We start from the raw sequence: 112,767 nt of genomic DNA, 5'->3' as shown, positions 1-112,767 counted from the left end.
GAATCGCGCCGTACCGGCGCAGTACGTCGGCGAATTCCACAGCCACACCACCGCGCTGACGCAGACCCTGGGCGGCCACGGCGGCCAGGCCACGGTCGAAGGCGATCCGCGCGCGGCGCTGACCCGCTACCTCGCCGACAAGAAACTCGACCCGCAGACGGTGCCGGCCTTGTCGAAACTGGCCGGCGACATCGACCAGCAGGTCGGCGAATACGGCTCGCTGTCGCGGGTGCCGGCCGACCAGACCCGCAACATGCGCAACGACATGTACCTCGCCGCCGAAACCGTGAAGCGTCTCGGCAAGGAAGACAGCCTGAGCTTCGCGTCCACCGATTCCAAGGTGCTCGACAGCTACAAGGCTTCGCTGGACAAGGCGACGCGCTTCATCCCGACCTGGGTCAAGGTGGCGGTCGCGTTCGCGCTCGGCCTGGGCACGATGATCGGCTGGAAGCGCATCGTCGTCACCGTCGGCGAAAAGATCGGCAAGACGCATATGACTTATGCGCAGGGCGCGTCAGCCGAACTCGTGGCGATGGCGACGATCGGCGCCGCCGACGCCTTCGGCCTGCCGGTGTCGACCACGCATGTGCTGTCGTCCGGCGTCGCCGGCACGATGCAGGCGAATCGCTCGGGACTGCAGATGTCGACGGTGCGCAGCCTGCTGATGGCCTGGGTGCTGACCCTGCCGGTGTCGATCCTGCTCGCTGGCTCGCTGTACTGGATGCTGTCGAAGCTGTTCTGAGCCGCGGTCGCGCCGTGCAAGGCCCGCTGCTGACCAATGGCCTGATCTGGGGCTACGACTTTGTCGCCGGTGCGGCGATCGCGCTCGGTGATCCCGAGCCTGGCGACGCCGCCGCGGCGGCCGCATTCCGCTGGCTGCACTTCAACGCGGCGGATCGCGGCAGCGAGCGCTGGATCAAGGCTGCCGCGCTGCCGTCGCTGGTCGGCGATCTGCTGCTGTCGCACGACGACCACCAGCGCGCGCTGGTCGACGGCGACTGGCTCGCCTGCGTGCTGCACGACTACCAGCGCGAACTCGACGACCAGAAGACCGCCGGCGTCGGCACGCTGCGCTTTGCCATCAGCGATCGGCTGCTGCTGACGCTGCGTCGGCACCCACTACGCTGCGCCGACATCGCGCGACATCGCATCGTCACTGGGCGTTGCCCCGACAGCGCCAACGCGGCGCTGGAGCTGCTGACCAGCTCGGTGATCGAAGTGATGAGCGGCGAGCTGCAGGCGCTGGAAGCCGCCGTCGAACACATCGAGGACGAACTGCTGACCGACAGCCTGACACCGGACACCAGCGAGCTGGTGGCGATGCGACGGCGCGCCCTGCGGCTGCATCGCCTGCTCGCCGGCATGGGCACCATCGCCCGACGCCTGGAGCCGGACAGCGCGCTGTCGCCGCTGCTGCTGCCGGCGATAGAAAATTTCGCGCAGCGCGTCGCCGCGCTGGACCAGGGCGCCACCGCCGTGCAGAGCCAGCTGCGACTGCTGCGCGACGAACTCGAACTGCAGACGGCGCAACGCACCAATCGCAGCCTTTACGTGCTGTCGATCCTGTCGGCGCTGATGCTGCCGGCGACCCTGGTCACCGGCCTGTTCGGCATGAATACCGGCGGCCTGCCCTGGGCGAGTTCGTCGATCGGCACCGTGATGGCGACGCTGATGGCCGCCAGCTCCGCGCTGGCGGTGTATCTGGTGCTGCGCAAGCTGGGCTTCGTCAAGCTCTAGGGAACCTCTGATTAAGTCCTACGCGCCCGCGTGCAGGACTTAATCAGAGGTTCCCTAGGCTTATCTCAGGCGCCGCACGTCACAGATACGCGCTGGACGGACTCGTGCCGTTGCGATGCAGCTGCCGGCAAACCAGCATTTCTTCGATATCGATGACCACATCGCGTGCCGCTTCGTGGCGATCGCGCAGCGCGTTCCACTGCATCGTCGCCTGCGCCGTGCGATCGCCTCCGTGCCGGCAGCAGTCGATGTAAGCCAGGCTCTCCTGGTGAGTCAGTCCGAGCAGGATTTCCTGTCCCTCGGCATTGGTCGTCAGCGCCCGCCGGTGGGCCAGATAAGCGCGCTCCGAAACCGCCAGCTCCAGCATTCGTGATCTCCCTTGTCGTTCGACGAAGCGCGGCCGGTGGCCGCGCGCTGAGGGAACATTACGGCGCGATGCTGAATGCAAACGGTCCAGGCGCAGGCGCGCTCAATGGCGCTTGACCGTGCGAAAGCCGATGTGCGCCGAGGCCAGATCGGCCTCCTGCGATTCGCGCGCGGCGGCGCGATAACGCACGCAGAAATCCTGCGAGCATAGGAACGAGCCGCCCTTGATCACCATCGACTGCGCACCAGCCTGGCCATGCCCGGCGGAAACCAGCGCGATGTCGCCATTGGCATGCGAAACATGCGGACCGTTGTAGACATCGCGCGTCCATTCCCAGGCGTTGCCGATCATGTCGTAGAGCGCGAAGTCGCTGGCGGCGAAGCAACCCACCGGCGCCAGGCCGTCATGACCGTCCTGGCGCAGATTCATCGTAGGGAAAACGCCTTGCCAGTAATTCGCCAAGGGCTTGCCGCTGGCGTCGCGCGGCGCCTGGTCGAGTGTCCGGTCTTCGTGCCCGGCCTTGGCCGCGTATTCCCATTCCGCCTCGGTCGGCAGATCGCGATCCAGCCAACGCGCGTAGCTCAGCGCGTCGGCCTGCGTGACCAGGGTCACCGGATGATTCTGCAAGCCATCGAGATTGCTGTCCGGACCGTGCGGATGGCGCCAGTCGGCGCCTTTGACGAAGGCCCACCACGAATACGGCCGCGAGCCGAGCTCGGCCTGCGTCGGCTGATGGAACACCGCGCCGCCGCCCTGGCGCTCGGCCTCGGTGACATAGGCGGTGGCGTCGACGAAAGCGGCGAACTGCGCGTTGGTGACCTCGGTGCGATCGATCCAGAACGCGTCGACCTCGACGCGCTCCGCAGCCGGACGCTCGTCGACATAACCTTGCGTGCTGCCGAGCACGAAGCGACCGCCGTCGATATGCACCATGCCGGCATGCGCATCGTCGCGCCAGGCCGGCGGCAGGCCGGAATAAGCGGCGCAGGTCGCCGCGCTACCCAAGGGCGACAGCGGAGGCTGCGCCGCCGTCGGCCGCACGATCAGCAGGATCGCAGCGGCGAGGCTAAGCGTAGCCAACACGCTGGCGACAATGAGGGGGACGGGTTTCATGCGCGGCACATCATTCGGTTCGGATTTTTTTGTCGCAGCGATTCGATCGTGGCGGATAGTCGGGGCACCGAGCTGCGGCTGTCCAGCCGCGCGCCGATGATGCGGACCGAGGCGTAGTCAGGCCCGTCGACCCGCGCCAGCAGACGGCGCCGGCTGGCCCGCACGCGGTGCAGACGCTGGTGCCAGAGCATCGCCCTCTCGAACTCCGGCACCGCGATCGGCGCGGCGACCCACGGCGACAGGCCGTGGTAGGACTTCAGCTCCTGCCGGCAGAGCGCCGCGTCGATGCCGGTTCGTCCGGCGCACCGGCCGCGCGCGCGCTCTGCGCAATCCGCAGCGCCTCTTTGGCTTTCAGGCCGAGCGCCAGCAGCACGTGCTCGACCAGGTGCTCGCCCATCGCCTCCGGCGCCGCGCCGGCATTGACGCTGCGCATGCCGGCTAGGATCGCGCCGCCGACGACGTTCTGCGCCGCCAGAGGGTCACGAAACACTAGTCGCCCACTGTTGCGGCCTTCTTCCAGGATTTCCGGGATCAGGTTGGTCAGCTTCTGCGTGGTGCGATGCGTGGCGTCGACCAGGCGCAGCACCGCGGCGCCCCATTCGGGGTCGTCGGCCATCAGCTGGAACGCGGACTTGATCACGATCGCCAGCCGCTGCGCGGTGTCCTCGACGCGCTCGAAATCGCGCCACACCGGGCCGTTGATGCGGTCGATCAGCTTGATCGCCGCCGCCTCGATCAGCTCGTCCTTGCTCTTGAAGTAGTTGTGCACGGTGCCGCTGGCGACGCGCGCCTCGTCGGCGATCTCCAGGAACGTGGTCAGGATCGCGTCCTTGCGCGAGAACACCCGCGTCGCCGCATCCAGCAGGTCTTCGAGGGTTCGGGCGCGCTTCTTGTGCCCCCGTGTCAGCGGCTCCGCCATCGCGGCAACTCCAGTTTTTGGTCGCCGGATCTTCGGCAGCGCTGGCGGCAAAGTCAATATTGCATGGACTTTCTATACTGGTTATTAGTTCAATATTGACTTATTACTCAATATTGGAAAGAATGGCATGCATCGGGTTCCACCGACTTTTTGACCAGGAGTACGCCATGACCATTCTCTGCTCGCTGCTGATGACCGCGATGGGCACCGCCGTGTTTGCCGACATCGCCGACGCGATCGTGTCGATGGTGCGCAAGCCGAACCACTACTGAAGTCGCCAGGCAGTCGGCCTCTGGCCGCTCTCGCCCGCATGCGCCCGACGCAGCGCCCGCAGCCTGCGGTCGTCGGGACCAAAAAAAGGGGCGGTACCTTGCGGTGCCGCCCCCGGATCAAGCGTCAAACAAAAAAGCTACATCACCTGACTCTTCGGCAACCTCAACACCAGGCCGTCCAGATCCGGCGTGACTTCGAGCTGGCAGCTGAGGCGGCTGTTGCTCTCGGTGTGCAGGGTGCCTTCGAGCATCACCTCCTCGTTCTCTCCAATCGGCGGCAGCTTGTTTTCCCAGGCCGCATCGACGTAACAGTGGCAGGTGCCGCAGGAGCAGGCACCGCCACAGTCGCCGAGGATGCCGGGCACCGCGTTGTCGAGCGCGGTCTGCATCAGGCTGCTGCCCAGTTTCGCGTCGACCACGTGCTCCCTGCCGTCGTGCTCGATGTAGACGATCTTCGGCATTCGGGCAGCTCAGGCCTTGATCGCGGTGAACGGATACGAGCCCATGAATCCGGCCTTGGCCTTGCCGGTAATGGTGTTGCCGACGACCTCGCCCTTGAACTCGACTTTCAGCTTCATCGGCTTGGTGATCTGGTTGGCCCAGCTGATGTTCTTGCCGTCGTACTTGAAGTCGATGATCTGCGAGGTGTTGCCGTCGCCGGTCTGCGCACCGGTGAAGCTGTCGCCGCTCTTCTCCAGCACCAGCACCGCCGGCTGCGGGCCGGTCGGGCCTTTCACCGTCACGTTCCACTTGCCCTCCAGCGGCACCGGCCCGGCCGGCTCGGCAGGCGCAGCAGGCGCCGGCTTGGGCGCCGAGATCGTCGCGTTCTTCGGCTTGGAACCGACCCAGACCGGCAGCGAATCCCAGCCACGCACGGTGGAGGTCGACGACAGCACCGCGTTGTCGTAGTCCACTTCCCATTCCGGAAAGCGCTTGAGGATTTCTTCCATCGCCACGCGGCCTTCCATGCGCGCCAGCGGCGCACCGATGCAGACGTGGATGCCGTTGCCGAAGGTCATGTGCGGACGCACTTCGCGATGGATGTCGAACTTGTCGCCGTTGACGAAGCGGCGCTCGTCGCGATTGGCCGCGGCCACCATCAGCAGCAGCGCGCTGCCCTTGGGAATCTTCTGGCCGTAGTACTCGATGTCGTTGGTGACGTAGCGCGCCATGAACGGGCCGGGCGGCTCGAAGCGCAGCAGCTCTTCGATCGCCTGCGGGATCAGCTTCGCATCCTGCGCGATCTGGCGGCGCTGGTCGGGATTCTCGGCGAGGGTCTTGCCCATCCAGCCGATCAGGCGGTTGGTGGTTTCGTTGCCGGCGCCGGCAACGACGTTGACGATCGCGCTGATCTCGTCGCGCGTCAGCTTGCGCTTGCTGCCGGTGGCCGGATCGTTGAAATCCGCCTGCAGCAACTCCGTCATCATGTCGTCCGACGGATTCTTTTCGCGCCACTTGATGTATTCGTCGAAGTTGCCCAGCGCCTCGACCTGCAGATCGGCCTGCTTGGACAGATCGATCGGCTTGCCGGCCTCGGTGCGCATGCGCGCGTCGACCGACTCGCGAATCGCGGTCTGGTCTTCTTCCGGAATGCCGAGCAGGCCGCTGATCGCGCGCATCGGCATTTCGGCGCCGAGATTGGTGATGAAATCGAAGCGATCGGAGCCGACCAGCGGATCCAGGCTGCGTGCGCAGAGCTTGCGGATCTCTGCCTCGACGCCGAGCATGCGCTTGGGCGTGATGATGCGCTGCATCAGGCTGCGATAGGCGCTGTGCACCGGCGGATCCTGATGGATGAACACCGCATCGGGCATGCGCGACTTGGCCTTGATGAACTCGAGGATGTCGCCGTAGCCCGAACTCATGTTGTCCTTGTCGCGCAGGCCATGCTCGACATCGGCGTAACGGGTCAGCGCGTAAAAATCATGCTCTTCGTTGTAGTACAGCGGCGCTTCCTCGCGCATCCGCCGGTACGTCGGATAGGGATCACGGGACAGTTCGGGATTGTAGGGATCCCAGGAAATCGTCGGTGCATTCATGTGCATTCTCGTGCGTGAGGTACGGGGCAAGCGGTTCGTGCGAGTCTGAGCAGTGCAAATTGGCGTCAGAGACATGACTTTAATATAGTCGCGCCAGTTTTCACAGATGGGCCCGGCAAAAAAGCGCGTGGCTTTCCTCTACAGGCAACCCTGTTGACTAATAGCGGCGCGTTAGGGTATCCCGTCGCCGATGCAAGCCCCACGCGCCTCCATGCTGGTCGAAGCTCAGCTGAGCACGACCAGTGCTCGCGTGCAGCGGGTGCGCTACGACTTCAGCGCACCGCCGGCCAGCGTACTGCGAATTGATGACAGCATCCGCGTCGAGCTCTGCCTCAATTCGCGGCATCGCAGCGCCCGCGCCTGCTTCGTCGACCATTGGAGTTCCAGCCACTACGAGCGCATCGGCGAGCTGTTCGTGCTGCCGCCGACGGTCGACATGGCCGCCTGCAGCGACGAGGCGCGCTCGCTGTCGTCGCTGGTCTGCCAGCTCGAGCTGCCACCGATCCTGGCGCTGTTCGACCGCCTGCCGGACATGGACACGCGCTTTCTGCTGCTCGGCCTGGACGTGCGCGATGCCAACGTGCGCCACCAGATGCTGCGGCTGGCCGACGAGGTAATGAATCCGGGCTTCGCCAGCAAGATCCTGGTCGAGTCGATCGCCGCGCAAATGGGCGTGGACCTGTTGCGCTACGGCGCGGCGCTGCCGGAGCGCCCGCTGCAGGGACAGCTGGCGCCGTGGCAGCTGCGGCGCATCGAGGAGCGCCTGGCCGAAGTGCGGGAAAGCGCCGGCCTGCAGGAGCTGGCCGCACTGTGCGGCGTCTCGGTACGCCAGCTGACGCGCAGCTTCCGCGCGGTACGCGGCTGCTCGGTCGGCGACTACGTGGCCGAGCGCCAGATCACCCATGCGATGCGCCTGCTCGCCGCCGACGAAAGCGTCGCCTCGGTGGCGAGCAGGCTGGGCTTTTCGTCGTCATCGAACTTCTGCTCGGCGTTCCGCCGCGGCGCCGGCATCACGCCGGGGCAGTACCAGCAATCCGCGTCGCGCCAGCGCCGCCGCCGCGAGCTGATCTTCCAGTAAGCGTGCCGGGCCGGCCCGCCTTTCGCTGGCCCGAATTCAACGTGCAGGCCCTAACTCAGCGTAGACCGCCGATACCGGCCTGACTACCGTGTTCCTGCGACACGAAACCGACATCAGATCGGCATTCGTCGGCGGAGGAAGAATGAAGCCCGATTACAAACGAGTGCTGCTGCGCGGCGCCATCGCGCTGTGGCTGTGCCCGACGCTGGCGGATGCGCAGTCCAGCGACAGCAAGCCGGACGCGCCGACTTACGACGCGATCGCGGTCGACGGCGCGGCCGACGCGCCGGCACCGCAGCCGAAGCGTCAGGCACCGGCCAACACGATCGAAGAAGTGGTGATCACCGCGCGCCGCACCGAGGAAAGCCTGCAGGACGTGCCGGTGGCGGTGGCGGTGATGAACGCCAACGATCTGCAACGCGAGCAGATCAATACACCGCAGGATCTGCAGGGCCGGGTGCCCTCGCTGGTGATCGGCGCCAACAGCCAGATGCGCAACACCGAGTCGCCGACGATCCGCGGCCAGGGCGCGCAGTTCGGCGCCAGCCCCGGCGTGGTGATCTACCTCGCCGAAGTGGCGCTGCCGTCGGACCCGGTCGCCAACTATCAGGGCGGCCCAGGCAAGTTCTACGATCTCGCCAACGTGCAGATCCTGAAAGGCTCGCAGGGCACCTTGTTCGGCCGCAACACCACCGGCGGCGCGATGCTGCTGGAGCCGCACAAGCCGACCGACGATTTCTCGGCCGCGCTGCGCGCCGGCGCCAGTGGCTATTCCGGTCGCAGCTACGAGGGCACGGTCAATCTGCCGATCGTCGACGACACGCTGATGGCGCGCTTTGGCGGCCAGTTCATGCAGCGCGACGGCTTCACCCGCGACATCGACACCGGCAAGGACTACGACAGCAAGCACTACTGGACCTCGCGCTTCGGCCTGACCTGGCGGCCGACCGAGCGCACCGAGAATTACCTGCTCGGCTATTACACCGACAGCAACGACAACGGCACCGCGACGGTAATCAAGAACATCAACCGCGAAGGCCTGAACCAGGCGATCCCGGCGACGGTCGGGCTCGGCGCGCTGTCGCAGATTCCGGGGCTGGATCTGACGCAGACCCTGAATCTCGGCTGCGTGGTGCTGAACCTGTTCGGGCCTTCGAGCAACTGCGGCCAGGACATCCTCGACGACCAGCAGGCACGCGGCAACCGCCGGGTACAGCTCAGCGCCGACCCCACCGACCAGCTGCGCACCGGCGCGGTGATCGACAACTTCCGCTACGACCTCAGCGATGAAGTCACGCTGCGCAACATCGCCAGCTACTCGGCATTCAAGCACCAGTACCGCTGGGATCTGGACGGCTCGCGCGCAGCGTTCAACGACTTCGTCAATCCGGACGACTCCTACGAAACCGATCTGAAAACCGTCACCGAGGAGCTGCAGCTGCAGGGCAGCGCGCTCGACGGCACGCTCAAGTACGTCGCCGGCGGCTATTACGAACATACCGATTCCCAGGGCGAAATCGACGGCACCTCGCTGTTCTTCGTCGACGTACTGCAGCGCTACGACATCAGCAAGTGGTCGGCCGCGCCGTTTGCGCAGGCGACTTACGATCTGGGCGCGCTGGTCGATGCGCTGCAGGGCCTGAGCCTGACCGGCGGCCTGCGCTACACCTGGGACAACACCCAAGGCACGGCCTCGATCCGCCAGACCGCGGCCGGCGCCTTGCCGCTGGTCGACGCCGCGCACGACGCCGAGACCTCGGGCTCGGCGCTGACCTACACCGTCGGCCTCGATTACAAGATCGGCGCCAGCCTGCTGTACGGCAAGATCAGCCGCGGCTACAAATCCGGCGGCATGTCGGTGGTGGTGGTCAATCCCGATCATTACACCTACAAGCCCGAGTACGTGACCAATTACGAAATCGGCGAGAAGATCGATTTCGAAATCGCCGACATGCCGGTGCGACTGAACTCGGCGGTGTACTACACCGACTATTCCGATCTGCAGAAAGCCGGTGCCGACAGCTACGTACCGCCGAACTCGGTGAGCCCGGTACCGCAGCTCGGCCAGGCGGTGTTCAACGTCGGCAAGGCCGCCGTCGCCGGCTTCGAGATGGATGCGACGGTGCAGCCTTTCCACGGCTTCACGCTGGTCGGCAGCTATGGCTACACCCACGGCGAGTACAAGAAGTTCGACCTGCTCTACGGCGGCGCCACGCAGCAGCTGGATTGCAGCGGCCAGCAGAAACAGCGCGGCAGCGTGCTCGAACTCAGCTGCATTCCGTACGAGGCGCCCAAGCATCAGTTCAGCGTCTCCGGACGCTATCTGCTGCCGCTGGATGCCTCGTACGGCGACGTTGAAATGTCGGGCACCTATACCTGGACCGCGGCCCGCTATAGCGGGCAGACCACCTTGCCGGAAGACGAACCCGGCGCGCGCCTGCCCGCGGCCGGCCTGATCAACGCCAGCCTCAGCTGGAACCATATTTTCGGCTCGGCGTTCGACGCGCAGTTCTACGGCAGCAATCTCGCCGACAAGGAATACCGCATCTCCAACAGCAACCAGTGGCATCTGACGTACATCCAGGCCGCGATCTATTCAGAGCCGCGCATCCTCGGCCTCAACCTCAGCTATCGCTGGGGCGGCGACAACTAGTCGACAAGCAACGGGGCGATCGTCCATGCAAACTATTTCCGCACAGAAAACCAGTGGCGAACTGATCCTGCTGTGGACGGTGCCGGTGCTGGGCCTGCTGTGGTTCGCGGCCTTCCTGTTGTTCCCGGGCTTCACCGAGCCGATGTCGCCGACCATGAGCGCGGACGAGGTCGCCGCGTTCTACCGCGATCCGCACAACCTGCCACGCATCCGCTACAGCATGATCATGTTCAACTGGTTCGCGGTCGGCCTGATCCCGTTCCTGGCGCTGATCGTGATGCAGATCCGGCGCATGCGACACCACACGCCGGTGCTGAGCTACTGCTATCTGGGCTGCCTGACCGGCGGGCCCTCGCTGTTCGCGATCGCCACGCTGTTCTGGCTGCTGGCCGCGTTCCGCCCCGAACGCAGTCCGGAGATGATCCAGTTCTTCAACGACATGGCCTGGGTCACGTTCATCGGCCAGGTCGGTTTTCTGATCGCGCAATGCGTGTTCCTGGCGCTGGCGATCTATCTGGACCGGCAGCCGCGCCCGGTGTTCAGGACCTGGGTCGCGCACTTCAATCTGGCGGTGGCCGCAGCGCTGGCGCCGGCCTCGTTCTCGGCCGTGAGCCTGAGCGGTCCGCTGGCCTGGGACGGGCTGATCTCGTTCTGGCTGCGCAACGCCGCGATCACACTGTGGATCGTGGTCATGGCGCTGCAGGTCGGCGGCAATCTTTACCGGCAACGCCGCGAAGAGGCGCTCGCCGCATGAGCGCGGCACCCGCCATCGGCGCGCCAAAGCGACCCACGGGCCGGCTCGGCCGCATCGCCTGGCATTGGCGCCATGATCCCAAGGTCGAGCTGTGGATCATCTGGTACGCGATGGTGTTTTTCTACAACCTGTTCGGCGTCGTTTTCTGCCTGATGACGCGCGTGATACCGCCGCCGAAACCCTGGTGGGACACGCCACGCGTGCTGCAGTGGTTCAGCGACAATCACAACGGCCTGCTGATCGGCTTCGGCATCATCTTCATGGTCTCGGGCCTGGTCGCCGCCTGCAATGCGCTGATCGGCTACTCGATGCGGCGCATGTCGGTCAGCAAGGCCTTCGGCTATTCCTACGTCGCGATCTACTCGCTCAGCGCCACCCCGGGCATGCTGCTGACCGCGGTGACCTTGACCGTCGGCGCGATGCGGCCGGAGCGCGATCCCGAGCTGACGCACCTGATCTACGACATGGGCATCCTGTGCTTCAACGGCACCATGGGCGTGTTCCTGATCGGCACGCTGGTGTGGATGACCGCGGTGCTGCTCGACAAGAACCGCGTGTTCCCGCGCTGGTTCGGCTATCTGAACATCTGCAACGCGCTGACCGAAGTCGTGGTCAGCCCCTGCTGGATTTTCTCCAGCGGCGTATTCGCCTGGAACGGCATCGTCGCGTTCTGGATCGACACCGTCGTGTTCGCGGTCTACACGGTGATTTTCATCACCCTGCTGCGCAAGATGATCCTGCGCGACGACCTCGGCGACGGCCCGCTGCCGCCGCTGAAAGCGGTCGCGTCCGGAGCCTCGGCATGAACATCGGCCAAGCACGGCAGGCCGAGCCGATCCAGCGCGACATCTGGGTGCTGGTACTGTTCGAGGCGATCACCTTCAGCGGCTATTTCCTGGTCTACATGTACTTCCGCGCACAGAACGCGGAGCTGTTCCTGCAGTCCCAGCAGCAACTCAACGCCGGGCTCGGCTTCGCCAACACCCTGCTGCTGCTGCTCAGCTCCTGGTTCATGGCACGCTGCGTACAGGCCTCGCGCGAGCGGCGTTACGCGCAGGCGAGCCGGCTGGTTTATCTGACCATCGCCTGCGGCGCGCTGTTCGTCTGCGGCAAGCTGTACGAGTGGACGACCAAGATCCGCGCCGGCATCGAGCTGTCGACCAACGAGTTCTATTCCTACTACTACTTCCTGACCGGCATCCACGTGCTGCACGTGCTGATCGGCTTCGTCTTCCTCGGCGTGGTCGCCTGGCAGCTGCACGGCCCGCAGCGACGCAACCATCAGATCGTCGACGACACCGGCATTTACTGGCACATGGTCGACTTCCTGTGGGTGATCATCTTCGCGCTGCTCTACGTGATGAGATGAGCATGCTGCTGAAAGATCGTCTCACGCTGACCTGGCTGCTGCTCAGTGCCCTCACTGCGATCTCGTGGTGGATCGGCTCGCGTCACGGCCATCACGCCTTCGTCGCCAATGCCGCGATCACTTACAGCGTGATCCTGATGGCGGCGCTGAAGATCCGTTTCATCCTCACCGAGTTCATGGACCTGCGCCACGCGCCCCCGCTGCTGCGGCGCATCGCCGACGCCTGGCTGGCGTTGCTGGTGATCGGCCTGCTGGCGCTGTACTCGCTGGGCATGCGCTAGGCCGGCTCTGCCGGCCGAAGCGCCGGTCGCGATGCTGTAATCTCGCGGTTCCCTGAAACGCGATCGGTCGCATGCACACACTCGCGCAACTGCGCGCCGGCAAGCTCGTCGGCCTGCGCCGGCTGGACCTGAGCGCCGGCCTGAGCGAATTCCCGCGCGAGATCTTCGATCTGGCGGACACGCTGGAAGTGCTGAACCTGTCCGGCAACGCGCTGCAGGCGCTGCCCGACGATCTGCCCCGGCTGAAGCACCTGCGCGTGCTGTTCTGCTCGGACAATCGCTTCACCGAGCTGCCCGCGGTGGTCGGACAATGCGCGGCGCTGGACACGATCGGCTTCAAGGCCAACCGCATCGCTCATGTGCCGGCCGCGGCGCTGTCGCCGCAGCTGCGCTGGCTGATCCTGACCGACAATGGCGTGACCGGGCTGCCCGCCGAAATCGGCCGCTGCACCCGATTGCAGAAACTGATGCTGGCCGGCAATGAGCTTGCGCAACTGCCCGATGAAATGGCCGGCTGCACCGGGCTGGAGCTGCTGCGCATCGCCGCCAATCGTCTCGGCGCGCTGCCGCGCTGGCTGTTCGATCTGCCACGGCTGGCCTGGCTGGCTTACGCCGGCAATCCGTTCAGCGACATCAGCGAAGCCGAGGCGCTTGCCGAACATCCCGCCGCCCGCATCGACTGGTCGCAACTGCAACTGCAGACCGTGCTCGGCGAGGGCGCTTCCGGCGTGATCCATCGCGCGCTGTGGCAGCGCGATACCGCGGCCGGGCCGCAAGCCGTCGCCGTCAAGCTGTTCAAGGGCGCCGTCACCAGCGACGGCCTGCCTCGCAGCGAAATGGACGCCTGCATCGCGGCGGGCCGTCATCGCCATCTGATTCCGATCGAAGGCCGCGTCGTCGGCCATCCGCTGGCGACGCCGGGCCTGGTCATGCAGCTGATCGATCCGGTGTTCCGCAATCTCGCCGGCCCGCCGAGCCTGGCCTCGTGCACGCGCGACGTGTATGCGCCCGGCACGCGCTGGTCGCTCGATACCGCGCTGCAGATGGCGCGCGGCCTCGCCAGCGCGACCGCGCATCTGCACGCGCGCGGCATCCTCCACGGCGATCTGTACGCGCACAACACGCTATGGAACGGCGACGGCGACGCGCTGATCGGCGACTTCGGCGCCGCCTCGTTCTTCGCTCACGACGATTCGGCGATATCGCTGGCCCTGCAGCGTATCGAGGCGCGCGCCTACGGTTGCCTGCTGGAAGAGCTGCTGCAGCACTGCGATGGCGGCGCCGATGAACGATGGACGCGACTGCTGACGCTGAAAGATCGCTGCCTGCAGACGCAGCCCGCGCTGCGTCCGCTGATGCGCGACGTCGAGCGCGAACTGGCAGCGCTGTCGCCGGCCTGAGCTCGCTTGCGGTCGCGGCGGCGTGGACCCGTGCCGCCTCGATCCACACTCCCCGGTCGGAGCCGACACGGGCGCCGGCGTGCCGATCCGGCAAGACGATACGGCCGCCGACCTGAGCGCAGCCGATCCAGGCGACGGCGAGTAGCGGCTCGGCTGCCGGTATTCAATACCTTGACCGGCCCGGGCCGGGCCGATACCGTATTACTGAACAACTGTGTTGACTTACTAAGTGATACGGCCGGTGAATGCGGCCGATACGACGTGCCGGCAACCGCCGCCCTCGCCACGAGTGCGGCGCGACGCAGGCCGCAGCAGTGCGAACAGGAGCCCAGCTTTGACCGAGCGTAGATTCGATGACCGCGTCGCGGTGATCACCGGCGCCGGCCGTGGGCTGGGGCGCGAGTACGCGCTGCTGCTCGCTTCCAGGGGAGCAAAAGTCGTCGTCAACGATCTCGGCGGCAGCATGGCCGGTGACGGTGCCGATGCCGGCCCGGCCGAGACCGTGGTCAAGGAAATCCGCGCGGCCGGCGGCGACGCCGTCGCCTCCACCGACTCGGTCGCCACGTTCGACGGCGGCAAGGCGATCATCCAGAAAGCGATCGATGCCTACGGCCGCGTCGACGTCCTGATCCACAACGCCGGCAACGTGCGCTACGGCTCGCTCGACAGTATCGATCCCGCGGATTTCCACGCGGTGGTCGACGTGCATCTGATCGGCGCCTTCAACGTGGTGCGCAATGCCTTCCCGCACATGCTCAAGGCGGGCTACGGCCGCGTGGTGCTGACCTCGTCGATCGGCGGCCTGTACAGCATCCCCAACGGCCTGCCCTACGCCGTGTCCAAGTCCGGGATGATCGGCATCAACAACGTGATCGCGCTCGAAGGCGCGGCGCACGGCATCAGGAGCAACATCATCCTGCCGGGCGCGGTCACGCGCATGGCCGAAGGCCTCGACACCTCGCTGTATCCGCCGATGGGCGCGGATCTGGTCGCACCGGTGGTGGCCTGGCTCGCTCACGAGTCCTGCTCGGTCAGCGGCGAGCTCTACACCTCGATGGCCGGGCGCGTCGCGCGTGCCTTCATCGCCGAAAGCCAGGGCGTGTATCGCCCGAGCTGGACCATCGACGATGTCGCCGAGCAGATCGAGCGGATCCGCGACACCGGCCGGCTGCCCGAAAAGACCTGGCTGCTGCCGCCGCTGCCGTCGGGCTTCGGCGATCACCTGGCGCGCAGCTTCGAGATGGCGCGCAGCGGCGCCGTCAACAGGAACTGAGCGATCGCCATGGATACCGACAGCCAAGACATCACGGCGCAGCTGCAGGACCTGCTTGCGCGCGACACGATCCGGCGCTGCATCGTCCAGCTCGCACGCGGCGAAGATCGCCGCCAGGGCGAGTTGATCCGCGCCTCGTACTGGCCGGATTCGACCACCGACTACGGCGTGTTCAAAGGCAGCTTCCCGCAATATTTCGACTGGGTCATTCCCGGCTCGCCGGCAATCCCGAACACCCAGCATGTACTTGGCCAGAGTTACATCGAACTCGAAGGCGACCAGGCGCGTGTCGAGACGCAGCTGCTGTCGTATCACCGCGTCGACATGGGCAGCCAGCAGCGCGACGTGTGCATCGGCGGACGCTATCTGGACCTGATGCAACAGCGCGGCGGCGACTGGAAGATCGCGCAGCGCACGATGCTCTACGACTGGTACCAGGACTGGGGCGTGGCGATCGACTGGTCGCAGGGCGTGATGGGCATGCCGTTCAGCGCCGAGCATTTCAGCGGCCGCGCGCATGGCGATTTCAGCCTCGGCTTTTTCGCTGGCCCCTAGCAGCGGAGCGCCGGAAAATGTCGACATTGAAAGGCAAGGTCGCCGTCGTCACCGGTGCCAGCCGCGGCATCGGCCGCGGTGTCGCGCTGGCGCTGGCCGAACAGGGCGCGACGGTCTACGTGACCGGCAGAACGGTGACGCCGGGCTCGTACTACCTGCCGGGCACGGTCGGCGAAACCGCGGCGCAATGCAGCGAGCGCGGCGCCGCCAGCGGCGGCCGCGGCATCGCGGTGGCGGTGGATCATGCCGATGATGAAAAAGTCGCGGCGCTGTTCGAGCAGGTACGGCGCGAACAGGGCCGGCTCGACATCCTGGTCAACAACGCCTTCACCTTGTCGGACGATCTGCTCGACGGCAAGCCGTTCTGGGAAAAGCCGCTGTCGAACCTGGAGATGTGGGACGTCGGCATCAAGTCGAACTACGTCGCCGCCTGGCATGCGGCGAACATCATGGCGCCGCAGCAATCCGGCCTGATCGTCGCGATCTCCGGCTTTGCCGCGGTCACCTACACCTACGGCGTGATCTTCGGCACCTCGAAGACCGCGGTCGATCGCATGTCGCGCGACATGGCGATCGAACTGCAGCCCTACAACGTCGCCTCGATCGTGATGTGGCAGGGGCTGACGCTGACCGAAAAGGCGCGGGACAACCTCGCCAGGATGGGCCACAGCATGACCCGATCGATCACCAACCAGACCGGCAGCAGTGTCGAGCATCCGGGCCGCGTGATCGCGGCGATGGCGGCCGATCCGCAGATCATGCGGCGCTCCGGGGGCACGTTCATCACCGCCGAACTGGCACAGGAATACGGCATCACCGATGTCGACGGCAGCGTCGTCCCGTCGGCCCGCGCGACGCGCGGAGCCCCGATCTGGAAGCCGATTTCGGAGGTCGACTACCGTGGCAAATGAACTTGGATCCGATCGCCAGTCACGGCTCGACGCGCTGCTCGACCGCCAGGACATTCTCGATTGCATGACGCGCTTCTGTCGCGGCATGGACCGCTTCGACCGCGAGCTGTACCTGTCGGCTTTTCATGCCGACGCGCAGATGGCGGCGGGCTCGTATGTCGGCAGCGTGCAGGGCTGCTACGAATGGGCGCAGCCGATGCACGAGGCCGGGCAGGTCGCCACGCACCACAACATCCTCAATCACACCGTCGACATCACCGGCGATAGCGCACACAGCGAAACCTACTACCTGTTCGTCGGCCGCAACCGCGACGACTCCAACTGGATCGCCGGCGGCCGCTATGTCGATCGCCTCGAGCGACGCGAAGGCGAATGGAAGATCGCGCTGCGCACCAATCTGATCGAGTGGTCGGGGATCGTGCCGACGATGCCGCTGCCGTTCGCCGACGTGCCCGGCATTCATGCCAACGGCGCGCCCTGCCGCAGCCACGACGATCCGTCCTACCAGCGACCGCTGACCAACCGGCGCCAGCGTTCATCCCAATGAGCATCCCGATTTACCATCAAGAAAAGCGGAGCGACACATGACCGACAAAAAACTCGACTGTTCGGATCTGGACCGGCACATGGGCGTGCCGATCCAGCCGGGCCGGCTGCGCGACCCGATCGGCAACCTCGACATCCGGCGCTGGGCCCAGGCCATGCACTACCCCAACCGCCTGCACTACGACGACGACTACGCCGCGGAGAGCCGCTACGGCCGTCTAGTCGCACCGCAGTCGTTCCCGGTGGCGACCGACGACGGCCATGGCAGCGCGCCGGCCTGCGTCGGCGGCATTCCGGATTCGCACCTGTTGTTCGGCGGTGACGAATGGTGGTTCGAGAAGACCCGCGTATTCGGCGGCGATCTGCTGCGCAACGAGCGCATTCCTTTCGACTACACCGTCAAGGACACCAAGTTCGCCGGCCCGACCTGCTTCCAGCGCGGCGACAACTTCTACTACAACCAGAAAGGCGAGCTGCTGGCCAAGCAGCGCTCGACGACGATCCGTTATCGCGCCGATCTGGCGCGCGAAATGGGGTCGCAGGACACGGCTGCGTCCGATGATCCCGAGTGGAGCGATGTGCAGCTCGAAGAGCTGGAGACGCGCAAGTTCGAGTACATCAAGTCCATGCACGATCTCGGCCTCGGCAAGCGCTACTGGGACGACGTGAAAATCGGCGACGAACTGCCGGTGCGCGTGATCGGCCCGCACAGCATCGCCAGCTTCACCACCGAATGGCGCGCCTACATCTTCACGATCTGGGCCGGCGTGCATCGCCGCACCGACCTGGACATGGAAGCGCTGGGCTTCACCGGCCCGATGGCCGGCAAGGAGCAGGACCCGGTGCTGGAGAAGGAGAACCCCGAGCAGACCGACGGCGCCTACATCGGCCCGTCGCGCGGTCATCTGTTCCCGCGCTGGGCGCGCTACATCGGCATGCCGCGCGGCTATGGCTACGGTGCGTCGATGGGCGCGTGGATCCTCGACTACTTCGGCGGCTGGGCTGGCCAGTGGGGCCAGGTCGTGCACTCCAACTGCTCGTACCGCGGCCCGGCCTTCACCGGCGACATCACCATCATGACGGCGAAGATCATCGACAAGCTGGTCGACGACCAGGGCCGCTCCGTGGTGCAGGTCGACTGCCGCCTGGCAAGCCAGACCGGCGCGGTGATGGCGACGGCGAAGGCGGAAATCGAGCTGCCGAAAAAATAAGTCGGGCTTGATCTGCAGCGACAAGGAAAGGCGCCAGTGATGGCGCCTTTTTTTGTTCGTGCCGGGAAAAATTGTCGTTGACGCGATCAGCAACCCCATTCGTCCCGAGTAGCCGCTTGCGGCGTATCGAGGGATCGGACCGTGCTCCGATGCGTCCCTCGATACGCGCCGTTGGCGCTACTCGGGATGAACAAAGGTTTGTTGAGCCGTCTGCGGTGCGCAACCCGGGTAGGCACCGAGGCTACGTTCAGTCCAGCCCGGCCAGGATCCGGCTCATGCGTTTGCCGGTCGGCGACTTGGCCAGCGCGAACACGATTTCGTGGCGCAGCGCGGAGTCGGAGAATTGCGGGTCGCGCGCGTCGATGCGGCAGCCGATCGGGCCGACGAAGCTGGTCCAGTCCTTGCCAACCCACCATTCGCAGTGCGTCGGCGGCACATCGGCGGCGACGACGATCGCGTTGAACTGCTGCGTGGCCTGGTCGAAGACCACGTCGCCGTTGCGTCCCTCGACGACGAAACGCAGCACCGCCTCGGCGTAGGCGCTGCAGAACGAGCGGTGGATGGTGTCTTCAGTCTTCATCGGACGTGATGATCCGCTACCAGGCGCCGTTGGTCACGCGGATCGCGTAGAAACCGCTATAGCCGTCGGTGTACCAGATCTCCTTGCGCTCGGGCACGAAGGCCGGGCGCGACATCGGCCAGTTGCTGGCCTGCGCCGGCACCGGCAGCAGGCGCGGATTGATCGGCGCGTTGTAGTAGGCGACTTCGCGCGGATGCCGGACGTCGCGAATATCGAAGATGCGCAGGCCCGACAGGATCATGCTGCAGGCGGCGATGTCCGGGTTCACGCGCGTCGGGATGCTGCAGTAGTGGCCGGCATAGCCGCCGGCGATGTTGCGCGCGCCGGGGTCCTTGGCGATGGTGTCGCGATTCTCCGGCTCGTGTACCGCCAGCCGCAGGTTGGAAATCACCTTCGGCTGGGTTTCGTCGCTGATGTCGATGATGCGGCCCGCGCCGACGACGCTGCCGTTGGCGGCGATCACACCGCCGCCGTTGTTGGAGTATTCGTCGATCTCCAGCAGGTAGGGTTTGCCATTTCGGGTGAATGGCATCGCGTTCTGTGGAATGGTCTGGTTGTCCCAGGACACCGTGCCGATTTCGTGTACCTGCGGCCGCGACTTGCGCGCCTGGATTTCGGAGACGTCGAGTATCAGCACACCGGCGCCGTTGCCGTACGCGACATAGGCGCGATTGCCGTCGTCGCTGAGCGACAGGCCGTGCGAGGTGTAGGAGCCGATCCACAGCGGAATCGGCAGCCAGGGATTGGAGATGTCGACCGCGGTCAGCGTCGGCGTGCCCGGCGAAGCGGAATAAAACGTCTTGCCGTCGGGCGCCATGCCGCTTTCGTGGCCGAGCGTGCCGACCAGTGCCGACGAGCGCAGCTGCGGATGACGGCAGTCCTCGCTGACGTCGTAGACATCGACGATGCCCGGATAGAAAGCCGGATTGCCCATCACCGCGGCCAGCACACCGGCCTCCTGCGACACCACCAGCGACTCGTGCGGCGACAGCATCGCCGGCGTGATCAGCCGCGCGGTCAGCCGCGGCTGCGTCGGGTCGCTCATGTCGAGCACGTTCACACCGACATCGGCGTCGAGGATATTGCTCGGGAACAGCAGCGTGCTGTCGTAGTAGGCGCAGTCGTGGCCGGCCTTGTCGACATAGCGCTCGACCTTGAAGCCGCCGACGGTGCCGATCACGTTCTCCTTGCTGTAGGAGCCGACCAGCTCGGTATTGCAGGTGAAACCCTGCGCGGCGCGGCCGCTGTCGTGATCGGCCTGGCTGACGCGGCCCTGCATGCCGGTCTCCGGACGCGATCCGACGCCGCAGGCGGCCTGCGGCGTCGGGCCCGCGAGCGGCGTGGTGTCGGCCTCCTCGGGGCTGTTGCCGCAGGCGGCGAGGCTCAGGCTGGCGAGCGCCAGCAGTGAGGGAATCCATGCTCTGTTCATCACAGCCTCTTTCGATCAATGTCGCCGCGGATCTTCGGCGTCCGCGGCGGGGTCAATGGTCCATTGCATCCAGCGCCTGCTGCATCATCCGGATGCGCACGATCTCTTCGGACTGCTCGAGCACGATGCGTTGCGCCAGCTCCTGCACCGCAGGCAGATGCGCCTGGGTCGCGGCGAAACGCGCCATCGGAATCGCGCCCTCATGATGTGCCAGCATCAGTCGCAGAAACTGGCGGTCGCGCACACTGTCCTGCGACTGCCGCAGCTGCTCGAGCTCGGCCATGCTGGCGAGCCCGACCATGCCACCGGGCGCGCGGCTGCAATCGAGCAGGTACTGTCTGAGGTCCGCCGCGGGCGGCTCGTCGCCGAGCAACATCCAGCCCATGCCGGGCGTGAGCTGTAGCAGGGGCTGTTGCCATAGCCGCAGCCAGCCGCGCATTTCGCCGAGTTCGAGCTGCTGCATGCCTGCGATGCTGCGGGCGAGCACCAGCAGCCGCGTCGGCCTGCCGTCCTGCAGCAGCTGCGACATCGCAATCGCCTGCTGATGGTGCAGGCTCATCGCCTGCGCAAAACCGATGTCGACCGGGCCCGGCGTGATCGCCGCCAGCGCGGTGCGCGCACGCTGCGAGGCATGGAGTTGCTGATACGCGAGCAGGCCGAGCGCGCCGACGATCAGCGCGCCCAGCAGGTAACGCAGGAATTTTCCCGGCATTGCCGCCGCTCAGCCGCGGCTGCGGTGTCGACCACGGAACCGCCGGCCACCGGCGCTGACGATCTCCATACTCTCCTCGCAGATTGTGTATTCACACCCGCACTGGGCGGCGGGCTGCCGGCTTTATAGCCCGGCATCCACGAGCCAACAACCGCCGCGCAGCCGGCGCTAGTCCGCTGCATCGGTGGAAAAGCATCTGGATAGCGGTGCCAGCGCGGTGCGATGCAAGGAGAAAAGCACAGCAATAGCAGCGCTATTGCGAGCATTTTCGACGCCGCAGCGCGCTGTGATGGCGCCGATAGCCAGGTGCGATTTCATCGATGCAGTGGACTAGTGCGCGTGCGGGCCGACGCCCGATTTTTCGCGCTGCTCGAACCAGGCCACCGCATCGCGGATGGTCTCGGCGATCGGCCGCGGCTGCCAGTGCAGCTCGCGGCTCGCCTTGCCGTGGTCCATCTGCTTGAACGCGTTCGACAGGAACACGGCGTCGCGCCTGACCATGTAATCCTTGCGACCGGTCAGCTTGAAAACGAATTCCGCCACGGTCGCGATGCCGGCCGCCAGCGGCAGCGGGATCAGCTTCAGCGGCGGATGGCCGCGCAGCGCGGCGGCCATCGAGCAGAACTCGCGATTGTGGATGTACTCGTTGGCGATGATGTAACGCTCGCCGATGCGGCCGTGTTGCTCCGCCAGCAGCGCCGCCTGCGCAACGTCGCGGATATCGACCGTCGGCGCCGCCGCGTCCAGCGTGTAACGCATCTGGCCGCGCGAGACTTCCCACAGCATGTTGCCGTGCGGCGTCGGCTGGTAATCCTCGGGCCCGTAGGTATTGGCGACGCACAGCGCGATGCCGGGCAGGCCTTTTTCACGGCAATAACGCAGCAACTGATTCTCCGCCTCGAGTCGCGCCAGGATGTAGGCCGAGGCGCGGTCACGCCAGTTGAACGGAATGTCCTCGGTCACCGGGCCGTCGGGATTGAAGCCCAGCGTGCCCATGCTGCTGGTGAAGATGAAGCGCTGGATGCCGGCGGCCAGCGCCGCGTCCATCGCGTTGACCAGGCCCTCGACGTTGTTGCGATAAATCGGCGTCACGTCGCTGAGCCAGAAACGCGGATCGACCACGCTGTAGAACACGCTGCTGCAGCCCTGCATTGCTGCCCGCAGCGACGCCGGATCGAGCACGTCACCGTGTACGATCTCGACGTCCAGGCCCTGCAGCGCCTCGGTCTTGCTGCTTTTACGCAGCAGCACGCGCACCTTGCGTCCCTGCTGCACCAGCAGGCGCGCGGTATGGCTGCCGACGAAGCCGCTGGCGCCGGCGACCAGCACCGGCCTATCGGTGGAAATGCTCATGATCTGCGCCTGGCCTGTATGAGGTCTATCGAATGGCGGCCGAAGCGACCGCGCACCCCGGCGCGAGCCGCCTCTATCAAACAACGCTGATGATTATGATGGGCGGCGACGCGGGCGGCTAGAGGGCGCGATATGGATCTGGCAGTCCTGCAGAAAGGCCGCTCTCATTTCAGCACCTCGTAGGAAGGGTCGAGCCGGTCGCGGCGGCCGACATCGTGCTCGCCCATCGCGATGACCTCGCGCAGCTCGTCGAAGTCGCGGATCGACACGCGCTTGTCGAGCCCCCAACGACCGTTGCAGCGCGACCACTGGTCGATATAGCGGCCCCAGACCGTCATCTGCATCAGCTTGTCACCGCGGCGCACGCGCAGGTTCGCGGTCACATAAGCCTCGCTGCCGGCGCGATCGCCGTCGAGTTCGATGACGAGGTTCGACACCTGGTGCGAGTGATGCAGCGTGTGCCGGTGCTGAGCGCAGATATGGTCGATGACGCCGCGGCCCTCGCCCTGGTAGACGCCGGCGCCATAGTCGGCGATGCCGCCGTCGTTCCAGATCGAGTGGCCCAGCTCGATGTCGAGCCGGTCCACGGCGCGGCAGTAGCGATAGATCAGCTCGCCGATCTGCTGACGATCGGCCAGCTGGCGCAGCCATTCGACGTCGCGCGTTTCAGCTGTCACCGAACACCGCCCTGCTCGCCTTGTCGATCATCAACACGCGTTCGCGACGCTGCGCCGCGGAGCTGATCGCATAGCCGACCGCGTCGTCGGCCAGGCCCCAGTTCTGCACCGGGCCATGCGGCAAACGCTCCAGCCCCAGCTCGGCGACATCGTCCGGCGAGGCGATGCCCTCGGGAACCGGCAGGCCTTTCTCCGCGAGCAGCTTGCGCAATGCCGGCGTGTCGGTGCGCCCGAGCACCAGGTTGAGCACGTCGACGCCATGCGGTTTGAGCTCGGCCCACAGGCCTTCGCCGAAAGCCAGCGTGAACGCCCGCGTCGCCGAATACGCGGCCATGAAGCTGGCGCCGCCGTAACAGGCGCCCGAGTTGACCAGCAGCACACCGCCCCTGCCGCGCGCGCGCATCGGGCCGGCGAAGTGGTGGCAGCAGTGCAACGTGGTCATCACGCTGCGCTGCGCCAGATCCAGCCAGGCCTGCGCGTCGAGATCGAGAAATCGCGCGCCGTGCGGATCGGCGCCGGCATTGCTGACGAACAGTCCGATCTGGCGCCCGCCGACCGCGGCGACGATGTGCGCGAGCGCATCCGGCGCGGCCAGATCGACCGTCGCCGCCACGCACTCGACGCCGCTCTCGGCACGGATTTCCGCGACCAGTGCCTGCAGCGGCTCACGCCGACGCGCCAGCAGCACGCTGGGCAGGCCACGGGACGCGAGGCGGCGCGCGAACGCGCGGCCGGTGCCTTCGGACGCCCCCGCGATCAGTGCCCAGGGTCCATAGCGCTGCGCAAAATCCATTGCCCCTCCACGCCTCGCGGCTAAGTGCTGGGCTGGATCGGCTCCGCCCGGCTTTATCGGACATCAACCCCGCAGGAAATCACGCGATCTTCACGATATCGTCAATCCGGTGAGAGCTCCGCCGAAAGACGATCGAGACAGCGCAACACGGCCCTGCCGATTCCTGCTAAAAACCGGTCCAGACAGCTAATCAACAGTGGAGCCTATTGGCAAATGGACCAGGAAGACAAGGTCAGGGAAGCCGCCGACCAGATCGTCGAGCTGAGCAAGGAAGCCGAAGCCGCCAGCCATGCAAGTACCGACGAAGCATCGCTGCAGGGGGCGCGCGCGGTGCTGCAGCAATGGATCACCGAGGCCAGCGGCGTGGTCGTCAACACGGCCTTCGGCCGCGTCACGCTGATCCACGGCAACGGCCAGGCCTCGACGATCGCCTCGTCCGAGCTGGCGTTCCGGATGAGCGCGGCCGGGATTTCGCAGTTGTAGAAACCGGCGGGTCGCGACCCGCCGGCGTCCCGATTCAACCCTGAATCCGCAACGCGTCATCCCCGCGATCCGGCGTCTCTTCACGCCAGCGCACCGAGCCCGACGGCCGGTCCAGCCAGCGTTGCACCCTGATCGGCTCCAGGCCGATATGCATTTGCGCGGCGCGTTGATGCAGCGCGCTGTCGTCCAGCGTGCGGCGGCTGCGCTGGCGCAGGTAGTCGTCCCAGGTCGGGCAGCGGAAGCGCTCCGACCATTGCTCGGGATCGGCGATGTCGCGTGCCAATGACCAGTCGTAGGCGCCATTGCGCGTGCGCATGCGCTGCAGCTCGCGCATCAGCTGGTAGAACTCGCGCGCCTGTTGCGGCGCGATGCGGTATTGCAGCTCGATGCTGATCGGCCCGCTGCGGCCGGTGATGGCGAGCTTGACGTCGGGATCGCGCATCGCGCGCTCGTCGGACTCGATCGACGAACTGCGATCCTCGATGCGTAGCAGCAGCCCGAGCAGCGGCGAAAACAGCAGCGCGACCGACGCCAGCTGCAGTGCCAAGGCCACGCCGTGGCCCTGCGTGACCGAGCCCCACAGCCAGGCGCCGGCGGCGATGCCGAGCGACGTCGCGGCGCTGGACGTGGCGATCGCGCGGCCCATGACCCAGCGCGGTACCGACAGCTGGATCGTGACGCTGAACGTGGTCGTCATCACCATCCACACCGCGCCGGCGGCGAGCAGTGCGACGAAGTCCAGAGCCAGGCTGCTGCTGAACGACAGCACGGCCAGACTCACTGCCAGCACCAGGCTGCTGACGCGTACCGTGTTCTCGCCGCCGAGGCGCTCGCGCATCGGCTGCAGCAAAAAGATGCCGGACACCGCGCCGACACCGAAGCAGCCGAGCAGCAGGCCGAAGGTGCGCGCGCCGCCGCCGAGCAGATCACGCGCGATCAGCGGCATCAGCGCGTGCAGCACGCCCCCCAGACAACAGGTGATGAAGGCACGCGCCACGGTGCGCCGCACCGGCTGCATGTTGACGATGTAGCGCAGTCCCGAGCTGATCGAGCGCGCCAGGCCTTCGGGTGGCAAACGCGACACCTCGGCCTTGCGCTTCCAGCGTTGCAGCGAAATCAGCATCGGCAGATACGACAGCGCGTTGGCGGCGAAGGCCACCGTCGCGCCGAGTGCGGCGACGATCACGCCGCCCAGCGCCGGGCCGATGCTGCGCGCCAGGTTGTAGCTGATGTTGTTCAGTCCGACCGCCTGAGGCAGCAGTTCTTTGGGCACCTGTTCGCCGACCGAGGCGCCGCGCGCGGGTGCCGACAGCGCGCCGCCGCAGCCGACCAGGAAGCAGAAGCCGAGCAGCACCCAGGGCGTCATCAGGCCGAAGATCGACGCCAGTGTCATCAGCACGCCGGCGACCGCGGCCAGCAACAGCGAGGCGATCTGCACCTTGCGGCGATCGTAGAGATCGGCGAGCGCGCCGGCCGGGATCGCGAGCAGGGCCACCGGCAGAAACGTCGCGGTCTGCACCAGCGCGACATGGTCCGGCGTCGAAATCGCCGCCATGGTCCAGGCCGCGCCGACACTCTGGATCAGGCTGCCGGTGTTGGACACGGTGCTGCTCAGCCACAGGTTGCGGAACGTGGCCTGCCGCAGCGGTGCGAAGATCGTGCTGCGGCTGGCGGTGCGGATCGGCGACATGTCGGCGGCAGTTTAACCGCGAAGCCGCTACCGGTAGCAGCGACACGCTGATAGACACTGCTGTTCGCTAGACCGCCGCAGGCTCTTGCAGCGCAGCAAACGGCACCAAGCGCTGGCTTAAGCCTCGATCATCGCCTTGACCCGCATCGCCAGCTTGTCGATCGCGAACGGCTTGGTGATGATTTCCATGCCGGGTTCGAGCAGGCCGTTGCCGACGGCGGCGTTGTGCGCGTAGCCGGTGACGAACAGCACTTTCAGCCCGGGACGCAGCACGCGCGCGGCATCGGCGAGCTGGCGGCCGTTGAGGCCCGGCAGTCCGACGTCGGTGACCAGCAGATCGATCTTGCGCGAGGAGCGCACGATTTCCAGGCCGGCAAGGCCGTCCATCGCCTCCAGCGGCTGGTAGCCCAGATCCTCCAGCACGTCGATCACCAGCGCGCGTACCGCCGGCTCGTCCTCGACCACCAGCACGACTTCGCCGGCACCCGCGTCGAGGCGGGCGCTCTGACGGCTGTCGCCGTCGTCGATCTCTTCACCCTCGACGTAGTGGCGCGGCAGATACAGCCGCACCGTGGTGCCCTGCCCGGCTTCGCTGTCGATGTTGACGAAGCCCTCCGACTGGCGCGCAAAGCCGTAGATCATCGACAGGCCCAGGCCGGTGCCCTGGCCGATCGGCTTGGTGGTGAAGAACGGCTCGAACGCGCGAGAGATCACGTCCGGCGTCATGCCGCTGCCGGTGTCGGTGACCGAGATGCACACGTATTGCCCGGGTGTGGCCTGACGGTTCTTCGCCGCGTAGTCGAGGTCGATCGAGGCATTGGCGCTTTCGATGGTCAGGCGCCCGCCTTCGGGCATCGCGTCGCGCGCATTGATCGCCAGATTCAGGATCGCGCTCTCGAGCTGGTGCGGATCGCAGCGCGTGCGCCACAGCCCGGCGGAGCGCAGCGCCTCCAGCCGTATCGATTCGCCGATCGAGCGACGCAGCAGTTCTTCCATGCCGCGCACCAGCTTGTCGGCGTCGACCGGCCTGGGATCCAGCGACTGCCGGCGCGAAAACGCCAGCAGCCGCTGGATCAGCGAGGCGGCGCGATTGGCCGACGTGGTCGCCGCGGCGATATAGCGATCGACGTCGCCGGTGCGGCCCTGTGCGACCCGGCGCTGCATCATGTCCAGCGAGCCGATGATGCCGGTCAGCAGATTGTTGAAGTCGTGGGCGATACCGCCGGTGAGCTGGCCGACCGCTTCCATTTTCTGCGCCTGGCGCAGCGCGTCTTCGGCTGCGGCCAGCGCCGCGGCCTGGGCCTTTTCTTCGGTGATGTCGCGGCCGTAGGCGAACACCAGCTGATTTTCACAGCGCGTATGCCAGGACAGCCAGCGCACCTCGCCGGCCCTGCTCAGGTAGCGATCCTCGAACGCGGTCAGGTCGCTCTGCTCCACCGCCTGGCGATGCGCGCGGCTGGCGTTGTCGACGTCGTCGGGATGCAGGAACTCGGTGAAGCGATGGCCGACCACGGCTTCCAGCGGATGGCCGAGAATGCGCGTCCACGACGGGCTCACCGACTGCATCACGCCATCGGCATCGAGCACCAGCAGCAGATCGCGCGAATTGCTCCAGACACGCTCGGCGCGGCGGCGCTCGGATTCCAGGGTATTGACGTTGCCCAGTGCGCCACTGAGCTGGCCCGCGATCAGCTGGGCGATGCCGGCGACCTCGCTATCGCCGGGGCGATAAGGGTTCAGGCCCAGCACCAGCGCGCCGAAAGGCTGCTCGCCGCTGGAGCGCGCGACCTTGACCAGCAGCGCCTCGCGCGGCGCCAGCGACCAGTCGCCGCAAGGCCAGCAGCGATCGGCCTGCAGCGGCAGCCTGAGCAGCGACGTCTCGCCGGACATTCGTTGCAGCGGCCAGTCATGCGCCAGCAGGGCGGTCGCGTCGTCGCTGGAGGCATGGCCATGCCATTGCCCGGCGTCGTCGCGCAGATACAGCAGGCTGAACGGGAAATCCTTGCGCCGATCGCCCAGTACCGCGTGGAAACTCGCCAGCACCGCGTCGCGCGTCGAGGTGCCGAGCAGCGCGTCGGCCAGCGCGCGCAAGGTGTTGAGGCGACGCTCGCCGATGACCGACTCGGTTTCCTCCGAGACCACGCACATCAGGCCCTCGACCGCGCCGCTGTCGCCGCGCAGCGGGCTGTAGGAGAAGGTGTGGTAGGTCTCCTCCGGATAGCCGCTGCGCTCCAGCAACAGCAGCAGCGCCTTGTTCCAGGTCGGCGTGCCGGCGCGCACCGATTCGATCTGTTCTGCAACCTCGGCGTAGACCTCTTTCCAGACCTCGCGCATCGGCTGACCCAGCGCCCAGGGGTGCTTGATGCCCAGGGTCGGCACGTAGGCGTCGTTGTAGAAGAACTGCAGATCCGGCCCCCAGCCCAGCCACATTTCGAAGCGCGAGCTGAGCATCATCTGCAGCGGCACCTTGAGCCCTTCGGGCCAGGCCTGCGCCGGCCCCAGCGGCGTCGCCGACCAGTCCTGCGCGCGCATCATCCGGCTCAGTTCGCTGTCGCCAGGAAACAGGCGCAGCGATTCGTCGGTGTTGTCGATCCCCATCGGCGGGCAGTCCCTGGCTGTCGCGAGGCGACATGGTCGCATGACGATGGGCCGGACTTGCTGAACGGCTAGACCAAGCGCCGAACCTCCAGGAGCGCCCATGGCCGCGGCTGCGAACTTGCCGTCTCGATCGCGGCCATGGGCCGCTGCTGCAAAAACTTAGCTGGCCACCGTCATCCGCGCATATCGACTGGGCCACCGGAAGCTGCCGAAGTTGCAGCGGAACAGCTGCGTCGCCAAAACACGTCGAGGGCCGGTGCAGCGCGGCCCGACAGGCCGGCGACAGCGCGATCGGGCCGCCGGGCCGCGCTGCGTCGCAGTTCACTGCGACCTGAACCCCCGCCCGCCCGGGCCATTGAAAGGCCGCTGGGGGCTCTTTACGCAAAAGGCCCACGCGCTCCGGCTGCGGGAGCGCATGGGCCTGGCCTGCGAGGCTGCCCGCTACTCGAGCTTGAGCTTCTGATCCAGGTGGATCTTCAGGAACTCGTTCGGGTCGGGCACGCCGGCGGTGCGGCTGCTGCCCGGATAGTTGTTGTCGTTCATCACCAGCAGGGTCTTGGCATCCAGCACCAGCACGTCCTCGATGGTCACGAACGGGAACGTGAACACGGTCTGGCCGTCGGCGTTGAGATCGTGCGGATCGGCGATGTTCATCAGGTCGACCAGCTCGGTCTTCTGCACGAAGCCGGTGGTCGGGTCGACGACGTCGAGGTCGATCAGGAACAGCTTCTTGAAGCGTGGCTCCTGCGTGCCGTTGCGCTCGATGACGATGAACTGGTGCGAGTTCACGGCGGTCATGTCGCCGATGTTGGTGCCGGACGGGTCGAGCGAGTACATCCACTTCTTGCCGGTATACGCTTCGGCATCGATGCTGAACTCGTTGATGCGCAGGCTGCGCGCCGGGTCGCCGACCACGGTGCCTTCGAGCAGCGCATACAGCGTATCGCCGGCCGCGTTGATCGCCAGGCCCTCATAGCCGTTGGAGCTGTTCAAGGTCGGCGTCGCGCCGTTGAGATAGGGGTTGTCGGGCCCCTGCACGCCGGCCAGCGGAATCTCGCTGCGCAGCACCTTGCCGTTGGCGTCGGTCTTGACCAGGAAGGGGCCGAACTCTTCGCCGAACCAGTAGTGGCCGTTCTTGTCGACGCGCATCGATTCGATATCGAGATCGCTACCGGTCAGCAAGCGGCCTTTCTTGATCGCCTTGTCGACCGGAATCGTCGCCGAGCCGGGACCGGAGCCGCTGTACGGATAGTTGGTGCCGTCGGCGACCAGCGCGAAGCCGAGCTTGTGATCCGGATCGGCCAGCGTCACCAGCGTCTTGGCATTGAACCCGTCCTTCTTCGCGCCGGTGATGCGATCCACCGGATTCACCACGCCGGTGCCCACCACCGCGCTGCCATCCCAGTAACGGAAATTCGGCTTCATCGTGTAGAAGCGCAGCAACGCGTCCGGCGAGTTGGCCTTGGTGCCGAAGCCGTTGTCGCACATCATCTGATAGGTGCCGGCCACGGGACCGGGCAGCACCGCAGAGAAACCCTGCACCGGCTGCTGGTCGATCAGCGGCAGCGCCTCGCCATTGGCGCCGTTGACGAAATGGCCTGCGGTAGGCCCCTTGGAAAAAGTGGCGGCAGGCAGCGAGGCAAAGCCTTCGAGCGTGCCGGCGGCCGATGCATCGAAGCTCGCTGCAAGCGAGCCCGCAAACGTGGCGATGATGGCGCCTGCCAAAAGTGAGCGACGAAACACTTCATTGTGTGACTTCATTTCGGTCCTTGTTCGATCGTGGGAGAAACCTGAAGGCAAGCCATCCCGTGCCGCGCAACTGCTGCGCCGCGTGCTGGGATAGCTAGGTTTTAATCCGACCCTTCAGGAGCCGGCGCAGTCTGGCGCTGCGCTGTGACCGAGACGTTACGACGCGATACGCCGGTGAATGCCGGAACTCACAACTGCTCGTGCAGCTGATACGCGAACCAAGCGAAGACGGTTCTGAACCAGCCGCGTTTTTTCCACAGCTCCGGCGTCATTTCGCGGCTGCGCAGAAGATCCTGATCGAACGCGGCCTTGAGTTGCGCGGCGAGGCCGGCATCCAGCAGGCCCAGGCCGACTTCCTCGTTCAGTGCCAGCGAGCGTGCGTCGAAATTGGTCGAGCCGATATGCGACCAGATGCCGTCGACGATGACGACTTTCTGGTGGATCAGCGTCGGCTCGAATTCGTAGAGGCGCACGCCGGCGCGCATCAGACCTTCGTAGAGGTGCGTGCCGGCGCGGCGCACGAAACGGCTGTCGGTGTGCTTGCCCGGCACCATCAGGTGTACCGCGACGCCGCGCTCGACCATCTTCGTCAGCAGCTCGACGACGCCGCGGCCGGGCACGAAGTACGGGTTCTGGATGATGACCTCGCGGCGCGCGCTGGCGATCGCCAGCGTGTACAGCAGCGACACCGACGACACCGCCTCGCCGGCATCGCTGCTGACCACGTGCGCGGCGATCGTGCCGGTTTCACGCAGCGCCGGAAAGCAGCCTTCGCCGCTGGGCACGCGGCGCGTTTCCTCGATCCAGTTCTGCATGAACACCGATTGCAGCGCCTGCACCACGGCGCCTTCGACGCGCACGCCGGTGTCGCGCCAGTGGGTCTTGTCCTGGCCCTCGCCCAGCCATTGATCGGAGATGCCGTGACCGAAGGCATAGCCGATGTGGCCATCGACGATCAGCAGCTTGCGATGCGTGCGATGGTTGAGCCGGCGCAGGTTCCACCAGGCGATGGGGTTGTACATCGACAGCTCGACGCCGCTGTCGCGCAGCCGCTGCAACTGCTTGGGGTCGGCGCCGCCGGCGCCGACCGCGTCGATGGTCATGCGCACCTGCACGCCAGCCGCGGCGCGTGCGATCAGCAGATCGACGAAGCGCCGTTCGAGCACGCCGGCGGTCCAGACGAAGCTCTCCAGGTGCACGGTGTGCTGCGCGGCGGCGATGTCGGACTGCATCGCGTCGAACAGCGCGCCGTTCTGGAACAGCGTCGCACTGTTGCTGCAATGCACCGGCGCACCGGTCAGGCCGGCGAGTGTCGCCAGGCCGTCGTCCAGCGACGGCAGGCTGTCCAGGTCGAGCTTGAGCTTGGGAATGCGCCGGCGGCGCTTGCCGATGAAGAACACCGTGGTCCAGAACGCGGCCAGCAGCATGGCGATCAGCATCGCAGCGAAGGTCGTCAGCACGCTAAAAAGCCTCGACAGTGCGTACAGAGGTAGAGATATGCAGTGTATCGCTGCGGCGACGACATCACTTGGCCCCGTTCGTCCCGAGTAGCGGGCTTGCCCGCATATCGAGGGAGCAGACCGCGGCCCGATCCCTCGATACGCCTCGCAGGCGAGGCTGCTCGGGACGAACGGAAGGCGGGTGGTCCGGCTCGATTTTAAGAGGAATTTATTCAACGGTTAACGCCGCATACGGCTGCGCAATGCTCCACTCCCGCTCACGCCTCCGCCCTCGCCCGGCCGAGGCGCCTTCGTGCCCCACGACCTCAACCCACAAGGAGCCGCTGTGAGCGCAGTCAACGGTGTGATGATGCAGTACTTCCATTGGTACACCGACAAGGGCGACGATTTGTGGAAGCGCGTCGGCGCCGATGCCGGCAAGCTCGCCGAGCTGGGCGTGACCTCGCTGTGGCTGCCGCCGGCCTACAAGGCGACGCGCGGCATCGATGATGTCGGCTACGGCGTCTACGATCTGTTCGACCTCGGCGAGTTCGATCAGAAAGGCAGCGTGCGCACCAAGTACGGCACGCGCGACGAGTATCTGGAGGCACTAAGCAAACTGAAGGAGGTCGGCATCCGCGTCTATGCCGACGTCGTGTTCAACCACCGCATGGGCGCGGACGAAACCGAAAGCGTGCAGGCCTATCGTGTCGACATGAACGACCGCACCCAGGTCGCGGGCGAGCCGGAAACGCTGGACGCCTGGACGCGCTTCACGTTTCCGGGACGCAAGGGCGCGCATTCCGACATGGTCTGGAGCGCCGAGCATTTCACCGCCTTCGATGCCAATACCGACCAGGGCCCGGCGATTTTCCTGATGGCGCAGAAGTCGTTCTCCGAAAACGTCGACTCGGAGAACGGCAACTTCGACTTCCTGATGGGCGCCGACGTCGACACCGATCATCCCAAGGTGCGCGACGAGCTCAAGCACTGGGGGCATTGGTACCTGGAAACCACCGGTGTCGACGGCTTCCGCTTCGACGCGGTCAAGCATGTCGATGCCGAATATTTTCTGGCCTGGCTGCACGAGCTGCGCGTGGAGACCTCGCGCGACCTGTTCGCGGTCGGCGAATACTGGTCCTACGATGTCGAGGCGCTGCATCACTTCATCGAAACCACCAAGGGCCAGATCTCGCTGTTCGATGCGCCGCTGCATCTGAACTTCCATCTGGCGTCGAAAGGCGGCCAGGACTACGACCTGCGCACGATCTTCGACAATTCACTGGTGCAACAGCAGCCGGCGCTCGCCGTGACCCTGGTCGACAACCACGACTCGCAGCCGCTGCAGTCGCTGGAATCGGTGGTCGAGCCCTGGTTCAAGCCGCTGGCCTACGCGCTGATCCTGCTGCGCCGCGATGGCTATCCCTGCATTTTCTTCGCCGATTTCTACGGCGCGCATTACACCGACAAGGGACCGGACGGACAGGATCACGAAGTGTGGATGGACAGCCACCAGTTCCTGATCGAACGCTATCTGGACGCGCGGCATCGCTGGGCCTACGGCGAGCAGTTCGACTACTTCGAAGACGCCAGCTGTATCGGCTGGACGCGCACCGGCGACGATGAACACCCCGGCGGCATGGCGGTGGTGATCAGCAATGGCGAAGGCGGCGTGAGGCATATGGAAGTGCGCCAGGGCAAGCGCCGCTATGTCGACATCACCGGGCATATCGACGCCGCGGTGGAAACCGACGAGGCTGGCTGGGGTGATTTCCCCTGCCCGCCGGGCTCGGTTTCGGTGTGGGTGCCGGCGGAGTAGCGCGCTCAGATTGCGACGCGCGTACTCAGCAGCACCACCGAATCGTTGGGCAGGCCGAAGAACTCGGCGGCATTGCTGCTGCGGTTGCTCATCGCGGCGAACAGGCGCTCACGCCACAGCGCCATGCCACGGCCGCGTGTCGGCACCGCGGTCAGGCGGCTGAGGAAATAGGTCCAGTCCTGGGCCTTGTCGTCCAGCTGCAGACCCTGCTGGTTGCTGCACAGCCGCAGCGACTTGGGCACGTCGGGCACGTTCATGAAACCGAAGTTCAAGGTCACGCGCCAGAAGCCGTTGCCGAGTTGTTCGAGCGTGGTGCGCTGCTCCATGCCGACCCAGGGGACCTCGTGGAACACCAGGTGCAGCACGATGTTGCGCTCATGCAGCACCTTGTTGTGGCGCAGGTTGCTGATCAGCGAGGCCGGCACGCGGTTCGGTGTCGCCACCAGGAACACCGCCGTGCCCTTGACCCGCGTCAACGGCTTGTCGGCGAGACTGTCGACATAGGCCTGCAGGCCACGGTCCTCGCCGGAGTTCTGCAGGATCAGCGCGCGCCCGCGGTGCCAGGTGCTCATCAGCACGAACAGCGTTGCGCCCAAGGCCAGCGGCAGCCAGCCGCCGTCGAACACCTTGATCACGCAGCCGCCGACCATCAGCACGTCCATCGCCAGAAAGAACAGCGTCGCCAGCAGCGACGGCGCGACGCCGAGCTTCCAGTGCCGGTGCATGACGAACAGCAGCAACATTGACGTGGTCATCATCGTCATCGTCACCGCGATGCCGTAGGCGCCGGCCAGGGCCGACGAGCTGCCGAAGCCCTCGACCACCGCGAGCACGCCGAGCATCAGCACGAAGTTCACACCGGGCATGTAGATCTGCCCGGCCTCGCGCGACGAGGTGTACTCGATCGCCATGCGCGGCAGGAAGCCGAGCTGGATCGCCTGCTTGGTCATCGAGTAGGCGCCGGTGATCACCGCCTGCGAGGCGATGATCGCGGCCAGCGTCGACAGCACCAGCGCCGGGATCGCGAGCGCTGACGGAAACATGCGGAAAAACGGGTTGTCGACCGCGTCCGGCTCGGCCATCAGCAGCGCGCCCTGGCCCATGTAGTTCAGCGCCAGGCTCGGCAAAACCAGCGTGGTCCAGGCGAGCTGGATCGGCTTGCGGCCGAAGTGGCCGAGATCCGCGTACAGCGCCTCGGCGCCGGTCAGCGCGAGCACGATCGCGCCCATCGCCGCGAACAGATGCCAGCCGCGTTCGCTCAGAAAGCGGTAGGCGTGAAGCGGATTCAGCGCCTGCAGGATCTGCGGCTGCTGGACGATATGCAGCACGCCGACCAGCGCCAGCACGACGAACCACAGCAGCAGCACCGGGCCGAACACCTTGCCGACTTTGGCGGTGCCGAAGCGCTGCACCATGAACAGCCCGATCAGGATCAGCAGCGAACCCGGCACCACCAGATGCTCCAGCGACGGCGCCACCACGCTCAGCCCTTCCATGGCGCCGATCACCGAAATCGCCGGCGTGATGATGCTGTCGCCGTAGAACAGCGTTGCGCCGCAGACGCCGAGCAACATCAGGCCGCCGCGCAGCCGCGGGTTCTGCACGCCGCGCGACGCCAGGGACGCGAGCGACAGGATGCCGCCTTCGCCGCCATGGTCGGCGCGCAGCACGATGATCACGTACTTGAGCGTCACCACCAGCAGCAGCGCCCAGACGATCACCGACACCGCGCCAATCAGGTTCGCCGGCGCCAGCGCGATGCCGGTCATCGGGCTGAAGATTTCCTTGAAGGTGTACAAGGGGCTGGTGCCGATGTCGCCATAGACCACGCCAAGCGCGGCCAGCGTCAGCGCGGCGGTGCCGGAGCGGTGCTTCGAGGTGCGGGGCGACGAGCTCATGGTTCGGTAATCGAGGCGATCAGCAGCCAGCTTAGGTGATGGATCATTCCGGCGAGGCGGGGATCCGGGGGGAGACAACGAGGCGCAAGCCGCTCCTCACCGCGGTCCCGCGTTCGCGCAGACGAGGCCTGCGCGGTTTTCTACCGCCGGCAGAATGTCGCGCCGCTGAACTGCAGCGGCCCTCGCCCCGGTTCGCTAAACTGTACGCCATGCAAAGCCCCGAAACCCCACCCCGCAAGCCCCCGAACTCGTTCCAGCTGCTGGGCAGCGTGCTCGCTGCCTGCGGCGGCATTCGCGGCAACAGCGCGCGCGGGCGCGGCTTTGCCGAGGCGAGCCTGGGTTCCATCCTCGGCGCACTGCTGATTTTCTGCGCGGTGATGTGGGCCGGTGGTTATGCCTTCATCCACGCGATCAAGAGCGCCGTGGCGAACTAGAACCGCAGGCCGGCACGGCCCCTGCATAGCCATGGGCGGGAAGCCGCGCCGGCCAATTCGGGCACCGACCTGGTGTACCCTGCCCGGGGCCTGCCGCCGGTTCTTCGCGCATACCCTTGCGTCGCCATTCGCCACAACACGGCCTAAAAAATGCGCCCCATCCGAATTGCTCTGGCCTGGCAGATCCTGATCGCGCTGCTGCTCGGCATCATCGTCGGTGCGGTGCTGCACGAAATCGGTGGCGACACGCGCGCCTGGCTGATCACCAACGTGCTGACGCCGGGCGGGCAGATCTTCATCCGCCTGATCAAGATGATCGTGCTGCCGATCGTGCTGGCCTCGCTGGTGGTCGGCATCGCCGGCATCGGCGACGCCAAGAAGCTCGGCCGCATCGGCGGCAAGACGCTGCTGTACTTCGAGGCGGTGACGACGCTGGCGATCGTGCTCGGCGTGCTGCTGGCCAATGTCACCCAGCCCGGCAGCGGCATCGACATGCAGCAGCTGTCGACCTCGGATATCAGCACCCTGGAGGCGACCACCGAGAAAGTGCAGGCGCAGCCGCACGGCCTGGTCACGACGATCCTCAACGTGATTCCGGCCAACATCTTCGCCACGCTGGCCGAAGGCAGCATCCTGCCGGTGATCTTCTTCGCGGTGCTGTTCGGCCTGGGCCTGTCGTCGCTGCCGGCGGACCATCGCGACCCGCTGGTGCAGGTGTTCCGCAGCGTCGCCGAGACCATGTTCAAGGTCACGCACATCATCATGCGCTACGCGCCGGTCGGCGTGTTCGCGTTGATCGCCGCCACCGTCGCCACGTTCGGTTTCGCCTCGCTGCTGCCGCTGGCCAAGCTGGTGCTGCTGGTGTATTTCGCGGTCCTGTTCTTCGCCATCGTGGTGCTGGGGCTGGTCGCGCGCTGGTGCGGCTTCAACATCTTCCGCCTGCTGCGCCTGCTCAAGGACGAGCTGATCCTGGCCTACTCCACCGCCAGCTCCGAAGTCGTGCTGCCGCGGCTGATGGAAAAGATGGAGGCCTATGGCGTGCCCAAGGGCATCACCAGCTTCGTCATCCCGACCGGCTACTCGTTCAATCTGGACGGCTCGACCCTGTACCAGAGCATCGCCGCGATCTTCATCGCGCAGCTGTACGGCATCGACCTGAGCCTGCTGCAGGAGATCACGCTGGTGCTGACCCTGATGGTCACGTCCAAGGGCATCGCCGGCGTGCCCGGCGTGTCGCTGGTGGTGCTGCTGGCGACCTTGGGCAGTGTCGGCATTCCGCTGGAGGGCGTGGCCTTCATCGCCGGCGTCGACCGCGTGCTCGACATGGCGCGCACCGCGCTCAACGTCGTCGGCAACGCGCTGGCCGCGCTGGTCATCGCGCGCTGGGAAGGCAAGTACGACGCCGAGAAGGGCCGGGCCTACGAGCGGGAAATGCTCGGCAGCTGAGTTCACTCGAAACCCCTCTCCCATCGGGAGAGGGGCTGGGGTGAGGATCTCGCCGCGATCGCAACGGGCTGATCCCGGCAGCTCCCTCACCCGGCGCTACGCGCCACGCTCTCCCGGAGGGAGAGGGCAACAGCATCAGCGCGCCGGCAACACCATCCACGCCGCCGTCGCCACCAGCGCCGCGGCCATTGTCACGTTGAACACGCGCGCAAACAGCGGCCGCGTCAGCAGCCGGCGCATCTGCGATCCGGCGACCGCCCAGAGCAGCACGCAGGGCAGATTGATCGCCGAGAAAATCAGCACCAGCAAGGCAGCGCGCGGCGCCGTGGCCAGCTGAAACTGCTGCGCCATCGTCGCGCCGGCGATGACCATGGTCCAGGCCTTCGGGTTGACCCACTGGAAGGCCATCGCCGCGGCAGCCGACATCGGCTTACCGGCGTGCTGCGGTTGCTTGGCGCCGGACAAAGGCGCGCGCAGCAGCTTCACCGCGAGCCACACCAGGTACAAGGCGCAGGCCACGGCCAGCACCGGCGCCAGATGTGCGACATGCGCGCTGGCATAGCCCAGGCTCAGATCGGCGAACAGCAGCAACAGCGAGAAGCCGAAGCTCACGCCGAACAGGTGCGGCAAGGTGCGCGGCAGGCCGAAGCGCATGCCCGAGGCCATCAGCATGAAGTTGTTCGGGCCCGGCGTGATTGAGCTGACGAAGGCCAGCGAGGCCAGCGCCCAGCAGCTTGCGTATTCCAGGGCCATCGGCGTTCTCCGGTTTCAAGGGCCGCCAGATTAGGTGGGCGCTCGCGGCCATAACAGATACACTTTTGCGCAAAGTGGCCAATAACAGTTTGCAGTCGCCGCAACCGGAACGATCGACGTGAAGCCCAGTACGCCTGCCTCAAGCGCCACGGAAAGCGCGGCGCTGTATCTCAGCGTCGCCGACGAAATCGCGGGCCGTATTCGCGCCGGAGAACTCGCCGGCGGCGAGCGCGTGCCGTCGGTGCGCCTGCTCGCCGCGCAGCGCAAGGTCAGCCACACCACCGCGCTCGCTGCGCTGCGTCACCTGGAATCGCGCGGCGATATCGAGGCGCGGCCGCAGTCCGGCTACTACGTGCGCAGCCAGCTATCCGATCTGCAACCGCTGGCAACGACACGCAACGCGCGGCGACCACGCTATGTCGCGGTCAACGGCCTGTTCGACCAGCTGATCGCGACGATGGGCGATCGCGCGATCGTGCAGCTCGGCTCGGCACTGCAGGAGCCGGGCTGGTTCCCGACGGCGGCGCTGCAGCGCGCGCTGTCGTCGACGATACGGCGGCAGCCGCAATTGCTGACCGAATACGGCAGCTTTCACGGCGTCGAGGCGCTGCGCCGCGCGATCGCACGCCTCTACCTCGATCAGGGTTGCCCGGTGTCGCACGAGGACATCGTCATCACCAGCGGCTGTACCGAGGCGCTGAACCTGGCGCTGCGCAACATCGCCAAGCCCGGCGATACCATCGCGGTGGAATCGCCTACTTACTATGGCTTTCTGCAGATCATCGAAAGCCTGGGGATGCGCGCGCTGGAGATCGCCACCGATGCGGTCGGCGGCCTGTCGGTCGCTGCCCTGCGCAACGCGCTCGACGCAAACGGCAGCGGCAGCGTGCGCGCGGTGCTGCTCAGCCCCTGCGTCGGCAATCCGCTGGGAACCACGATGAGCGAGGCGAGCAAACGCGAACTGCTGACGCTGTGCGCGGCACGCGGTGTCGCGATCATCGAGGACGACGTGCACGGCGACCTGCATTTCGCGACGCCGCGGCCGCCGCCGCTGAAGGCGCTGGATCGCGATGGCATCGTCACGCTGTGCTCGTCGTTTTCCAAAACGCTGGCGCCGGGCATGCGGATCGGCTGGATGTTCGGCGGCGTCGATGCACAGAAACTGCGCGTCAGCCGCTTCATGGCCTCGGTGTCGACACCGGTCGCGCTGCAGTCCTGCATCGCCGACGTGCTGACGCAGCGGGGCTACCAGCGCCAGCTGCGCGGACTGCGCCAGCGTTGCCAGCAGCAGGTCGCGCAGTTCTCGCGCGCGGTCGAGCGCTACTTCCCGGCCGGCACGCGCATGAGCCGGCCCAACGGCGGCTACGTGCTGTGGCTGGACCTGCCCGGCGAAGTCGACACCGTCGCGCTGCACGGCCTGGCGCTGGCGCGCAACATCAGTTTCGCGCCCGGCCCGCTGTTTTCCGCCAGCGGCCAGTTTCGTTCGGCGATGCGCCTGAACTGCGGGCGCGAGCTGTCGCCGACGGTGATCGCCGCGCTCAAACAGATCGGCAAGCTGGCCGGCGCATGACGAACGCCGCCGACAGCCTCGGCGAGCAGGGGCGACGCGTATTCATCGACGCGCTGAACCTCGCGTACTGGTGCGGCATGCCGCCGTCGCTGCGCTTTCCGCTCGCACTGATGCGCCAGCTGCTGGCCAATGGCGATCAGGCCTTTCTGTACTTCGACGCCAGCGCGCGCCATGCGCTGAAGCACGAGGGCGAAATTTATCAGCAGCTGCTGCAGTATCCGCGGCCCTGCATCGAAGTGCCCGCGGGCCGAACCGCCGACGGCGTGATGCTGCGCTATGCGCGCATCGGCGGCGCCAGCATCGTCAGTCGCGACCGCTATCGCGACTACCGCAGCCGCTTCCGCAAGCTGATCGACGATCCGACGCGGCTGCTGCCGGGATTCGTCGCGGACGACTTGCTGCAGGTTCCGGCGCTCGAGCTTGCCGCGCCGGTCCCCGCAACGGCCGAGCTGGCCTGGCAACAACTGCAGCCCCTGCTCGAACACCCGCAAAGCGGCGGGCCACGAGCCGTCACTTCTCTTGCGTAAAAACCGCGGCTAGAATCCGCCGCATGTTCGACCGCCACCACCACCGCACGCGACAGCAACAGCACGGCCATCAGGCGGTGTTGGCTCGCGTGCGGGCGGAATCCGGGGGGCGCTAAGCAGCCCCGCTTTCCACCGGCATCATCGAACGACCCCGCCACCGGCGGGGTTTTGTTTTGGCAGCTCCGCCCGGCATTTTCTCACCCAAGGAGCGATATCCGATGCACCCGCGACACTTCAGCTGCGACGCCGAGATCGAACACATCGCCGGCCGCTTTCTCGACCACAGCCTGCCCAGCGAGGCCTGGACCCATGCCGCGCATTTTGCCGCCGCTTTCGCGCTGCTGCGCGACCCGGCCCGCGACGCGCCGCGCGAGATGCCGGCGCTGATCCGCGCCTACAACGAGGCCTGCGGCAAACAGAACACCGACAGCAGCGGCTATCACGACACCATCACGCTGGCCTCGTTGCGCGCCGCGCGCGCCTGGCTCGATGCAAGTCCCGGCGTGCCGATGTTCGAGGCGCTGAATGCGCTATTGGCCTCGCCTTACGGCCGGCCCGACTGGCTGCTGGCGCACTGGTCACGCGATCGACTGTTCAGCGTCGAGGCACGGCGTGGCTGGGTCGAGCCGGATTTGCTGCCGCTACCGTTCTGAAGGTTCTTCGTCATTTACGCCTTCTCGGGAATGACAACGTCTACCGGAACTTGCGAGCGTGCAGAGGCTCGCTTTAATCTGCGCACCATGCAAACCAGACCTCGACACAACGTTGTCCGAATTATCGGCCGCTTCCAGAAGAGTCGGCGGGGATAGTGCTGTCTGTTTAAACAGAGCCCGCCACTACGGCGGGCTTTTTGTCTCGCACGAGTGGCACCAATGCGAGAGATGCCGTGAAGAAAGTAGCCATATTCGGAAATGCCGGTGGCGGAAAGTCCACGCTGGCAAAACAGCTTGCGGCAAACACCGGACTGCCGCTGCATGCGCTGGACAGGCTCTGCTTCCGGCCTGGCGGCGATGCCGTTGCGGCCGATGTCTATGCCGAGTTGCATCGCGAGCTCCTCGATCGTTCCGAGTGGCTCATCGAAGGTTTCGGCAGCTTGGAAAGCACCTGGGCGCGCCTAGCCGCGGCCGACACCCTGGTCTATGTCGACCTGCCTTTGGCGCTGCACGCCTGGTGGGTGACGAAGCGCCTGATCAAGTCGCGCTTCGTGCCGCCGGAAGGCTGGCCCGAGAAAAGCCCGATGTGGAAAGGTACGTTGAACGGCTACCGCGTGCTTCGGCTCTGCCACAAGCACCTGACGCCGAAGTACCGGGAATACGTGGCCGCGCAGGCGGCGATCAAAACCGTCTTCCATCTCAAATCGCGCGCGGATATCGCGCGATTTCTGAGAACACTGCAATCGGATTCGGCCATTGGCGCGCCATGCCGCGGCGGCTGTCTTGGGACGGGTCGCGACCTGCCCTGAGACAGGGCTATGCGGACAACAGCTCGCAGAACCGGTCCATCGCGACATTGCCGCCACTGATGATGACGCCGACACGCTGGCCCTGCAGCTGCGCTTTCATCGTGCGCGCAGCGGCCAGGCCCAGGCAGCCGGTGGGTTCGACGATCAGTTTCATGTAGGCCGCGCAATCGCGCATCGCCTCGATCAATTGCGCATCAGTGGCGGTGAGCACGTCGTCGACGTCGCGGCGGATGATCGGAAACGTGTAATGCCCGAGGTGCTGGGTCTGCGCGCCGTCGGCGATGGTGTCGGGTGTGTCGATGTGCACGATCTCGCCGGAGCGCAGCGAGCGCTGGCCGTCGTTGCCGGCTTGCGGCTCGCAGCCGAACAGCTTGCAGGCCGGCGACAGCGCACGCGCCGCCAGCGCCGAGCCCGCCAGCAGACCGCCTCCACCCAGGCAGACGAACAGCGCATCGAGATCGCCGACCTCTTCGAACAACTCCTTCGCCGCAGTACCCTGCCCGGCGATCACGTCCGGATGATCGTAGGACGGAATCAGCGTCATGCCGCGCTGCTGCGCCAGATCGCGACCGATCTGCTCGCGGTCCTGGGTGTAGCGGTCATAGATCACGATGCTGCCGCCGTATTCGCGTGTTGCCGCGACTTTCACCGTCGGCGCGTCGGCCGGCATCACGATCGTTGCCGGAATGCCGAGCAGCCTTGCCGACAGTGCGATCGCCTGCGCGTGATTGCCCGACGAAAACGCGACCACACCGGCGCCGCGCTGTTGCTCGTCGAAGCGCGACAGCGCATTGAACGCGCCGCGGAATTTGAAAGCGCCGGCTCGCTGCAGGTTTTCGCATTTGAAGAACAGGCTTGCGCCGAATTCGGCGTCGAGCCTGCTCGATGTCATCACCGGCGTGCGGTGCGCGTGGCCGCGAATGCGGGTGGCGGCCGCGTTGACGTCGGCGTAGGTGACCGGCTTGGTTTCGCTCATCTGCGGCAAGGCCTGGATCCTGATGGAGGCGCGACTATAGCGCGCAAGAAAACGCCGTCGCGTGCGTCGCAAGCTAGCGGCGCGCGTTCTCGGCTACGCTGCCGCACATGAACAGCGAAGCCCCCCAGACCTGCCGCATCCCCGCCACCGGCATCACGCTGGCCTACGTCAGCCGCGGTAGCGGCCCGCTGGTGATTTTCCTGCACGGTTTTCCGGACACCTACTGCGGCTTCCTGCCGATTCTCGATCGCGTCGCCGCCGCCGGCTACCGCGCGGTCGCGCTGGCGATGCGCGGCTACGCACCCAGCGCGCTGGCGCCCGGCGGCGACTACCGCATCGAAGCGCTGGCCGGCGACGTGATCGGCCTCGCCGACGCGCTCGGCGCCGAGCAGTTCGCCGTCGTCGGCCACGACTGGGGCGCGGTCACCGCGTATGCCGCCGCGCATCTGGCGCCACAACGGGTCACGCGACTGGTCACCGCCGCGGTGCCGCATACCGGCCATTTCCTGCTGCGCATGCGCTGGCAGCAGCTGCGTCGCTCCAGCTACATGCTGCGTTTCCAGCTGCCTTGGTTTCCTGAATGGGAAATCCCGCGCGATGACTATCGCTGGCTGGAACAGCTGATCGCGCGCTGGTCACCGGGCTGGGCTTTTGGCGATACCGAGCTGCGACCGCTGAAGCAGAATTTCGACGAGCCGGGCCGGCTGAAAGCCGCGCTGTCCTACTATCGCCAGCTGAGCGGCAGCCTGATCAGCCCGGCCTCCCGCCGCCTGGTATTCCCCGCGGTGACGGTGCCGACACGGATGATCTACGGCGGGCGGGACGGCTGTATCGCGCCGGCGATGTTCCAGGGGCAGAAGCCGCACTTCACCGCCGGCCTGGACCTGGTCGCGATGCCCGATGCCGGCCATTTCATGCAATGGGAACAGGCCGGGCGCTTTGCCGATCTGGTGGTCGGTTTTCTGATGTAGGAGCGGGCTTGCCCGCGACCGGGCACAGTCGCGGGCAAGCCCGCTCCTACAGTTCGTCTCTGAGCCGATGAGCGATAATTTGCCATCAAGCGCCACGTCCGGAGACGTCATGCGGGTCTGTTCCCAATGCCAGGCGAGCAATCCGGCCCAGGCCCGGTTCTGCAACCAATGCGGCAACCGGCTCGACGACAGCGAATCCGAGCAGGCGAACCGCGCACGCCGCCGTTATACACCGCCGCATCTGAGCGAGCGCGTGCTGACGACGCGCGCGGCGATGATCGGCGAGCGCAAGCGCGTCACCGTGCTGTTCGTCGACATCAAGGGCTCGACGCGGCTGGCCGAGCAGGCCGGCGCCGAGGCCTGGCACCAGATCCTCAATCGCTATTTCGCGCTGCTCGGCGCCGCGGTGCATCGCTACGACGGCACCATCAACCAGTACACCGGCGACGGCATCATGGCGCTGTTCGGTGCGCCGCTGGCGCTGGAAGCGCATGCCTCCAGCGCCTGTTTCGCCGCGCTGGAAATCCAGCGCACGGTGCGCGATTACGCCGACGAGCTGCGGCTGTCGACCGGGCTCAACCTGTCGTTCCGGGCCGGGCTCAATACCGGCGACGTCGTCGTCGGCGCGATCGGCGACGACCTGCGCATGGACTACACCGCGCAGGGCCTGACCGTGCATCTGGCGGCGCGCATGGAGCAGATCTGCGAGCCCGGCCGCATCTACGCGACCCGCAACACCGCGCTGCTCGCCGAAGGCTATTTCAGGCTGCGCGATCTCGGCGACATGCGCGTCGCCGGCAGCGAGGCGCCGGTGCGCGTATTCGAAGTCGAAGGCGAAGGGCCGAGCCGGACGCGGCTGGAGCGCGGCCTCGCGCGCGGTGCGACGCGCCTGGTCGGCCGCGACGCCGAGCGCCAGCAGTTGCGCGATGCGCTCGCCGAGATGCAAGGCGGGCGCGGCAACATCGTGGCGGTGATCGGCGAAGCCGGCATCGGCAAGAGCCGGCTGTGCCATGAGTTCGCGCAGGACTGCGAGCGCGCCGGCGTCGCCGTGCACCGCGTCAGCGGCGTGCCCTACGCGACCGCGGTGCCGTTTTTGCCGGTGCAGGCGCTGGTCCGCCAGCGCCTGCGCGGCGGCGCCGCCGAAGGCGATGGCGATCTGCGCCAGCTCGCGGCCGGCGCGCTGCTGCTGTTCGATCCGGCGTCGGTGGCGCTGCTGCCGCGGCTGCTGGAATTCCTCGGCGAAGGCGAGCGTCGTGGCGCCGATGCCGCGGCCGGCTTTGCCGCAGACCGGCGCCAGCTGTTCGAGCTGATGGCGCGGCTGCTGTCGCGCAGCGAGACGCCGCAGCTGCTGCTGATCGAAGACGTGCATTTTTTCGACGAAGGCAGCCTCGCCTTCCTGCAGCTGCTGGCCGCGCAGATCGCCGGCACGTCGACGCTGTTGCTGCTGAACTTCCGGCCCGGCCACGACCAGGGCTGGCTGCACAGCCGTCCGGAGCGGCGCATCGCACTGAGCGCGCTCGGCCCGGCCGATATCGACAATCTCGCGCAGCAATTGCTCGGCCCGCATCCGAGCGTCGCCGCTTTGCCGCTGCAATTGCAGCAGCGCGCCGGCGGCAATCCCTACTTCGTCGAAGAGGCGGTGCAGTCGCTGTGCGAGGCCGGGCATCTGCAGGGCCGGCGCGGCGCTTATCTGCTCGACAAGCCGATCGTCAGCTGGACGATTCCCGACACGGTGCACGCGCTGATCGCGGCGCGTGTCGACCGGCTGGCCGACGCCGACAAGAGCCTGCTGCAATCGGCCTCGATCATCGGCCTGGAATTCGACGAGTCGCTGCTGCAGGCGCTCAGCGGCGCCAACGACTCCGCACTCGCCGACAGCCTGCTGACGCTGCGCAAGCGCGGCTTCATCGTCCCGCTTCTCGACACGCCGGGGCGCTACGAATTCGCCCATCCACTGAGCCAGGACGTGGTCTACCGCACGCAGCTGGAGTCGCAGCGCGTCGCCGCGCATGGGCTGCTCGCGCAGCAGCTGGAACAGCAGCACCCGCTCGATCGGCCCGCAGACGAAGCCGCGCCGGCGATCGCGCATCACTGGCGCCGCGCACGCCAGTGGCTGCGGGCGGCCGAATGGAATCTGCAGGCGGCCCGCGCGGCCGCCACGCTCGGCGCCAACGCCGCGCTGGCTCAGTTCCGACTGGCGATCCGCAATCTCGAACAGGCGCCGCGATCGGCGCAGGCCGAGCGCATGCGCGTGCAGGCGCTGGCCGGCATCGTGCGCCAGGCGCAGTTCACCGACCTGTCGACCGACGAAGTCGAAAACGCCTATCGACAGGCCAGCGAGCTCGCACGCGCCAGCCAGGACACTGCCGCGCAGGCCGAGCTGCTGATCTCCTACAGCGCCGAACAGCTGCACCGCGGCGACGCGCAGCAGGCGATACAGCTCGTCGCCCGCGCGATGCAGCTCGCCGTCGACAGCGGCGCGCTGGATCTGATCAACCGCTTCCGCCTGCAGCTGCTGCTGGTGCACAGCACCGCGGGCTATCCGCGCGAAGGCGTCGACATCATCACGCGAACCGGCGGCGATGCCTGGCTGACCGAGCCTGTCGGCCGCGACAACTACCTGTCGCGCGCGTTCTACGCGCTGATGCTCGGCTGGCTCGGCCAGCTCGCACAGGCGCAGCAGCAGTTGCATGCGGTGCTCGCCTATGCCGGGCCGGAGAACCGGATTGCCAGCTGGATGCACGGCACCTGGATCGACCTCGCGCAATTCACCGGCGACTACGACGGCGTGATCCGCCACGGCGAACTCGCGATGCAACGCGCCGAGGAAACCGGCAGTTCGTATTTCCGTGCGATCGCGCTGCGCGGCCTCGGCCAGGCGCATGTGCTGGCTGGCGATCCGCAGATCGCGGTCGGTCTGCTTGAGCAGGCGCTGCCGCTGGTGGCGCGCGGCGCCAACGGCTACCAGTTCCAGCCGCAGGTCCTGGCGACCTTGTCGCGTGCCTACCGGCGCGCCGGTGATCTGCCGCGCGCCTTGGCCACGGCGGAGAGCTCGATCGACAGCGCGTATCGCTCGCATGCGCGCGTTTGGGAAATCCTGAGCTGGCTCGCCTACCTCGAAATCCCCGAGCCGTTTGCCAGCCGCGGCCGCGCTGAGCAGGGCCTGGAGCGTGTCGAACAACTGATCGCCGGCACCGGCGCGATCGTCGCCGAACCCTGGCTGCATCTGATGCGCATGCGCTGGAGCGAAGACCCGGAGCAGGCCGCCGCGCATCGTGAGCGCGCAGTGCTGGCGTTCACGCGCATCGGCGCGCGTGCGGCGCTGCAGCGGCTGGCGTCGCGCTAGATCGCCGCACACGATCCAGCTTTGGCTACGTGGTTGTTTGCGACCACGGCTGGCCACTGCAAGCGGCAGCGCCTAAGCTGCGGCGCAGGTGATCGCGCCGGCGTCGGATTCGTAAAACGAGGCGACACGAGGAGAGGGCAATGCGCATCAAGCAGGGCTTTTTGCTGCTGTCATTCGTGCTGGTCAGCCTGATCGCGCTCGGCTACGGCTTGAGCCCGTCGTGGTTCGCACGACGGTGGCTGGGCGTTTCGACACTGGACGCCAACCTGTCGCACATGCTCAGGGCGGTGACCGGCCTGTACCTGGGCTTCGGCCTGTTCTGGCTGTATGCGGCCTTCGATGCGCGCTATCGCCAGGCCGCGCTGCTGACGGTGCTGGTGTTCACCAGCGGCCTCTGCGCCGGCCGCATCGTGAGTTACTTCGTCGACGGGCCAGCGGCGCCGCTGCTGCAGTTCTACCTGCTGCTGGAAGTCGCGATCGTGCCGGTGGCCTGGTGGGTTTTCCGCCGGCCTGACTGACCGCAAAACCGACGGTGCGGGACGATTGACCCGCACCCGATCTGTCGAAGGCTTCGGCGTCCGGACCTGCGTCGGCAGGCGGGCGCGGGCGCGTCACCGGCGGCTTTCCCCTCTGCGCTGAGAGGGGAAAGCCGCGAACTCAGTGATGCGCGTCGTAACGATCTTCGGCGCGGTCGCCCTTCTTCTCGTAATTGTTCTCGATGCGATCGCCCTTGCGGTCGTAGGCTTCGTTGACGCGCTCGCCCTTCTTTTCATAGTTGTCCTGGATGCGATCACCCTTGCGGTCGAGCGCCTTGGCCTTGTCGTAGTTGCCGTTGGCAGCGGCGCGGTCGGCGGCCCGGTCGTACTGGTTGTCGATGCGCTGGCCCTTCGCGTCCAGACGGTTTTCGATGCGGCCGCCCTTGTCGTCGAGGCGATCGTTGATGCGCTGGCCCTTGTCGTCATAGCGCTGTTCGACACGGTCGCCATGATCCTCGGCGTAAACCGCGGCGCTGGCGCCGGCCAGCAGCAAAGCGGCGCTGGTGAGCATGACGATTCTGTTATGGCGATTCATGTTGTTCTCCTGTTGTGCTTCCGACATCAAGCTAACAACAGCAGCACCGCTGGCGGCTGAACCCGCTTGTTTTCCCGATACGCAAGCGAGGGTTCAGCTTCGCAATCCCGCCGGCAGTCGGCTTGCGTTACAGCGCTGACGCGCGTGTGACGAGCGCGGACCCGGTAGACGCGATCAGAACGCGCGATCCAGCCGGCGCGATTCCTTGGGCCCGCGAAACACCAGCGGCTTTTCGATGCTCGCTGGCGTGCCGGCGGCGGCAATCGCGTCCAGCACCAGATGATGCTGCGACGACTTGTCGCAAACCGGATCGGCCGCGGCCGGGTCCTGCGCCAGCATGTAGGCCTGGCAACGGCAGCCGCCGTGATCCCTGGCTTTTTCCGGGCAGCTGCGACAGGGCTCCTGCATCCAGCTGTCGCCGCGGTAGCGGTTGAAGCCCTCGGATTCGTACCAGATGTCGCGCAGGCCGTGCTCGCGCACGCTCGGGAACGCGAGCCCCGGCAGCATCCGCGCGGTATGGCAGGGCAGCGCCAGGCCGTCGGCGGTCACGGTCAGGAACACGCTGCCCCAGCCGTTCATGCATTTCTTCGGCCGCGTCTCGTAGTAGTCCGGCACGACGAACAGCAGCTTCATGCGGTTGCCGAGTTTCTCGCGCCACTGCTGCGTCACCGCCTCGGCGCGTTGCAACTGCTCGCGCGTCGGCAGCAGCTGATCACGGTTGATCTTGGCCCAGGCGTAGAACTGCACGTTGGCCAGCTCCAGGTAATCCGCGTCCAGCTCCACCGCCAGCTCGATGATGCGCTCGACGTGATCGATGTTGAGCCGGTGGATCACGCAGTTCATCACCATCGGATAAGCCTGGCTCTTGATCAGCTCGGCCGCGCGACGCTTCAGATCGAAAGTGCGCGTCGACGACAGAAAGTCATTGACCTCGCGCGTCGAATCCTGAAACGACAGCTGGATGTGATCGAGCCCGGCCTGCTTGAGTGCCGCGATGCGCTGCTCGCTCAGGCCGATGCCGCTGGTGATCAGGTTGCTGTAGTAGCCGAGCTTACGGGCTTCGGCGACCAGGATCTCCAGGTCCTTGCGCATCAGCGGCTCGCCTCCGGAGAAGCCGCATTGCACCGCGCCCAGTTCGCGACCTTCGCGCAGCACGCGCAGCCAGTCCTCGGTGCTCAGCTCGTCCTCGTGTTTGGCGAAATCGACCGGGTTGTAACAGAACGCGCAGTGCAGCGGGCACTGGTAAGTCAGCTCGCACAGCAGCCAGAACGGCGGGCCGGGGATCGCAGCTCGGGTCGCGGCGTTCACGCGCTTTCGATCCAGCGCTGGGCGCTGGCCAGCTCGATGAACGCGAGTACGTCGGCGCGCAGATCCTCGACCTCGAAGGCCTGCTGCAGATCGTCGACGATCGCGGCGAGATCGCGCTCGCCGTCGCAGCGCTTCAGGATTTCGCCGGCGCTGGCGTTGAGCTGGACCATGCCCTCCGGATACAGCAGCACGTGCGCGTTCTGCGCCGGCTCCCATTGCAGGCGCAGGCCGCGCGCGATGCGCGGGCGCGATTGCAGGGCGTTCAAGACTGCACCCCATAAGCGTTCGCCAGCGCGTCGTTCATCGCCCAAAGAATGTCGAGCTTGAATTTCAGGATTTCGAGTGCGCGCTGTTGCTGCTGCGGACCCTGAAAATACTCCAGCGTGACGCGCAAGCCGTGGTCGACGTCGCGCCGCGCTTCGCTCAGGCGCTTGCGAAAATACTGCAGGCCCTCGGCGTCTATCCATGGATAGTGCTGCGGCCAGTTCGCCAGGCGTTCCTTGTGGATGTTCGGCGCGAACAGCTCGGTCAGCGACGAGCACATCGCCTCCTGCCAGGGTGCGCGGCGCGCAAAATTGACGTAGGCGTCGACCGCGAAGCGCACCGCCGGCAGCACATGGCGCAGGTCTTCCAGTTCTTCACGGCTCAGCCCGACTGCCAGCGCCAGGCGCGTCCAGGCCTCGATGCCGCCTTCGTCGCCGTCATGGCCGTCGTGATCGAGAATGCGCTGTATCCATTGCCGGCGCATGTCGCGATCCGGGCAGTTCGACAGGATCGCCGCGTCCTTGATCGGAATCGCGATCTGGTAGTAGTAGCGGTTCGCGACCCAGCCGCGAATCTGCGCCGGTGTCGCGCGCCCTTCGTTGAGCATGCGATTGAACGGATGGTGGATGTGGTAGGCGCTGCCCTGCTCGCGCAGCCGCGCTTCCAGGTCGGTGGCGCTGTCGAGTTTTATCGTGACCTGATCGTTCACAGCTCGATCTCCATGCCGTCGTAGGCGACTTCGACACCGGCCGCGCGCAGCTGCGCGTACTCGGCGCCGTCCTCGTCCAGGATCGGATTGGTATTGTTGATGTGGATCAGGATGCGCCGCGCGCCCGCCGGCAGTTCGCCCAGCCATTGCAGCATGCCGCCGGCCCCGGTCTGCGGCAGATGGCCCATGTCGCGCGCGGTTTTCTTCGACGCGCCGAGTGCCACCAGCTCGTCGTCACGCCAGCAGGTGCCGTCGACCAGCACCACGTCGGCGCTGCGCATCGCGCTCCACACCGGCGGCTCCATCCGGCCCAGGCCGGGCGCGTAGAACAAGCTGCGGCCGCTATCGAGACTGCGCACCAGCAGGCCGATGTTGTCGCCCGGCACCGGGTCATCACGATGCGGCGAATACGGCGGCGCATTGCTGATCAGCGGAATCGCGGTGAATTGCAGGCCGGGCATCGCCGGCATCGCGAACGGCCTGGCATCCAGCGGGATTTCATGGCGGTCGACACCGCAGTAATGCTTGAGCAGCTCCAGTATCGGATTGCCGCGCGTCAGGTCATCGAACACCGGCGTCGTGCACCACAGCGGCAGCTTCTGCCGGTGTTCGCGCAGCATGTACAGGCCGGTGGCGTGATCGATCTGCGCGTCGATCAGCAGTACGCCGTTGATCGCGGTGTCGCGCAGCGCGCGCGCCGGCTGCAGTGCCGGGAACTGCTGCAGCTGCTGCAGGATGTCGGGCGAGGCATTGCACAGCAGCCATCCCGCACCGTCGGCGCTGAGCGCGATCGACGATTGCGTGCGCCGCTTCGCGTTGAGGGTGCCGCGACGCACGCCGTCGCAGTTGCGGCAGTTGCAGTTCCATTGCGGGAAGCCGCCACCGGCCGCCGATCCCAGCACGTGGACGCGCATGCTTTTCTCCGATCGAAACCAGGATTCCCTCTCCCCTTGTGGGAGAGGGTGTCGCGTAGCGACGGGAGAGGGGTTGCGCGGCTCGAAGGTACGACCCCTCTCCCGGCCCTTCGGGCCACCCTCTCCCGCAAGGGGAGAGGGTTGATCTCCGCGGTTCAGCGGTTGGCGATGTACATCGTGATTTCGAAACCAAAGCGCAGGTCGCGGGCAGCGGGGGTTTCCCATTTCAGCTTCATTGGCGGATCTCCTGGTTGTGGATGACGGGCTGCGACACCGGAACCGGCGGCGCAGACCCAGTGTGACCAGCCCCGCCGCCCGGCGCGTCGCGATCGCCATGAGATGTCACTCACGATTTTCTGTAGTCGCAAGCCGGATGAAACCCGGCGCAATGCAGCCCGGGTTTCATCCGGGCTACGCAAGCGATTAGCATGCGCAGCCATGTCCGCCTGCCCTCGCCCGCCACGAACGCAACGCCTGTCGCCAGCGGCGGTACGCGCATGAGCCTGCGGCTGCGCATCAACCTGATGATCGCCGCGCTGATGTTCGCGTTCATCGCCTCGATGCTGGTCGCGCAGGTCATCAGCACACGGCGCGGCGTGCAGGAAGAAGTCGCTGCCAGCAACACCGTCGCCAACCGGCTGTTCAGTGCCTTCATCGCGACCGTACCCGGCCGCAGCAGCGACCCGCAGGCGATGCGCGCCTTCCTGCAACAGCTAGGCCGCCTGCGCTCCACCGAGCTGAGCTTTCACGATGCCCGCGGCGAGCTGCTGTACCGCTCGCCGTCGTCGACCTACAAGGCCGGACGCGACGCCCCGGCCTGGTTCGCGCATCTGGTCGGGCCGCAGCAGATGCATCAGCAGTTCGCGATCGCCGGCGGCCAGCTGATGATCGAGTCCAATGCCTCGCGCGCGATCCTCGACGGCTGGGACGACACGCTGCGCCTGCTGCTGATCGGCCTGTTGACGCTGGCGCTGGTGCAGCCCTCGGTGCTGTGGCTGGTCGGCCGCGCGACGCGGCCGCTACGCCAGATCCTGGTCGGCCTGCAGAGCATGGAGCGCGGCGCCTATCACACGCGGCTGCCGACGCTGAACAGCGCCGAGGCCGAGGCGATTGGCCAGGCCTTCAACCGCATGGCGCATTCGATCGAAGACAATCTGTACGCGCGGCGCGACGCCGCCGAGGCGCAGCGGCATCTGCGCCAGAGCCGGGAAATCGCCCGGCAGGTCGAGCAGCGCATGGAGGACGAGCGTCGCCAGATCGCACGCGAGCTGCACGACCAGACCAGCCAGAGCGTCACCGCGATCCGCGCCTTGGCCATGAGCCTGGTGCATCGCGCCGGCGACGAGCAGGGCGCGCAGATCGCACGCGCGATCAGCGACGCGGCGAGTCAGCTGCATGCCGAGGTGCATGAGCTGATTCCGCGATTGCGGCCTCTGGCACTGGACAATCTGGGCCTGTCCGACGCACTGCAGAACCAAGTGGACGACTGGCGCGCGCAGCATCCGCGGATCAAGTTCTCGCTGCAGATCGGCGATCTGCCGACGGTGCCGAATCCGGCGACGACCCTGGCTGCCTTCCGCGTGTTGCAGGAAGCCTGCAGCAATGCGCTGCGTCACGCCCAGGCGAGCCATATCGCGCTGAGCCTGCATGGCGACGCCGCGCAGCTGCACCTGCAGGTGCTCGACGACGGCGTCGGCATCGCGGAAGACTGGCAGCAGCGGCGCGATCGCGGCTTCGGTATTCGCGGCATGATCGAGCGAGCGCAGTCACTCGGCGGCGAGCTGCAGATCGAGGCCGGCACAGCCTTCGGCACGGTATTGCGCGCGCGTCTGCCACTGGAGCCGGTCAAATGAACCCATGCCTGCGCGTGATCCTGGTCGACGACCACGCGATGGTGCGCATGGGTTTTCGCATGCTGCTGAGCAGCACGGCCGACATCGAGATCGTCGGCGAAGCCGAGGACGGAGAAAGCGGCTACCAGCTCTATGCCGAATTGCTGCCGGATGTCGTCGTCATGGATCTGTCGATGCCGGGCATGGGCGGCATCGAGGCGCTGCGCCGGCTCGCCTCGCGTTATCCGGATGCGCGCGTGCTCGCGTTGAGCGCGCACGAAGATACCGCGCATCCACGGCGCGCCTTGAAAGCCGGTGCGCTCGGCTATGTATCCAAGCGCGGCGCAGCCGAAGAACTGATCGACGCCGTGCGCAGCGTCGCCGCCGGCCGCATCTATCTCGGCGCCGACTTGGCGCACAAGCTCGCCGTGCAGGATCTGCATGGCGGCGCCAGCCCGGTGGAACAGCTGTCCGAGCGCGAATTCGCGGTGTTTCTGCAGCTCGCGCACGGCCAGTCGGTCGCCCAGATCGCCGAGACCCTGCACCTGTCGGCAAACACCGTCGGCACGCACCTGTACAACATCAAACAGAAACTCGGCGTCGGCAACCAGGCGGAGCTGACGCTGATCGCGATGCGCAACGGCCTGCTCGACGTCTGATGCGCGCCGCGGCGAGCATGCGCTTGACGCTGGCCAACGGCCTGCGCGTGCTGCTGCACCAGGACCATCGCCTGCCACTGGTCGCGGTGCATCTGGCCTATCGTGTCGGCGCCGCCGACGAACCCGAAGGCGGCTACGGCCTGTCGCATCTGTACGAGCACCTGATGTACGGCGGCAGTGCCAATCTGCCGGGCTCTTACATCCGCCAGCTGTCGGCGATCGGCGCCCACGACCTGAATGGCCGCAGCCTGCTCGACAGCACGCACTACTTCGAAACCGTGAATCGCGATGCATTGGATTTCGCGCTGCGAGCCGAAGCCGATCGTATGGCGCGCCTGTTCACCGCCGACAGCGCGCGCGTGCTCGATCTGCAGCGCGACGTCGTGCTCAACGAGCTGCGCCAGTATCGCGAGCGTGCCGAAGGCCAGGCGTTCGAGCGCCTCGCCGAAATCAGCTACGCGCCCGGGCATCCGTATCGTCACGGCATCATCGGCCGCGAGGCGGATCTGCAGCGCATCACGCTGGACGATGCGCGCGCATTCGGCCGGCGTCATTACCATCCGGGCAATGCGGTTCTGGCGCTGGCCGGCGATGTGGATGCAGAGAAGGCGCAACGCTTGTGCGAGCGGCATTTCGGTTCGTTGCCAGCTGGCGATGTGACGAGGACGACGCTGCCGGAACCGCCAACCGCGCCTGCGGCTCGGCATGACGTCGAGGCGGCGGTTCGTTCGCCGTTGCTGTATCGAATCTGGAATCTGCCGGCGCCGGCATCGCAAAGCGAGCAGCAGACGCAGGCCCTACTGGCGCGAATGATCGAAGCGCGGTTTGAAGCGCGGTTTTCGGCGCTGCGCCTGCAAGCGCGCTATCGCTATGGCCGCCTGGGATCGCAGATCGAAATCTCGCTGGAGCACGCCGGCAGTGCTGCGCTCGCGCGACTCGATCGCGAGTGGAAGCAGCTGACGATCGACGGTTTCAGCGACGGCGAGCGCGAGCAGGGTCGCCTGCGGCAGCAGCAGCTGATCGCGCAGCGCTGCGATGGCCTGCAAGCTGTGGCGGAGCTGATGGTCGAGGCGGAGCTGCAGGGCGATGGCGAAGAAGGCGATGTCGCGCAGTTGTTGAGCCGGCTTGCCGCCGAGCCGCATGAACTGCAGCTCCTGCCCCAACCGGTAGGAGCGGTCCCTGACCGCGACGGTGCCGTCGCAGCCTCAATCGCGGTCAAGGACCGCTCCTACCGGGGCATCGAGCTTTTTGTTTCTCCCGCCGCGGACGGCATTGCGCTACCCGTCTCAAGGTCCCCGCGACTGCAGCACAAGGCATCACTCCTGCTGGCGCACCGCCAACACAGCGGGCTGCTCGCGACTCGCCTGATCGTCCCCGGCGGCAACGCGCTTGAAACCGGCTCGCAAATGGGCCTGGCGCAGCTCGCGACGACGCTGCTTCACGCGCAGCTGAAACCGGCCGCCGCCGCGCTGGGCGTGGACATCAGCGCCGACGCGCAGCCCGACTGCGTTCGCTACGGCTGGGTCGCGGCGACGCAGCAAAGTCTCGCCGTGCTGGGCTTGGTCGAGGCGGCGCTGTCGCGGCCCGATTTCGATGGCGCCGCATTGGAGTGCGCACGCGCACAGCAGCTGGAGGCGATTGCGAGCGATATCGGCCGCGCCGAAACGGCGACCGAGCGACTGCTCGCGGCAGCATCCGGCACGCCGATCGCCAACGGCCAGCAGACCCGCGTCGCGGCGTTGAGCCTCGACGACGTGCTCGCATTTCATCGCCGGCAGCCTGAGCCGATCTACCTGATGGTAGGCAAGCGTAGCCCGGTCGAAACCGGGGGCTTTCCGCGCTTCCCTGCTGCGGAAGAACAATCCCCGGGTTTCGACCGGGCTAGCGGCTTGATCGACATCGCGGGCGCGGCGCAGACGCTGGTGACGGTCGCATGGCCGCTGCCGGCGTGCGATCGGCGCCAGGAAGCCGCGCTGCAGATGCTCGACGCGCTGCTGGCCGGACGCTTCGCATCGCGCCTGAATCTGCGGCTGCGCGAGGAGCTGGGCTGGACCTACGGTGTGCGCAGCCGCATCGGCGCCGCCGCGGTGGCACGGCGCTACCAGATCCAGGTGTGGGTGCCGGCGTCGCGCGCGGCGGATACGCGCGACGAGATCATCGAGGCGGTCGAGCGGTTGATTCGCGACGGCATCGACGAGCCGGCGTTCCGGCCGCTGCAACGCAGCGAAGTGCTGCGGCAGCCGGGCAGCATCGAGCGCGTGACGGCGCTCGCGGACCTGATCGAAACGCGGCTGCGGCTGGGCCTGATCGACGGCGAGGCCTGGAGCGGCTTCGAGGAGGCCGCGACGCTGGACGCGGCGGACGTGCAGGCAGCGGCGGCACGCTGTCTGCCGACCGAGGCGGCGATCAGCGTGATCGCGGGCGACGCTGCGCAGCTGTCGCGGTTCGGCATCGACGGCGATCGTCGAAACACTTCACTGCTGAACCTGTAGGAGCGGACCCTGTCCGCGACTGAAACTTCGATGTCACGTATGCCAGCGCGTTTTGGCATCGGACGGCAGCGTGTATCAGTCGCCGAAAAAACATCTCAAGCGCATGATTGTTCGGGCTTTATATGCATTCCATAAATGCTCACCCGAATGCCGGCCGGAGCGGTTGTGCACGGCGCTGGCGAACACTCATTGCAGGCAAATGCATCGGGTGTCGCAGCAGATGTAACGCGGCTCTACAGCCGACGAGCCGGTCGCGGATTCGCTAATCCCCGCTCAAAGCCCTACCGTGGCCTACGGCGCCTCGCGACTGCGGCGTTGCTCTAGCCGCACCGCCAACAGCAAGGAATCCCCGATGGCGCTGGAAAGTTTCAAACGAGTTCAGGCCCTGAAGGCCGAGCGCAACAAACTGGCGGCCGAACTCGAGGAGCGCGCGACAGCCGATGTGTCGCGCATCCTGAAGAGTCTCGGCGACGACTTCGTCAATTTCCTCAGCCAGGAAGGCTTCCGCGTGACGCGGCTGAAAAACGCCATCGGCGCGATCTACGGCGACGCGCGGCTGTCGCTGGAGTTTCCGCTGCCGCAGGAGCGCTTCAGCGACGCGCTGACGGTGCTGAGCCTGCTGGACTCGCGCAATCCCGAGATCAAGTGGCGCCTCGAGATCGTGCCGCACAGTGGCGACGGCACCGAGCCGCCACCAGAGGCACTGGTGACGCAGCAGGGCGGCGCGGTCACATTGGAGAACATGATCGAAGTACTGCGGCGCCGCAACGATCGTTTCCTGCCGTCGGAATACCGCATCCGCTACCGCGTCGTCGCCGTCAAGGAAGACGCGCCCGCACCGGGCGAGACGCGCAGCGCGCGCGCCATCATCGACGTGCTCAACGCGATACTCGAAGAGCCACAGTTCAATCATTGAGCCGCAGCGGCGCTGCTAAGCTGCGGGGCGTACCCGCCGCAGGAGCACCCGCACATGAGCCTGTTCGATCACCGCCGCGGTAGCTGGCTGGATGTCGAAAGTGATGGCGCCAGGCTGTACTACGAAGTCGGCGGCGATCCGCGGGGCCCGGCGCTGGTGCTGCTGCATGGCGGCTTCGGCAGCCTCGGCGATTTCAAGGTCCTGCTGCCGCATCTCGACGCGCAGTATCGCCTGATCGCCATCGACAGCCGCGGGCACGGCCGCTCGACGCTGGGTGCGGCGACGCTGAGCTATGAGCAACTCAGTCGCGATCTCGAACGGGTGCTCGATCATCTGCACGTCGACACGCTCAGCATCATCGGCTTCAGCGACGGCGGCATCACCGCGTATCGCTTCGCGGCGACGACGAGGCGCAAGCTGCTCAAGCTGGTGACGATAGGAGCCGACTGGGTTTTGAGACCGGACGATCCGGTGATCGCGCTGCTGTCGAAGGCTACGCCGCAGACATGGCGCGAGCAGTCGCCGGCGGCGCTCGCGGCTTACGAGTCGCACAATCCCGAGCCACAGCACTACGACCGATACGTCGAAGCAACCCTGGCGATGTGGCTGAGCCACGGCGCCGAGAATTATCCGGGCGAGCGGGTGCGTGACATCCGCTGCCCGACGCTGATCGTGCGAGGCGACGAGGATCACCTGTTTCCGGCGGCAAAAGCGCTGGAGCTGCGCGAGCGCATCGAGCACAGTGCGCTGTTCAACATTCCTTATGCCTCGCACACCGCATTCGCCGATCAGCCCGTGCTGTTCAAGGCCGGGCTGCAGCTGTTCCTCGAACGTTGAAGCCGCTCGCCTGGGCGCTGTTGCTGACGGCAGCGGCGCACGCACCGACAGCGTCGGCCTACGGCAACGCCGGTCATCAGCAGATCGGCGCGATCGCCGATCTGCAGTTGCGCGCTGCGGCGCGGCGCCAGGTGCAAAGCCTGCTCGGCTTCGATCTGCGCGTCGCCGCCATCTGGGCCGACTGCGTGCGCGACGCGCAGCCCGACGCCAGCGGCGGGCTGCAATCGCGCGAAACCGCCGCTGCCTGCGCGGCCTTCGACTCGCCAGCGCAGCGTGAACGCATGCACGACTACGCGCGCCGCAACTGGAGCGGCTGCGACGATCCGCCGCCCAAGGGCTGCCACAGCCGTTATCACTACACCAACGTCGCATATCAGCATCTGCGCTACGACCGCGCTTACAGCGGCACGCGCGACGACGATCTCGTCGCGGCGACCCACGCGGCGATCGCCGTGCTGCGGAATCGCGCCGCGCCACCGCCGTTCGACATCCGCGACAGGACCGAGGCGTTATTGCTGCTGGCGCATTTCGTCGGTGATCTGCATCAGCCGCTGCATGTCGGCACGGTCTATCTGGATCGCGATGGCCGTGCGTTCGACCCGGACCGTGACGCACTCGTGGCCGAGCCGCAGGCCGATACCCGCGGCGGCAATCTGATCCACGACGCGATCAGCAACCTCAGCCTGCATGCGGAGTGGGACCAGATCGCGCGCGCGCTCAGCGCGACCTCGCCACGCCAGCTGATCGGCAGGCGCAGCGCAGTCCCGCCGACGTCCGGGCCGATCGACGGCTGGGCGGCGCAGTGGGCCGGCGAAACGCTGCGTGCGTCGCACTCGGCTTATGCGGGCCTGAGTTTCATCGCAGACCCGGCGGCGCCGGGCCGGTGGATCGCACAGTTCCCGGATCATGCCGCGTACTGGCGCGACAAGGAGACGCTGCAGCGCAGCGAGGTGATCAAGGCGGGCACGCGGTTGGCGCAGCTGCTGAATGCGATCTGGCCCTAGTGACCTGGGTCGCGCGTCATCCATGTAGCCAGCCGGCGCATCGGGGAGCAGTTCAGCCCGCAGTCAGTCGCGCTCGCGTAGCTGATGCTCACCGGACCCAATCGCGGGTTCGCGGAGCTCAAAGCAAATGAACAAGCGGATCGCCTTGACCACGCTGGCGCTGTTGATGGCGCTGCCGACGGCGACTTATGCGCGCGACCATCACGGCGATCGTGACGGACGCGACGACTATCGCCGCGACTACCGCGGCGCTCCCCGTTACGAGCAATACAGTCGCTACGATCGCTACGACCGTTACGACCGGCGCGATCGCCACGATCATCTGCGCGTCGATGTCGCGGCGCCGGTGCGCTTTGTCGGCCAGGTGATCGCGCTGCCGTTCGTGGTCGGCGCGGCGGTGATCGGTGCGGCCGTCGACGTGGTGAGCACGCCGCTGTATTCGCGGCCGCGCTACGAGGAGCAGCAGTACGCACGTTCGGAACCGGGCTACTACGACGACGGCCCGCGCTACGACGCGCCGATCGGCCGTGTCTACGCTGCCCCGCCCGAGTATTACCCGCCGCAGCCGGAATACCGCGGCTACTAGCGGCTCGTGTAAGTCGCGGCTCGATGCCGCGCCGCACCGGGCTTCAGCAAACCCCGTCCGCCCGAGTAGCGGGTTTGTTTACTGCCCCGGCGGCGGCTGCCACAGCTCCACCTTGTTGCCTTCCGGATCGATCACCCAGGCGAACTTGCCGTATTCGGAGTCGTCGGTCTTGTCGAGCACGTTGCAGCCCTCCTCCTTCAGGGCCTTGACCAGCGCGTAGACGTCGTCGACGCGGTAATTGATCATGAAGGGCGCGGTGCTCGGCGCAAACTGATCGCCGCCCTGCGAGCCGACGGACCAGATCGTGGTGCCGGCCACCGGCTTGCCCGCGTCGTCGGTCCAGGTGAAAGCGGCGCCGCCCCAGGCCTGCACGTCGATGCCGAGGTGGCGCTTGTACCATGCCTGCAAGGCCGGGGCGTCTTTCGCCTTGAAGAAAATGCCGCCAATACCGGTGACTCGTTTCATGGGAACCTTCTCTGTGCCGGGTGACGCCGATGGGCTCGTACCGCGCCGACAAGTTGCCACGCGCACCGACCACGGTCCAGCCGCCGGCGGTCTTGGCTGGCGGGGCGCGACGCATTCGAGCGCATCTACGCCTGCTTGTCCTCGACCGCCTGCGAGACCAGCTGCGCCATGACGTTGAGGTCGATGTCGGCAAGACGGCTGATGTACAGGCAGCCCTTGCCGAGCTTGTGCTTTCCCAGCCGGGCCAGAAGCTCGGACGCCTGCGGATGGCCGGTCACGCCATAAATGGAAATATCGCCTTTGCGCGAGGAAAAACCCACCGCGCAAATCTCGCCTTGCTTGCCGCCTGCCAGCGGATACCGGTGAACGCCGAAGCCGACGATGGCCGGGCCCCACATCACCGCGGGGTGTTTCGATGCCTTGGCCATCAGCCCCATCAGCCTGTCGCAGTCACGCCGCCTCGACTCATCGGCAATCGCCGCGACGTAGTCGCCAGCGCTGGCGGCGGTCGCCTTGGTTTTGTTCTCGGCCATCTCCAATCTCCCTAGCACGGCGCGCGCCGGCAGTGAATCAGCCCCTCAAGCCGTTCTGTCGCCCGTATCGGCGTCGTCATGTCGCAGGCTCCGGTAAATCATGTACCGAGCGCCACGTTTTCCAAAGCACTCACTTTTGCGTGTCGCTCGAAGGGAACGCCGCCGGGTCCATCCAGACCGCGCCCCAGATGTGGCCGTCGAGGTCGGCCATATCGCGGCCGTACATGAAACCGTGATCCTGAACCGGATTGATATCGGCCGTGCCGCCGTTTGCGGCCGCCGACTGATTCATCGCGTCGACCGCGTCGCGACTGTCGCATGACAGGGACAGCGAAACTTCGCTCGAAGTTGGCGGCGGGATCGGGCGGGTCGTGAACGTGCTCCACTTGGCGTGGGTGAGCAGCATGACGTTGATGGTCTCGCTCCACACCATGCAGGCCGCCGTGTCGTCGGTGAGATTTGGGTTATTCACGAAACCGAGGGCCGTGTAGAAGCGCACCGACGCGTCGAGGTCGGTCACAGGCAGGCTGATGAAAATTATCTTGGGCATGGCGATTCTCCAATGGCTTTCGAGGTGACGGCTTGACGCGCTGTCTACTACCAGACGAACGGCGCCCGCTCCGTTCGACAAGCCAGGAAATTATTTTTTGGGCGGCGAAACGCTCCTGCCGCGCCAGGGCTCATGGCTCGGCAATCCGGGACAACCAGAACGCCTTGACCTTGTTGTTGGTCTCTTCCGATGCGCGATTCATAAAGATATGACCGCCTTCCTCTGACTCGTTATAGATTTTGCAGAGCGCGAGAGCCAACTGCTGCTGCACGTTGTAGTCCTCGGCGTCGTCGGGTTTGTCCGCAAGGCGCGCAACCAGAAGCGGACCGGCGGCCTTGCCGTGCGCGGCGACGATAGCCACCTCGGGTTCCGCAGGTTTCCATGGCCAAAGTGTTGTTCTTTCATGAGCGGATTGAACCAGCCTCTGGATGTCGATCTCGATCAAGCTTTCGGAGCCAGCCCAGGCCTGCGCCGCCGCAAGCAGTGAGACGGCGGTGAACAGGAGGCGCTTCGCTTTCACGGGCTACGATGCCAGGTTAACGCGCGGCCCGCTTACGGCCTTCGCGTTGAACCGATCGCGTGCCGATTTCATTGGTTCACCACCGCAAGCTTCACTTGGCCGTCTCCGTCTTCAGCGAACCATACAATGCCGCTGCCGATCGTTGCCATACCGTTTCGGCAGAACACCTCGTGAGGATTGCTCTTCTTGATTCGTTCTATGACGGATGGAGTGAAAACGTCATTGTAGTGGGCCACCAGTGCTTTCTTGCTCGGAATATCGACGTGCTTCTTGCCAAGCTCCGAGTTGACCTTCAGGGGATAGCTGACAAAGGCGCCCACAGCATCGGCATTAGTGACGTAAATCTGTAGCGCTTTCGCGACCCCGACTATTTGCTCGTAGTTACCCACCGAACCACCGCATTCGGAGTCGGCGCGGACTATGCCTTCGATATCTCTCACGACGATATGCTCAACTCGGCCGAATACCTCGACCGTAGTACTACCACCTAGAAACGTCACCACGTAGGACGAGTCCGGCGCTTCGGCACTGAATGCCGCGCTGGCGGCCAACAAAAAGATGACGGTGGCAAATAGATGGACTTTCATCAGTCCAACGCGTGGCTAACCAGAGTCGACGGCTTTTCGCGCACTTCCGGTTGAACCACCAGTGGGCTTCGCTGCACGAAAAAGGGCGACCTCACGGCCGCCCTTGCACTACCTAGAATAATGATGTCGGTCTGAGCCATCGAACTCACCTGACAACATGCAACAGTTCTTGAAACAACCTCGCGGAGTTGCATGGACACGGGTCATTGCGGCCGAGTTTCTCGAAACAACTCCTTGGTGCCATGAACCACTCGATGCCCTTTCTTGACTCGCTGTTCGGAAGGGAACCCATTGCGCCGTTTGCTGCTAGGCGTGAAAGCTGAAATTGCTAAATGACATGACACTCTCCTGAACCTGCCCTTTGAGGGGACTACACGATTGTACACAGTTGCTTCAGTAAGGCCCAACGCCTGAAGCTTACGCGCGGCGAAGCCGTCGCTTGCAGCGCCCTGTTGGACCGCGACAATCTGCCAGCCGACTAGCCGCGCTGGGGAAGAACCTTTGGATCGAAGAGCCGCTCTCCGCGCGTGACATAAAGGATGTAAACGATATCCTTGTCCTTCTCGTGCCGATAGAAAATTCTGCATGGCGGCTCCACCATCTGCCGATACCGCCATCCTTTGATTTCGGGTGGCTTTGAACCCATCTGCGGGTGGTTCGCGAGGTGGTCAACATGGTCAAAAACATTTTGAACCAGTTTTCTTGCTGCGACTGGACTATCTATTGCGATGTAGTCTGCAATGGCATCAAGGTCACTTAGAGCAGGTTCAGTCCAGATTACTTGAGCCATCTCGACATGCGCTTCTTGGCTTCGGAATGTGTCACGGTGCGGCCGTCTTCAATTGCCATTTCTCCACGGGCAATTCCCTCCAAGAGGGTCATTCGACGTTGAAGCGCATCAAACGTCTCCACATCCACCAGATAGGCACTTGGCAAGCCGTGCTGCGTGATAAGAATTGGCTCCTTGTCTCGCTCTAGGTCAGACAGGAGCTCCGTGGCCTGGCGCTTAAGGGTGGTGACGAGTTCGGTTCGCATAGAGTGATACTATAGTGGCACTAAACATCTCGCAAGCTTCAGCCGCTTTATGACCTGCGCCTTGGCATCGACGGCCGCCACGCCGGTATAGCCCTGCACGACACCGTGACTGGTCTTCATCGTCGCCGAGTCGTTGTCGGTGATGTTCGACTTCAGCGGCTCGCCCTTGCGGTTGGTCTTCTCCGGATGCGCGGCCAGCCATTCGCGCAGCTTGTTGCTGTTGCGCGTCAGGGTTTCGATCTGTTGCTGTTCGCGCTGCGTCAGCGTGTCGAGGTTCTGGCCGGCATCCTGGCGGCGATGCGTGTCGAGCATGTGCGCAATGGCACGGTCAATCTTCTCGATCTTCTTCGCCATGTCGGCCCGCGTGCCGCTCAGGCTGCGAGAGGCATTCGACGGCAGCTTGCAACCATCGACGGCAAACAACGCTTTGCCGATCAGCCCCTGTTCGTCACACACCAGCAGCACGTTGCGGAACACGGAGGTGATCTCGCCCGACAGCGCCATGAAGACCACGTTCTCGCGGCAGGCCCGCTCGATGTCGCGGCTCGATGTCAGGCCGCGGGCGTAGCCGAACAATACGATCTTCAACAGCACACCCGGGTGATACGCCGCTGCGCCGACTTCATCGTTGCAGTAACGCGCATCGAAGACCGTCAGATCGATCTCGTGATCGACCAGCCAGTTCAGTGCGTACTCGAAAGTGCCGGGAACAATCTGCTCGGCAAAATTCACTGGCAGCATCTTCGAGAGATGTTGATCAACCGGCTTGTAGCGCGCCATTTCCGCTCTCCTTTCGTTGCAAAAGAAACAGCGGAATATGTGCCAGATTTAGCGTTTTTCTACAGCCTCAACGAGGCTGTAGAAAATCAGCCGCAATCGTCTCAGCTAAGCAAGCCGACGACTTGCCTGAGCTGTTCGTGGATAGAAAACGCTGCAGCGTCACGAGCCGTCGCCTGGGGTGTGGAAGGTCTGTGCTGACGATACTGCGAGTCGGCAGGCTTTCCAAGTGCCATTCAAGGCGCTTTGCCTCTGAGCTTCTCGACGTTGTGGACGATGGCGAAGAGTTTCCATTGCGCATCCACCTTGCGTCGGGATCGAAGTGTGAATCGCCGCAGGCCCTTGGTGTGCAGGTTGCCGAAGACCGGCTCGACGATGCCGAGCCGACGGCTGTACAGCAGCCGGCCTTCACGCGTATCGATTCGGGCCTTCATCGCCTTGGTCTGCGGGTGCGTCTCTTTCACTTTGCTGCCGTCGAAGAAGGTGATCTGACGACACGGACTCACATCCGGCTTGCGCATGCACTTCGCTTTTAAAGAGCAGGCCTGGCACATCGCGCGCGTGCCTTCGAAGCCGACACCGCGACGGCCCCTGATCACGATATTGACCGTCTTCAGTTTGAGCTGCTTTCCATTCGGACAGATGCAAGTCCGCCGATCGGCGTCATAGAGGAAATCGGCTCGACCGAACCATTTCGATCGATGCTCGCCGGGCTGGCGCTGCTTTTCGATCGGCTTGTGCTGCCAGGCTTCCGCGAAACGCGGATCGCGTGACCGGAAGCCGGTATCGGCGATCAGCGCATCGACCTGATCGTCGGCCAACCGCTGCAGCGTGGCTTCGGAGTGATAGCCGGAGTCGGTCAGCACCGTCGCATCCGCCAGGGGATCGGTGCTGCCGATCGCGCTGAAGTCGCTGCGCAGCGCCTGCAGCACATCCGGCAATAGTCCGTTCTCCTGGCCGATTCCGAAGGCACTGGCCTGCACCACGATCTGCGCCTTGGCGTCGACGGCCGCCACGCCGGTATAGCCCTGCACGACACCGTGACTGGTTTTCATCGTGGCCGAGTCGTTGTCGGTGATGTTCGACTTCAGCGGCTCGCCCTTGCGATTGGTCTTCTCCGGATGGGTCGCCAACCACTCACGCAGCTTGTTGCTGTTTCGCGTCAGGGTTTCGATCTGCTGCTGTTCACGCTGCGTCAGCGTGTCGAGATTCTGGCCGGCGTCCTGGCGACGATGCGTATCCAGCATATGAGCGATGGCGCGGTCGATCTTCTCGATCTTCTTCGCCATGTCGGCCCGCGTGCCGCTCAGGCTGCGAGAGGCGTTCGACGGAAGCTTGCAACCATCGACGGCAAACAACGCTTTGCCGATCAGGCCCTGCTCGTCACACACCAGCAGCACGTTGCGGAACACGGAGGTGATCTCGCCCGGCAGCTTCGCCACGAATGAGGCGATGGTCGTGAAGTGCGGCTGTGTGTCGCCCGACAGCGCCATGAAGACCACGTTCTCGCGGCAGGCCCGCTCGATGTCGCGGCTCGATGTCAGGCCGCGGGCATAGCCGAACAATACGATCTTCAACAGCACACCCGGGTGATACGCCGCTGCGCCGACTTCATCGTTGCAGTAACGCGCATCGAAGACAGATAGATCGATCTCGTGATCGACCAGCCAGTTCAGCGCGTACTCGAAAGTGCCCGGAACAATCTGCTCGGCAAAGTTCACCGGCAGCAGCTTCGAGAGGTGTTGATCAACCGGCTTGTAGCGTGCCATCTCCGCTCTCCTTTCGTCGCGAAAGAAGCAGCGGGATGTGTGCCAGATTTAGGGTTTTTCTACAGCCTCAACGCCTAGGTTCAGCCGCGGACCTGCCGGAGCGAAGCGGAGGCGGGTACGTCGGCTGGAAGCGATGGTTGGACCTCATTGCTCATCCTCGGGGCGCAGCGGCGAAGCTGACCACTGAAAGTGCCGGAGTAGATCCTTGGCCTGAGCGTCGAGCTCCGGCCGGTAGTGATGAGCGTGCGGGCCGAAGCCAGACAGCGCCTGCTCTATGAAGCCGACTGAATCAAGCGCGGTTGCGTACCGTTCCAGCGGGCCATAGCAATACAATTGGTTGTGTCGATCCCAAACGAGCGTTCCGCTAGCTGATGGCGAATGAACCCACAAGTCAAAACGTGCATCGGCGGTGAGATAGTCACTGAACTTCACAATGAATTCTTCTGCCTGTGCGGCCGACACCGAGGGGCTCTGATAGCGCCCTGGCGCGGCTTCTCCGCGTGGGGTGTGGAGGACGTAGAGCATGAAGAATGGACCATCTAGCTGCTTCATCAAGGCAAGCAGAATGCTTGAATCTCCAGCCGGGACGCCCGCTACAAGCCGCTTGCCACCAGACGACATGCTTTGAAACGAATAAACGGCTGGCGTCTCGAACGGCACCTCAACGCCATCCTTCAGGCTTGAAATTTTCAGCAAACCGTTCATGAGGTCCAGACAGTATGACTACCGCCGTCAGAGGTGCTGACCTCCGCAAAGGCCGTAGCGCGGGTTAGCTTGACGCCAGAGCCGCAGGAGCGAGGTAGGACTGCGCTCATGGATCGGTTTCCTTACGCGGAGGTCAGCATGGCAAACGATAACACCGTTTTTGTGGGATTGGACGTCCATAAAGAGTCGATCGTGGCGGCCTATTCGGTCGGTTTTGGCGAGGTGTCGAGTATCGGCAGTATCGGGGTGCTGGAGCGGGATATCGAGCGGCTCTGCAAGCGCATGCAGAGCAAGGCGTCGAACGTGGTCTTTGTTTATGAAGCCGGGCCCTGCGGCTACGGTCTGCAGCGCCAGCTGAGCCGGGCCGGCTTCGCCTGTCACGTCTGCGCTCCGTCGCTGATCGCCAAAAAGGCCGGTGATCGGGTGAAGACGGATCGGCGCGACGCCGAGAAACTGGTCAAGGCGCTGCGCAGCGGCGATCTGTCCTTTGTGCATGTGCCGGATGAGCGCGATGAGGCGTTTCGCGATCTGGTGCGGGCCTGGAGCGGCGCCAAGGAAGATCTGAAGCAGGCCAAGCAGCGCCTGAAGTCGTTCCTGCTGGTCCACGGCGTGCGTTACACCGGCAGTGCCGACTGGCGCGAGGCCCACCGCCGCTGGCTGTCGCGATTCACGTTTCCCGAGGTCTGGTCGCAGCTCGCCTTTGAAGAGCATCGTCGATCGGTCGAGGATCGGCTGACGCAGTGCCAGCGGCTGGAGCAGGTGCTGCGAGACGCCGCGCCGGACTGGCGCTTCTATCCGGTGATCCAAGCCCTGCAGGCACTGCGCGGCGTGCAATTCACCGTCGCGGTCGGCGTAATCTCCGAAGCCGGCGACCTGTCACGCTTCGACAACCCGCGCCAGCTGATGGCCTGGCTCGGCCTGGTACCGAGCGAGCGCAGCAGCGGTGCGAGCGTGAAGAAAGGCGGCATCACCAAGGCTGGCAACAGCGTCGCGCGAAAGCTGCTGATCGAGGCAGCGTGGAGCTATCGCTACATCGCCAAGGTCAGCCCGATCATCCAGAAGCGACACGAGGGTTTACCCAAGCCGATCATCGATCGAGCCTGGGATGCCCAGCTGCGGCTCTGCCGACGATTCCGAAAGCTGATCCTGCAGGGCAAGAACCGCAACGTCGTGGTGACCGCCGTCGCTCGCGAGCTGGCCGGCTTTATTTGGGACATCGCGCGAAGAACGCCGGTCGCGGCTGCCTGATTCCTTTCGACCTTTCCATTCACACACCGCAACGGAGAACGAGTCTTCTGAAGGTGGCGCAGCCCGGTGAGTGTGCACAACCCGCGATGGCGTTAGGCGACAGCAAGGCAGCGCTGACTCGCGTGCCCAGACCGCGGCAGGTGCATGGACGGATTCCAGCACTGTGGTAACCAACCCACGTATATCAGCATGAGCAACCGTCGAGTGTGCTGGCTGCGTCACCTTCAGAGGATTCAACCCACATCATGAATCGATAAATCCAACAACAACCGTCGTTCAACTCTTGACGGCGGAAGTCATATCAACGCCAAAGCTCACGCGAGGCGAAGCCTTCGCGTGCAGCGCCTTGTTGGGCCGCGTTGACCACCAACGCCGCGAGCTGAGCTGCGCCGAGCAAGCTGGAATTGAGCTTGAAGATCACAACGCACTCCCCCGAATGTGTTCCCAGACCCTACCGCGCTTCGATGCGCGGAGCAACGCCGACACACTTGAAAATCAGATGCCGCTCGCAGCCACAACAAGCTCGGATAAGGCGTGAGGCTGACGGCGGTTAGCCCAGAACTGCTCCACTAAATTGCTCTGACGTTTTCGCGGCCCAACGCCCGAAGCTCAGCCGAGTGCGAAGCACTTCGGCTGCAGCGCCTTGTTGGACCTGCTGCTCAGCCTGCGTTGACAGACTTTGCAGACACGAGACCGAGCGCCATGGTGCTGATAAGTGAAATTGCAAAGAACCTCCAGAAGAACCAGAACCGTTTCTTGTGCTCAACCCCAGCATTGGTAAGCTCACTATCACGCACGAATAAACTATTGAACAGTTGCAACTGGCCAGGTGCCCGCTTGTACTGACTAGCCCAACGGTACAAGTGATAGAGCATTGCAATAGCAGAAACTGACGCTGCCGCGCCAAGACACTGAGCTAGCATCGCGGTTATTGGGTCAACACCCATAGGCTTTTTTAGGTCCAGGTCCAACGCCTAAAGCTCAGCCGAGTGCGAAGCACTTCGGCTGCAGCGCCTTGTTGGGCCGCACTGCTCTCTGACGCCGCGAAGTGACCGAGACCTAGCAAGCTGGAACGAAGTTGGAAGATCACAACGACCCCCGCCAAATGTATACCAGCGATGCTACCGCGCTCAGTGGAAAATGCCACTGATTTTTAGCCAGAAATTGTCGCCGAAGCGCAGCGCACAAACGCCAGATATAACGCCGATAACGCTAGAGATGCACCACAGTGGCTTTGCCGATACAGCAGGAAAGGTGACCGCGATAAATAAAAGTGACGTGCCGCCGATAATAGTGAGACCGCATAGAAAACGGATGATCTTGTCTGCTCTATCGGGCGCAAAGTCGTCTTCCATTTTTCTAGGCCCAGGCCCAACGCCTAAAGCTCACGCGAGGCGAAGCCTTCGCGTGCAGCGCCTTGTTGGGCCGAGCTGCTCTCCAACGCCGCGAAGTGAGCAGCAATGAGCAGGCTGGAACTGAACTTGAAGATCACAGCGCACTCCCCCGAATGTGTTCTCAGACCCTACCGTGCTTCCATGCCCGGAGCAACGCCGACACGCTTGAAAATCAGATGCCGCTCGCAGCCACAACAAGCTCGGATAAGGCGTGAGGCTGACGGCGGTTAGCCCAGAACTGCTCCACTAAAAAGCGGTGACGCTCTCGCGGCCCAACGCCTAAAGCTCACGCGAGGCGAAGCCTTCGCGTGCAGCGCCTTGTTGGGCCGAGCTGCTCTCCAACGCCGCGAAGTGAGCAGCAATGAGCAGGCTGGAACTGAACTTGAAGATCACAGCGCACTCCCCCGAATGTGTTCTCAGACCCTACCGTGCTTCCATGCCCGGAGCAACGCCGACACGCTTGAAAATCAGATGCCGCTCGCAGCCACAACAAGCTCGGATAAGGCGTGAGGCTGACGGCGGTTAGCCCAGAACTGCTCCACTAAAAAGCGGTGACGCTCTCGCGGCCCAGACAGTATGACTACCGCCGTCAGAGGTGCTGACCTCCGCAAAGGCCGTAGCGCGGGTTAGCTTGACGCCAGAGCCGCAGGAGCGAGGTAGGACTGCGCTCATGGATCGGTTTCCTTACGCGGAGGTCAGCATGGCAAACGATAACACCGTTTTTGTGGGATTGGACGTCCATAAAGAGTCGATCGTGGCGGCCTATTCGGTCGGTTTTGGCGAGGTGTCGAGTATCGGCAGTATCGGGGTGCTGGAGCGGGATATCGAGCGGCTCTGCAAGCGCATGCAGAGCAAGGCGTCGAACGTGGTCTTTGTTTATGAAGCCGGGCCCTGCGGCTACGGTCTGCAGCGCCAGCTGAGCCGGGCCGGCTTCGCCTGTCACGTCTGCGCTCCGTCGCTGATCGCCAAAAAGGCCGGTGATCGGGTGAAGACGGATCGGCGCGACGCCGAGAAACTGGTCAAGGCGCTGCGCAGCGGCGATCTGTCCTTTGTGCATGTGCCGGATGAGCGCGATGAGGCGTTTCGCGATCTGGTGCGGGCCTGGAGCGGCGCCAAGGAAGATCTGAAGCAGGCCAAGCAGCGCCTGAAGTCGTTCCTGCTGGTCCACGGCGTGCGTTACACCGGCAGTGCCGACTGGCGCGAGGCCCACCGCCGCTGGCTGTCGCGATTCACGTTTCCCGAGGTCTGGTCGCAGCTCGCCTTTGAAGAGCATCGTCGATCGGTCGAGGATCGGCTGACGCAGTGCCAGCGGCTGGAGCAGGTGCTGCGAGACGCCGCGCCGGACTGGCGCTTCTATCCGGTGATCCAAGCCCTGCAGGCACTGCGCGGCGTGCAATTCACCGTCGCGGTCGGCGTAATCTCCGAAGCCGGCGACCTGTCACGCTTCGACAACCCGCGCCAGCTGATGGCCTGGCTCGGCCTGGTACCGAGCGAGCGCAGCAGCGGTGCGAGCGTGAAGAAAGGCGGCATCACCAAGGCTGGCAACAGCGTCGCGCGAAAGCTGCTGATCGAGGCAGCGTGGAGCTATCGCTACATCGCCAAGGTCAGCCCGATCATCCAGAAGCGACACGAGGGTTTACCCAAGCCGATCATCGATCGAGCCTGGGATGCCCAGCTGCGGCTCTGCCGACGATTCCGAAAGCTGATCCTGCAGGGCAAGAACCGCAACGTCGTGGTGACCGCCGTCGCTCGCGAGCTGGCCGGCTTTATTTGGGACATCGCGCGAAGAACGCCGGTCGCGGCTGCCTGATTCCTTTCGACCTTTCCATTCACACACCGCAACGGAGAACGAGTCTTCTGAAGGTGGCGCAGCCCGGTGAGTGTGCACAACCCGCGATGGCGTTAGGCGACAGCAAGGCAGCGCTGACTCGCGTGCCCAGACCGCGGCAGGTGCATGGACGGATTCCAGCACTGTGGTAACCAACCCACGTATATCAGCATGAGCAACCGTCGAGTGTGCTGGCTGCGTCACCTTCAGAGGATTCAACCCACATCATGAATCGATAAATCCAACAACAACCGTCGTTCAACTCTTGACGGCGGAAGTCATATCAACGCCCACGCTCACCCGCGGATTTGCCGTAGCGTAGCGGAGGCAAATACGTCGGGTGCAGCGCCTGGTTGGGCGACATTACTCCCATGGAACGGGACAGGGTATTGGCCCCGCCTTGCAATACTGGATGCGCCTGATTAACTGCAAGCGAGCCTGCGCCATGAGAATTGCGCACTGGGCGTGAACCTCCGGATATGCGGGGCTGTCTTGAGCCCCACTTGCTTCGAACGTGCACTGAGCTTTGCGGTAACTCTCCCAGGCAGCCTGCGACGCATGCAACTGCGATACCTGAGAAGCACTAAGCCGAGCCCCGTACTCATCGATCTGAAGGGCCAGCGATTTGTTTAGCGACAACGAAGCGCTGGTATAGCAGGTATTTGCCTCTTTTTGATCCTTCGGAGCATCGCAGGAACCGACCGCTTGGAACGTGGCCGTAAAGAGAGCAATCGTCAAGGTCCATTTCATTGTGTCGCCCAACGCCTAAAGCTCACGCGAGGCGAAGCCTTCGCGTGCAGCGCCTTGTTGGGCCGAGCTGCTCTCCAACGCCGCGAAGTGAGCAGCAATGAGCAGGCTGGAACTGAACTTGAAGATCACAGCGCACTCCCCCGAATGTGTTCTCAGACCCTACCGTGCTTCCATGCCCGGAGCCACGCCGACACGCTTGCAGATCATATGCAGCTCGCACCCACAACAAGCTCGGATATAGCGCGAAGCTGACGGCGGTTAGCCCAGAACTGCTCCACTAAAAAGCGGTGACGCTCTCGCGGCCCAACGCTAGCTTAAGCCGCGGCCGCGCCGGAGCGAAGCGGAGGCGTGGGCGTCGGCTTGAAGCGATAGTTATACATTGCCCCTCGCAACTGCGATCTTCGCTGCTGGTTGGCCAGGCTTGGAATGATGCCAAAGCTCAACTCGACCCTCCAGGTTCTGAGCCAGAAGTTGCCTCTGCGCCGACACCAATGCTTTACCTTTTTCTGCATCTCCGTATATCAGATACAACGCCCTCTCGTAGTTGGCGTGATCTAGGAATGCCACCAGAGTTCTGATGTCCTTTTGAACGCCAGCCGATGTTCCGTTAATTGGCTTTACTTCAATAGCCGCGAAGTTATCCATGTCTTCTGGGACGTGGATCAAAAAATCAGGCTTCGACTTGGCGATGTAACCGTGCCGAATGACCGGATGCCCTGCCTTGTCGATTTCTCCAGACAAAAAGTACCCGTACTCTGGCCAGTTGTGCCGAAGCTGATGGTAAAGCTCGTAGCAATACACGCGCTCTCGATAGATGGGAGCTTCTCGGCCAGCTACTGGTAGCTGGAAATACGTCTGAGAAATTCGCGCCGTGGCTCTTTCTAGGCGCTCGTCGAAGTCATGCACTGGCGTGACTCAATGTATAACGCCAAAGCTCACGCGAGGCGAAGCCTTCGCGTGCAGCGCCTTGTTGGGCCGCGCTGACCACCAACGCCGCGAGCTGAGCTGCGCCGAGCAAGCTGGAATTGAGCTTGAAGATCATAACGCACTCCCCCGAATGTGTTCCCAGACCCTACCGCGCTTCGATGCGCGGAGCAACGCCGACACACTTGAAAATCAGATGCCGCTCGCAGCCACAACAAGCTCGGATAAGGCGTGAGGCTGACGGCGGTTAGCCCAGAACTGCTCCACTAAATTGCTCTGACGTTTTCGCGGCCCAACGAGGCTGTAGAAAATCAGCCGCAATCGTCTCAGCTAAGCAAGCCGACGACTTGCCTGAGCTGTTCGTGGATAGAAAACGCTGCAGCGTCACGAGCCGTCGCCTGGGGTGTGGAGGGTCTGTGCTGACGATACTGCGAGTTGGCAGGCTTTCCAAGAGCCATTCAAGGCGCTTTGCCTCTGAGCTTCTCGACGTTGTGGACGATGGCGAAGAGTTTCCATTGCGCATCCACCTTGCGCCTGGATCGAAGTGTGAATCGACGTAGGCCCTTGGTGTGCAGGTTGCCGAAGACCGGCTCGACGATGCCGAGCCGACGGCTGTACAGCAGCCGGCCTTCACGCGTATCGATTCGGGCCTTCATCGCCTTGGTCTGCTGGTGCGTCTCTTTCACTTTGCTGCCGTCGAAGAAGGTGATCTGACGACACGGACTCACATCCGGCTTGCGCATGCACTTCGCTTTTAAAGAGCAGGCCTGGCACATCGCGCGCGTGCCTTCGAAGCCGACACCGCGACGGCCCCTGATCACGATATTGACCGTCTTCAGTTTGAGCTGCTTTCCATTCGGACAGATGCAAGTCTGCCGATCGGCGTCATAGAGGAAATCGGCTCGACCGAACCATTTCGATCGATGCTCGCCGGGCTGGCGCTGCTTTTCGATCGGCTTGTGCTGCCAGGCTTCCGCGAAACGCGGATCGCGTGACCGGAAGCCGGTGTCGGCGATCAGGGCATCGACCTGATCGTCGGCCAGTCGCTGCAGCGTGGCTTCGGAGTGATAGCCGGAGTCGGTCAACACCGTCGCATCCGCCAGGGGATCAGCGCTGCCGATCGCGCTGAAGTCGCTGCGCAGCGCCTGCAGCACCTCCGGCAATAGTCCATTCTCCTGGCCGATTCCGAAGGCACTGGCCTGCACGATGACCTGTGCCTTGGCATCGACGGCGGCGACGCCGGTATAGCCCTGCACGACGCCGTGACTGGTTTTCATCGTGGCCGAGTCGTTGTCGGTGATGTTCGACTTCAGCGGTTCACCCTTGCGATTGGTCTTCTCCGGATGAGTCGCCAGCCATTCACGCAGCTTGTTGCTGTTGCGCGTCAGGGTTTCGATCTGCTGCTGTTCGCGCTGGGTCAGCGTGTCGGTGTTCTGGCCGGCATCCTGGCGGCGATGCGTGTCGAGCATGTGCGCGATGGCACGGTCGATCTTTTCGATTTTCTTCGCCATGTCGGCCCGCGTGCCGCTCAGGCTGCGAGAGGCGTTCGACGGAAGCTTGCAACCATCGACGGCAAACAACGCTTTGCCGATCAGGCCCTGCTCGTCACACACCAGCAGCACGTTGCGGAACACCGAGGTGATCTCGTCCGGCAGCTTCGCCACGAAGGAGGCGATGGTCGTGAAGTGCGGCTGTGTGTCGCCTGACAGCGCCATGAAGACCACGTTCTCGCGGCAGGCCCGCTCGATGTCGCGGCTCGATGTCAGCCCGCGGGCGTAGCCGAACAATACGATCTTCAACAGCACACCCGGGTGATACGCCGCTGCGCCGACTTCATCGTTGCAGTAACGCGCATCGAAGACCGTCAGATCGATCTCGTGATCGACCAGCCAGTTCAGCGCGTACTCGAAAGTGCCGGGAACAATCTGCTCGGCAAAGCTCACCGGCAGCAGCTTCGAGAGGTGTTGATCAACCGGCTTGTAGCGTGCCATTTCCGCTCTCCTTTCGTCGCGAAAGACGCAGCGGGATGTGTGCCAGATTTAGGGTTTTTCTACAGCCTCAACGCCCGGGTTAAGCCGCGGGCAACGCGAAGCGTTGACCGTCGGCTTGAACCCATTGTTGGACGTGACTTTTTGCCACTACTGTTTCTGCTTCCAGTATTTGGTTGTATATGCGAGCGTAGTTACTGCGACAGAAAGCAGCATGATTGACGACGCTATAGCTCCAAACCAGAAAAGCGTGCATAGGCCGAAATGCTCAGCAGCTCCCAGTGCACCGAATGAAACGACAAGCCCCAATAGATTTTGATTCAGATTAATTTTGAACTGATCTTCCACGCGCTTCCTCCTCGACTACAAGTGACCAGCCCGCTGAAGCTCATAGGCAATTTGATCTGCGAGACTGCCCGTAAAGACGTCGTCAGTTATGTTTGCCAGGCCTTGTGCCTGAGTTCTTGTGCCTCCAACCCAGGCTTTGTTGTAGCTTTGTGTGTCAATGAGCACGACGCCGTATCCGTCGCTTCTTGAGAAGGACATTACCGGAGTGGAAGAGCCGTAAGCAGAAATTGTATTGGCGAATACAGTGGCGCTCCCGTATGCCAATGTTCCAACCTGCTGGCTCTGGGTGGAGCCACCGCCGTAGGTTAGGAGCAAATAGCCGTCGATCTTATTTTCCGTCAGCTTTTGAATGATGGAAGCGTTGTCGAACGTCCGTGTTGGTGGGAACAGGTCAAGACCTCTGACGCATGAAGCATTCTTGGCCTGAATTGCGCTGCATACCTTGCCTTGCAGCAACGACGAGTACTCCAAGTTTAGATTCGGAGTGACGACTACAAAGTTTTTGTAGCTCTTGCTTCGATAGTCGGGATCGGTAAAACCCGTAATCGTTGTCGTCGCGCAGCCAGAAAGCGACACGACTAAAAGCAGAAATGCTCGTTTCATCAAACCCCCTCCCTTGTTACGTCCAACGAGGCTGTAGAAAATCAGCCGCAATCGTCTCAGCTAAGGAAGGTCTGAAAAACCCATTGCGAGTGGCGTGATGGTTGCTGCGATCTGTGGCTAGAAAAGAATCGGAGCGGAAGCAATGCAGTTGAGTTTCGGGGACGCGGAGTACGCGGGCAAGCGAAAACGGACACGTCGGGAGATTTTCCTAGCCGAGATGGACCAGGTGGTTCCGTGGAAGTCGCTGCTGTCGCTGATCGAGCCGGTGTATCCGGTGGGCGGCAATGGACGGCCGCCGTATCCGCTGGCGACGATGCTGCGCATTCACCTCATGCAGAACTGGTTCGGATTGTCGGATCCGGCGATGGAAGAGGCGCTGTACGAAGTCGCCTCGATGCGTCAGTTTGCCGGGCTGTCGCTGACGCGGCCGATTCCGGACGAGACCACGATTCTGAATTTCAGACACCTGCTGGAAACGTATGGGTTAGCGCTGGAGCTTTTCACCCGGATCAATGCCTACCTGGGGCGCAAAGGCTTGCTGCTCAAGCGCGGCAGCATGGTGGATGCCACGATCATTTCGGCGCCGAGTTCGACCAAGAACGCCGACGGTGAGCGCGATCCCGAGATGCACCAGACCAAGAAAGGCAATCAGTACTTTTTCGGCATGAAGGCGCACATCGGCGCGGACGTGGATTCTGGCTTGGTGCACACCGTGGTGGTAACCGCTGCCAATGAAGCCGACATCGCGGTGGTGGACGAGTTGCTGCACGGCAGGGAGCAAGTAGTCTATGCCGACGCGGGCTACACGGGCGCAGACAAGCGCGTGGTGAGAAAGAAACTGCAGTGGCAGATCGCGGCTCGCTCAAGCCGGATTCGTGCGATGCCGGAAGGCAGTCAAAAGCGCGCGGCTCAGCAGGCGGAATATGCCAAGGCTCGCGTTCGCGCCTTCGTCGAGCATCCGTTTCGCGTAATCAAGCGGCAGTTCGGCTACAACAAGGTGCGCTTCAAGGGCCTGGCGAAAAACACGGCGCAGGTGATGACCCTGTTTGCGCTGTCGAATCTGTGGATGGTGCGAAAGAAATTGCTGTCGATGACGGGGGAATTGCGCCCGCTGATACTCAATGTGGGATGAATTGTCACCGGTAAGCGTCTTTTGATCAGCTCAGGCCGATAAATGAATCAGTCGGCTTCGCAGAAAACAATCATGAAGGCAGCGCCGCAGTCACCGCTTCGACTTTCGGTGAGTTATTCAGAGGTTCCCTAAGCAAGCCGACGACTTGCCTGAGCTGTTCGTGGATAGAAAACGCTGCAGCGTCACGAGCCGTCGCCTGGGGTGTGGAAGGTCTGTGCTGACGATACTGCGAGTCGGCAGGCTTTCCAAGTGCCATTCAAGGCGCTTTGCCTCTGAGCTTCTCGACGTTGTGGACGATGGCGAAGAGTTTCCATTGCGCATCCACCTTGCGTCGGGATCGAAGTGTGAATCGCCGCAGGCCCTTGGTGTGCAGGTTGCCGAAGACCGGCTCGACGATGCCGAGCCGACGGCTGTACAGCAGCCGGCCTTCACGCGTATCGATTCGGGCCTTCATCGCCTTGGTCTGCGGGTGCGTCTCTTTCACTTTGCTGCCGTCGAAGAAGGTGATCTGACGACACGGACTCACATCCGGCTTGCGCATGCACTTCGCTTTTAAAGAGCAGGCCTGGCACATCGATCGCGTGCCTTCGAAGCCGACACCGCGACGGCCCCTGATCACGATATTGACCGTCTTCAGTTTGAGCTGCTTTCCATTCGGACAGATGCAAGTCCGCCGATCGGCGTCATAGAGGAAATCGGCTCGACCGAACCATTTCGATCGATGCTCGCCGGGCTGGCGCTGCTTTTCGATCGGCTTGTGCTGCCAGGCTTCCGCGAAACGCGGATCGCGTGACCGGAAGCCGGTATCGGCGATCAGCGCATCGACCTGATCGTCGGCCAACCGCTGCAGCGTGGCTTCGGAGTGATAGCCGGAGTCGGTCAGCACCGTCGCATCCGCCAGGGGATCGGTGCTGCCGATCGCGCTGAAGTCGCTGCGCAGCGCCTGCAGCACATCCGGCAATAGTCCGTTCTCCTGGCCGATTCCGAAGGCACTGGCCTGCACCACGATCTGCGCCTTGGCGTCGACGGCCGCCACGCCGGTATAGCCCTGCACGACACCGTGACTGGTTTTCATCGTGGCCGAGTCGTTGTCGGTGATGTTCGACTTCAGCGGCTCGCCCTTGCGATTGGTCTTCTCCGGATGGGTCGCCAACCACTCACGCAGCTTGTTGCTGTTTCGCGTCAGGGTTTCGATCTGCTGCTGTTCGCGCTGCGTCAGCGTGTCGAGATTCTGGCCGGCGTCCTGGCGACGATGCGTATCCAGCATATGAGCGATGGCGCGGTCGATCTTCTCGATCTTCTTCGCCATGTCGGCCCGCGTGCCGCTCAGGCTGCGAGAGGCGTTCGACGGAAGCTTGCAACCATCGACGGCAAACAACGCTTTGCCGATCAGGCCCTGCTCGTCACACACCAGCAGCACGTTGCGGAACACGGAGGTGATCTCGCCCGGCAGCTTCGCCACGAATGAGGCGATGGTCGTGAAGTGCGGCTGTGTGTCGCCCGACAGCGCCATGAAGACCACGTTCTCGCGGCAGGCCCGCTCGATGTCGCGGCTCGATGTCAGGCCGCGGGCATAGCCGAACAATACGATCTTCAACAGCACACCCGGGTGATACGCCGCTGCGCCGACTTCATCGTTGCAGTAACGCGCATCGAAGACAGATAGATCGATCTCGTGATCGACCAGCCAGTTCAGCGCGTACTCGAAAGTGCCCGGAACAATCTGCTCGGCAAAGTTCACCGGCAGCAGCTTCGAGAGGTGTTGATCAACCGGCTTGTAGCGTGCCATCTCCGCTCTCCTTTCGTCGCGAAAGAAGCAGCGGGATGTGTGCCAGATTTAGGGTTTTTCTACAGCCTCAACGCCGAAATTAACGCGCGGCCCGTTTACGGGCCGTCGCGTTGAATGCCCTGTTGGGCTGCGGCTTGATCATGAATGTGACCTCTTGTATAGCGCCTCGGCTAACGGAACCGCAATGCCAGACAGAACTATTGCTTCGACTCTAGCGAAGTGACGGAAAACGCGAAGGTAGTGGATGAGCGGGCCGGCGACAAACACCACCGCCGCAAATACTGATATGACCGCGCTAACCCTCAAGGTCGTTGATAGAGACAAGCCGCTCAAAAAAAACATGTAGGTTCCGAGGCCGGCACCGAGTACTAGGGCGCCAGCAACGAACACGAACACTTGCCTTGCGCATACGCGCTTTAGATGTAAACGCGCCTCAGCCAACGCCTCAATGGTCACGGGCTCTTGAGCTGTCATGTTGTAGCAGCCCAGACAGTATGACTACCGCCGTCAGAGGTGCTGACCTCCGCAAAGGCCGTAGCGCGGGTTAGCTTGACGCCAGAGCCGCAGGAGCGAGATAGGACTGCGCTCATGGATCGGTTTCCTTACGCGGAGGTCAGCATGGCAAACGATAACACCGTTTTTGTGGGATTGGACGTCCATAAAGAGTCGATTGTGGCGGCTTATTCGGTCGGCTTTGGCGAGGTGTCGAGCATCGGCAATGTCGGCGTGCTGGAGCGGGATATCGATCGGCTCTGCAAGCGCATGCAGAGCAAGGCATCGAGCGTGGTGTTCGTCTATGAAGCCGGGCCCTGCGGCTACGGTCTGCAGCGCCAGCTGAGCCGGGCCGGCTTCACCTGCCACGTCTGTGCTCCGTCGCTGATCGCCAAGAAGGCCGGTGATCGGGTGAAGACGGATCGGCGCGACGCCGAGAAGCTGGTCAAGGCGCTGCGCAGCGGCGATCTGTCCTTTGTGCATGTGCCGGATGAGCGCGATGAGGCGTTTCGCGATCTGGTGCGGGCCTGGAGCGGCGCCAAGGAAGATCTGAAGCAGGCCAAGCAGCGCCTGAAATCGTTCCTGCTGGTCCACGGCGTGCGTTACACCGGCAGTGCCGACTGGCGCGAGGCCCACCGCCGCTGGCTGTCGCGGTTCACGTTTCCCGAGGTCTGGTCGCAGCTCGCCTTTGAAGAGCATCGTCGATCGGTCGAGGATCGGCTGACGCAGTGCGAGCGGCTGGAGCAGGTGCTGCGAGACGCGGCGCCGGACTGGCGCTTCTATCCGGTGATCCAAGCCCTGCAGGCACTGCGCGGCGTGCAATTCACCGTCGCGGTCGGCGTAATCTCCGAAGCCGGCGACCTGTCACGCTTCGACAACCCGCGCCAGCTGATGGCTTGGCTGGGGCTGGTGCCCAGCGAGCGCAGCAGCGGTGCGAGCGTGAAGAAAGGCGGCATCACCAAGGCCGGCAACAGCGTCGCGCGAAAGCTGCTCATCGAGGCAGCCTGGAGCTATCGCTACATCGCCAAGGTCAGCCCGATCATCCAGAAGCGGCATGAGGGTTTGCCCAAGCCGATCATCGATCGAGCCTGGGATGCACAACTGCGGCTGTGCCGACGATTCCGAAAGCTGATCCTGCAGGGCAAGAACCGCAACGTCGTGGTGACGGCCATCGCGCGTGAGCTGGCCGGCTTCATCTGGGACATCGCGCGAAGAACGCCGATCGCGGCAGCCTGATTCCTTTCGACCTTTCCATTCACACACCACAACGGAGAACGAGTCTTCTGAAGGTGGCGCAGCCCGGTGAGTGTGCACAACCCGCGACGGCGTTAGGCGACAGCAGAACAGCGCTGACTCGCGTGCCCAGACCGCGGCAGGTGCATAGACGGATTCCAGCACTGTGGTAACCAACCCACGTATATCAGCATGAGCAACCGTCGAGTGTGCTGGCTGCGTCACCTTCAGAAGATTCAACACACCATGATCTAACAGCTCAACAAAAATCCTTCATCGCCGGCTCTTGACGGCGGTAGTCATATCAACGCCCAAGCTCACCCGCGGATTTGCTGTAGCGAAGCGGAGGCAAATACGTCGGCTGCAGCGCCTTGTTGGACGGCATGTTGCCGAGTTGCTTGCTCACCGAGAAGCTCCAAATAGCACGGAGACCGGCTCCGTTTTAGCTGCGTCTTTGTAGCTGACCTCGACCCACATCATTTCCTCCCGCGCCCAAAGTTTGAGTGCGCGCACAGGTTCTGGTGAGCGCGAAAAGAAGGGGGCTATTTGAGCCCACGACCGGGTACATTGGCCGGCCCGCCGAGTTTCACTGACTACGTCTGGAAGCATGGCTTTTATGACGTCCAACGAATAGTCGTTTATCCACCACGCCGGCGCACGGCGGCGTGGTGGGCCAGATGAGGCGTGGTGGATAAACGCCGTTGGACTAAACCGCCGGTGCCGGCGGTCGGGCTTATGGGGATTGCTTTGCGATGCAGAGCTTGATTCGCTCCGGCGTGGTCCTCGTGTTTGGAATCGAGCATGACCATCGCGCTCCCCAGCGCCGATTTCGGTGATTCGATCGATGGCGCAGACTGTGGCAGGCGCTCCACGAGCCGTCAATTTCCCGCCTCGGCGCAGCCGGGTTCGGGCCGCGCGCGGCCCGGTTTTCGATCCGGATCTGCTTTCCCCGCCGGCAATTCATGGCGGCCCACGAGCCGGTGGCAGGCTGGCCGATAATTGCAGGAGCCCGCCGCAATCCGGGCAACGACGGATGTCGATCTGGGCGACGCGCAGCCAGAAGGCTTCGACGCTCTCCGCTGGCTTGGCGGGTGGCGCACTCACCTGCAGTTGCTGCCGACACATCGCGAGCTTGTCTTGCTTGCAGCGGCTGGCGGTCAGCCCGTAATGCCGCAGCCGCTGAAATCCCAACGGCAAGACGTGCAGCAGATAGCGACGCAGAAACTCCGCGCCAGGCAGTGTCAGTGCCTTGCGCTCCGACCGATCCTGACCGCGCCGCACCCGAAACCTCACCTGCCGGTCATTCACGTCGATCAGGCGCTGCTCGCTGATGGCGATGCGATGGGTGTAGCGGCCCAGATACGCGATCACCTGCTCGGGTCCGCCGAAGGGCGGTTTGGCGTAGACCACCCATTCGGGCTTTTGCAGCTCATCGACAAAGGCGGTCCACCGCGCATCATCCTGCGTCCATGTGCTGTCGCGAAAAGCGCCGGTGTCGTGCGCTTCCCGCAGCGCTTCGAGGTATTTCCCACGAAACACTTTCGACAGCGCCCGTACCGGAAACAGGAAAGACGTTTTCGAGCCGGCCCAGCGCCCATCCGCTGTCAGCGCACCGCCAGTGACGACGCCATGCACGTGGATATGCCGCGACAGATCCTGCGCCCAGGTATGCAGCACCAGCGTGATGCCGAGCGTGCCGTTCAGTCTTGATGGGTCACGCCCAAACGCCAGCAGCGTTTGCGAGGCGCATCGAAACAGCGTGTCGTAGATCCAGCGCGTCTGCTGCGGCAGCAAGCGATGCAATGCGTGGGGCAGCGTGAAGACCAGGTGAAAGTACGGCACCGGCAGCAGCTCGGTCACCCGCGCATCGATCCAGCGCTCTTTGGCCCGGGTCTGGCAGCGCGGGCAATGGCGATTTCGGCAGGAGTGATAGACGTAGCGCACCGTCCCGCAGTCTTCACAGGCTTGCAGTTGCCCACCCAGGGCAGCGGTGCGGCACGAGCGGATCGCGCGGCAGACTTTGCGCTGGGAAGCGGACAGGCCGTATTGCTCGGCGCAGGCGTCGGCATGCAGCGTGACAATCTGCGCCAGCGTCGGCCTCGCCGACGCGGCCATCGATTTACCCGGACTGCAGCAAATCCAAGGCGCCGGCTTTGTCTTTCAGATGAGACTGCGTCAGATGCAGGTAGCGCTGCGTCGTGGACAGCGAGCGGTGGCCCATAAACCGCTGGATCATGTGCAGATCGATGCCGGCCTCCAGCAGGTGCGTGGCAAAAGCGTGGCGCAGCGCATGGATGCCGCCGCGCTTGGTGATGCCGGCTTTTTGTTTGGTGTGCGTATAGAGTCGTTGCACGGAGCTGTCGCAAATCGGCACACTCGGATCGCGCCCCGGAAACAGCCACGGCCCTTCAGGACGACGCAGCTTCCAGTAAGTCCGCAATTCGGCCAGCAGGCCGGACGACAGGACGGTGTAGCGATCCTGAGCCCCCTTGCCTTGCTCCACGCGCAGGCTCATGCGCTCGCTGTCGATGTCGCTCCATCGAAGCGCGATGACTTCCGATAATCGAAGGCCGGCAGCGTACGTCGTTTTCAGCAGCACGCGATCATGCAGGCGGGAAGCGGCATCCAGCAGGCGCATGACTTCGGATCGACTCAGAATCTCAGGCTGCTTCTGCGGCGTGCGTCCATGCGGAATCTCCAGAGCAAACACGCCGCGCTTGAGCGTCACGCCGTAGAAGAATCGAAAAGCGCAGATCGCTTGATTGCAGCTACTCCACGACAGCTGCCGGTCTTCCAGAAGATGCAGCACATAGCGCTGAATCTGGTCGATACTCAGCCCATCGGGTGAACAGCGGTAGTGCTTTGCCAAAGCGGCCACGGCGGCGATATACGTTTCCTGCGTACGCAGCGCCAAGCCGCGCAGCTTCATGTCGCGCTGCATTTGAAGACGGAGTGGTTGCATGACACTTCCTCATCAGACGGGCACATTCCCGTGTGAGAAAGCTGCAACGATCAACACGCCGCTGGAAGTCTCACCATCCACGACGACCAGCACACATCATCACAATCAACACTCGATTCCAAACCGAACAAGCTACCGCGATAGCGGTTTAGTTCAACGCCAATTAGTTGGACACCGGAATCCGCCTAATCTGGGACGCTGTCCGCATAACTTGATTTTGAATTTCATAACACTCTGATTCCTCTCTCTTGTCTTCTACAAAGGCGGAATCCATGGTGGACACCGGCTCCGGCGCATCCCCTCTCCGGCTGGAGGACCAGTTCCGCGGTCGGCTGCGGGCCAAGCACTACAGCCTGCGCACCGAGGAAACTTACTGGGCATGGGCGAAGCGCTACATCCTATTTAACGGCAAAAGGCATCCGCTGGAAATGGGGGCGCCGGAGGTCGAGGCGTTTCTGACCAGCCTGGCAGTGGAGCGGCACGTATCGGCCGCCACGCAGAACCTGGCGCTGGCGGCGATCCTTTTTCTGTATCGCGATGTGTTGTCGGTGGAGTTGCCTTGGCTGGACGGCGTCACGCGGGCCAAGAAGCCAACGCGGCTGCCGACGGTGCTGACGCGGCAGGAGACCGACGCGCTGCTGAAGGCGGTCGGCTCGGCAACGCCGGCTGCTCTGCTGGTGCGCGTGCTGTACGGCACCGGCATGCGCCTCACCGAAGGCCTGCGGCTGCGTGTCAAGGATGTGGATTTCGAGCGCCGGCAGATCATCGTGCGGCAGGGCAAGGGCGGCAAGGATCGCTCGACCGTGCTGCCGGATGCCACGGCCGAACCGTTGAGGCGACAGATCGAGCAGCGCCGCGCGCTGTTCGAGCAGGACAGGCTCGCCGGGCATGCCTCGGTCTGGCTGCCGGATGCGCTGGCGGTCAAGTATCCGAACGCGCCGGGCGAATGGGGCTGGCAATACGTGTTCGTCGCGCCGACGCTGTCGGTGGATCCGCGCTCGGCCACGGTGCGCCGGCATCACCTGGACGAGTCCAGCATCCAGAAGCTGGTACGGCGCGGCGCCCTGCGGGCCGGTATCGCCAAGCCGGTGTCGCCGCACACGCTGCGCCACTCATTTGCGACCCACTTGCTCGAATCAGGTTCGGACATCCGCACCGTGCAGGAGTTGCTGGGCCACAGCGACGTCGCCACCACGATGATTTATACGCACGTGCTCAATCGCGGCGGGCGTGGCGTGCGCAGTCCGCTGGATGCGTTGTAGCGGCTGAGCGCGCTGTGGTGACCGCACGACCTCACGGCTGCCCCGCTTCGGGGGAGAGGGGTAACCGCTTGCTTACTATTGCTCTATCAGCTCGAAGCGGTCGTACTGCGCGTGGCTCCACAGCACCGAGAACGAGACCACGTGCGGGCTCGCGGCGTCCTGCTTCGGCGAGAAGTTGCAATACAGGCTCACCTCGCCGTCTTCGCCGAACAGGCTGAGTTTGCTTGCCTTGTCGCAGGCCAGCGGCTGGCCGTCCTCGAAGGCCTTGAACGAGGCGCTGGTGTCGTCGTGGCCGCCGACAAAGTGGACGACAAAGCGGTACTGCCTGGCCGCGCCGTCGGCGGGCATCGTGCATTTGATTTCGCGGCTGTCGCCGGGCATCGGCGGTGCATCGCAGGGGACTTGCCTGGCGGTTACGGGCTCGGCAGCGTGGGATAGCGTCATGAAGGCGAACGTGAGCGCAGCCAGGGCGAAACGGTTCATGGCTTGGTGTTGTCTATTACGTCGTTGAAGGAGCTGCGAACTACGAGACTTTGATCAGCAGCACAGGAGAGAAGGCGACGGCGCCGGAGGTCAGCGAGCGGCGTCGCGCGCGGAACTGGTAGGTTCCCGCGCCGGCATCGGCGACGAAGCTCGCCGAGTTCTTGGTCGTGCCGTTTCGGAAGCTGACGAAAGCGGAATCGCTGGGCCGCTGGATCTCGACGTCGTAGACGAAGCCGGAGGCGGCCTTGGCAAGTGCCCACTTGAGCGTGAAGCTGGTCGCCGTACCGCCTTCGGCCGGCTTGGCGGTCATCGCCACCGCGACCGTTCCGTGCATCGACGAATGGAAGGCGCAGCCGTATTCGTAAGTGCCGGCCGCGTCGAACTGCTGGGTGAAGACGCCGCCCTTGGTCTGGTAGCCCGATTCGAACGCGTTGGTGCCGGACTCATCGGTCACGGTGTGGCCGGCACTGTCGTAGAAGCGCCATTCCACGGTATCGCCGAACGCCAGCGGTGTGGTCGCCGGCAGATAGGTGAAATTGACGGTCGCGGTGTGCTGCGGGCCGCCCGGCACCCAGTCGAGCTGCGCCACGGCTTCGGAATTCATCTCGGCGGGGAACAGGCGAATGCGCGCCACCTGCCCCGACGCGTCTTCACCGGTAGTGCCGTCGGTGGTGTTGTCGTAAAAGAAGCGCAGCGCTTTTTCGGCGCTGATCACGCCCAGGCCGCCGGAGTCCGTTACTGCAAAAGTCGGCAGGCCGTCGAGATAACCGGCGAGCCGGCCGGTGGACGCATTGCGCGTGACCACGTACTGGTGAAATTCGCCGGGCTTGGCAACGGCGGCACTGCTGCCGTTTGCAAGCGGAGCAAACGACAGGCTGCCGCTGGTTTCGTACAGCCCGCTGTCCGAGCTTCCGCTCTTGAAATCCACCAGCCGCCGCCGGCCGCTGACGTCATCGAGCCCGGCCAGCACGGCGATCGTGTAGTCGCCGTTGCTGCTGAGCAGTTTGTTCGTCGGTTGCAATTGCAGACCGGCATGCAGCGGGAACTGCAGCACCTGCCGCTCGACGCCGTCGACCGTCGTGTTGACGAAGCTGTTGCCTGAGGCCAGCAGCACCAGCGGCGGCGCCTTCTTCTTGTTGGCGGAACTGCTAAGGCTGCCTTTGAACTGGTAGTCGGCGGTGGGTTCGGTTTGAGCGGCAGCGGACGCCATCCACAACATCGCAGCCAGCGTTGCGGCATTTCTGCAACATTTCATTTGGATCTCCGAACAACATTCACCCCGAGCGTCATTGCCGCGGAAGCGGGAATGACGGCAAAAAACCGCCCTACGACAGGATCGCGACGATGCGCCCTATCGACCAGAACGCGGCGACGCTACCGATCGCGTACAGCGCCGGCGTGCGCACCAGCGCGGTCTGCGGGAAGCGAGCGACCGCGCGGTACAGCGCGAACACCAGGCCGATCACCAGCAGCTGGCCGATTTCGACGCCGACGTTGAACGTCAGCAGCGCTACCGCCAGATGCTGCTCAGGCAAGCCGATTTCCTTCAGTGCGCCGGCAAAGCCCAGGCCATGTACCAGGCCGAACAGGAAGGCCACCAGCGACGGCCAGCGGCGCGTCAGCGTGCGCTCGCCGCTCAGGGCTTCACTGGCGACGAGCATGATCGACAGCGCGATCGACGCCTCCACCGGCGGCGAGCGCAAGGTCAGCCAGCCGAGAGAACTCAGTGCCAGCGTCAGGCTGTGCGCGAGCGTGAAAGCGGTGATCGTCAGCAGCAGCTCGCGCCGGAAGCCAACCAGAAACAGCAGCGACAGCACGAAGGCCAGGTGGTCGAAGCCGCTGAGAATATGCTCGACGCCGAGCTTCACGTAGGCGCTGGCGATCTCGCCCATGCCACGCTGATCGTCAGCGGAGCCGTACAGATGCGCTTGCTTCTGGCCGGTGGTGAAGGTGTAGACGCGCGACTGGCCATCGAGCCAGCTGACCTTGATCATCGCCGCGGAAAAACTCTTGCCGACACCTTCGACCTGCAGCGTTCCCTTGAGCCCCTGTGTGCCGCAATGAAGCACGCCGGGTTCGACGCGGCAGGTGTCGGGCCAGATCGCACTAAGCTCGGTCTCGGGCGCGCGCTTCTCTCCGGGGCCCCATTGCCACAGGAATTCGCCGGGCGCGGTTTCGTTCACGCTCATCTCGGCCATCGAGATTTCATGCGCGGTGGCAGCCTGCGCAAACAGCGCGAACAGCGGCAGCGCCAGCACTCGCAGTGCGCGGCTCAGGGGCTGGCTCATGGCGTGGCCGGCTCCATCTTTTCGAGCTTGATCGTGTACTGCTTGGCCAGCGCGCGCACCGCGGCGCTACGCTGTTCGGCGAGCGTGGCGTCGGTCAGATCGGCGGACAGCACGCCGCGCAGCGTCTCGAAGTCGGCGGCCTTGCCCGGCGTGATCGTCGACAGCTGCACCACATGCCAGCCGTCCTTGCTCGGCAGCGCCTGCCATTGCGCCGGCGCGGCGCCGGTCAGCGCCTTGGCGAAGTCGCTGCCATAGCTCTGCTCGATGTTCGACAGCGGCCGGCCGGTGAACACGCGCAGGCCGGCTTGCGAATCGCCGGGCTGGCCACGATTGAGCGCCTCGGCAAACGCCCGTGCGGTGGACTCACTGCGTTCGCCGCCGAGTACCGCTTCGTGGAAGTCGTAGCGCGTCGGCTCGTCGTATTTGTCGCGATGCTTTTCCAGCCAGGCTTTCAGCATGTCGTCGGTGATCGGCGGCATTTTCACGCTGGCGTCGATGTTGCTCAGCGCCTTGAAAATCACGCGGTCGCGGATCGCCGGATCGCCGCGATCGACCTGCATTTTCAGGCCTTCGCGATACAGCACTTCGTTGTCCAGCCAGACTTTGCGCAGCGCGTACAGCTCATCGTCATTCGGCGCGCGGCCGCGCGCTTTTTCGAACACGTCCCGCGCCTCGGTGTCGACTTTCTCGTCGACGACGATCAGGTTCGGGTCGCCGTCGCGGCCGGAGATCACATGATCGGCGGCGAACAGTACGCCGCCGAGCAGCACGAAATGCAGCAGCGGCTCGCGCATCCAGCCGGGAAACCGGCTCAGTTTCGACGGCATGGCATGGGGGCGATCGGTGGCCTTGGCTTGCAGGGAAGTGGTCATTGTTCGGGTGATGCGGTTTCAAACGGAAAAAACGAGAAAAGGCGCCGCGCGTTGCCGCGCGGCGCCGTGCTACTTGCTGCTATTCAGCTCGATTGCGGCTCAGCTCACTTCTGCGCGATGTCTTTCGAAGCCGCGATCTCGATGAAGATCGGGTTGCTGTAGAACCACAGATCCGACCAGGCGGCGATGTCGTAGCTGACCATCTTCTGGCCGTTCAAGGTGCCCAGATGCGCAGGGCAGCCGTCGAACTCGGTGGTGCCAACAACCGTGCAAGGAATCTTCAGGTTAGAGCCGGCCGGCTGGCCGTCCAAACCACCCGGAACCGACGGGTTGATCGCCGCGGCGTTGGTATACAGATCCGCCAGCGGGTTGCCGCTGGCGTCGGTCTCGAAGGGCACCGAAGCCGGCAGGTTGCTGCCGCGCAGACGGATGTACTGCGAAGCCGTCGGCGCCTTGATCTTGTACGTCACCACCTTGTACTCGGTGTTGCCGTCGATGGTCTTGGCACCCGCGATCGGGAAGGTCTTCAGCAGCGCCGAGCTGGTGTTCTTCGCCGCCGCCGGCACGTTGGCCATGTTCGGGTTGGTGATCCAGTCCCTCGGCCACTCGCCAGCGTAGTCCTCATCCGACGGCGCACGCTTGCCGGTGATCAGGCCGCCGATGATGTCGATGTGGTCGAGCACCGGCTTGTTGAGCGGCTGCTCGATGCTCACCTGCGCCAACGACGGGTTGTTGAAGGTGTACGGCGAGAAGTTGGCGGCATCCGGATCACGCGCCACCACGGCCACGATCACGTCGCTGCCGGCCGGAACCTGCAGATGCTGGCCCATCGTCGCGCAGGTCGTCTTCGACACGGCGGTGTTGGTGAGCGCGGCGTTTTCGGCGATCGACTTGACCTTCGACGCGTCCAGGCCGTAGCAGGCGACGAACGCCAGCCGGTCGATCAGCTGGCCAGCGGAGGCGAACGCATTGCCGGTGCGCAGACCGTCGACGACGCTCTGCGGCTTCAGGCGGCCGTCCTTGTCGTTCGGCTCGACCAGCACGTAGGTGCGCTGGTATTCGCCCGGATAGAAGTCCTGCGAGGAGCGACGGTCGTCCGGACCGAAGATGCCGCGGTTGTGCCAGTCGGAGCTGGCGAAGAAGAAGAAGTCGCGGCCTTCGCCGAGCAGCGCATCCCAGACGCCACCGATTTGCGCACCGTAAACGCCGGTGCCGCCGTAGGTCGTGCCGCCGACGGAATCGACGTTGACGCCGGCGATGTTGTTGCGGTGGACGTTGTATTCGCCGCGCGCATCGGAGGCGCCGTGGCCCGGCTGCGTTTCGAAGCCGAACGCGATATCCGGCGCGATGTTGTTGTAGTTGCGCAGGTGCTCGATGTTGTAGCCGTTGTTGCCGTCCGGGTTGAACGGCCCGGCGCGCTCAAGATGCGCGGGGATGTAGTAGCTGTCGTCGCCGTGGTACTCGGCGAGCCACTTCATCGATTCCTGCGACTTGGAGTCGCCCTTGACGCCGGTGCCGGTGCCGCTGGCCGGCATCAGCTTCTGCGCGGTGGCGTTCCAGCTCGGATCGCTGGCATTGGCGCTGCCCGGGACCGAGCAGTCCCAGTTGTTGCCGATGCCACTGCCGACGGCGGTGTCGCCGCGGCTGGTGTCGGTGTCGTTGCGGTCGAAGCAGTATTCCCACTGGGCGAGCGCGTTGGCGTTGCCCTTGGGCTTGTAGCCCGGCGTGGTCGGCAGCTTGTTCTTGTAGATCGAGTTCGGCGTCTGGCCGCCGATCACCGACATGGAGACATGCTCATGACCCGGGGCCACGGTCTCGACGCCGATGAACAGCGGCTTGTCGAGGTAGGCGGCAAAGTACTCGACCAGCGGGTACTGGTATTCCTGGATCGACTGCCAGCGCCACATCACCTGGTTCGGCGAGCTGCCGGAGACCAGGCCCTTGGGCGTAATCGACGGGTTGCTGTTCTGCCAGGTGGTGGTCGGGCCGAGCTGGGTGGTGCCGTCCGCGCCAAAAGCAAGCGGATAAGCCGGCGTCGCCAGCGTCGCGTCTTCGGCGAGCGTGCAGTTGCGGTTGCCGCTGCCGCCGTGGCCGGCCTGCACGAACCAGTCCAGACCCCAGGGCGTCTGCGTCTTGTCGGTGACCTTCTTGATCAGCTTCTGCATCGAGATGGAGCCGTCGGAGCAGGTCGTGTGGTTGTGGAAATCACCGGCGACGTAGGTCGCAACCGGCTTGGCGGCGCTGGCGACGCTGGGGGCCAGCGCGAACGCGGCGGCGCCGAAGCTGCCGGCGATGGCGAGGGCCAGCGGGGTTCTGTCGAATCTACGGCTCATGAGTGAAGCTCCCTTTCTTTGTAGGACCAACTGCGGCAATCAGGTGAAGCGCGAGCCTCGAGGAGGAGCCCGCACACTGCGACGGACGCCACGGCATCGCGGCGAATGGGCGCCAAGGTAGTGGCGCTTGGTGACGGACTTATTAAGAAAAAATGAATTCGTCGACGGTGCCCGCTGCCATCAAGCCGTCATCTGCGCGTGCGCAAAATCGGAGTTGGTCCCCGCGATACGCCATCAAGCCCATGTCGAGCCCTGCGCCGGAAGTCATCGGACTGTTCCCGGTTCCGTTCATGCGCATGCCGCGCGCGCTGCCGGCCACGCTGGTCTCGGCACTGGCGGCGCACTTCGGCGGCAACGCAACGCTGGCCAACAATTCCTCGGAGAACCTGTCGCACACGGCGATGCTCAAGCCCGGCGACAGCCCGCTGTTCGTGGAGGCGGCCGGCCTGATCACGCCGCTGCTGGCCGAGTTCGGCGCTTTGCTGTTCGGTGAGCCGCTCGGCTGGTCGCTGAAGGAGATGTGGGTCAACGTGCTCGACACCGGCGGCCGCCAGGCGATGCACAACCACGCCAACAGCTTCATCTCCGGCGTGGTCTACCTGACGGCGACGCACCCCGACTCGCGCACGGTGTTCATAAAGTCGCCGGGCGGCACCGACTTCGCGTTCCGCAACGACCACGCCGGCGTCGTCACCGGGCGCTACAACGCCGACAAATGGATCAGCCCGCCGCCGGAGCCGGGCGACGTCGTACTGTTCCCCAGTTACCTGTTGCACGCGGTGCCGCCGAACCCCGGCGCGCGGCGCATCACCCTGTCGTTCAATGCGATCCCGACGCGGCTGGATTCCTGGGGTTATCAGATTGGCTTCGGTGGTTGAGGCGGATGCCGACACCTGAAGCTGTGATGCCCGCGAACGCGGGAATCCGGTGCTGACAGAGCCGCGCCATCCGTCGCTGGATTCCCGCCTTCGCGGGAATGACGGGCAGTTGCTGCGGAACCGCCGGGCGCCCCGCGTGGCGCTGCTGCTGATGTTCACCTCCGGCTTTGCTTCGCTCGGCTACCAGATCGTGTGGACTCAGCAGGCGGCGCTGTGGCTCGGGCATGAAGCGGCCGCGGTGCTGGCGGTGGTCGCGGCGTTCTTCGCCGGGCTCGCGGTCGGCGCGCTGCTGCTGGGCGAGCGCATCGCCCGGAGTACGCAGACGGCGCGCTGGTACGCCGCCTGCGAAATCGCGATCGGCCTCTGGAGTCTGGCGTTGGCGGTGTTGCTGGCGCCGGTCACCGCGACGCTGCTCGATCTGATCGGTCCGCAACCTTCGCCACTGCGGCACTGGGCGATCGCCTTCTTCGGCACCTTCGTGCTGCTGCTGCCGGCGACCGCACCGATGGGCGCGACCTTGCCGGCGATGGAGCGCCTCCTTGCGACGCTGCGCCGCCAGCGCAGCTCGATCGCGGCGCTGTATGCCGGCAACACCTTCGGCGCCGTGGTCGGCGTGCTGGCTGCGGCTTTCGTGCTGGTGCCGCAATGGGGCCTGCTGCGCACCGCCGGCCTGTGCGCGGCGTTCAATCTGTTTTGCGCGATCGCGAGCCTGCTGCTGATGCGCGGCGCCGCCGCTACTGCGCCCGACGCAGTCGATGCAAAGGCGGCGCCGCGCGCGAACGCCGCGCTGTGGATGCTGGCCGCAACCGGCCTGCTCGGTATCGGCTATGAAGTCGTCGTGGTACGCGTGCTCGCGCAGGTAGCGCAGGACACGGTCTACACCTTCGCGCTGTTGCTGGCGGTTTACCTGCTCGGCTCGGCGATGGGCGCCGCCGCTTATGCGCGCTGGCCGTCGGCTGGCGACGATGCGGTGCGTCGCCGCGACACGCTGCTGCGCGCGCTCGCGCTGACGTGCCTGTTCGGCATGCTGGCGCTGGCGCATGCGCAATGGCTGCAGGCGAGCGTGCTGTCACTGCTCGGCGCCGGCATGCTGCCGGCGCTGCTGGCCGAAGCCACGGTTGCCGCCGCGGCTTTCCTGCCGGCGACCGTCGTCATGGGCGCGCTGTTCAGCCATCTTTCGACCCAGGCACGCGCGCAGCACATCGCGCTCGGCCGCGTGCTCGGCTTCAACACGCTGGGCGCGGCGCTGGCGCCGCTGCTGTTCGGTGTCGGGCTGATTCCGGCGATCGGCACGCGCAACTCGCTGGCGCTGCTCGCCGCCGCCTATTTGCTGCTGTCGGGCCGCGCTGCGTGGAAAGCGCCGTCGCATTACCTGAGCGTCGCCGCGTTGATCGCCGCCTGCTGGTGGGTGAGCAGCCTGGCGATCGTCGACCTGCCGGAAAACGGCCGCATCGTGAGCTACGACGAAGGCGTGATGGCCGCGGTCAGCGTGGTCGAGGACAGCGACGGCGTCGCCACCTTGCATATCGACAACCGTCAGCAGGAAGGCAGCAGTGCGACGGTGTTCGCCGACGCGCGCCAGGCGCTGCTGCCGCTGCTGCTGCATCCGCAGCCGCATCACGCGCTGATGCTCGGCCTCGGCACCGGCGTCACCGCGGCGGCGATGGCGCAGGATCCGCAATTGCAGGTCGACGCGGTCGAGCTGCTGCCGGAAGTCATCGCCGCGTCGGCGCTGTTCCGCGAGCCGCTGGCCGGCGCTACGGCGGACCCTCGGCTGCATCTGCTCGCCGGCGACGCGCGCCGCTACGTGCGCACCACGCCGCAGCACTACGACCTGATCGTCGCTGACAACTTTCATCCGGCGCGCAGCGGCTCGGGCTCGCTGTACACCGTCGAACATTTCGCCGCGGTGCGTCAACGCCTGCAGAGTGGCGGCCTGTTCTGCCAATGGCTGCCACTGCATCAGCTCGATCTCGACTCGCTGCGCAGCATCGTCCGCAGCTTTCTCGCGGTGTATCCGGACGCCACCGCAATGCTCGCCACCAACAGCCTGATCACGCCGACGATCGGCCTGGTCGGACGCCGCGATGCAGCGGGCATCAACCCGGCGCAGGTTCGCGATCGCATCAACGGCGCGCATCTTTTGCACGAGCCGCAGGAATTCGGGCTGCCCGACGAATACGCGGTGCTCGGCAGCTTCGTCGCCGGACCGCGGGCGCTGGCGCGATTCGCCGGCAATGCCGCATTGAACACCGATGATCATCCGGTCGTGGCGTATCGCGCGCCGCGCATCACCTATGCCGCGGACTCTTCGCCGGCCGATCGGCTGCTCACATTCGTGCAGGCGGTTGCGATTGCGCCGGCCGAGCTGCTCGACCGCCGCGCCGAGCCTGAATCCTCCGCACGCATCGCCGCCTACTGGCGCGCGCGCGACCGCTACCTCGCCGCCGGCCGCAACGTGCAGCCGGTCGCCGATCCGCGGCGGATGATCGAACAGGTCGGCGGCCCGCTGCTGGCGGTGCTGCGCCTCAGCGCCGACTTCCGCCCGGCCTACGATCCGCTGCTGCAGATGGCGGCCCTGCTCGACTCGATGGACCCGGCCGCGGCGCGTGCGCTGCTGGTGCAAATGCAGGCCGCGGCGCCGGATCGCCCGGAAGCGGCGCAGCTGCTCGGGTCGATGGCAGCACCCGCCGGCGGCTAGTACGTCCCACGCCGGCAACGCCGTCGTGCTAGAAAATCCGCTGACCCCTTGCCCGCACCGCCCCATGCAGCGCTACACCATCTCGCTGGAAGATTCGCTCGCCGAGCAGTTCGACGAGTGGATCGCGCGCCACCGCTACCAGAACCGCTCCGAGGCGGTACGCGACCTGCTGCGCGATCGGCTCGGCAAGGAGGCGCTGGACGAGGCGCCGGCCTCGGGCCAATGCGTGGCCTGCGTGTCCTACGTCTACGACCACCATTCGCGCGAACTCGGCCGGCGCCTGGCCGACGGCCAGCACCAGCACTACGACCTGGCCGTGTCCACCTTGCATGTGCATCTGGACGCCGAGCAGTGCTTCGAAGTGGCGCTGCTGCGCGGCGAACCCGAGCAGGTGCGGATACAGGCCGAGAGCCTGGTCGCCGAGCGCGGCGTGCGCCACGGCAAGGTCCACGTGGTGCCGATCGGCAAACCGGTCAACGGCGCGTCGGCGCATGACCACGGGCATCCGCACGCGCATCCGCATCCGAAGCTGGGCAAGCCCAAGCGGAATCGTTAGCCGGCTACTGTTTCGGCCTGTTGAACAACATCGATGGATAAGGCTCCGCCGTTGCGCCAAACCGCGATGCTGCGGCGCAAAAAACCGCCGCAAATACGGCAAAAAATCCCGCCGAGTGCTCGACTTGCCGGTGGGGGCTAGCTTTCTCGCCGCAGTTGGGGGCACAGTACGACCAGCCGGGTTCTCGACAACCCCGCATAGAAATAAAACGACAAGTGGTCGCGATGCGTTCGGAGGAGTCCGATATGTCGCTGCAAAGAAAAAACGTCATCCGCTGCACCGCGCTGCTGGCACTGGGCTGCGTCAGCTTCCAGATTCATGCGCAGGCGGAAATGGCCCAGATCCCTGCCCTGGTCTCCGCCGCCAGCGCGGCCGCCATATCGCAGAGCGCCAACGGCGCAATGCTGGCCACTCTCGAATCGTCCAATTCGGTGCTGGATACCGGTGCTCCGGTCGCCGGTGCCGGCCTGTTCGGCCTGCTGCTGGTCACCGTCGCCAGGCGCAAGCGGCGCAGACCGCACTAGACCCCGTTTCGTTTCGACGAACGCACCGGCCCAGCCCGGTGTTGTCGTTTATGGCGGCACCGAAGCCTGGCGGTGCCGCGGACGAATCCAATTCACACAAGCCGACGGCAAATTGTGACCTGCATCACATCATTTGGAGTCACACCGACCTGACACTGGCGTCATGGCGAACATACGGGAGGCGTCATGTTGGTGTTGTCGCGGCGGGTCGGGGAAACCATCCGCATTGGGGATTCCATCAGCGTGACGGTGTCGCGCATCACCGGCAACTCGACCGTGCGCCTGTCGATCGAGGCGCCCAAGCACGTGCCGATCGCGCGCAGCCCGAAGACGGCTGCCGGCAGACCGGACGCGCAAGAGGCGGGCTGAGCGTCGGCGGTGGGCTGGCGAGTCGTCACCGCCCGCTCATTGCGCAACGCCTCCACTGAGCGGATGCTGCCCGCGAACTCCTCGCGCTACGCGAGCGGGACGGCGGAGATTGCACTTGACCTGTAAAGCATGCACCGGCCAGATCGGACTGGCCGCGGATTGGCGACCGCACAGCCGCCTGCGCGCCCCCGGCTCGGCCGGCACCGCCGGTTACGCCGCCTCGCCAAACCAGAAACTCTATGCCTGCAGCGACTGCGGCACGGTGCTGCTCAAAGGCCGCAACACCGGCTGGTCGCTGGCACTGAAGACCGCCTGAACACGCGGCCGCAAGGCCCCGCAGCTTGACTTTCCGGGGCACCGTCGGGTGCCCCGGATCGCCTTGGTTTTCGCCCCTGCAGCGGTTATTGTCGCGCCCCGTTTCGCTGGCCAACCGACCGCATGAGCTCCACCGCCGAACGCAGGCATCAGAACATTCTGCAGACCATCGCCGCCGAGATCGGCGCGCAGGCCAAGCAGGTCGCCGCCGCGGTCGATCTGCTCGACGAAGGCGCGACGGTGCCGTTCATTTCGCGCTATCGCAAGGAAGTCACCGGCGGCCTCGACGACACCCAGCTGCGCAAGCTCGAAGAGCGGCTGGGCTATCTGCGTGAGCTGGAAGACCGCCGCGCCGCGGTGATCGACTCGATCCGCAGCCAGGACAAGCTCAGCGACGAACTCGAAGCCAGGCTGCTCGCGGCCACCACCAAGGCCGAAGTCGAAGACCTCTATCTGCCCTACAAGCCCAAGCGCCGCACCCGCGCCGAGATCGCGCGCGAACGCGGGCTGGAGCCGCTCGCCGACCAGCTGCTGGAGAACCGCCAGCTGGTGCCGATCGAGGCCGCGAGCGCCTTCGTGCAGGGCGAAGTCGCCGACGTGAAAGTCGCGCTGGAAGGCGCGCGCGACATCCTGATGGAACGCTTCGCCGAAAACGCCGAGCTGCTCGGCAAGCTGCGCCAGTATCTGCGCGACAAGGGCGTGATGCGCTCGCGCGTGTTCGACGACAAGAAGGAGGCCGGCGCCAAGTTCAGCGACTACTTCGAGCACAGCGAGCCCTGGCACAAGGTCGCCGGGCATCGCGCGCTGGCGATGATGCGCGGCCGCAACGAAGACATCCTGATGCTGGAAATCGAGATCGACGCCGATGACGTCGCGCCGGTGAAGCCGGTCGAACGCATGATCGCCGAGACCATGTCGATCCGCGGCGACGGCGGCGCCGCCGATGCCTGGCTGCTCGACGTGGTGCGCTGGACCTGGCGCGTGAGGCTGTCGACCAATCTGTCGGTCGACCTGATGATGGAGCTGCGCCAGCGCGCCGAAGCCGAGGCGATCAAGGTGTTCGCCGACAACCTGAAGGATCTGCTGCTCGCCGCGCCGGCCGGCTCGCGGCCGACGCTGGGGCTGGATCCCGGCGTGCGCACCGGCGTCAAGATCGCCGCGATCGACGGCACCGGCAAAGTCGTCGATACCAGCGTGATTTATCCTTTCCAGCCGCGCAACGACGTGCGCGGCTCGCAGGCCGAGATCGCGCGGCTGGTCAAGAAGCACGGCATCGAGCTGATCGCGATCGGCAATGGCACCGCCAGCCGCGAGACCGAAAAGCTGGTCACCGATCTGCTGCCGCTGTTGCCGGTACCGCGGCCGCGCAGCGTCGTCGTCAGCGAGGCCGGCGCGTCGGTGTACTCGGCATCAGAAGCAGCGGCGAACGAGTTCCCGAACATGGACGTGACCCTGCGCGGCGCCGTGTCGATCGCGCGGCGCCTGCAGGACCCGCTGGCGGAGTTGGTGAAAATCGATCCGAAGTCGATCGGCGTCGGCCAGTATCAGCATGACGTCGATCAATATCGCCTGGCCAAATCGCTGGACGCGGTGGTCGAAGACGCGGTGAACGCGGTCGGTGTCGATCTCAACACCGCCTCCGCCTCGCTGCTGTCGCGCGTGTCCGGCCTGAGCAGCAGTCTGGCGGAAGCCATCGTCGTGCATCGCGATGCCAGCGGCGCTTTCAAGACGCGCAAGCAGCTGCTCGACGTCGCGCGGCTCGGCCCGAAAACCTTCGAGCAGTGCGCCGGCTTTCTGCGCATACGCGACGGTGCCGAGCCACTCGATGCATCTTCGGTGCATCCCGAAGCCTATGTCGTCGCCAGCAAGATCGTGAAAGCCTGCGGCCGCGATCTGCGCAGCCTGATGAGCGACAGCGCCGCGCTGAAGAAACTCGATCCGCGTGAGTTCGTCGACGAGCGCTTCGGCCTGCCGACGGTACGCGACATCCTCGCCGAGCTGGAAAAGCCCGGCCGCGATCCGCGCCCGGAATTCCGCACCGCGACGTTCGCCGAGGGCATCAATGAGGTCGCCGATCTGAAGCCGGGCATGATGCTGGAAGGCACCGTCACCAATGTCGCGGCCTTCGGCGCCTTCGTCGATATCGGCGTCCATCAGGACGGCCTGGTGCACGTGTCGCAGCTGTCCGACCGCTTCGTCAAGGATCCGCGTGACGTGGTCAAGGCCGGGCAGATCGTCAAGGTGCGTGTTGTCGACGTGGATCTGAAGCGTCAGCGCATCGCGCTGTCGATGAAGAAGGACGACGGCAGCGCCGCGACCGTTTCCGGTTCACGCAGCGACAGCACCCGCGCCCCGGAGCGGCGCAGCACCAAGCCGGCGCCGAAGGCAGCCGCGACCGTGGGCTCACTGGGCTCGGCGCTGGCCGACGCCTTCAAGCGGAAATAAACGCGCTCCGTCGTCCCGGGCGGCCGGCTTCAGCGGATACGGCCGCGCACCGGCGGAGGGGTCGACGGCGGTCGCACCCCTTTGTTTATACCTAATTATATGTTTTAAAAAGTAATTTTCTCATCTGATACACGCAGGCGTAGCCCTGGCGCAGCCGCCGATCAGTATTGTCGATTACCAAACTTACTGATAGATCAGATTCAACAATGGTGATCATTAAAACTGACGATTGGATAAGTTATCGGGCCATAACCAGAATAGCTCCCATCGCAGCAAGACCTGCTTGAGCGTCAAAGGAAACACCCATGAAAACCATCATCCCCAGCCTCTCCAGCCTGTTCGGCACCTGGGCCTCCGCCGGCCAGTACGGCGATGTCGCCGACTTCGATACGGCCCACGACGAAGCCGAAGCCGTCAGATCCAAGGTCCAGACGCTGCCGGTCGCCAATCGCAAGAAGGCCGTCGGTGGTGTGCAGCAGTTCGGCAACAGTGCCGGCGAGCCGAAGTACATCGATGGCTCGATGCTGGTGAAGCGCAAGATCGCCTGATCCGCCGCTGTGTCATCTGGTGCAAAAGAGGCCCGCTGATGCGGGCCTCTTTTTTGTTCAAGACTTGTCGACGAAAGCGAGAGCCCCGGCGCGTGTCTTGTGTATGGCGCGACTGACCCCATTTATCGAAGTCGGATCGGAGTGACACATTGTCACAGCTAGTCCCGGCAAAAAATAATCGGAATTCGTCTGAACTATTCGCCGCCACACGCATCTAATCCTTTGAATGTGGATCTCTCCCTTTTCACATTCTCCGTCTTCACTCCCTAGACGGATCTGGTTTCCCCAAGCCAGAAACTCTTGCCTCGCGAGTCCCACCCCTGGCTCGCGGGGCATTTTCTTTTATGACGAGTTTTTCCGGGGATTTTCGGGTTTTTTCGTGACGACTTAAACAAGGATTCGCTCGCGCGAAGGCGGGAATCCTGTTGCTTAGTCGGCCGCCTTTCCGCTCGACGACTGCTCGGTCCAGCCGCCGCCCAACACCTTGTACAAGGTCACCAGGTTCTGCAGCCGTGTCAGCTTGAGCTTCTCCAGCGTCTGCTGCGCGGCGAACTGCGAGCGCTGCGAATCGAGCACCGTCAGATAGCTGTCGACGCCGCGATCGAAGCGCAGGCCGGCGAGCTTGAGGCTGTCACTGGTTGCATCGACCAGGCCCTGCTGCGCGATCAATTCATCGTCGAGCGTGGCACGTGATGCGAGGGCGTCGGCCACTTCGCGGAACGCGGTCTGGATCGTTCCCTCGTATTGTGCGATGCCGATGTTCTTCTGCACTTTTGCAGCGTCGAGATTGGCCACGTTGGCACCGCCCGAGAAAATCGGGACGCTGATCGACGGCGCGAAGCTCCACGCGGTGGAGCCCTTGTCGAACAGTCCATCGAGTTCGGTGCTGGCAGTGCCGTAACTGCCGGTCAGCGAGATGCTCGGAAAAAAAGCGGCGCGCGCGGCGCCGATGTTGGCGTTGGCCGCGACCAGCTGCTGCTCGGCGGCGAGTACGTCGGGGCGCCGCGTCAGCAACTCCGACGGCAGGCCCGGCGCCAGCGGCGCGGCCAGCGCGCCCTCGTCCAGGCCGTCGGCGATCGTCAGATCCGCCGGCAGCGCCGGCAGGCCGAGCAGCTGGGTCAGCGCATTACGATCCAGCTGCAGCTGGCGCGTGTACTGGGCCAGATTGGCTTTGGCGGTGAACACCGACTGCTCGACCTGGCGCACCGTCAGCGCGTCGGTGGCACCGGCGCTGAGGCGCTTCTGCGACAGCTCCAGCGTCGACTGCTGACTTTCCAGTGTCGTGCGCGTCACCGTCAGCAGACGCTGATCGGCGATCAGCGCGAAATAAGCATTGGCGACTTCGGCAACCAGGCTGATCTGCGTGCTGCGCCGCGTCTGCTCCAGCGCCAGGTAGTCGGCCAGGCGCGCCGCATTCAGGCTGCGAATGCGGCCGAACAGATCGACTTCGTAGGCGGTGATGCCGACGCCGGCGGTGAACGTGCGGGTGATGTCGTCGGTGCCGACCGCGGTGCTGCTGCCGGTGTCGGCACCGCTGCCGGCGCCGGAGGAAACCACGCCAGCCGGATACTTCGTCACCGACTCGCTGCCGCTGGCGTCGATGGTCGGCAGCAGCGCGGCGCGCTGGATGCGGTATTGCGCGCGCGCCGACTCGACGTTCAAGGCGGCGACGCGCAGATCGCGATTGTTGTTCAACGCGGTTTCGATCAGCGATCGCAATTGCGGATCGGTGAAGAACTCGCGCCAGCCGATGTCGGCAGCGACGGTCTTGTCGGCGCCCGCCGTCGCCGTACTTTCGTAGGCCGCAGCAAGCGGCGCTTCGGGCCGCTGGTAGTCGGGGATCATCGTGCAGCCGGCGCTGAACAGCGCCGCCGAAACCAGCGGCAGATAGCGATTTTTTTGCATGATCATGTCAGTGCTCCGACGCCGTGTGATGGCCGGCGGCGGGCGGCACGGCCTCGTGCTTGAGCTTGGGCTTGAAGCGGCGCAGCACGACAACGAAGAAAATCGGCACGAAGAAGATCGCCAGGATCGTCGCCGACAGCATGCCGCCGATGACGCCGGTGCCGATCGCGATGCGCCCGCCGGAGCCGGCGCCGGTGGCGATCGCCAGCGGCATCACGCCGAGTGCGAACGCCAGCGAGGTCATGATGATGGGCCGCAGTCGTTGGTGCGCTGCGTGCACCGTGGCCTCGACCAGTTCCATGCCCTTCTCGACGTTCTCCTTGGCGAACTCGACGATCAGGATCGCGTTCTTCGCCGACAGGCCGATCGTCGTCAGCAGGCCGACCTGAAAAAACACGTCGTTGGACAGGCCGCGCAGCAGCGTCGCGGCGACCGCGCCCAGCACGCCGAGCGGCACCACCAGCATCACCGCCACCGGTATCGACCAGCTCTCATACAGCGCGGCCAGGCACAGGAACACGACGAACAACGACAGCCCGTATAACGCCGGCGCCTGCGAACCCGACAGCCGTTCTTCGTACGACAGGCCGGTCCATTCGTAGCCGATGCCCGGCGGCAACTTGGCGGCGAGCGCTTCCATCGCGTTCATCGCATCGCCGGTGCTGTAGCCGGGTTTCGGCTGGCCGAGGAATTCCACCGACGGCGCGCCGTTGTAGCGATCCAGCTGCGGCGGGCCGTAAATCCAGCGGCCGGTGGCGAAGGTCGAGAACGGCACCATCGTGCCGGCGGCGTTGCGCACGTACCAGCTGTTGAGGTCGTCGGGCAGCATGCGGCCCGGCGCGTCCGACTGCATGAACACGCGCTTCACGCGGCCGCGATCGATGAAGTCGTTGACGTAGGCCGAGCCCCAGGCAGTCGACAAGGTGTCGTTGATGTCGGCGAGAGTGAGCCCCAGTGCGCTCGCGCGTTCGCGATCGATGTCGATCTTGTACTGCGGCTCGTCGTCGAGGCTGTTCGGACGCACCGCCATCAGCACCGGATCCTTGGCCGCGGCGCCAAGCAACTGCATCTTGGCTTCCATCAGCTTGTCGTGGCCGAGATTGCCGCGATCGATCAGCTGGAAGTCGAAGCCGGTGGCATTGCCGAGTTCCAATACCGCGGGCGGCGCAAACGCGAACGCCTGTGCGTCCTTGACGTTGTGGGCGAAGTAACTCATCGCGCGGCCGGCGATGGCCGTGACCGTGTGATCCTTGCCCGGCCGGTCGGCCCAGGGTTTCATCCTGACGAACGCGATGCCGGCGCTCTGGCCGCGGCCGGCGAAGTTGAAGCCGGAGACGGTGAACACGCCTTCCACCGCGTCTTTTTCCTGCTCGAGGAAATACTCGCGGATCTGCGTCAACGAGGCTTCGGTGCGCGACGTGGTCGCACCCGGCGGCGAGGCGACCATCGCGAACATGATGCCCTGATCCTCGTCGGGCAGGAACGAGCCGTTGAGGCGCGTGAACAGGAACGCGAGCCCGGCGACGATGATGACGTAGATGATCAGATAGCGGCCGCTGTTGCCGATCAGGTGCTGCACGCCGTGCATGTAGCGGGTATTGGCCGATTCGAAACGCGCGTTGAACCAGGTGAAGAAACGGTTCTTCTTGTGGCCGCCCTTGCCGGGCGCTTTCAGCAGCGTGGCGCACAGCGCAGGCGTCAGGGTCAGCGCGACGATCACCGACAGCACCATCGCCGATGCCACGGTGATCGCGAACTGGCGATAGATCACGCCGGTCGATCCGCCGAAAAAGGCCATCGGCAGGAACACCGCCGACAGCACCAGCGCGATGCCGACCAGCGCGCCGGTGATCTGCTGCATCGACTTGCGCGTGGCCTCGACCGGCGACAGGCCTTCTTCGGCCATCACGCGCTCGACGTTCTCGACGACGACGATCGCGTCGTCGACCAGCAGGCCGATCGCCAGCACCATGCCGAACATCGTCAGGGTGTTGATCGTGAAGCCGGCCGCCGACAGGATCGCGAACGTGCCCAGCAGCACCACCGGCACCGCGATCGTCGGGATCAGCGTGGCGCGGAAGTTCTGCAGGAACAGCAGCATCACCAGGAACACCAGCACGATGGCCTCAAGGAGGGTCTTCACCACTTCCTCGATCGACAGCTTCACGAACGGCGTGGTGTCGTAGGGGTAAATCGGCTCCAGGCCCGCAGGAAACAGCGGTTTCAGGCGCTCCACCGTGGCACGCACTTCCTTGACCGTGTCGAGCGCATTGGCGCCCGAGGCGAGCTTGATCGCGATACCGGCGGCCGGCTTTCCGTTGTAGCGCGCCGACGTCGCCAGCGATTCGCCGTTGAGCTCGACGCGCGCCACGTCGCGCAGCCGCACCTGCGAGCCGTCGGCATTCACGCGCAGCAGGATCTTCTCGAACTCGGCCGGCGTCTGCAGGCGCGTTTCGCTGATCACCGTCGCGTTGAGCTGCTGGTTGCCGACGATCGGCAGCGCGCCGAGTTCGCCGGACGCGAGCTGCACGTTCTGCGCCTGGATCGCGGCGCGCACGTCGCTCGGCACCATGCCGTAGTTGTTGAGCTTGGCCGCGTCGAGCCAGATGCGCATCGCGTACTGGCTGCCGAACACCTGGTAGTCACCGACGCCGGGCGTGCGGCTCAGCGGGTCCTGCATCTTCGACACGATGAAATCGGACACGTCCTGCGGCGACATGCTGCCGTCCTGCGAGACGAAGCCGACCACGACCAGGAAGTTCTTGGTCGCCTTGGCCACGCGAATGCCCTGCTGCTGCACTTCCTGCGGCAGCAGCGGCGTTGCCAGGTTCAGCTTGTTCTGCACCTGCACCTGGGCGATGTCGGGATTGGTTCCCTGCTTGAACGTCAGCGTGATCGTCGCGCTGCCGTCCTTGGCGCTGTTGGACGAGAAGTACATGAGCCCGTCGAGGCCGCTCATCTGCTGCTCGATCACCTGCACCACGGTGCTCTGCACGGTGTCGGCAGAGGCGCCCGGATACTGCGCCGTCAGCGACACCGCGGGCGGCGCGATCGCCGGATACTGGCCGACCGGCAGGCTTTTGATTGCCAGGCCGCCGAGCAGCATCGCCATCAGCGCGAGTACCCACGCAAAGATCGGGCGATCGATAAAGAAACTGGCCATCTTGGAATTCCTTTTGGATCGCGCGGATCAGCGCTGGGCCGACTTCTGCGGCGGCTCGGCTTGCGGCGCGGCCGGATCCAGCTCCGCCAGCGGTACCTCGCGCACGCTCACCTGGCTGCCCGGCTTGGCCTGCTGCAGGCCGCGCACGATCACGCGATCGCCGGCCTTGAGGCCCTCGCTGACCAGCCAGTTGGCGCCAATGGCACGCTCGGTCTTCAGCTTGCGCAGTTCCACCTTGTCGTCGGCGCCGACGACCATCGCGGTCGGCTCGCCTTTCTGGTTGTGCGTGACCGCCTGCTGCGGCACCAGCAGCGCGCCTTCGCGCTGGCCTTCCTCGAGAGTGGCGTGCACGAACATGCCGGGCAGCAGCGTGTGGTCGGCGTTCGGGAAGATCGCGCGCAAGGTCACCGAGCCGGTGCTGGTATCGACGGTGACTTCGGAGAACTGCAGCTTGCCCGGCGTCGCATAGACGCTGCCGTCCTCAAGCTGCAACTTCGCCGCGGCGGCATCGTCGCCGGCGCGCGTCAGCTCGCCGCTGGCCATCTGCCGGCGCAGCTTGAGCAGCATCACGCTCGGCTGCACGAGGTCGACATAGATCGGATCCAGCTGCTGGATGGTGACCAGCGACGTGGTCTGGCTGGCGGTCACCAGCGCGCCCTCGGTGACCATCGATCGGCCGGCGCGGCCGCTGATCGGCGACTGCACGTTGGTATAAGCCAGGTTGATCTTCGCGGTCTGCACCTGCGCGCGCGCCGAGGCGACGTCGGCCTGCGCGGTTTCCTGGGCGGCGACGGTGTCGTCGTATTCCTGCTTGCTGACCGCGTTGACTTCGACCAGCGGCTTGTAGCGCTCGACGTTCGCGGCGGCGACATGCTCGCTGGCCTCGGCCTTGGCCAGCGCCGCCTGGGCACTGCCGAGCGCGGCCTGGAACGGCGCCGGGTCGATCAGGTACAGCGACTGCCCGGCCTTGACCTCACCGCCTTCGTTGAACAGCCGTTTCAGCACCACGCCGCTGACCTGCGGCCGCACGTCGGCGACGCGGTAGGGCACGGTGCGGCCCGGCAGATCGGTGGTCAGCTTGACCGCCGTCGCCGCCAGCGTGAGCGCCCCGACTTCCGGCGGCGGCGGGGCGGCCTGCGGCTGGGACTTGCCGCAGGCGGCCAGCGAGGCGCCGAGGATCAGCACGGACAATAGCGGCAACAGCTTGGTCTTCGACATCGGTATTCCTGAATGCACGGGCGCGGCCTAAGCAGTCCGGGCGAAGACGACCGCGTGGCCCGCCTTTACCCTGCCCCCTGCACTTGGCCGATACGCTGGCCGTTTCCACCTCGCGGGTGGCTATAATTAGAATGAGCGTTCATTCTATAACGCCCTGCGGTGCTGGCAAATCAATTTTTCCGATCGACGCCCATCGTCGATCGTTGTAACGGAGCAACGGCATGCACTTGCAACACTGTCGGGTAGGGCGATGAGCGCCGGCGAGACCGAGCCCAAGAAAGGCGAGCTGCGCCGGATGAAGCTGGTACAGGCCGCGATCCGATGTTTCGAGGAAAGCGGCTTCCACGGCGCCAGCATGTCGCAGATATCCGAAGCCGCCGGCATGAGCGTCGGCCACATCTATCACTACTTCCCCGGCAAGGAGGCGCTGATTGCCGCGATCGTCGAAGTAAAACTGGAAGAAACCTTCCAGCGGATGAACGCGGCGGCACGCAAGGCCAGCCTGTTCGACGCGCTGATGGCACGCGCCGGCGACTGCACCGGCGAGGACACCAAGCGCGGCGAACGCGCGCTGTTCTTCGAGACCGTCGCCGAAGGCGAGCGCAACCCGAAGATCGCGGAGCTGATGCGCAGGGCCGACCAGCGTTTGATCAACCGCCAGCGCGAAATGTTCCGCGAACTCGAGCCTTCGGTGGCCAGCCTCGCCGACGACGACCTCGACGCGAGGCTGGAAGTGTTCAACGCACTGCTCAACGGCCTGACCGTGCGCGAGCTCTATAACCCCGAGCACGACACCGCCAAGATGGAGGCGATCGTGGTGAAGATGCTGAGGTCGCTGATCGAGGTTTGAGGTCTCGCGGTCTGGCCGCTCGATACGCCGGACTCGTCCGGCTACTCGGGGCGAACGGAGTTTCGCCGAGGGGGCAGATCGCAAAACGATCGCCAAGTAACAAGGCCGATACGTAAGCACGGGGCCCGTTGCCGCGCATCGGTTTTACAATGCCGGCCCGAAGCGCGTTGCCGCTTCTGCCAGCACACACGAGGGCTCATGCGAATCGAACTTCCGCCGCGCCGACGGCGGCGGACATTCGAAGCGGTCAGGGACGTCTACGAGGAGAAGCGCAGCTTCGCGCGGCGCATCGGAACGGCCGCGGTGATCACGCTGCTGATGGTCGGCGTGCTGGTCGCCAAGCTGGTGTCGATCCAGCTGCTGCAGCACGACTACTACTCGACCCGCGCCGACGCCAATCGCACGCGCCTGGTGCCGGTGGCGCCGGTGCGCGGGCTGATCTACGACCGCAACGGCGTCGTGCTGGCGCAGAACCAGCCGAGCTTCGTGCTCGAAATCACGCCGGAAAAAGTCCAGGGCCGGCTCGACGAAACCCTGAAACTGCTCGCCGCCGACGTGCGCATCAGCGAGCGCGACATCGCGCGCTTCAAGGAGCGCGTGCGGCGCACGCCGCGTTATCGCGCGGTACCGCTGCGCACGCATCTGTCGCTGGAAGAAGTCGCGCGCTTCGAGCAGGACCGCTACGAATACCAGGGCGTCGAGGTCAACGCGCAGCTGAGCCGCGAATACCCGCTGGACAACGTCACCTCGCACCTGATCGGCTACGTCGGCGGCATTTCCGAAGCCGATTACGCCAACCTCAACGCCGACCAGTATCTGGGCCTGAACCAGATCGGCAAGTCCGGCATCGAGCAGAGCCACGAGGACGATCTGCGCGGCATGCCGGGCAGCAAGGTCATGGAGGTCAACGCCGACGGCCGGCCACTGAACGAACTCGGCTTCCGGCCCGGCAGCGCCGGCAAGGACCTGGTGCTGTCGATCGACGCCAAGCTGCAGGCCGTGACCGTGCAGGAGTTCGGCGATCTGGACGGCGCCGCGGTCGCCATCGACCCGAAAAGCGGCGAGGTGCTGGCGCTGGTCAGCACTCCGGGTTTCTCGCCGGCGCCTTTCGTCGACGGCATCGACAACGACAGCTACCAGGCGCTGCTGGCCGACCCGCGCCGGCCGCTGTACAACCGCGCGGTGATCGGCACCTACCCGTCGGGCTCGACGATCAAGCCCTTCCTCGGCATCGCCGGCCTGCACTACGGCGCGATCAGCGCGACCAAGACGATCTACGATCCGGGCTATTTCCAGCTACCCGGCGTGGCGCGCAAATACCGCTGCGACCGCCGCAGCGGCCATGGCGCGCTGGCGCTGGACCAGGCGATCGCGCAGAGCTGCGACGTTTATTTCTACCAGGCCGCGGTCAATCTCGGCATCGACCACATCGACGAGATGCTGGCGCGTTTCGGTTTCGGCAAGGCCACCGGCGTCGACCTGCCCAACGAGAAGGCCGGCATCCTGCCGTCGCGGGAATGGAAGCGCCGCGTCTACAAGCAGGGCTGGTACCTGGGCGAAACCGTGAACATGGGCATCGGCCAGGGCTATTTCACGGTGACGCCGATGGAGCTGGCGCAGGCGGCGGCGCGCCTGGCGACGCGCGGCGGCGGCTACAAACCGCACCTGGTGCATGCGATGGTCGATACCGTCAGCGGCGACAAGCAGCTGGTCGAGCCTCAGGCGCTGCCACCGATCAACGAGGTCGCGCCGGCGATCTACGACGAAGTGATCCGTGCGATGGGCCTGGCGACGCAGGGCCCGACCGGCACCGCCTACGCGGTGTTCAAGGACGCGCCGTACACGGTCGGCGGCAAAACCGGCACCGCCCAGGTCGCCGGCCTGCGCCAGGACGAGACCTATGCGCCGAAAATCGATCGCATTCCCAAGCACCTGCGCGACCACGCGCTGTTCATCGCCTTCGCGCCGATCGACGACCCGAAGATCGCGGTGGCGGTGATCGCCGAGCACGCCGGCTTCGGCGGCACATCGGCGGCGCCGATCGCGCGGCAGATGATCGACCAGTATCTGCTCGGCAAGGTGCTGTTCCGCGCGCCGCAGCCGGTGGTTCTGGCCACGCCCGAGGATCAGATGCCGGCCGACGGCGACGACGATGACGCGACCGGGACACCGACTCAGCCGAAACCGGTTCCGCCCGAGTAGCGCGAAGCGCGTATCGAGGGACACAAGCAGAGCGCGCTCCCTCGATACGCCTCGCAAGCGAGGCTACTCGGGACGAACGGAGTTTCTTCGAGGCGGAAGTGAGTCCTCGTGATTACCTTGTCATGTTGTAAGAAATTGCCGATAGTGGGCCGACCGATACGATCCGCTACAGAACCGTATGAGCGACAGGCTGGCCCCGAACTGCGGTGTGCTGATCATCGACGTCGCCGGCTCGGTGCGGCTGCGGCGCGAGCTGGGCGAGGTCGCCGCCGGCCGCCAGATCATGCATCTGCTCGACAGCATCATCGCCGCCGCCCGTGCCCGCGGCGCCAGCTTCATCAAGGCCTATGGCGACGACGTGCTGGCGATCTTCGAGCAGGACGCCATCCCCGCCGCCAGTGAAGTCGCGGTGCAGGCGCAGCAGCTGGCGCAGGAGATGGGCCTGCAGCTGTACGCGGGCTTTCATCGCGGCGACGTGCAGTTCCGCCTCACCGATGGCCATCTCGACGCGATCGGCCAGACCATCAACTTCGTCGCGCGGCTGCACAAGCTCACCGAGGACGCGCCAGGGCAGATTTTCGTCGTCGAGGAGAGCATCGCCGGGCTCCCGGCCAAGCTGCGCGATCTGGTCCAGCCTTTCGGCCAGCGCAGCCTCAAGGGCCTGGGGCGCTACAACGTCTGGACCTTGAACTGGCGCGCCGCCGACACCTGCACCTCGACGGTCTACGCCAGCGGGCCGGCGCCGGGTGCGCAGGGCTCGGTGCTGATGCTCAGCCACGGCGAGCGGCGGCTGAGCTGGGCCGGCGACGACAAGAAACATCGCCTCGGCCGCGGCTCGGCCTGCGAGCTGAGCATCGCCGACCCGCAACTGCGCATCTCGACGATGCACTTGGTGATCGACTGCATCGACGGCTACTGGTTCGTGCAGGACATCAGCCGCAACGGCACCTGGCTCAGCGGCGACGACGGCCAGGAGCTGCAGCTGCCCTACTGCCAGAAAGCGATGCTGCCCCGATCCGGCCGGCTGTCGCTGGGCCGGCCGGCAGCGCAGGACCCGGAGCAGCGCTACTGCCTGCAGTTCGCGATCGAGCCGCTGAATGCGGACGACGAGCCGGCTACTCGCTCTTGATCGATTCCATCTGGATGCGCAGCACCACGTCCATCTTGAAGCCGTAGTCCTTGCCGGCAGTCAGGCCGAACTCGTCGCGCTTGAACGTGCCGGTGGCGTCGGCGCCACACAGCTCACGCTTGAGCATCGGGTGCGGAATGCAGTTGAAAAGGTCGATGTTCAGGGTCACCGGCCGGGTCACGCCATGCAGATTCAGATCGCCGACGACCCGGGTCGGCTTGCCGTCGACGAAGTCGCTGAGCTTGCCCTTGTATGTCGCCTGCGGAAATTTGGCGACGTCGAAGAAGTCTTCCGAGCGCGCGTGCTCGTTCATTTTCTGGTGGCCGAAATCAACGCTGCTCAAATCGACGGTCACGTCGACACTGCCGGTTTTCGCTTCGCGATCCAGCGTCATCGTGCCGCTGGTCTTGTCGAACTTGCCGCGCCACAGCGACACGCCCATGTGATCGGCCTCGAAGCTCGGGAACGTGTGCTCGGGGTCCATCTTGTAGGTCGCCGGCGCGGCGCTGGCGGCGCCGATCGGCAACAGGCCGAGCAGCGCGGCCGGCAGTAATGGTTTGATCTTCATGGCGCCGCTCATCCCGGAAACATGTGCAGGTACGGCTCGGCCTCGCGCAGCACGCGCGCATACGAGGGGCGCTGCAGCAGGCGATCGAAGTACGCAGCCAGATGCGGATGCCCGTCGCGGAACGGCTGCACTTTGTCGGCGTAGAACAGAGCCGGCGCGGCCGCGCAGTCGGCCATCGTGAAATCGGCGCCGGCAGCCCATTGACGCGTCGCCAGCTGCGCATCGGCCAGCGCATAACTGGTCTTCAGCATGCTGCGCGCGCCGGCCACGCCGAGCGCGTCGTGCTGGCCGTCGGGGCGCAGCCTGTCGCCGACGATCTTCTGCATCGGCTCCATCACGTAGTGATCGTAGAAGCGATCGAGCAGGCGTACCTCGCGCGCCGCATCGGCGTCGCCCGGAATCAAGCGGCTGCGGCCGGGATAGTGCTGCGCCAGGTACTCGATGATGATGCTCGACTCCGGCACCAACTGATCACGCGCCTCGTCGCGCAGCACCGGAAACTTGCCCACCGGCCAGACTTTCAGGAACGCACTGCGCGATTGCTCGTCGCCCAGATCGACGATCACCGGCTCGAACCCGATGCCGCTTTCGTACAAGGCGATCAGCGCCTTGTGGCAGAACGAGGACAGTGGATGCAGATAAACCCGGAGGCTCATCGTGCGCCTCTACAGCTGCACCAGCGGCTTGAAGCCGCCCCAGAACATGCGCTTGCCATCGAACGGCGCGCTCTGCGGCGTCATGCCGGCGAGGCGCGGATCGCTCATCACCTTGGCGTTGACGCGATCGCGCTCCTTGCGCGATTTGTAGAGGATGTACGAGAACACCACGACCTCGTCGGCCTTGAGCTTGACGCTCTGCGGGAACGAGGTGAGCTTGCCCGGCTGCACGTCGTCGGCGATCCACTCGTTGTATTCGAGCGCGCCATGCTCGCGCCAGACCTTGCCGGCCTTGCGCGCCAGCTTGCGATACTCGGCCAGCTTGGCCCTGGGCACCGGCACCACGAATCCATCCACGTAAGCCATCAGGTTTTCTCCTCGCGATTTTCAATCCATCGTTACTGCGGCGCTGCTGCCTGCAGCGTCCGCTGCTGCCCTTCGTCACGCACCACCGCTCTGGGCAGTCCGGGCATGTTGCCGTCGGACTCGAGCACGGTCCGCGTGCATACGCTGGCCGAACCCTGCCCCATGCAGGATGACATCACGCCAACATGTTCGTCGTACTTGTAACCGTCGTTGTCGAACCACAGCGGCGACGAGGAACAGGCGCCCAGTACCAGCGTTCCGCTCGCTGCCAGCAGAGTCCATGTGGCTTTCATGCTCATCGGCGCGCTCCGTCTCAAGTGCGGTCTCATCATGCCCCGCCCGCCGCCGCGATGTCACCCGCGACGCGTGGCAGGCGTACGCTGACACGCAGGCCGCCGCCATCGCGGTCCTGCAATGACAGCCGGCCGCCGTGGCGGCGGACGATGTCGGCGACGATCGACAGACCCAGGCCCGAGCCCTGCACGTCCAGCGTGCGTGCCTGGTCGAGACGGTAGAAGGGCTCCAGCACCAGCTCGCGTTCGGCGCGGGGAATGCCGGGGCCGCGGTCGTCGATGCGCAGTTCGGCTTCGCTGGCGTGCGCGAGCACGCTGACTTCGGCGCTGCCGGCGTGCTTGAGCGCATTGCCGATCAGATTGTCGAGCACGCGCGCCAGCGACGCGGCGCGTGCGGCAACGTAAATCGCGCCGCCATCGGCAACAAACCGCACCGGCTGCTGCAGCTCGACGTAGGCCTCGACCTGCTGCCGCGCGATCTGTACCAGGTTCACCGGCTCGGCCGCGGCCGCGGCGGAATCCAGCCGCGCCAGGGTCAGCGTGTCGCGCAGCAACTGCTGCATGTGGCCCAGATCGAGCGCGGCGCGTTCGCGCTGCGTTGCGTCGTCGATGTATTCGATGCGCAGCCGCAGCCGCGTCAGGTAAGTGCCGAGATCATGGCTGATCGCGGCGAGCATGCGCGTGCGGCCGTCGAGCAGGCCGCGCACGCGGTCGCGCATCAGATCGAAGGCCGCGACCAGCCGTTGCACTTCACGCACCTTCGACTGCGGCAGCGCCTCGCCGTCGACCTGCTGGCCGAAACGCTCGACCACGCCGGCCAGGGTTTCCAGTGGCCGCAGCTGGCGTTTCAGGCTCCAGGCCGAAAACAGCAAGGTCAGCAGAATCAGCAGCAAGGTGCCCGTCACCAGAGGGCCGCTGAACGGTGTCGCCAGCAACACGCTGCCGACGTCGATGATCGCGACCCTGCCGTCGTGCAGGCCGATGCGCAATTGCAGCGGCCTGCCGGTGCGCAGGCTGTCGCGGCCGAGCAGCGCGGCCAGCCGACCTCGCGGCGGCTGCGCGGCACCGCTGTCGGTACCGACACTGATCGCGACGCGCCGATCGCCGAGCTGGCTGCGGATCAGGTACAGCAGGCCGGGGAATTCGGACTCGCTGCCGACCGAGTCGACCTGGCCGCCGCGCTCGATGCGCACGTCGATATCGGCCTCGTCGCTGAGGCTGCGCAGCAGCCAGCTTTCCGCATCCGGCGGGCTCGCCTCCAGCAGTTTGACGATCGCGGCGACGCGCTCCGGCAGCGGCAGCGCCGTCTGCTCGTGGTGCTCGGCCTGGCGCTGCAGCAGAAACGCGCCGCCGGTGATCAGCATCGCCAGCAGCATCGCGCCGACCATCACCGCGGTCACGCGCAGCGTCAGGCCGAACATTTAGGGAACCTCTGA

107 protein-coding genes and 1 pseudogene (1 of these 108 running past the window's edge) are annotated in these 112,767 nt (G+C 65.0%); 48 read left to right on the top strand and 60 right to left on the bottom strand.

The genetic code is table 11. From position 1 onward, the window contains the following. Together ACQZF9_RS03225 and ACQZF9_RS03220 are read left to right on the top strand one after the other, a co-directional pair. On the top strand, nt 1-742 hold the end of the coding sequence (locus ACQZF9_RS03225) for an inorganic phosphate transporter (protein WP_428311833.1). It extends 863 nt beyond the left edge of the window; 742 of the gene's 1,605 nt are visible here — the last part of the coding sequence; the start codon falls outside the window, past its left edge; its stop codon occupies nt 740-742. A 14-nt stretch (nt 743-756) separates the two neighbouring features. Continuing rightward, nucleotides 757-1,737, top strand: coding sequence for a CorA family divalent cation transporter (locus ACQZF9_RS03220; protein ID WP_428311832.1), 981 nt, complete (start codon nt 757-759; stop codon nt 1,735-1,737). 79 nt (nt 1,738-1,816) lie between these two features. Here the strand turns inward: ACQZF9_RS03220 and ACQZF9_RS03215 are convergent, their stop codons facing one another. From ACQZF9_RS03215 to ACQZF9_RS03190, 6 genes and pseudogenes are all read right to left on the bottom strand, one after another. Beyond that, complete coding sequence (locus tag ACQZF9_RS03215) at nt 1,817-2,104, bottom strand: hypothetical protein (RefSeq protein ID WP_428311831.1); 288 nt, start codon at nt 2,102-2,104, stop codon at nt 1,817-1,819. Nucleotides 2,105-2,206: 102 nt separating this feature from the next. Then, nucleotides 2,207-3,217, bottom strand: a complete 1,011-nt coding sequence (locus ACQZF9_RS03210) for a formylglycine-generating enzyme family protein (RefSeq protein ID WP_428311830.1) — start codon at nt 3,215-3,217, stop codon at nt 2,207-2,209. Next, on the bottom strand, nt 3,214-3,429 hold the full coding sequence (locus ACQZF9_RS03205; RefSeq protein ID WP_428311829.1) for a hypothetical protein: 216 nt from the start codon (nt 3,427-3,429) through the stop codon (nt 3,214-3,216). Before ACQZF9_RS03205 ends, ACQZF9_RS03210 begins: the two co-directional genes overlap by 4 nt. Before the next feature lie 44 nt (nt 3,430-3,473). After that, nucleotides 3,474-4,136 (bottom strand): TetR/AcrR family transcriptional regulator, encoded by a 663-nt coding sequence (locus ACQZF9_RS03200; RefSeq protein WP_428311828.1) that lies wholly within the window; start codon nt 4,134-4,136, stop codon nt 3,474-3,476. A 409-nt stretch (nt 4,137-4,545) separates the two neighbouring features. Beyond that, on the bottom strand, nt 4,546-4,869 hold the full coding sequence (locus ACQZF9_RS03195) for a 2Fe-2S iron-sulfur cluster-binding protein (RefSeq protein ID WP_428311827.1): 324 nt from the start codon (nt 4,867-4,869) through the stop codon (nt 4,546-4,548). 381 nt (nt 4,870-5,250) lie between these two features. Further along, nucleotides 5,251-6,453 (bottom strand): annotated as a pseudogene (locus ACQZF9_RS03190) (cytochrome P450); the annotation flags it as partial. A gap of 205 nt (nt 6,454-6,658) precedes the next feature. Here ACQZF9_RS03190 and ACQZF9_RS03185 point away from each other — a divergent pair. The 12 genes from ACQZF9_RS03185 to ACQZF9_RS03130 all read left to right on the top strand — a co-directional run bounded on the left by ACQZF9_RS03185 (nt 6,659) and on the right by ACQZF9_RS03130 (nt 18,478). Then, on the top strand, nt 6,659-7,525 hold the full coding sequence (locus ACQZF9_RS03185; RefSeq protein WP_428311826.1) for a helix-turn-helix transcriptional regulator: 867 nt from the start codon (nt 6,659-6,661) through the stop codon (nt 7,523-7,525). A gap of 142 nt (nt 7,526-7,667) precedes the next feature. Further along, on the top strand, nt 7,668-10,178 hold the full coding sequence (locus ACQZF9_RS03180; protein WP_428311825.1) for a TonB-dependent receptor: 2,511 nt from the start codon (nt 7,668-7,670) through the stop codon (nt 10,176-10,178). 25 nt (nt 10,179-10,203) lie between these two features. Further along, complete coding sequence (locus ACQZF9_RS03175) at nt 10,204-10,932, top strand: hypothetical protein (protein WP_428311824.1); 729 nt, start codon at nt 10,204-10,206, stop codon at nt 10,930-10,932. Further along, complete coding sequence (locus ACQZF9_RS03170; RefSeq protein WP_428311823.1) at nt 10,929-11,738, top strand: hypothetical protein; 810 nt, start codon at nt 10,929-10,931, stop codon at nt 11,736-11,738. Before ACQZF9_RS03175 ends, ACQZF9_RS03170 begins: the two co-directional genes overlap by 4 nt. Next, on the top strand, nt 11,735-12,301 hold the full coding sequence (locus ACQZF9_RS03165) for a cytochrome c oxidase subunit 3 family protein (RefSeq protein ID WP_428311822.1): 567 nt from the start codon (nt 11,735-11,737) through the stop codon (nt 12,299-12,301). Before ACQZF9_RS03170 ends, ACQZF9_RS03165 begins: the two co-directional genes overlap by 4 nt. A 2-nt stretch (nt 12,302-12,303) precedes the next feature. After that, complete coding sequence (locus tag ACQZF9_RS03160; RefSeq protein ID WP_428311821.1) at nt 12,304-12,582, top strand: cytochrome C oxidase subunit IV family protein; 279 nt, start codon at nt 12,304-12,306, stop codon at nt 12,580-12,582. A 71-nt stretch (nt 12,583-12,653) separates the two neighbouring features. Next, nucleotides 12,654-13,982, top strand: a complete 1,329-nt coding sequence (locus ACQZF9_RS03155) for a leucine-rich repeat-containing protein kinase family protein (RefSeq protein WP_428311820.1) — start codon at nt 12,654-12,656, stop codon at nt 13,980-13,982. A 334-nt stretch (nt 13,983-14,316) separates the two neighbouring features. Further along, nucleotides 14,317-15,255 carry an SDR family NAD(P)-dependent oxidoreductase gene (locus tag ACQZF9_RS03150; protein ID WP_428311819.1) on the top strand — a complete coding sequence of 313 codons (939 nt, stop codon included), beginning with the start codon at nt 14,317-14,319 and terminating at the stop codon, nt 15,253-15,255. Nucleotides 15,256-15,264: 9 nt separating this feature from the next. Beyond that, on the top strand, nt 15,265-15,810 hold the full coding sequence (locus ACQZF9_RS03145) for a nuclear transport factor 2 family protein (protein ID WP_428311818.1): 546 nt from the start codon (nt 15,265-15,267) through the stop codon (nt 15,808-15,810). Between the two features lie 17 nt (nt 15,811-15,827). Further along, complete coding sequence (locus ACQZF9_RS03140) at nt 15,828-16,721, top strand: SDR family NAD(P)-dependent oxidoreductase (RefSeq protein ID WP_428311817.1); 894 nt, start codon at nt 15,828-15,830, stop codon at nt 16,719-16,721. 64 nt (nt 16,722-16,785) lie between these two features. Then, a complete protein-coding gene (locus ACQZF9_RS03135; protein ID WP_428313355.1) occupies nt 16,786-17,268 on the top strand; it encodes a nuclear transport factor 2 family protein in 483 nt (160 codons plus the stop codon). A 37-nt stretch (nt 17,269-17,305) separates the two neighbouring features. Then, entirely contained in the window at nt 17,306-18,478 is a 1,173-nt protein-coding gene (locus ACQZF9_RS03130) for an FAS1-like dehydratase domain-containing protein (protein WP_428311816.1), read from the top strand. Nucleotides 18,479-18,725: 247 nt separating this feature from the next. Here ACQZF9_RS03130 and ACQZF9_RS03125 read toward each other — a convergent pair whose 3' ends face one another. From ACQZF9_RS03125 to ACQZF9_RS03100, 6 genes are all read right to left on the bottom strand, one after another. Then, on the bottom strand, nt 18,726-19,058 hold the full coding sequence (locus tag ACQZF9_RS03125) for a hypothetical protein (RefSeq protein WP_428311815.1): 333 nt from the start codon (nt 19,056-19,058) through the stop codon (nt 18,726-18,728). Between the two features lie 16 nt (nt 19,059-19,074). Then, nucleotides 19,075-20,487 carry an LVIVD repeat-containing protein gene (locus ACQZF9_RS03120; RefSeq protein ID WP_428311814.1) on the bottom strand — a complete coding sequence of 471 codons (1,413 nt, stop codon included), beginning with the start codon at nt 20,485-20,487 and terminating at the stop codon, nt 19,075-19,077. A 52-nt stretch (nt 20,488-20,539) separates the two neighbouring features. Next, a complete protein-coding gene (locus tag ACQZF9_RS03115; RefSeq protein WP_428311813.1) occupies nt 20,540-21,199 on the bottom strand; it encodes a DUF305 domain-containing protein in 660 nt (219 codons plus the stop codon). A gap of 330 nt (nt 21,200-21,529) precedes the next feature. Continuing rightward, on the bottom strand, nt 21,530-22,552 hold the full coding sequence (locus tag ACQZF9_RS03110; protein WP_428311812.1) for an NAD-dependent epimerase/dehydratase family protein: 1,023 nt from the start codon (nt 22,550-22,552) through the stop codon (nt 21,530-21,532). A 164-nt stretch (nt 22,553-22,716) separates the two neighbouring features. Then, nucleotides 22,717-23,229 (bottom strand): nuclear transport factor 2 family protein, encoded by a 513-nt coding sequence (locus ACQZF9_RS03105; RefSeq protein ID WP_428311811.1) that lies wholly within the window; start codon nt 23,227-23,229, stop codon nt 22,717-22,719. After that, entirely contained in the window at nt 23,219-24,022 is an 804-nt protein-coding gene (locus ACQZF9_RS03100) for an SDR family NAD(P)-dependent oxidoreductase (RefSeq protein ID WP_428311810.1), read from the bottom strand. The genes ACQZF9_RS03105 and ACQZF9_RS03100 overlap by 11 nt, the downstream gene beginning before the upstream one ends. Before the next feature lie 213 nt (nt 24,023-24,235). Here ACQZF9_RS03100 and ACQZF9_RS03095 point away from each other — a divergent pair, with 213 nt between their 5' ends. Further along, nucleotides 24,236-24,505, top strand: a complete 270-nt coding sequence (locus tag ACQZF9_RS03095; protein ID WP_428311809.1) for a hypothetical protein — start codon at nt 24,236-24,238, stop codon at nt 24,503-24,505. 34 nt (nt 24,506-24,539) lie between these two features. On the opposite strand, the gene ACQZF9_RS03090 is transcribed toward ACQZF9_RS03095, so the two are convergent. The 4 genes from ACQZF9_RS03090 to ACQZF9_RS03075 all read right to left on the bottom strand — a co-directional run bounded on the left by ACQZF9_RS03090 (nt 24,540) and on the right by ACQZF9_RS03075 (nt 32,002). After that, nucleotides 24,540-26,195: an MFS transporter gene (locus ACQZF9_RS03090; protein WP_428311808.1), complete on the bottom strand. Its 1,656-nt coding sequence runs from the start codon at nt 26,193-26,195 to the stop codon at nt 24,540-24,542. Between the two features lie 117 nt (nt 26,196-26,312). Next, a complete protein-coding gene (locus tag ACQZF9_RS03085) occupies nt 26,313-28,793 on the bottom strand; it encodes a PAS domain-containing protein (protein ID WP_428311807.1) in 2,481 nt (826 codons plus the stop codon). 441 nt (nt 28,794-29,234) lie between these two features. After that, nucleotides 29,235-30,554, bottom strand: coding sequence for an esterase-like activity of phytase family protein (locus ACQZF9_RS03080; RefSeq protein WP_428311806.1), 1,320 nt, complete (start codon nt 30,552-30,554; stop codon nt 29,235-29,237). Between the two features lie 176 nt (nt 30,555-30,730). Continuing rightward, nucleotides 30,731-32,002, bottom strand: coding sequence for a phospholipase D-like domain-containing protein (locus tag ACQZF9_RS03075; RefSeq protein WP_428311805.1), 1,272 nt, complete (start codon nt 32,000-32,002; stop codon nt 30,731-30,733). A gap of 325 nt (nt 32,003-32,327) precedes the next feature. On the opposite strand from ACQZF9_RS03075, the gene ACQZF9_RS03070 reads away from it, so the two are divergent. Beyond that, nucleotides 32,328-33,800, top strand: a complete 1,473-nt coding sequence (locus ACQZF9_RS03070) for an alpha-amylase (protein ID WP_428311804.1) — start codon at nt 32,328-32,330, stop codon at nt 33,798-33,800. 5 nt (nt 33,801-33,805) lie between these two features. Here ACQZF9_RS03070 and ACQZF9_RS03065 read toward each other — a convergent pair whose 3' ends face one another. Continuing rightward, entirely contained in the window at nt 33,806-35,698 is a 1,893-nt protein-coding gene (locus ACQZF9_RS03065) for a potassium transporter Kup (RefSeq protein WP_428311803.1), read from the bottom strand. 209 nt (nt 35,699-35,907) lie between these two features. On the opposite strand from ACQZF9_RS03065, the gene ACQZF9_RS03060 reads away from it, so the two are divergent. Next, on the top strand, nt 35,908-36,132 hold the full coding sequence (locus tag ACQZF9_RS03060) for a hypothetical protein (protein ID WP_428311802.1): 225 nt from the start codon (nt 35,908-35,910) through the stop codon (nt 36,130-36,132). A gap of 150 nt (nt 36,133-36,282) precedes the next feature. Beyond that, on the top strand, nt 36,283-37,578 hold the full coding sequence (gltP, locus tag ACQZF9_RS03055) for a glutamate/aspartate:proton symporter GltP (RefSeq protein ID WP_428311801.1): 1,296 nt from the start codon (nt 36,283-36,285) through the stop codon (nt 37,576-37,578). Between the two features lie 135 nt (nt 37,579-37,713). On the opposite strand, the gene ACQZF9_RS03050 is transcribed toward gltP, so the two are convergent. Continuing rightward, a complete protein-coding gene (locus tag ACQZF9_RS03050; protein WP_428311800.1) occupies nt 37,714-38,331 on the bottom strand; it encodes a LysE family translocator in 618 nt (205 codons plus the stop codon). A gap of 118 nt (nt 38,332-38,449) precedes the next feature. On the opposite strand from ACQZF9_RS03050, the gene ACQZF9_RS03045 reads away from it, so the two are divergent. The 4 genes from ACQZF9_RS03045 (at nt 38,450) to ACQZF9_RS03030 (ending at nt 41,890) form a co-directional block, all read left to right on the top strand. Next, nucleotides 38,450-39,901 (top strand): PLP-dependent aminotransferase family protein, encoded by a 1,452-nt coding sequence (locus ACQZF9_RS03045; RefSeq protein ID WP_428311799.1) that lies wholly within the window; start codon nt 38,450-38,452, stop codon nt 39,899-39,901. Beyond that, nucleotides 39,898-40,428 carry an NYN domain-containing protein gene (locus ACQZF9_RS03040; RefSeq protein WP_428311798.1) on the top strand — a complete coding sequence of 177 codons (531 nt, stop codon included), beginning with the start codon at nt 39,898-39,900 and terminating at the stop codon, nt 40,426-40,428. The genes ACQZF9_RS03045 and ACQZF9_RS03040 overlap by 4 nt, the downstream gene beginning before the upstream one ends. A 218-nt stretch (nt 40,429-40,646) precedes the next feature. Beyond that, the gene (locus ACQZF9_RS03035) at nt 40,647-41,081 is read left to right on the top strand and encodes a hypothetical protein (protein ID WP_428311797.1); all 435 of its coding nucleotides are present in this window, start codon (nt 40,647-40,649) and stop codon (nt 41,079-41,081) included. A gap of 233 nt (nt 41,082-41,314) precedes the next feature. Then, nucleotides 41,315-41,890: an adenylate kinase gene (locus ACQZF9_RS03030; RefSeq protein ID WP_428311796.1), complete on the top strand. Its 576-nt coding sequence runs from the start codon at nt 41,315-41,317 to the stop codon at nt 41,888-41,890. Between the two features lie 7 nt (nt 41,891-41,897). Here the strand turns inward: ACQZF9_RS03030 and ACQZF9_RS03025 are convergent, their stop codons facing one another. Then, nucleotides 41,898-42,866, bottom strand: a complete 969-nt coding sequence (locus ACQZF9_RS03025) for a threo-3-hydroxy-L-aspartate ammonia-lyase (protein ID WP_428311795.1) — start codon at nt 42,864-42,866, stop codon at nt 41,898-41,900. Between the two features lie 107 nt (nt 42,867-42,973). Between ACQZF9_RS03025 and ACQZF9_RS03020 the strand changes: the two genes are divergently transcribed. The 3 genes from ACQZF9_RS03020 to ACQZF9_RS03010 all read left to right on the top strand — a co-directional run bounded on the left by ACQZF9_RS03020 (nt 42,974) and on the right by ACQZF9_RS03010 (nt 47,701). Next, entirely contained in the window at nt 42,974-43,837 is an 864-nt protein-coding gene (locus ACQZF9_RS03020) for an alpha/beta fold hydrolase (protein WP_428311794.1), read from the top strand. 109 nt (nt 43,838-43,946) lie between these two features. Further along, the gene (locus tag ACQZF9_RS03015) at nt 43,947-47,183 is read left to right on the top strand and encodes an ATP-binding protein (protein WP_428311793.1); all 3,237 of its coding nucleotides are present in this window, start codon (nt 43,947-43,949) and stop codon (nt 47,181-47,183) included. A 140-nt stretch (nt 47,184-47,323) separates the two neighbouring features. Beyond that, nucleotides 47,324-47,701: a DUF4345 domain-containing protein gene (locus tag ACQZF9_RS03010; protein WP_428311792.1), complete on the top strand. Its 378-nt coding sequence runs from the start codon at nt 47,324-47,326 to the stop codon at nt 47,699-47,701. 139 nt (nt 47,702-47,840) lie between these two features. Here the strand turns inward: ACQZF9_RS03010 and ACQZF9_RS03005 are convergent, their stop codons facing one another. The 6 genes from ACQZF9_RS03005 to pqqA all read right to left on the bottom strand — a co-directional run bounded on the left by ACQZF9_RS03005 (nt 47,841) and on the right by pqqA (nt 51,679). Then, complete coding sequence (locus ACQZF9_RS03005; RefSeq protein WP_428311791.1) at nt 47,841-48,254, bottom strand: hypothetical protein; 414 nt, start codon at nt 48,252-48,254, stop codon at nt 47,841-47,843. 174 nt (nt 48,255-48,428) lie between these two features. After that, nucleotides 48,429-49,562: a pyrroloquinoline quinone biosynthesis protein PqqE gene (gene pqqE, locus ACQZF9_RS03000; RefSeq protein ID WP_428311790.1), complete on the bottom strand. Its 1,134-nt coding sequence runs from the start codon at nt 49,560-49,562 to the stop codon at nt 48,429-48,431. After that, nucleotides 49,559-49,828: a pyrroloquinoline quinone biosynthesis peptide chaperone PqqD gene (gene pqqD, locus ACQZF9_RS02995; protein ID WP_428311789.1), complete on the bottom strand. Its 270-nt coding sequence runs from the start codon at nt 49,826-49,828 to the stop codon at nt 49,559-49,561. Before pqqD ends, pqqE begins: the two co-directional genes overlap by 4 nt. Beyond that, nucleotides 49,825-50,535 (bottom strand): pyrroloquinoline-quinone synthase PqqC, encoded by a 711-nt coding sequence (gene pqqC, locus ACQZF9_RS02990; RefSeq protein WP_428311788.1) that lies wholly within the window; start codon nt 50,533-50,535, stop codon nt 49,825-49,827. The genes pqqD and pqqC overlap by 4 nt, the downstream gene beginning before the upstream one ends. After that, entirely contained in the window at nt 50,532-51,449 is a 918-nt protein-coding gene (gene pqqB, locus ACQZF9_RS02985) for a pyrroloquinoline quinone biosynthesis protein PqqB (protein WP_428311787.1), read from the bottom strand. The genes pqqC and pqqB overlap by 4 nt, the downstream gene beginning before the upstream one ends. Before the next feature lie 155 nt (nt 51,450-51,604). Continuing rightward, the gene (pqqA, locus tag ACQZF9_RS02980; protein ID WP_299697391.1) at nt 51,605-51,679 is read right to left on the bottom strand and encodes a pyrroloquinoline quinone precursor peptide PqqA; all 75 of its coding nucleotides are present in this window, start codon (nt 51,677-51,679) and stop codon (nt 51,605-51,607) included. A gap of 198 nt (nt 51,680-51,877) precedes the next feature. Here pqqA and ACQZF9_RS02975 point away from each other — a divergent pair, with 198 nt between their 5' ends. The 7 genes from ACQZF9_RS02975 to ACQZF9_RS02945 all read left to right on the top strand — a co-directional run bounded on the left by ACQZF9_RS02975 (nt 51,878) and on the right by ACQZF9_RS02945 (nt 59,775). Next, nucleotides 51,878-53,302: an ATP-binding protein gene (locus tag ACQZF9_RS02975; protein ID WP_428311786.1), complete on the top strand. Its 1,425-nt coding sequence runs from the start codon at nt 51,878-51,880 to the stop codon at nt 53,300-53,302. Further along, a complete protein-coding gene (locus ACQZF9_RS02970) occupies nt 53,299-53,940 on the top strand; it encodes a response regulator (protein ID WP_428311785.1) in 642 nt (213 codons plus the stop codon). Before ACQZF9_RS02975 ends, ACQZF9_RS02970 begins: the two co-directional genes overlap by 4 nt. Beyond that, the gene (locus tag ACQZF9_RS02965) at nt 53,940-56,432 is read left to right on the top strand and encodes a M16 family metallopeptidase (RefSeq protein ID WP_428311784.1); all 2,493 of its coding nucleotides are present in this window, start codon (nt 53,940-53,942) and stop codon (nt 56,430-56,432) included. Before ACQZF9_RS02970 ends, ACQZF9_RS02965 begins: the two co-directional genes overlap by 1 nt. 352 nt (nt 56,433-56,784) lie before the next feature. Further along, nucleotides 56,785-57,348, top strand: coding sequence for a hypothetical protein (locus ACQZF9_RS02960; protein WP_428311783.1), 564 nt, complete (start codon nt 56,785-56,787; stop codon nt 57,346-57,348). Between the two features lie 54 nt (nt 57,349-57,402). Further along, nucleotides 57,403-58,185, top strand: coding sequence for an alpha/beta fold hydrolase (locus tag ACQZF9_RS02955; RefSeq protein WP_428311782.1), 783 nt, complete (start codon nt 57,403-57,405; stop codon nt 58,183-58,185). Then, nucleotides 58,182-59,189, top strand: a complete 1,008-nt coding sequence (locus ACQZF9_RS02950; protein WP_428311781.1) for a S1/P1 nuclease — start codon at nt 58,182-58,184, stop codon at nt 59,187-59,189. Before ACQZF9_RS02955 ends, ACQZF9_RS02950 begins: the two co-directional genes overlap by 4 nt. A gap of 127 nt (nt 59,190-59,316) precedes the next feature. Further along, nucleotides 59,317-59,775: a hypothetical protein gene (locus ACQZF9_RS02945; protein WP_428311780.1), complete on the top strand. Its 459-nt coding sequence runs from the start codon at nt 59,317-59,319 to the stop codon at nt 59,773-59,775. Between the two features lie 78 nt (nt 59,776-59,853). On the opposite strand, the gene ACQZF9_RS02940 is transcribed toward ACQZF9_RS02945, so the two are convergent. The 11 genes from ACQZF9_RS02940 to ACQZF9_RS02890 all read right to left on the bottom strand — a co-directional run bounded on the left by ACQZF9_RS02940 (nt 59,854) and on the right by ACQZF9_RS02890 (nt 66,716). Continuing rightward, the gene (locus ACQZF9_RS02940) at nt 59,854-60,240 is read right to left on the bottom strand and encodes a VOC family protein (RefSeq protein ID WP_428311779.1); all 387 of its coding nucleotides are present in this window, start codon (nt 60,238-60,240) and stop codon (nt 59,854-59,856) included. Between the two features lie 125 nt (nt 60,241-60,365). After that, the gene (locus ACQZF9_RS02935) at nt 60,366-60,773 is read right to left on the bottom strand and encodes a DUF1801 domain-containing protein (RefSeq protein ID WP_428311778.1); all 408 of its coding nucleotides are present in this window, start codon (nt 60,771-60,773) and stop codon (nt 60,366-60,368) included. 130 nt (nt 60,774-60,903) lie between these two features. Then, nucleotides 60,904-61,323 carry a VOC family protein gene (locus tag ACQZF9_RS02930; RefSeq protein ID WP_428311777.1) on the bottom strand — a complete coding sequence of 140 codons (420 nt, stop codon included), beginning with the start codon at nt 61,321-61,323 and terminating at the stop codon, nt 60,904-60,906. Nucleotides 61,324-61,453: 130 nt separating this feature from the next. Continuing rightward, complete coding sequence (locus ACQZF9_RS02925) at nt 61,454-61,843, bottom strand: hypothetical protein (RefSeq protein WP_428311776.1); 390 nt, start codon at nt 61,841-61,843, stop codon at nt 61,454-61,456. Nucleotides 61,844-61,911: 68 nt separating this feature from the next. Continuing rightward, complete coding sequence (locus tag ACQZF9_RS02920) at nt 61,912-62,430, bottom strand: hypothetical protein (protein WP_428311775.1); 519 nt, start codon at nt 62,428-62,430, stop codon at nt 61,912-61,914. A gap of 145 nt (nt 62,431-62,575) precedes the next feature. Continuing rightward, a complete protein-coding gene (locus tag ACQZF9_RS02915; protein WP_428313354.1) occupies nt 62,576-62,674 on the bottom strand; it encodes an SEC-C metal-binding domain-containing protein in 99 nt (32 codons plus the stop codon). A 234-nt stretch (nt 62,675-62,908) separates the two neighbouring features. Beyond that, complete coding sequence (locus tag ACQZF9_RS02910) at nt 62,909-63,220, bottom strand: type II toxin-antitoxin system RelE/ParE family toxin (RefSeq protein ID WP_428311774.1); 312 nt, start codon at nt 63,218-63,220, stop codon at nt 62,909-62,911. Continuing rightward, entirely contained in the window at nt 63,208-63,465 is a 258-nt protein-coding gene (locus ACQZF9_RS02905) for a type II toxin-antitoxin system prevent-host-death family antitoxin (protein WP_428311773.1), read from the bottom strand. Before ACQZF9_RS02905 ends, ACQZF9_RS02910 begins: the two co-directional genes overlap by 13 nt. Nucleotides 63,466-63,474: 9 nt before the next feature. Further along, the gene (locus ACQZF9_RS02900; protein WP_428311772.1) at nt 63,475-64,245 is read right to left on the bottom strand and encodes a transposase; all 771 of its coding nucleotides are present in this window, start codon (nt 64,243-64,245) and stop codon (nt 63,475-63,477) included. A 233-nt stretch (nt 64,246-64,478) separates the two neighbouring features. Next, a complete protein-coding gene (locus tag ACQZF9_RS02895; RefSeq protein WP_428311771.1) occupies nt 64,479-66,011 on the bottom strand; it encodes a transposase in 1,533 nt (510 codons plus the stop codon). Between the two features lie 144 nt (nt 66,012-66,155). Beyond that, the gene (locus tag ACQZF9_RS02890) at nt 66,156-66,716 is read right to left on the bottom strand and encodes a hypothetical protein (RefSeq protein WP_428311770.1); all 561 of its coding nucleotides are present in this window, start codon (nt 66,714-66,716) and stop codon (nt 66,156-66,158) included. 138 nt (nt 66,717-66,854) lie between these two features. Here ACQZF9_RS02890 and ACQZF9_RS02885 point away from each other — a divergent pair, with 138 nt between their 5' ends. Next, nucleotides 66,855-67,964 carry an IS110 family transposase gene (locus ACQZF9_RS02885; protein ID WP_428313353.1) on the top strand — a complete coding sequence of 370 codons (1,110 nt, stop codon included), beginning with the start codon at nt 66,855-66,857 and terminating at the stop codon, nt 67,962-67,964. A gap of 659 nt (nt 67,965-68,623) precedes the next feature. On the opposite strand, the gene ACQZF9_RS02880 is transcribed toward ACQZF9_RS02885, so the two are convergent. Beyond that, nucleotides 68,624-68,935 carry a hypothetical protein gene (locus tag ACQZF9_RS02880; RefSeq protein WP_428311769.1) on the bottom strand — a complete coding sequence of 104 codons (312 nt, stop codon included), beginning with the start codon at nt 68,933-68,935 and terminating at the stop codon, nt 68,624-68,626. 159 nt (nt 68,936-69,094) lie between these two features. After that, on the bottom strand, nt 69,095-69,319 hold the full coding sequence (locus tag ACQZF9_RS02875; RefSeq protein ID WP_428311768.1) for a hypothetical protein: 225 nt from the start codon (nt 69,317-69,319) through the stop codon (nt 69,095-69,097). Nucleotides 69,320-70,058: 739 nt separating this feature from the next. Between ACQZF9_RS02875 and ACQZF9_RS02870 the strand changes: the two genes are divergently transcribed. Then, complete coding sequence (locus ACQZF9_RS02870) at nt 70,059-71,168, top strand: IS110 family transposase (protein WP_428313353.1); 1,110 nt, start codon at nt 70,059-70,061, stop codon at nt 71,166-71,168. A gap of 381 nt (nt 71,169-71,549) precedes the next feature. Here the strand turns inward: ACQZF9_RS02870 and ACQZF9_RS02865 are convergent, their stop codons facing one another. From ACQZF9_RS02865 to ACQZF9_RS02840, 6 genes are all read right to left on the bottom strand, one after another. Further along, a complete protein-coding gene (locus ACQZF9_RS02865; protein ID WP_428311767.1) occupies nt 71,550-71,936 on the bottom strand; it encodes a lysozyme inhibitor LprI family protein in 387 nt (128 codons plus the stop codon). A 372-nt stretch (nt 71,937-72,308) separates the two neighbouring features. After that, nucleotides 72,309-72,842, bottom strand: coding sequence for a methionyl-tRNA formyltransferase-like protein (locus ACQZF9_RS02860; RefSeq protein ID WP_428311766.1), 534 nt, complete (start codon nt 72,840-72,842; stop codon nt 72,309-72,311). Continuing rightward, nucleotides 72,835-72,978, bottom strand: a complete 144-nt coding sequence (locus ACQZF9_RS02855; RefSeq protein WP_428311765.1) for a hypothetical protein — start codon at nt 72,976-72,978, stop codon at nt 72,835-72,837. The genes ACQZF9_RS02860 and ACQZF9_RS02855 overlap by 8 nt, the downstream gene beginning before the upstream one ends. 340 nt (nt 72,979-73,318) lie before the next feature. Beyond that, nucleotides 73,319-74,851, bottom strand: a complete 1,533-nt coding sequence (locus tag ACQZF9_RS02850; RefSeq protein WP_428311764.1) for a transposase — start codon at nt 74,849-74,851, stop codon at nt 73,319-73,321. A gap of 147 nt (nt 74,852-74,998) precedes the next feature. After that, a complete protein-coding gene (locus ACQZF9_RS02845) occupies nt 74,999-75,196 on the bottom strand; it encodes a hypothetical protein (RefSeq protein WP_428311763.1) in 198 nt (65 codons plus the stop codon). Nucleotides 75,197-75,211: 15 nt separating this feature from the next. Further along, nucleotides 75,212-75,799 (bottom strand): hypothetical protein, encoded by a 588-nt coding sequence (locus ACQZF9_RS02840; protein WP_428311762.1) that lies wholly within the window; start codon nt 75,797-75,799, stop codon nt 75,212-75,214. Nucleotides 75,800-75,941: 142 nt separating this feature from the next. Between ACQZF9_RS02840 and ACQZF9_RS02835 the strand changes: the two genes are divergently transcribed. Beyond that, on the top strand, nt 75,942-76,931 hold the full coding sequence (locus ACQZF9_RS02835; RefSeq protein WP_428311761.1) for an IS5 family transposase: 990 nt from the start codon (nt 75,942-75,944) through the stop codon (nt 76,929-76,931). A 256-nt stretch (nt 76,932-77,187) separates the two neighbouring features. On the opposite strand, the gene ACQZF9_RS02830 is transcribed toward ACQZF9_RS02835, so the two are convergent. Then, nucleotides 77,188-78,720, bottom strand: coding sequence for a transposase (locus tag ACQZF9_RS02830; RefSeq protein WP_428311760.1), 1,533 nt, complete (start codon nt 78,718-78,720; stop codon nt 77,188-77,190). Between the two features lie 618 nt (nt 78,721-79,338). Here ACQZF9_RS02830 and ACQZF9_RS02825 point away from each other — a divergent pair. After that, on the top strand, nt 79,339-80,448 hold the full coding sequence (locus tag ACQZF9_RS02825; RefSeq protein ID WP_428313352.1) for an IS110 family transposase: 1,110 nt from the start codon (nt 79,339-79,341) through the stop codon (nt 80,446-80,448). A gap of 957 nt (nt 80,449-81,405) precedes the next feature. Here ACQZF9_RS02825 and ACQZF9_RS02820 read toward each other — a convergent pair. Together ACQZF9_RS02820 and ACQZF9_RS02815 are read right to left on the bottom strand one after the other, a co-directional pair. Continuing rightward, entirely contained in the window at nt 81,406-82,560 is a 1,155-nt protein-coding gene (locus tag ACQZF9_RS02820; RefSeq protein WP_428310496.1) for an IS91 family transposase, read from the bottom strand. A 4-nt stretch (nt 82,561-82,564) separates the two neighbouring features. Next, nucleotides 82,565-83,407 (bottom strand): tyrosine-type recombinase/integrase, encoded by an 843-nt coding sequence (locus ACQZF9_RS02815; protein ID WP_428310497.1) that lies wholly within the window; start codon nt 83,405-83,407, stop codon nt 82,565-82,567. 272 nt (nt 83,408-83,679) lie between these two features. Between ACQZF9_RS02815 and ACQZF9_RS02810 the strand changes: the two genes are divergently transcribed. Beyond that, the gene (locus tag ACQZF9_RS02810) at nt 83,680-84,669 is read left to right on the top strand and encodes an integron integrase (RefSeq protein ID WP_428311759.1); all 990 of its coding nucleotides are present in this window, start codon (nt 83,680-83,682) and stop codon (nt 84,667-84,669) included. A gap of 75 nt (nt 84,670-84,744) precedes the next feature. Here ACQZF9_RS02810 and ACQZF9_RS02805 read toward each other — a convergent pair whose 3' ends face one another. The 5 genes from ACQZF9_RS02805 to ACQZF9_RS02785 form a co-directional block, all read right to left on the bottom strand. Then, nucleotides 84,745-85,152 carry a hypothetical protein gene (locus tag ACQZF9_RS02805; RefSeq protein WP_428311758.1) on the bottom strand — a complete coding sequence of 136 codons (408 nt, stop codon included), beginning with the start codon at nt 85,150-85,152 and terminating at the stop codon, nt 84,745-84,747. 40 nt (nt 85,153-85,192) lie between these two features. Then, nucleotides 85,193-86,407, bottom strand: coding sequence for a hypothetical protein (locus tag ACQZF9_RS02800; protein WP_428311757.1), 1,215 nt, complete (start codon nt 86,405-86,407; stop codon nt 85,193-85,195). A 70-nt stretch (nt 86,408-86,477) separates the two neighbouring features. Continuing rightward, complete coding sequence (locus tag ACQZF9_RS02795) at nt 86,478-87,440, bottom strand: HupE/UreJ family protein (RefSeq protein ID WP_428311756.1); 963 nt, start codon at nt 87,438-87,440, stop codon at nt 86,478-86,480. Further along, on the bottom strand, nt 87,437-88,312 hold the full coding sequence (locus ACQZF9_RS02790) for a peptidyl-prolyl cis-trans isomerase (RefSeq protein WP_428311755.1): 876 nt from the start codon (nt 88,310-88,312) through the stop codon (nt 87,437-87,439). Before ACQZF9_RS02790 ends, ACQZF9_RS02795 begins: the two co-directional genes overlap by 4 nt. Before the next feature lie 104 nt (nt 88,313-88,416). Further along, nucleotides 88,417-90,645 carry a hypothetical protein gene (locus ACQZF9_RS02785; protein WP_428313507.1) on the bottom strand — a complete coding sequence of 743 codons (2,229 nt, stop codon included), beginning with the start codon at nt 90,643-90,645 and terminating at the stop codon, nt 88,417-88,419. Between the two features lie 242 nt (nt 90,646-90,887). On the opposite strand from ACQZF9_RS02785, the gene ACQZF9_RS02780 reads away from it, so the two are divergent. The 8 genes from ACQZF9_RS02780 (at nt 90,888) to ACQZF9_RS02745 (ending at nt 98,981) form a co-directional block, all read left to right on the top strand. Next, entirely contained in the window at nt 90,888-91,523 is a 636-nt protein-coding gene (locus tag ACQZF9_RS02780) for a TIGR02466 family protein (RefSeq protein ID WP_428311754.1), read from the top strand. 136 nt (nt 91,524-91,659) lie between these two features. Beyond that, nucleotides 91,660-94,224, top strand: a complete 2,565-nt coding sequence (locus tag ACQZF9_RS02775) for a fused MFS/spermidine synthase (RefSeq protein WP_428311753.1) — start codon at nt 91,660-91,662, stop codon at nt 94,222-94,224. A gap of 64 nt (nt 94,225-94,288) precedes the next feature. Continuing rightward, nucleotides 94,289-94,780 (top strand): nickel-responsive transcriptional regulator NikR, encoded by a 492-nt coding sequence (nikR, locus tag ACQZF9_RS02770; RefSeq protein WP_428311752.1) that lies wholly within the window; start codon nt 94,289-94,291, stop codon nt 94,778-94,780. A gap of 245 nt (nt 94,781-95,025) precedes the next feature. Further along, complete coding sequence (locus tag ACQZF9_RS02765; protein ID WP_428311751.1) at nt 95,026-95,304, top strand: hypothetical protein; 279 nt, start codon at nt 95,026-95,028, stop codon at nt 95,302-95,304. A 186-nt stretch (nt 95,305-95,490) separates the two neighbouring features. Next, complete coding sequence (locus tag ACQZF9_RS02760; RefSeq protein WP_428311750.1) at nt 95,491-95,673, top strand: carbon storage regulator; 183 nt, start codon at nt 95,491-95,493, stop codon at nt 95,671-95,673. A gap of 115 nt (nt 95,674-95,788) precedes the next feature. Continuing rightward, entirely contained in the window at nt 95,789-95,989 is a 201-nt protein-coding gene (locus ACQZF9_RS02755) for a hypothetical protein (RefSeq protein WP_428311749.1), read from the top strand. A gap of 122 nt (nt 95,990-96,111) precedes the next feature. Beyond that, complete coding sequence (locus tag ACQZF9_RS02750; protein WP_428311748.1) at nt 96,112-98,433, top strand: Tex family protein; 2,322 nt, start codon at nt 96,112-96,114, stop codon at nt 98,431-98,433. A 305-nt stretch (nt 98,434-98,738) separates the two neighbouring features. Next, complete coding sequence (locus ACQZF9_RS02745) at nt 98,739-98,981, top strand: hypothetical protein (protein ID WP_428311747.1); 243 nt, start codon at nt 98,739-98,741, stop codon at nt 98,979-98,981. 429 nt (nt 98,982-99,410) lie between these two features. Here the strand turns inward: ACQZF9_RS02745 and ACQZF9_RS02740 are convergent, their stop codons facing one another. From ACQZF9_RS02740 to ACQZF9_RS02730, 3 genes are read right to left on the bottom strand one after another with little or no spacing between them, the layout of a single operon-like run. Further along, the gene (locus ACQZF9_RS02740) at nt 99,411-100,892 is read right to left on the bottom strand and encodes an efflux transporter outer membrane subunit (protein WP_428311746.1); all 1,482 of its coding nucleotides are present in this window, start codon (nt 100,890-100,892) and stop codon (nt 99,411-99,413) included. A 1-nt stretch (nt 100,893) separates the two neighbouring features. Beyond that, on the bottom strand, nt 100,894-104,049 hold the full coding sequence (locus ACQZF9_RS02735) for an efflux RND transporter permease subunit (protein ID WP_428311745.1): 3,156 nt from the start codon (nt 104,047-104,049) through the stop codon (nt 100,894-100,896). A 27-nt stretch (nt 104,050-104,076) separates the two neighbouring features. Beyond that, nucleotides 104,077-105,267 (bottom strand): efflux RND transporter periplasmic adaptor subunit, encoded by a 1,191-nt coding sequence (locus ACQZF9_RS02730; RefSeq protein ID WP_428311744.1) that lies wholly within the window; start codon nt 105,265-105,267, stop codon nt 104,077-104,079. A gap of 250 nt (nt 105,268-105,517) precedes the next feature. On the opposite strand from ACQZF9_RS02730, the gene ACQZF9_RS02725 reads away from it, so the two are divergent. The 3 genes from ACQZF9_RS02725 to ACQZF9_RS02715 all read left to right on the top strand — a co-directional run bounded on the left by ACQZF9_RS02725 (nt 105,518) and on the right by ACQZF9_RS02715 (nt 109,448). Then, nucleotides 105,518-106,117, top strand: a complete 600-nt coding sequence (locus ACQZF9_RS02725) for a TetR/AcrR family transcriptional regulator (RefSeq protein WP_428311743.1) — start codon at nt 105,518-105,520, stop codon at nt 106,115-106,117. Between the two features lie 198 nt (nt 106,118-106,315). After that, the gene (gene mrdA / locus ACQZF9_RS02720; protein ID WP_428311742.1) at nt 106,316-108,319 is read left to right on the top strand and encodes a penicillin-binding protein 2; all 2,004 of its coding nucleotides are present in this window, start codon (nt 106,316-106,318) and stop codon (nt 108,317-108,319) included. A gap of 178 nt (nt 108,320-108,497) precedes the next feature. Further along, on the top strand, nt 108,498-109,448 hold the full coding sequence (locus ACQZF9_RS02715) for an FHA domain-containing protein (RefSeq protein WP_428311741.1): 951 nt from the start codon (nt 108,498-108,500) through the stop codon (nt 109,446-109,448). On the opposite strand, the gene ACQZF9_RS02710 is transcribed toward ACQZF9_RS02715, so the two are convergent. Genes ACQZF9_RS02710 through ACQZF9_RS02690 form a run of 5 tightly spaced genes read right to left on the bottom strand, consistent with a single transcriptional unit; the run spans nt 109,435 to nt 112,752 of the window. Next, a complete protein-coding gene (locus ACQZF9_RS02710) occupies nt 109,435-110,016 on the bottom strand; it encodes a YceI family protein (protein ID WP_428311740.1) in 582 nt (193 codons plus the stop codon). The two genes, ACQZF9_RS02715 and ACQZF9_RS02710, sit on opposite strands and share 14 nt — an antisense overlap. 8 nt (nt 110,017-110,024) lie before the next feature. Continuing rightward, a complete protein-coding gene (locus ACQZF9_RS02705) occupies nt 110,025-110,672 on the bottom strand; it encodes a glutathione S-transferase family protein (protein WP_428311739.1) in 648 nt (215 codons plus the stop codon). A gap of 9 nt (nt 110,673-110,681) precedes the next feature. Continuing rightward, nucleotides 110,682-111,038, bottom strand: a complete 357-nt coding sequence (locus tag ACQZF9_RS02700; protein ID WP_428311738.1) for a DUF1428 domain-containing protein — start codon at nt 111,036-111,038, stop codon at nt 110,682-110,684. 32 nt (nt 111,039-111,070) lie between these two features. Beyond that, nucleotides 111,071-111,337, bottom strand: a complete 267-nt coding sequence (locus ACQZF9_RS02695) for a hypothetical protein (RefSeq protein ID WP_428311737.1) — start codon at nt 111,335-111,337, stop codon at nt 111,071-111,073. A 29-nt stretch (nt 111,338-111,366) separates the two neighbouring features. Further along, a complete protein-coding gene (locus tag ACQZF9_RS02690; RefSeq protein WP_428311736.1) occupies nt 111,367-112,752 on the bottom strand; it encodes a sensor histidine kinase in 1,386 nt (461 codons plus the stop codon). Between the last annotated feature and the right edge of the window lie 15 nt (nt 112,753-112,767).

Origin of the sequence: Hydrocarboniphaga sp. (genome assembly GCF_965279055.1) — a bacterium.
In the GTDB taxonomy this organism is placed as follows: Bacteria; Pseudomonadota; Gammaproteobacteria; order Nevskiales; family Nevskiaceae; genus Hydrocarboniphaga.
The sequence above is the reverse complement of the archived record's forward strand: the minus strand, read 5'-3'. Positions and strand labels throughout refer to the sequence as shown.

Excerpts from the sequence above, each read along its gene's own strand:
- ACQZF9_RS02920 (WP_428311775.1), bottom strand. The coding sequence starts at position 62,430 with ATGAAAGTCCATCTATTTGCCACCGTCATCTTTTTGTTGGCCGCCAGC.
- nikR (WP_428311752.1), top strand. The coding sequence starts at position 94,289 with ATGCAGCGCTACACCATCTCGCTGGAAGATTCGCTCGCCGAGCAGTTC.
- ACQZF9_RS02970 (WP_428311785.1), top strand. The coding sequence starts at position 53,299 with ATGAACCCATGCCTGCGCGTGATCCTGGTCGACGACCACGCGATGGTG.
- ACQZF9_RS02690 (WP_428311736.1), bottom strand. The coding sequence starts at position 112,752 with ATGTTCGGCCTGACGCTGCGCGTGACCGCGGTGATGGTCGGCGCGATG.
- ACQZF9_RS03195 (WP_428311827.1), bottom strand. The coding sequence starts at position 4,869 with ATGCCGAAGATCGTCTACATCGAGCACGACGGCAGGGAGCACGTGGTC.
- ACQZF9_RS02715 (WP_428311741.1), top strand. The coding sequence starts at position 108,498 with ATGAGCGACAGGCTGGCCCCGAACTGCGGTGTGCTGATCATCGACGTC.
- ACQZF9_RS03115 (WP_428311813.1), bottom strand. The coding sequence starts at position 21,199 with ATGCCGGGAAAATTCCTGCGTTACCTGCTGGGCGCGCTGATCGTCGGC.
- pqqB (WP_428311787.1), bottom strand. The coding sequence starts at position 51,449 with ATGCGCGTCCACGTGCTGGGATCGGCGGCCGGTGGCGGCTTCCCGCAA.
- ACQZF9_RS02710 (WP_428311740.1), bottom strand. The coding sequence starts at position 110,016 with ATGAAGATCAAACCATTACTGCCGGCCGCGCTGCTCGGCCTGTTGCCG.
- ACQZF9_RS02815 (WP_428310497.1), bottom strand. The coding sequence starts at position 83,407 with ATGCAACCACTCCGTCTTCAAATGCAGCGCGACATGAAGCTGCGCGGC.
- ACQZF9_RS02745 (WP_428311747.1), top strand. The coding sequence starts at position 98,739 with ATGAAAACCATCATCCCCAGCCTCTCCAGCCTGTTCGGCACCTGGGCC.
- ACQZF9_RS02910 (WP_428311774.1), bottom strand. The coding sequence starts at position 63,220 with ATGGCTCAAGTAATCTGGACTGAACCTGCTCTAAGTGACCTTGATGCC.
- ACQZF9_RS03160 (WP_428311821.1), top strand. The coding sequence starts at position 12,304 with ATGCTGCTGAAAGATCGTCTCACGCTGACCTGGCTGCTGCTCAGTGCC.
- ACQZF9_RS02810 (WP_428311759.1), top strand. The coding sequence starts at position 83,680 with ATGGTGGACACCGGCTCCGGCGCATCCCCTCTCCGGCTGGAGGACCAG.
- ACQZF9_RS02795 (WP_428311756.1), bottom strand. The coding sequence starts at position 87,440 with ATGAGCCAGCCCCTGAGCCGCGCACTGCGAGTGCTGGCGCTGCCGCTG.
- ACQZF9_RS02865 (WP_428311767.1), bottom strand. The coding sequence starts at position 71,936 with ATGAAATGGACCTTGACGATTGCTCTCTTTACGGCCACGTTCCAAGCG.
- ACQZF9_RS02830 (WP_428311760.1), bottom strand. The coding sequence starts at position 78,720 with ATGGCACGCTACAAGCCGGTTGATCAACACCTCTCGAAGCTGCTGCCG.
- ACQZF9_RS03120 (WP_428311814.1), bottom strand. The coding sequence starts at position 20,487 with ATGAACAGAGCATGGATTCCCTCACTGCTGGCGCTCGCCAGCCTGAGC.
- ACQZF9_RS03010 (WP_428311792.1), top strand. The coding sequence starts at position 47,324 with ATGCGCATCAAGCAGGGCTTTTTGCTGCTGTCATTCGTGCTGGTCAGC.
- ACQZF9_RS02825 (WP_428313352.1), top strand. The coding sequence starts at position 79,339 with ATGGCAAACGATAACACCGTTTTTGTGGGATTGGACGTCCATAAAGAG.
- ACQZF9_RS03050 (WP_428311800.1), bottom strand. The coding sequence starts at position 38,331 with ATGGCCCTGGAATACGCAAGCTGCTGGGCGCTGGCCTCGCTGGCCTTC.
- ACQZF9_RS03085 (WP_428311807.1), bottom strand. The coding sequence starts at position 28,793 with ATGGGGATCGACAACACCGACGAATCGCTGCGCCTGTTTCCTGGCGAC.
- ACQZF9_RS03040 (WP_428311798.1), top strand. The coding sequence starts at position 39,898 with ATGACGAACGCCGCCGACAGCCTCGGCGAGCAGGGGCGACGCGTATTC.
- ACQZF9_RS02850 (WP_428311764.1), bottom strand. The coding sequence starts at position 74,851 with ATGGCACGCTACAAGCCGGTTGATCAACACCTCTCGAAGCTGCTGCCG.
- ACQZF9_RS02900 (WP_428311772.1), bottom strand. The coding sequence starts at position 64,245 with ATGGCGCGCTACAAGCCGGTTGATCAACATCTCTCGAAGATGCTGCCA.
- ACQZF9_RS02705 (WP_428311739.1), bottom strand. The coding sequence starts at position 110,672 with ATGAGCCTCCGGGTTTATCTGCATCCACTGTCCTCGTTCTGCCACAAG.
- ACQZF9_RS02935 (WP_428311778.1), bottom strand. The coding sequence starts at position 60,773 with ATGGCCGAGAACAAAACCAAGGCGACCGCCGCCAGCGCTGGCGACTAC.
- ACQZF9_RS03060 (WP_428311802.1), top strand. The coding sequence starts at position 35,908 with ATGCAAAGCCCCGAAACCCCACCCCGCAAGCCCCCGAACTCGTTCCAG.
- ACQZF9_RS02870 (WP_428313353.1), top strand. The coding sequence starts at position 70,059 with ATGGCAAACGATAACACCGTTTTTGTGGGATTGGACGTCCATAAAGAG.
- ACQZF9_RS02725 (WP_428311743.1), top strand. The coding sequence starts at position 105,518 with ATGAGCGCCGGCGAGACCGAGCCCAAGAAAGGCGAGCTGCGCCGGATG.
- ACQZF9_RS03090 (WP_428311808.1), bottom strand. The coding sequence starts at position 26,195 with ATGTCGCCGATCCGCACCGCCAGCCGCAGCACGATCTTCGCACCGCTG.
- ACQZF9_RS03145 (WP_428311818.1), top strand. The coding sequence starts at position 15,265 with ATGGATACCGACAGCCAAGACATCACGGCGCAGCTGCAGGACCTGCTT.
- ACQZF9_RS02975 (WP_428311786.1), top strand. The coding sequence starts at position 51,878 with ATGCGCAGCCATGTCCGCCTGCCCTCGCCCGCCACGAACGCAACGCCT.
- ACQZF9_RS02800 (WP_428311757.1), bottom strand. The coding sequence starts at position 86,407 with ATGAAATGTTGCAGAAATGCCGCAACGCTGGCTGCGATGTTGTGGATG.
- ACQZF9_RS03175 (WP_428311824.1), top strand. The coding sequence starts at position 10,204 with ATGCAAACTATTTCCGCACAGAAAACCAGTGGCGAACTGATCCTGCTG.
- ACQZF9_RS02805 (WP_428311758.1), bottom strand. The coding sequence starts at position 85,152 with ATGAACCGTTTCGCCCTGGCTGCGCTCACGTTCGCCTTCATGACGCTA.
- ACQZF9_RS02885 (WP_428313353.1), top strand. The coding sequence starts at position 66,855 with ATGGCAAACGATAACACCGTTTTTGTGGGATTGGACGTCCATAAAGAG.
- ACQZF9_RS03140 (WP_428311817.1), top strand. The coding sequence starts at position 15,828 with ATGTCGACATTGAAAGGCAAGGTCGCCGTCGTCACCGGTGCCAGCCGC.
- ACQZF9_RS03110 (WP_428311812.1), bottom strand. The coding sequence starts at position 22,552 with ATGAGCATTTCCACCGATAGGCCGGTGCTGGTCGCCGGCGCCAGCGGC.
- ACQZF9_RS03020 (WP_428311794.1), top strand. The coding sequence starts at position 42,974 with ATGAACAGCGAAGCCCCCCAGACCTGCCGCATCCCCGCCACCGGCATC.
- ACQZF9_RS02915 (WP_428313354.1), bottom strand. The coding sequence starts at position 62,674 with ATGGCACCAAGGAGTTGTTTCGAGAAACTCGGCCGCAATGACCCGTGT.
- ACQZF9_RS02895 (WP_428311771.1), bottom strand. The coding sequence starts at position 66,011 with ATGGCACGCTACAAGCCGGTTGATCAACACCTCTCGAAGCTGCTGCCG.
- ACQZF9_RS02905 (WP_428311773.1), bottom strand. The coding sequence starts at position 63,465 with ATGCGAACCGAACTCGTCACCACCCTTAAGCGCCAGGCCACGGAGCTC.
- ACQZF9_RS02765 (WP_428311751.1), top strand. The coding sequence starts at position 95,026 with ATGTCGCTGCAAAGAAAAAACGTCATCCGCTGCACCGCGCTGCTGGCA.
- ACQZF9_RS03215 (WP_428311831.1), bottom strand. The coding sequence starts at position 2,104 with ATGCTGGAGCTGGCGGTTTCGGAGCGCGCTTATCTGGCCCACCGGCGG.
- ACQZF9_RS03180 (WP_428311825.1), top strand. The coding sequence starts at position 7,668 with ATGAAGCCCGATTACAAACGAGTGCTGCTGCGCGGCGCCATCGCGCTG.
- ACQZF9_RS02840 (WP_428311762.1), bottom strand. The coding sequence starts at position 75,799 with ATGAAACGAGCATTTCTGCTTTTAGTCGTGTCGCTTTCTGGCTGCGCG.
- ACQZF9_RS02820 (WP_428310496.1), bottom strand. The coding sequence starts at position 82,560 with ATGGCCGCGTCGGCGAGGCCGACGCTGGCGCAGATTGTCACGCTGCAT.
- ACQZF9_RS03130 (WP_428311816.1), top strand. The coding sequence starts at position 17,306 with ATGACCGACAAAAAACTCGACTGTTCGGATCTGGACCGGCACATGGGC.
- ACQZF9_RS02700 (WP_428311738.1), bottom strand. The coding sequence starts at position 111,038 with ATGGCTTACGTGGATGGATTCGTGGTGCCGGTGCCCAGGGCCAAGCTG.
- ACQZF9_RS02790 (WP_428311755.1), bottom strand. The coding sequence starts at position 88,312 with ATGACCACTTCCCTGCAAGCCAAGGCCACCGATCGCCCCCATGCCATG.
- ACQZF9_RS02945 (WP_428311780.1), top strand. The coding sequence starts at position 59,317 with ATGAACAAGCGGATCGCCTTGACCACGCTGGCGCTGTTGATGGCGCTG.
- ACQZF9_RS03025 (WP_428311795.1), bottom strand. The coding sequence starts at position 42,866 with ATGAGCGAAACCAAGCCGGTCACCTACGCCGACGTCAACGCGGCCGCC.
- ACQZF9_RS03080 (WP_428311806.1), bottom strand. The coding sequence starts at position 30,554 with ATGAAGTCACACAATGAAGTGTTTCGTCGCTCACTTTTGGCAGGCGCC.
- ACQZF9_RS03035 (WP_428311797.1), top strand. The coding sequence starts at position 40,647 with ATGCACCCGCGACACTTCAGCTGCGACGCCGAGATCGAACACATCGCC.
- ACQZF9_RS03165 (WP_428311822.1), top strand. The coding sequence starts at position 11,735 with ATGAACATCGGCCAAGCACGGCAGGCCGAGCCGATCCAGCGCGACATC.
- ACQZF9_RS02750 (WP_428311748.1), top strand. The coding sequence starts at position 96,112 with ATGAGCTCCACCGCCGAACGCAGGCATCAGAACATTCTGCAGACCATC.
- ACQZF9_RS02735 (WP_428311745.1), bottom strand. The coding sequence starts at position 104,049 with ATGGCCAGTTTCTTTATCGATCGCCCGATCTTTGCGTGGGTACTCGCG.
- ACQZF9_RS03100 (WP_428311810.1), bottom strand. The coding sequence starts at position 24,022 with ATGGATTTTGCGCAGCGCTATGGACCCTGGGCACTGATCGCGGGGGCG.
- ACQZF9_RS02835 (WP_428311761.1), top strand. The coding sequence starts at position 75,942 with ATGCAGTTGAGTTTCGGGGACGCGGAGTACGCGGGCAAGCGAAAACGG.
- ACQZF9_RS02955 (WP_428311782.1), top strand. The coding sequence starts at position 57,403 with ATGAGCCTGTTCGATCACCGCCGCGGTAGCTGGCTGGATGTCGAAAGT.
- ACQZF9_RS02785 (WP_428313507.1), bottom strand. The coding sequence starts at position 90,645 with ATGAGCCGTAGATTCGACAGAACCCCGCTGGCCCTCGCCATCGCCGGC.
- ACQZF9_RS02965 (WP_428311784.1), top strand. The coding sequence starts at position 53,940 with ATGCGCGCCGCGGCGAGCATGCGCTTGACGCTGGCCAACGGCCTGCGC.
- ACQZF9_RS02695 (WP_428311737.1), bottom strand. The coding sequence starts at position 111,337 with ATGAGCATGAAAGCCACATGGACTCTGCTGGCAGCGAGCGGAACGCTG.
- ACQZF9_RS03155 (WP_428311820.1), top strand. The coding sequence starts at position 12,654 with ATGCACACACTCGCGCAACTGCGCGCCGGCAAGCTCGTCGGCCTGCGC.
- ACQZF9_RS02740 (WP_428311746.1), bottom strand. The coding sequence starts at position 100,892 with ATGATCATGCAAAAAAATCGCTATCTGCCGCTGGTTTCGGCGGCGCTG.
- ACQZF9_RS02780 (WP_428311754.1), top strand. The coding sequence starts at position 90,888 with ATGTCGAGCCCTGCGCCGGAAGTCATCGGACTGTTCCCGGTTCCGTTC.
- ACQZF9_RS03135 (WP_428313355.1), top strand. The coding sequence starts at position 16,786 with ATGACGCGCTTCTGTCGCGGCATGGACCGCTTCGACCGCGAGCTGTAC.
- ACQZF9_RS03015 (WP_428311793.1), top strand. The coding sequence starts at position 43,947 with ATGCGGGTCTGTTCCCAATGCCAGGCGAGCAATCCGGCCCAGGCCCGG.
- ACQZF9_RS03065 (WP_428311803.1), bottom strand. The coding sequence starts at position 35,698 with ATGAGCTCGTCGCCCCGCACCTCGAAGCACCGCTCCGGCACCGCCGCG.
- ACQZF9_RS03210 (WP_428311830.1), bottom strand. The coding sequence starts at position 3,217 with ATGAAACCCGTCCCCCTCATTGTCGCCAGCGTGTTGGCTACGCTTAGC.
- mrdA (WP_428311742.1), top strand. The coding sequence starts at position 106,316 with ATGCGAATCGAACTTCCGCCGCGCCGACGGCGGCGGACATTCGAAGCG.
- ACQZF9_RS03185 (WP_428311826.1), top strand. The coding sequence starts at position 6,659 with ATGCTGGTCGAAGCTCAGCTGAGCACGACCAGTGCTCGCGTGCAGCGG.
- ACQZF9_RS02760 (WP_428311750.1), top strand. The coding sequence starts at position 95,491 with ATGTTGGTGTTGTCGCGGCGGGTCGGGGAAACCATCCGCATTGGGGAT.
- ACQZF9_RS03005 (WP_428311791.1), bottom strand. The coding sequence starts at position 48,254 with ATGAATCGCCATAACAGAATCGTCATGCTCACCAGCGCCGCTTTGCTG.
- ACQZF9_RS03200 (WP_428311828.1), bottom strand. The coding sequence starts at position 4,136 with ATGGCGGAGCCGCTGACACGGGGGCACAAGAAGCGCGCCCGAACCCTC.
- ACQZF9_RS03095 (WP_428311809.1), top strand. The coding sequence starts at position 24,236 with ATGGACCAGGAAGACAAGGTCAGGGAAGCCGCCGACCAGATCGTCGAG.
- ACQZF9_RS03170 (WP_428311823.1), top strand. The coding sequence starts at position 10,929 with ATGAGCGCGGCACCCGCCATCGGCGCGCCAAAGCGACCCACGGGCCGG.
- ACQZF9_RS02960 (WP_428311783.1), top strand. The coding sequence starts at position 56,785 with ATGGCGCTGGAAAGTTTCAAACGAGTTCAGGCCCTGAAGGCCGAGCGC.
- gltP (WP_428311801.1), top strand. The coding sequence starts at position 36,283 with ATGCGCCCCATCCGAATTGCTCTGGCCTGGCAGATCCTGATCGCGCTG.
- ACQZF9_RS02875 (WP_428311768.1), bottom strand. The coding sequence starts at position 69,319 with ATGGAAGACGACTTTGCGCCCGATAGAGCAGACAAGATCATCCGTTTT.
- ACQZF9_RS02890 (WP_428311770.1), bottom strand. The coding sequence starts at position 66,716 with ATGAACGGTTTGCTGAAAATTTCAAGCCTGAAGGATGGCGTTGAGGTG.
- ACQZF9_RS02930 (WP_428311777.1), bottom strand. The coding sequence starts at position 61,323 with ATGCCCAAGATAATTTTCATCAGCCTGCCTGTGACCGACCTCGACGCG.
- ACQZF9_RS02855 (WP_428311765.1), bottom strand. The coding sequence starts at position 72,978 with ATGATCTTCAAGCTCAATTCCAGCTTGCTCGGCGCAGCTCAGCTCGCG.
- ACQZF9_RS02940 (WP_428311779.1), bottom strand. The coding sequence starts at position 60,240 with ATGAAACGAGTCACCGGTATTGGCGGCATTTTCTTCAAGGCGAAAGAC.
- ACQZF9_RS02730 (WP_428311744.1), bottom strand. The coding sequence starts at position 105,267 with ATGTCGAAGACCAAGCTGTTGCCGCTATTGTCCGTGCTGATCCTCGGC.
- ACQZF9_RS03125 (WP_428311815.1), bottom strand. The coding sequence starts at position 19,058 with ATGAAGACTGAAGACACCATCCACCGCTCGTTCTGCAGCGCCTACGCC.